General features: G+C 30.8%; 90 protein-coding genes and 1 riboswitch (2 of these 91 cut by a window edge). Of the genes, 22 read left to right on the top strand and 68 right to left on the bottom strand.

Annotation, left to right across the window (positions count from 1 at the left end; translation table 11 throughout):
• On the top strand, positions 1-297 hold the 3' portion of the coding sequence (locus BV55_RS0107575) for a hypothetical protein (RefSeq protein ID WP_029452231.1). It extends 174 nt beyond the left edge of the window; 297 of the gene's 471 nt are visible here — the last part of the coding sequence; its start codon lies off the left edge, out of view; the stop codon is at positions 295-297.
• Between the two features lie 103 nt (positions 298-400).
• Here BV55_RS0107575 and BV55_RS0107570 read toward each other — a convergent pair whose 3' ends face one another.
• The 26 genes from BV55_RS0107570 to BV55_RS0107440 all read right to left on the bottom strand — a co-directional run bounded on the left by BV55_RS0107570 (position 401) and on the right by BV55_RS0107440 (position 31,902).
• Positions 401-1,702, bottom strand: coding sequence for a DRTGG domain-containing protein (locus tag BV55_RS0107570; protein WP_029452230.1), 1,302 nt, complete (start codon positions 1,700-1,702; stop codon positions 401-403).
• Between the two features lie 2 nt (positions 1,703-1,704).
• Positions 1,705-2,658, bottom strand: coding sequence for a DNA-binding protein WhiA (gene whiA, locus BV55_RS0107565; RefSeq protein ID WP_029452229.1), 954 nt, complete (start codon positions 2,656-2,658; stop codon positions 1,705-1,707).
• 17 nt (positions 2,659-2,675) lie between these two features.
• A complete protein-coding gene (locus BV55_RS0107560) occupies positions 2,676-4,016 on the bottom strand; it encodes a gluconeogenesis factor YvcK family protein (RefSeq protein ID WP_029452228.1) in 1,341 nt (446 codons plus the stop codon).
• Positions 4,013-4,897: an RNase adapter RapZ gene (rapZ, locus tag BV55_RS0107555; RefSeq protein WP_029452227.1), complete on the bottom strand. Its 885-nt coding sequence runs from the start codon at positions 4,895-4,897 to the stop codon at positions 4,013-4,015. Before rapZ ends, BV55_RS0107560 begins: the two co-directional genes overlap by 4 nt.
• A 207-nt stretch (positions 4,898-5,104) precedes the next feature.
• Positions 5,105-6,193: a histidinol-phosphate transaminase gene (gene hisC, locus BV55_RS0107550; RefSeq protein ID WP_029452226.1), complete on the bottom strand. Its 1,089-nt coding sequence runs from the start codon at positions 6,191-6,193 to the stop codon at positions 5,105-5,107.
• Between the two features lie 144 nt (positions 6,194-6,337).
• Positions 6,338-7,252 (bottom strand): UDP-N-acetylmuramate dehydrogenase, encoded by a 915-nt coding sequence (murB, locus tag BV55_RS0107545; protein ID WP_029452225.1) that lies wholly within the window; start codon positions 7,250-7,252, stop codon positions 6,338-6,340.
• A gap of 95 nt (positions 7,253-7,347) precedes the next feature.
• Positions 7,348-8,076 (bottom strand): phosphatase, encoded by a 729-nt coding sequence (locus BV55_RS0107540; RefSeq protein ID WP_029452224.1) that lies wholly within the window; start codon positions 8,074-8,076, stop codon positions 7,348-7,350.
• Between the two features lie 17 nt (positions 8,077-8,093).
• Positions 8,094-9,959 (bottom strand): excinuclease ABC subunit UvrC, encoded by a 1,866-nt coding sequence (gene uvrC, locus BV55_RS0107535; RefSeq protein ID WP_029452223.1) that lies wholly within the window; start codon positions 9,957-9,959, stop codon positions 8,094-8,096.
• 43 nt (positions 9,960-10,002) lie between these two features.
• A complete protein-coding gene (locus BV55_RS0107530) occupies positions 10,003-11,481 on the bottom strand; it encodes a peptidoglycan D,D-transpeptidase FtsI family protein (RefSeq protein WP_029452222.1) in 1,479 nt (492 codons plus the stop codon).
• Between the two features lies 1 nt (position 11,482).
• Positions 11,483-12,682 carry an FtsW/RodA/SpoVE family cell cycle protein gene (locus tag BV55_RS0107525; protein WP_029452221.1) on the bottom strand — a complete coding sequence of 400 codons (1,200 nt, stop codon included), beginning with the start codon at positions 12,680-12,682 and terminating at the stop codon, positions 11,483-11,485.
• 39 nt (positions 12,683-12,721) lie between these two features.
• Positions 12,722-13,180 (bottom strand): FHA domain-containing protein, encoded by a 459-nt coding sequence (locus tag BV55_RS0107520; protein WP_029452220.1) that lies wholly within the window; start codon positions 13,178-13,180, stop codon positions 12,722-12,724.
• Positions 13,181-13,452: 272 nt separating this feature from the next.
• Positions 13,453-16,278, bottom strand: a complete 2,826-nt coding sequence (uvrA, locus tag BV55_RS0107515) for an excinuclease ABC subunit UvrA (protein ID WP_029452219.1) — start codon at positions 16,276-16,278, stop codon at positions 13,453-13,455.
• Between the two features lie 38 nt (positions 16,279-16,316).
• Positions 16,317-18,296: an excinuclease ABC subunit UvrB gene (gene uvrB / locus BV55_RS0107510; protein ID WP_029452218.1), complete on the bottom strand. Its 1,980-nt coding sequence runs from the start codon at positions 18,294-18,296 to the stop codon at positions 16,317-16,319.
• A 211-nt stretch (positions 18,297-18,507) separates the two neighbouring features.
• Entirely contained in the window at positions 18,508-19,869 is a 1,362-nt protein-coding gene (locus BV55_RS0107505) for a PDZ domain-containing protein (protein WP_029452217.1), read from the bottom strand.
• Between the two features lie 86 nt (positions 19,870-19,955).
• A complete protein-coding gene (locus tag BV55_RS0107500; protein WP_029452216.1) occupies positions 19,956-21,212 on the bottom strand; it encodes a S41 family peptidase in 1,257 nt (418 codons plus the stop codon).
• Between the two features lie 146 nt (positions 21,213-21,358).
• A complete protein-coding gene (gene ftsX, locus BV55_RS0107495) occupies positions 21,359-22,249 on the bottom strand; it encodes a permease-like cell division protein FtsX (protein ID WP_029452215.1) in 891 nt (296 codons plus the stop codon).
• Positions 22,230-22,925, bottom strand: coding sequence for a cell division ATP-binding protein FtsE (gene ftsE, locus BV55_RS0107490; protein ID WP_029452214.1), 696 nt, complete (start codon positions 22,923-22,925; stop codon positions 22,230-22,232). The genes ftsX and ftsE overlap by 20 nt, the downstream gene beginning before the upstream one ends.
• 309 nt (positions 22,926-23,234) lie before the next feature.
• Positions 23,235-24,077, bottom strand: coding sequence for a YitT family protein (locus tag BV55_RS0107485; RefSeq protein WP_029452213.1), 843 nt, complete (start codon positions 24,075-24,077; stop codon positions 23,235-23,237).
• A 368-nt stretch (positions 24,078-24,445) separates the two neighbouring features.
• Entirely contained in the window at positions 24,446-24,799 is a 354-nt protein-coding gene (locus BV55_RS0107480; RefSeq protein WP_029452212.1) for a type II toxin-antitoxin system PemK/MazF family toxin, read from the bottom strand.
• A 638-nt stretch (positions 24,800-25,437) separates the two neighbouring features.
• Positions 25,438-26,049, bottom strand: a complete 612-nt coding sequence (locus tag BV55_RS0107470; RefSeq protein ID WP_029452210.1) for a germination lipoprotein GerS-related protein — start codon at positions 26,047-26,049, stop codon at positions 25,438-25,440.
• A 115-nt stretch (positions 26,050-26,164) separates the two neighbouring features.
• Positions 26,165-26,551, bottom strand: a complete 387-nt coding sequence (acpS, locus tag BV55_RS0107465; RefSeq protein ID WP_029452209.1) for a holo-ACP synthase — start codon at positions 26,549-26,551, stop codon at positions 26,165-26,167.
• A gap of 459 nt (positions 26,552-27,010) precedes the next feature.
• A complete protein-coding gene (locus BV55_RS0107460; protein WP_029452208.1) occupies positions 27,011-27,364 on the bottom strand; it encodes a DUF6514 family protein in 354 nt (117 codons plus the stop codon).
• Positions 27,365-27,658: 294 nt separating this feature from the next.
• On the bottom strand, positions 27,659-28,939 hold the full coding sequence (locus BV55_RS0107455) for a hypothetical protein (RefSeq protein WP_029452207.1): 1,281 nt from the start codon (positions 28,937-28,939) through the stop codon (positions 27,659-27,661).
• A gap of 2 nt (positions 28,940-28,941) precedes the next feature.
• Positions 28,942-30,063, bottom strand: a complete 1,122-nt coding sequence (locus tag BV55_RS0107450; RefSeq protein WP_029452206.1) for a DUF58 domain-containing protein — start codon at positions 30,061-30,063, stop codon at positions 28,942-28,944.
• 9 nt (positions 30,064-30,072) lie between these two features.
• The gene (locus BV55_RS0107445; RefSeq protein ID WP_029452205.1) at positions 30,073-31,023 is read right to left on the bottom strand and encodes an AAA family ATPase; all 951 of its coding nucleotides are present in this window, start codon (positions 31,021-31,023) and stop codon (positions 30,073-30,075) included.
• A 408-nt stretch (positions 31,024-31,431) separates the two neighbouring features.
• The gene (locus tag BV55_RS0107440) at positions 31,432-31,902 is read right to left on the bottom strand and encodes a COG2426 family protein (protein WP_029452204.1); all 471 of its coding nucleotides are present in this window, start codon (positions 31,900-31,902) and stop codon (positions 31,432-31,434) included.
• Between the two features lie 621 nt (positions 31,903-32,523).
• Between BV55_RS0107440 and BV55_RS0107435 the strand changes: the two genes are divergently transcribed.
• The gene (locus tag BV55_RS0107435; protein ID WP_029452203.1) at positions 32,524-35,181 is read left to right on the top strand and encodes an FprA family A-type flavoprotein; all 2,658 of its coding nucleotides are present in this window, start codon (positions 32,524-32,526) and stop codon (positions 35,179-35,181) included.
• Positions 35,182-35,351: 170 nt separating this feature from the next.
• Here BV55_RS0107435 and BV55_RS0107430 read toward each other — a convergent pair whose 3' ends face one another.
• Entirely contained in the window at positions 35,352-35,693 is a 342-nt protein-coding gene (locus tag BV55_RS0107430) for a single-stranded DNA-binding protein (protein ID WP_029452202.1), read from the bottom strand.
• A 307-nt stretch (positions 35,694-36,000) separates the two neighbouring features.
• Between BV55_RS0107430 and brnQ the strand changes: the two genes are divergently transcribed.
• Positions 36,001-37,311: a branched-chain amino acid transport system II carrier protein gene (gene brnQ / locus BV55_RS0107425; protein ID WP_029452201.1), complete on the top strand. Its 1,311-nt coding sequence runs from the start codon at positions 36,001-36,003 to the stop codon at positions 37,309-37,311.
• Between the two features lie 84 nt (positions 37,312-37,395).
• Here brnQ and BV55_RS0107420 read toward each other — a convergent pair whose 3' ends face one another.
• The 6 genes from BV55_RS0107420 to BV55_RS15115 form a co-directional block, all read right to left on the bottom strand.
• Entirely contained in the window at positions 37,396-38,034 is a 639-nt protein-coding gene (locus BV55_RS0107420; RefSeq protein ID WP_029452200.1) for a response regulator transcription factor, read from the bottom strand.
• A 17-nt stretch (positions 38,035-38,051) separates the two neighbouring features.
• Positions 38,052-39,134: a sensor histidine kinase gene (locus BV55_RS0107415; protein WP_029452199.1), complete on the bottom strand. Its 1,083-nt coding sequence runs from the start codon at positions 39,132-39,134 to the stop codon at positions 38,052-38,054.
• Positions 39,135-39,246: 112 nt separating this feature from the next.
• Positions 39,247-40,359, bottom strand: a complete 1,113-nt coding sequence (locus tag BV55_RS0107410) for an ABC transporter permease (protein ID WP_029452198.1) — start codon at positions 40,357-40,359, stop codon at positions 39,247-39,249.
• Positions 40,360-40,386: 27 nt separating this feature from the next.
• Complete coding sequence (locus BV55_RS0107405; RefSeq protein ID WP_029452197.1) at positions 40,387-41,535, bottom strand: ABC transporter permease; 1,149 nt, start codon at positions 41,533-41,535, stop codon at positions 40,387-40,389.
• Between the two features lie 12 nt (positions 41,536-41,547).
• Positions 41,548-42,480: an ABC transporter ATP-binding protein gene (locus tag BV55_RS0107400; RefSeq protein ID WP_029452196.1), complete on the bottom strand. Its 933-nt coding sequence runs from the start codon at positions 42,478-42,480 to the stop codon at positions 41,548-41,550.
• A 216-nt stretch (positions 42,481-42,696) separates the two neighbouring features.
• Positions 42,697-43,695 carry a DUF3298 and DUF4163 domain-containing protein gene (locus BV55_RS15115; protein ID WP_051652445.1) on the bottom strand — a complete coding sequence of 333 codons (999 nt, stop codon included), beginning with the start codon at positions 43,693-43,695 and terminating at the stop codon, positions 42,697-42,699.
• 413 nt (positions 43,696-44,108) lie between these two features.
• Between BV55_RS15115 and BV55_RS0107390 the strand changes: the two genes are divergently transcribed.
• Together BV55_RS0107390 and BV55_RS0107385 are read left to right on the top strand one after the other, a co-directional pair.
• Positions 44,109-46,055 carry a sigma-54-dependent Fis family transcriptional regulator gene (locus BV55_RS0107390; RefSeq protein ID WP_029452194.1) on the top strand — a complete coding sequence of 649 codons (1,947 nt, stop codon included), beginning with the start codon at positions 44,109-44,111 and terminating at the stop codon, positions 46,053-46,055.
• Positions 46,056-46,328: 273 nt separating this feature from the next.
• Positions 46,329-47,402, top strand: coding sequence for a 2,3-butanediol dehydrogenase (locus tag BV55_RS0107385; RefSeq protein WP_029452193.1), 1,074 nt, complete (start codon positions 46,329-46,331; stop codon positions 47,400-47,402).
• A 264-nt stretch (positions 47,403-47,666) separates the two neighbouring features.
• On the opposite strand, the gene BV55_RS0107380 is transcribed toward BV55_RS0107385, so the two are convergent.
• The 8 genes from BV55_RS0107380 to BV55_RS0107345 form a co-directional block, all read right to left on the bottom strand.
• On the bottom strand, positions 47,667-48,755 hold the full coding sequence (locus BV55_RS0107380) for a DUF871 domain-containing protein (protein WP_029452192.1): 1,089 nt from the start codon (positions 48,753-48,755) through the stop codon (positions 47,667-47,669).
• Positions 48,752-48,880, bottom strand: coding sequence for a hypothetical protein (locus tag BV55_RS15570; RefSeq protein WP_341349710.1), 129 nt, complete (start codon positions 48,878-48,880; stop codon positions 48,752-48,754). The genes BV55_RS0107380 and BV55_RS15570 overlap by 4 nt, the downstream gene beginning before the upstream one ends.
• A 14-nt stretch (positions 48,881-48,894) precedes the next feature.
• The gene (locus tag BV55_RS0107370; RefSeq protein WP_029452191.1) at positions 48,895-49,806 is read right to left on the bottom strand and encodes a BadF/BadG/BcrA/BcrD ATPase family protein; all 912 of its coding nucleotides are present in this window, start codon (positions 49,804-49,806) and stop codon (positions 48,895-48,897) included.
• Positions 49,807-49,879: 73 nt separating this feature from the next.
• On the bottom strand, positions 49,880-52,552 hold the full coding sequence (locus BV55_RS0107365) for a sigma-54-dependent transcriptional regulator (protein WP_029452190.1): 2,673 nt from the start codon (positions 52,550-52,552) through the stop codon (positions 49,880-49,882).
• Between the two features lie 13 nt (positions 52,553-52,565).
• Complete coding sequence (locus BV55_RS0107360) at positions 52,566-52,856, bottom strand: hypothetical protein (RefSeq protein WP_035794306.1); 291 nt, start codon at positions 52,854-52,856, stop codon at positions 52,566-52,568.
• A gap of 11 nt (positions 52,857-52,867) precedes the next feature.
• On the bottom strand, positions 52,868-53,173 hold the full coding sequence (locus BV55_RS0107355; RefSeq protein ID WP_029452188.1) for a PTS lactose/cellobiose transporter subunit IIA: 306 nt from the start codon (positions 53,171-53,173) through the stop codon (positions 52,868-52,870).
• 58 nt (positions 53,174-53,231) lie between these two features.
• On the bottom strand, positions 53,232-54,536 hold the full coding sequence (locus BV55_RS0107350) for a PTS sugar transporter subunit IIC (protein ID WP_029452187.1): 1,305 nt from the start codon (positions 54,534-54,536) through the stop codon (positions 53,232-53,234).
• 160 nt (positions 54,537-54,696) lie between these two features.
• Positions 54,697-55,005 carry a PTS sugar transporter subunit IIB gene (locus BV55_RS0107345; protein ID WP_029452186.1) on the bottom strand — a complete coding sequence of 103 codons (309 nt, stop codon included), beginning with the start codon at positions 55,003-55,005 and terminating at the stop codon, positions 54,697-54,699.
• A 330-nt stretch (positions 55,006-55,335) separates the two neighbouring features.
• On the opposite strand from BV55_RS0107345, the gene BV55_RS15110 reads away from it, so the two are divergent.
• The 9 genes from BV55_RS15110 (at position 55,336) to BV55_RS0107290 (ending at position 66,000) form a co-directional block, all read left to right on the top strand.
• Complete coding sequence (locus BV55_RS15110; RefSeq protein ID WP_051652444.1) at positions 55,336-57,750, top strand: C40 family peptidase; 2,415 nt, start codon at positions 55,336-55,338, stop codon at positions 57,748-57,750.
• Between the two features lie 148 nt (positions 57,751-57,898).
• A riboswitch (TPP riboswitch) is annotated at positions 57,899-58,009 on the top strand.
• Positions 58,010-58,111: 102 nt separating this feature from the next.
• The gene (tenA, locus tag BV55_RS0107325) at positions 58,112-58,771 is read left to right on the top strand and encodes a thiaminase II (RefSeq protein WP_029452183.1); all 660 of its coding nucleotides are present in this window, start codon (positions 58,112-58,114) and stop codon (positions 58,769-58,771) included.
• A gap of 103 nt (positions 58,772-58,874) precedes the next feature.
• Positions 58,875-59,615, top strand: coding sequence for an ABC transporter ATP-binding protein (locus BV55_RS0107320; RefSeq protein ID WP_029452182.1), 741 nt, complete (start codon positions 58,875-58,877; stop codon positions 59,613-59,615).
• Complete coding sequence (locus BV55_RS0107315) at positions 59,612-60,355, top strand: ABC transporter permease (protein ID WP_029452181.1); 744 nt, start codon at positions 59,612-59,614, stop codon at positions 60,353-60,355. Before BV55_RS0107320 ends, BV55_RS0107315 begins: the two co-directional genes overlap by 4 nt.
• Positions 60,352-61,389, top strand: a complete 1,038-nt coding sequence (locus BV55_RS0107310) for an ABC transporter substrate-binding protein (protein ID WP_029452179.1) — start codon at positions 60,352-60,354, stop codon at positions 61,387-61,389. Before BV55_RS0107315 ends, BV55_RS0107310 begins: the two co-directional genes overlap by 4 nt.
• A gap of 262 nt (positions 61,390-61,651) precedes the next feature.
• Positions 61,652-62,479, top strand: coding sequence for a hydroxyethylthiazole kinase (gene thiM / locus BV55_RS0107305; protein ID WP_029452178.1), 828 nt, complete (start codon positions 61,652-61,654; stop codon positions 62,477-62,479).
• A 243-nt stretch (positions 62,480-62,722) separates the two neighbouring features.
• Entirely contained in the window at positions 62,723-63,550 is an 828-nt protein-coding gene (thiM, locus tag BV55_RS0107300) for a hydroxyethylthiazole kinase (protein WP_051652443.1), read from the top strand.
• 200 nt (positions 63,551-63,750) lie between these two features.
• Entirely contained in the window at positions 63,751-65,148 is a 1,398-nt protein-coding gene (locus tag BV55_RS0107295; RefSeq protein ID WP_051652442.1) for a PTS transporter subunit EIIC, read from the top strand.
• Positions 65,149-65,166: 18 nt separating this feature from the next.
• Positions 65,167-66,000, top strand: coding sequence for a PHP domain-containing protein (locus BV55_RS0107290; protein ID WP_029452174.1), 834 nt, complete (start codon positions 65,167-65,169; stop codon positions 65,998-66,000).
• A gap of 162 nt (positions 66,001-66,162) precedes the next feature.
• Here BV55_RS0107290 and BV55_RS0107285 read toward each other — a convergent pair whose 3' ends face one another.
• The 18 genes from BV55_RS0107285 to BV55_RS0107190 all read right to left on the bottom strand — a co-directional run bounded on the left by BV55_RS0107285 (position 66,163) and on the right by BV55_RS0107190 (position 86,903).
• Positions 66,163-66,852: an REP-associated tyrosine transposase gene (locus BV55_RS0107285; RefSeq protein WP_242850861.1), complete on the bottom strand. Its 690-nt coding sequence runs from the start codon at positions 66,850-66,852 to the stop codon at positions 66,163-66,165.
• Between the two features lie 159 nt (positions 66,853-67,011).
• Positions 67,012-67,914 carry an LCP family protein gene (locus BV55_RS0107280; protein WP_051652441.1) on the bottom strand — a complete coding sequence of 301 codons (903 nt, stop codon included), beginning with the start codon at positions 67,912-67,914 and terminating at the stop codon, positions 67,012-67,014.
• Positions 67,915-68,038: 124 nt separating this feature from the next.
• Positions 68,039-69,046: a UDP-glucose 4-epimerase GalE gene (galE, locus tag BV55_RS0107270; RefSeq protein WP_029452170.1), complete on the bottom strand. Its 1,008-nt coding sequence runs from the start codon at positions 69,044-69,046 to the stop codon at positions 68,039-68,041.
• Positions 69,047-69,100: 54 nt separating this feature from the next.
• A complete protein-coding gene (murJ, locus tag BV55_RS0107265; RefSeq protein ID WP_029452169.1) occupies positions 69,101-70,645 on the bottom strand; it encodes a murein biosynthesis integral membrane protein MurJ in 1,545 nt (514 codons plus the stop codon).
• A gap of 219 nt (positions 70,646-70,864) precedes the next feature.
• Complete coding sequence (gene galU, locus BV55_RS0107260) at positions 70,865-71,740, bottom strand: UTP--glucose-1-phosphate uridylyltransferase GalU (protein ID WP_029452168.1); 876 nt, start codon at positions 71,738-71,740, stop codon at positions 70,865-70,867.
• Between the two features lie 104 nt (positions 71,741-71,844).
• Positions 71,845-72,042, bottom strand: coding sequence for a (2Fe-2S)-binding protein (locus tag BV55_RS0107255; protein WP_051652440.1), 198 nt, complete (start codon positions 72,040-72,042; stop codon positions 71,845-71,847).
• 151 nt (positions 72,043-72,193) lie between these two features.
• Complete coding sequence (locus BV55_RS0107250; RefSeq protein ID WP_029452166.1) at positions 72,194-73,204, bottom strand: DUF4878 domain-containing protein; 1,011 nt, start codon at positions 73,202-73,204, stop codon at positions 72,194-72,196.
• Positions 73,205-73,379: 175 nt separating this feature from the next.
• Positions 73,380-75,140 carry an NTP transferase domain-containing protein gene (locus BV55_RS0107245; protein ID WP_029452165.1) on the bottom strand — a complete coding sequence of 587 codons (1,761 nt, stop codon included), beginning with the start codon at positions 75,138-75,140 and terminating at the stop codon, positions 73,380-73,382.
• 549 nt (positions 75,141-75,689) lie between these two features.
• Entirely contained in the window at positions 75,690-76,703 is a 1,014-nt protein-coding gene (locus BV55_RS0107240) for a virulence RhuM family protein (protein ID WP_029452164.1), read from the bottom strand.
• 653 nt (positions 76,704-77,356) lie between these two features.
• A complete protein-coding gene (locus BV55_RS0107235; protein WP_029452162.1) occupies positions 77,357-77,995 on the bottom strand; it encodes a hypothetical protein in 639 nt (212 codons plus the stop codon).
• Between the two features lie 115 nt (positions 77,996-78,110).
• Entirely contained in the window at positions 78,111-78,296 is a 186-nt protein-coding gene (locus BV55_RS0107230) for a hypothetical protein (RefSeq protein WP_029452161.1), read from the bottom strand.
• A 111-nt stretch (positions 78,297-78,407) separates the two neighbouring features.
• Positions 78,408-79,238 carry a YihY/virulence factor BrkB family protein gene (locus BV55_RS0107225; RefSeq protein WP_051652439.1) on the bottom strand — a complete coding sequence of 277 codons (831 nt, stop codon included), beginning with the start codon at positions 79,236-79,238 and terminating at the stop codon, positions 78,408-78,410.
• A gap of 309 nt (positions 79,239-79,547) precedes the next feature.
• Entirely contained in the window at positions 79,548-80,126 is a 579-nt protein-coding gene (locus BV55_RS0107220; RefSeq protein WP_051652438.1) for a sigma-70 family RNA polymerase sigma factor, read from the bottom strand.
• Between the two features lie 253 nt (positions 80,127-80,379).
• Entirely contained in the window at positions 80,380-81,333 is a 954-nt protein-coding gene (locus tag BV55_RS0107215) for a DMT family transporter (RefSeq protein WP_035794301.1), read from the bottom strand.
• A 32-nt stretch (positions 81,334-81,365) separates the two neighbouring features.
• Positions 81,366-83,204: an NTP transferase domain-containing protein gene (locus BV55_RS0107210; RefSeq protein ID WP_029452154.1), complete on the bottom strand. Its 1,839-nt coding sequence runs from the start codon at positions 83,202-83,204 to the stop codon at positions 81,366-81,368.
• A gap of 232 nt (positions 83,205-83,436) precedes the next feature.
• On the bottom strand, positions 83,437-84,312 hold the full coding sequence (rfbD, locus tag BV55_RS0107205) for a dTDP-4-dehydrorhamnose reductase (RefSeq protein ID WP_029452152.1): 876 nt from the start codon (positions 84,310-84,312) through the stop codon (positions 83,437-83,439).
• Positions 84,313-84,452: 140 nt separating this feature from the next.
• Entirely contained in the window at positions 84,453-85,916 is a 1,464-nt protein-coding gene (locus BV55_RS0107200; RefSeq protein WP_029452151.1) for an oligosaccharide flippase family protein, read from the bottom strand.
• A gap of 282 nt (positions 85,917-86,198) precedes the next feature.
• On the bottom strand, positions 86,199-86,903 hold the full coding sequence (locus BV55_RS0107190) for a sugar transferase (protein ID WP_084170598.1): 705 nt from the start codon (positions 86,901-86,903) through the stop codon (positions 86,199-86,201).
• Positions 86,904-87,323: 420 nt separating this feature from the next.
• On the opposite strand from BV55_RS0107190, the gene BV55_RS0107185 reads away from it, so the two are divergent.
• Complete coding sequence (locus BV55_RS0107185; RefSeq protein ID WP_029452149.1) at positions 87,324-88,535, top strand: glycosyltransferase family 4 protein; 1,212 nt, start codon at positions 87,324-87,326, stop codon at positions 88,533-88,535.
• A gap of 12 nt (positions 88,536-88,547) precedes the next feature.
• On the opposite strand, the gene BV55_RS0107180 is transcribed toward BV55_RS0107185, so the two are convergent.
• Together BV55_RS0107180 and BV55_RS0107175 are read right to left on the bottom strand one after the other, a co-directional pair.
• Positions 88,548-89,621 carry a glycosyltransferase family 4 protein gene (locus tag BV55_RS0107180; RefSeq protein WP_029452148.1) on the bottom strand — a complete coding sequence of 358 codons (1,074 nt, stop codon included), beginning with the start codon at positions 89,619-89,621 and terminating at the stop codon, positions 88,548-88,550.
• A 61-nt stretch (positions 89,622-89,682) separates the two neighbouring features.
• Positions 89,683-91,110: a hypothetical protein gene (locus BV55_RS0107175; RefSeq protein ID WP_029452147.1), complete on the bottom strand. Its 1,428-nt coding sequence runs from the start codon at positions 91,108-91,110 to the stop codon at positions 89,683-89,685.
• Positions 91,111-91,433: 323 nt separating this feature from the next.
• Between BV55_RS0107175 and BV55_RS0107170 the strand changes: the two genes are divergently transcribed.
• The 3 genes from BV55_RS0107170 (at position 91,434) to BV55_RS0107160 (ending at position 94,724) form a co-directional block, all read left to right on the top strand.
• Positions 91,434-92,780: an MBOAT family O-acyltransferase gene (locus BV55_RS0107170; RefSeq protein ID WP_198023203.1), complete on the top strand. Its 1,347-nt coding sequence runs from the start codon at positions 91,434-91,436 to the stop codon at positions 92,778-92,780.
• Between the two features lie 14 nt (positions 92,781-92,794).
• On the top strand, positions 92,795-93,961 hold the full coding sequence (locus BV55_RS0107165; RefSeq protein ID WP_029452145.1) for an alginate O-acetyltransferase AlgX-related protein: 1,167 nt from the start codon (positions 92,795-92,797) through the stop codon (positions 93,959-93,961).
• Between the two features lie 172 nt (positions 93,962-94,133).
• Positions 94,134-94,724 carry a hypothetical protein gene (locus BV55_RS0107160; protein ID WP_029452144.1) on the top strand — a complete coding sequence of 197 codons (591 nt, stop codon included), beginning with the start codon at positions 94,134-94,136 and terminating at the stop codon, positions 94,722-94,724.
• A gap of 221 nt (positions 94,725-94,945) precedes the next feature.
• Here the strand turns inward: BV55_RS0107160 and BV55_RS0107155 are convergent, their stop codons facing one another.
• From BV55_RS0107155 to BV55_RS15885, 5 genes are all read right to left on the bottom strand, one after another.
• Entirely contained in the window at positions 94,946-100,117 is a 5,172-nt protein-coding gene (locus BV55_RS0107155) for a DUF5050 domain-containing protein (protein WP_029452142.1), read from the bottom strand.
• A 199-nt stretch (positions 100,118-100,316) separates the two neighbouring features.
• The gene (cps2T, locus tag BV55_RS0107150) at positions 100,317-101,471 is read right to left on the bottom strand and encodes a beta 1-4 rhamnosyltransferase Cps2T (protein ID WP_029452140.1); all 1,155 of its coding nucleotides are present in this window, start codon (positions 101,469-101,471) and stop codon (positions 100,317-100,319) included.
• Between the two features lie 172 nt (positions 101,472-101,643).
• A complete protein-coding gene (locus tag BV55_RS0107145) occupies positions 101,644-104,049 on the bottom strand; it encodes an N-acetylmuramoyl-L-alanine amidase (RefSeq protein ID WP_029452136.1) in 2,406 nt (801 codons plus the stop codon).
• Between the two features lie 106 nt (positions 104,050-104,155).
• Positions 104,156-105,187, bottom strand: a complete 1,032-nt coding sequence (locus BV55_RS0107140; protein ID WP_157469627.1) for a hypothetical protein — start codon at positions 105,185-105,187, stop codon at positions 104,156-104,158.
• Positions 105,188-105,453: 266 nt separating this feature from the next.
• Positions 105,454-105,999, bottom strand: a complete 546-nt coding sequence (locus BV55_RS15885) for a DapH/DapD/GlmU-related protein (RefSeq protein WP_029452134.1) — start codon at positions 105,997-105,999, stop codon at positions 105,454-105,456.
• Between the two features lie 253 nt (positions 106,000-106,252).
• Here BV55_RS15885 and BV55_RS0107130 point away from each other — a divergent pair, with 253 nt between their 5' ends.
• Together BV55_RS0107130 and BV55_RS0107125 are read left to right on the top strand one after the other, a co-directional pair.
• The gene (locus tag BV55_RS0107130) at positions 106,253-107,335 is read left to right on the top strand and encodes an LCP family protein (RefSeq protein ID WP_084170508.1); all 1,083 of its coding nucleotides are present in this window, start codon (positions 106,253-106,255) and stop codon (positions 107,333-107,335) included.
• An 81-nt stretch (positions 107,336-107,416) separates the two neighbouring features.
• Complete coding sequence (locus tag BV55_RS0107125; protein WP_084170507.1) at positions 107,417-108,514, top strand: LCP family protein; 1,098 nt, start codon at positions 107,417-107,419, stop codon at positions 108,512-108,514.
• Between the two features lie 180 nt (positions 108,515-108,694).
• Here the strand turns inward: BV55_RS0107125 and BV55_RS0107120 are convergent, their stop codons facing one another.
• Entirely contained in the window at positions 108,695-111,019 is a 2,325-nt protein-coding gene (locus BV55_RS0107120) for a sensor domain-containing protein (protein ID WP_051652436.1), read from the bottom strand.
• Between the two features lie 481 nt (positions 111,020-111,500).
• Here BV55_RS0107120 and BV55_RS0107115 point away from each other — a divergent pair, with 481 nt between their 5' ends.
• Positions 111,501-112,373 carry an aldose 1-epimerase family protein gene (locus BV55_RS0107115; RefSeq protein WP_029452129.1) on the top strand — a complete coding sequence of 291 codons (873 nt, stop codon included), beginning with the start codon at positions 111,501-111,503 and terminating at the stop codon, positions 112,371-112,373.
• A gap of 43 nt (positions 112,374-112,416) precedes the next feature.
• Here BV55_RS0107115 and BV55_RS0107110 read toward each other — a convergent pair whose 3' ends face one another.
• The gene (locus tag BV55_RS0107110) at positions 112,417-114,945 is read right to left on the bottom strand and encodes an ATP-dependent DNA helicase (RefSeq protein ID WP_051652435.1); all 2,529 of its coding nucleotides are present in this window, start codon (positions 114,943-114,945) and stop codon (positions 112,417-112,419) included.
• Positions 114,946-115,202: 257 nt separating this feature from the next.
• Here BV55_RS0107110 and BV55_RS0107105 point away from each other — a divergent pair, with 257 nt between their 5' ends.
• Positions 115,203-115,343, top strand: the start of a protein-coding gene (locus BV55_RS0107105) for a M15 family metallopeptidase (protein ID WP_207640793.1). 582 nt of this gene lie beyond the right edge of the window; the window shows 141 of its 723 coding nt (coding positions 1-141); the start codon lies at positions 115,203-115,205; its stop codon lies off the right edge, out of view.

Below are 115,343 nucleotides of genomic sequence, written 5' to 3'. Positions count from 1 at the left end.
TATGAACTACAAGAAGATATTTTAGCTGCTAGAGAGCTTGTTGATGAGTTTAAGGACTATATTGTAGCCAATAATAAAGAGGGCGACTACAGTAGCCAAATAGTAGCATGGTCAGTTAAACTTGATAGTGCTCAGCAAGTAATTTTAACTAGAGTTACGAATTCAATAAATAAGGCAAAAGAAGTTAAAAGTTCCCATGCTATAAATGAAGCTAGATCCTCTATACCTAGCAATATGCCTAGCAAGTGGAAGGATGGCTTTGAAAAGAATATAGACAGTATTAAACCTACTAATTAAAGTGATTTTGAAGTGATTAAAAAAGATCCTGTTTCATATAGCAACGGGATCTTTTTGGTATAAGTTTATATATATTATACCTATATATTTATTTAAGTTATGCCTAATTTCCTAGCATTTTTGCTGATAACATACTCTTACCTATAAGCTGTCTTTTAGAATTTATCATGTTAACTTCTACCTTGCAGTAATTTCTTCCCATATCAACTATGTCTGCTTCTAAGGTAACTTTAGTATCTAATTGAAGTGGTTTCATAAAGTAAGTGCTTATATTATCTACAGAAACATTTATATCTCTTTCTCTTAAAGCTGTAATAGCTGCTGCTGATAAAAGCATATTAAGAGAACTCCAAGAGGCTGTTCCAATGGAATCTATCATCTCTGATGCTATGTTACCTGTAAATATAGTTTTATCTCCTATAACTTCATATTCAAAATTTGCTAATATTAATTCTTCTAGGCTTTCTGACCTTTGAGGTTGCCTTGTCATATATGCAAAGGTGTCTGTAACATCATCTCTTTTTATTATGCCTATAAGCTTTTTCCCATCTATTACGGGGCAAAGTTCAATATCTTCAAGTCCCATAACATAAGCCGCATAGGCAACTGTAGTCTTTGGTGTCACTGTTATAGGATTTTTAGACATTATCTTTCCTATGGGCTGATTTATATCTACATCTAAAGATAAGTCTTTAGATGTTATTATACCTACAACCTTCATATGTTCATCTACCACTGGATACCTTACAAAGTTGGTGTCACTCACCATTCTCTTCCAATCATTTAGAGTATGATTTACCTTTAAATAATAAGGATCCTTTTTCATTATGTCTTCCACTAATATAATATCTTTCTTCATGGTATTTTCAGTCATGGCCTTATTTATCATAGTAGCCGTTATGAAACTATCATATTTAGAGGAAATAATAGGTAAGGACTTTTCATCTGCTAATCTTTTTACTTTTTCATTGCATTGAAATCCACCGGTTATAAGTACTGCGGCTCCATTATTAAGAGCTAATTCTTGTGCTAGGTCTCTATTTCCAACTATAAGAAGTGATCCTGGTTCTATATATTTAGACATAGCCTCTATGGTCATGGCTCCTATGGCTAGCTTTTTTAGGGACTTATGTATACCGCTTCTTCCAGCTATTATACTGCCTCCAACTATATTAACTACGTCAGCAAAGGTTAAAGATTCACTTTTTTTCCTTTTTAATTTATCAACTCTAATAGTGCCTACTCTAGGTATGGTGGATACTATACCCTTTTCATCACATTCTTTTATAGCCTTATATGCAGTACCTTCACTAATGCCAAGTTCAATTGCTATGCCTCTAACTGATATCTTATGCCCTGGTTCTAATGAAAGTATATAATCAACAGTTTTGCTATGCTTAGACATGTTTACCTTCCTTCTTTTCTTAATTCTTCTGCTATTTTTTCTATTTTTCTTAGTCTATGATTTATTCCTGATTTTCCTACAGGTGGTACTAACATTTCACCAAGCTCCTTTAAGGATTCATCTGGAAATTTTAATCTTAGTTCTGCAATTTCTCTTAAATTTTTAGGAAGTCTGCCAAGTCCTATTTCACTTTCAATAAAGTTAATACATTCTACCTGTCTTACAGCTGCATTCACTGTCTTACTAAGGTTAGCTGTTTCGCAGTTAACAAGCCTATTTACATTATTTCTCATTTCCTTCATTATTCTAATATTTTCAAGTTCTAATAAGGAGTTATGAGCGCCTATTATATTTAATAAGTCTACTATTTGTTCTCCCTCTTTAATATATACTATATAACTATTTTTTCTTTGGATAAATTTAGAGTTTAGACCATAGGTATTTATAAGATTACTTAAATCCTCTGCGTACTCTATGTTATGAGTTACAAATTCTAGGTGATAAGTCTTTTCGGGGTTACTTATGCTTCCCCCTCCTAAAAATGCTCCTCTTATATATGCTTTACGAGCAGTATCCTCTTTAACTAACTCTTCTTTTATTCCATAATCTAAGGATATTACTCCTTCTTCTTCTTTTAATATACTAGAAAGTTTCAAAAAGCTTCTTACTCCCATTTCTTCTGTAATCATTACAATATATAAATTATTTTTCTTTAAGGAATTACTTTTTTTCACTAAAAGCCTTGCATGTATCTTAAAGTATTCCTTTAATAATGTAAATATCAATCTTGCTGTAGCTGGATTTTCTGTTGCTATTTTAAAGCTAAGCTGCTTATTCCCAGCAAATGTAAGCGTCCCACTGACCTTCATTATAGCTGATATTTGTGCTAAAGCTTCTTCCTTTGTTACTTTTTCAATTCTACATAGCTCACCTTTTACCTGTGATGAAAACGACATATCTCATTCTCCTAATTCTACTTTTTCTTTTGATTTTGCTTTTGCTTTAATCTTTCTGAAAGATAGAAGTACTCAATTATCTTCTTTCTATCATAAAATAACTTTTTATCCATTATAGTTTCTACTATTACAGAAGCTAACTTTTCAGAATCGTGTCTTATAAGTCCTTTTGTTGTCTTTACAAAATCAGATTCTATTAATTTTATATTTAACTTTTCAAGTTCTTTTTCATCTTTAGTTACTAATTTAGATTTTTCCTCTAAATACTTTTCTTCAAGTTCCTTGCCTATTTCTCCTATATTTGCAATTACATAATCAATTACTCCATCATAGGAATGGTCAATAATAGCTTTAACATGATCAACTACAGTGTAGTCATCTGTTTCACCAGGTTGAGTCATTATGTTAGAAACATATATCTTAATAGCAGAGGTTTTCTTTATGGCCTCTCCTATATCTTTTACTAATAGGTTTGGTATTACACTAGTATATAAACTTCCAGGTCCAAGTATTATAGCATCTGCAGTTTTTATGGCCTCCACAGAATCTACTAAGGCCTTAGCATCCTTTGGTTCAATCATAATTTTATTAATAGGACTTTTTTGACTTATGGCCTCTTTTGGTATATTTGATTCCCCTTTTACAATGTTACCATTTTTAAGTTCGCACTTAAGAACCATGTTTTCTAGAGTTACTGGCATAACCTTTCCTGTAACCGCTAAAACTGAACTCATCTTTTTAACAGCTTCTTCAAAGTTATCTGAAATACCGTCCATAGCTGCTAAAAATAAGTTTCCAAAACTTTGATCTTTAAGTCTTCCTTCTTCAAACCTATATTGCAAAAGTTCTTCCATTAGTGGCTCTGTATCTGCCAAGGCTAGAATACAGTTTCTTATATCTCCTGGTGGCAAGATTCCAAGGTCTTCTCTAAGGTCTCCTGAGCCTCCACCATCATCTGCTACAGTTACTATGGCTGTAATATTAGAGGTGTAATACTTAAGACCTCTAAGCATAGTAGAGAGTCCTGTACCACCTCCGATTACAACTATCTTAGGCCCTTTAACAAGTAATCGTTTTTCATAGATCAAACTTTCTAATTTTTTTGAGTCTATAGAAAATTTCAGATATCCGCTATTTATAAGTGCCATTATAGACTTTATACCTTCTGTTACAGATATATATAAGATAAAAATACCTGTTACATTAAGTAGTATATAAAAGCCTTTATAGTACCAGTTATAAAGCATATGTCTAGAAAGTTCATTCAAGCCAAATATAATAAGGATGATCCCAAATATAGCAAAAACAACCCACCTCTTTACCTTTATACCCGGTCTTAGCCAATCTCTAAATTTCATAACTTTTTTCCACCTTTATTTGTATCTTCATTTATATCTCGATGATCTATGTTGGCATTTATTCCTTCACTTACCAAGTTATCGTATATAAGTCTAGATATAGCTACAGATCTATGTCTTCCACCTGTACAACCTATAGCAACAATGAGCTGCTTTTTTCCTTCCTTTATATAGTTTGGTATTAGAAATTCCAGCATATCTTCAAGTCTACTTACAAAACCTTTTGTTTCATCATGCTTTAATACATATTCTTTAACCTGATTATCAAGTCCTGAAAACTTTTTTAGTTCAGGTATATAAAAGGGATTAGGTATAAATCTTACATCAAAAACTAAATCAGCATCTAAAGGTATCCCATACTTAAATCCAAAAGAAAGTATAGTGATACTTAAATCTTTAGATTTATCTCCTCCATCTCCATAAATAGAATTTATCTTTTCACGAAGCTCTTTTATGGATAAATTTGAAGTATCGATAATATTATCTGATTTTTCTTTTACCTCTTTTAGTCTACCTCGCTCAAGAGCTATGCCCTTAGTTAGTCTTCCATCCTTTGCTAAAGGATGACTTCTTCTAGATTCCTTGAACCTTTTTACTAAAACCTCATCTGTGGCCTCTAGAAATAATATTTCATATTTAAAATCATTTTTCTTAAGATATACTAAACTTTCGAAAAGGGCATCAAAAAACAGACCTCCTCGTATATCAATAACCAATGCTATTTTTTCAAGTTTACCTTGACTTTGTATACAAACCTCTGCAAATTTAGGTATCAAAGTTGGTGGTAAATTATCTACGCAAAAATAGCCTAAATCCTCTAAATTTCTCGTTGCTTCACTTTTTCCTGCTCCTGATAAGCCTGTTACAATTAAAAATCTCATAGTATCACTCCCATACCCTGCTAATTAAATTTATTATAACACATATGGCTCTTATTTATAATAATTTAAAGTATCTATATTATGTTAATCTAAAAAAAATAGACTATGCTACTACAATAATAAATATTTATAGTAACAAAGTCTATTTTAAAGCTTAAATACCTCTAAAAGTAACAGTTTAATCTCATATATACTTTTATTTTAATTTTATCCGATGACCTCTTTTAATGCTTTAATCATCTTTTCATTTTGATCTCTAGTTCCAATAGTTATTCTTAACCACTGAGGCATGTCTAGTAAAAACCCTGGTCTTATTATTATGCCTTTTTTTAGAAGTGCATCATATATTGGTTTATCATCTCTATTTAAGTTCACCATAATAAAGTTAGTATGAGTTTTTATATAATCTAATTTCATTTTTTCGAATTCATCATATAAAAAGATCTTTTCTTCATGATTAGTTTCACATACCTTATTTAAGAATTCTTCATCTAAAAGAGCAGCAATAGCAGCATTTTGCGCAAAAAGATTCACATCAAAAGGATTAATTACTCTATTTAAATATCCTACTAATTCTTCTGTTGCAACTCCATATCCACATCTAAGTGAAGCAAGTCCATAAGCCTTAGAAAATGTTCTTAATACTATTATGTTAGGATTTTCTTTTAAAAGTTCTATGGAATCTGGGAAATCATCAGATTCTACATATTCAACGTAAGCCTCGTCCATAACTACAATTACCCTTTGTGGTATTCTTTTTAAAATCTTATTAAATTCTTCTTTTTTGAATATATTTCCTGTAGGATTGTTAGGATTACAAAACCAAATTATCTTTGTCTTATCTGTTATTGCATCTACCATAGCTTCAATGTCTAGTCCGTTGTTTTTCATAGGTATCTTTATAGATTTAGCTCCCATAAGTCTTGTGTTCGTATCATACCTTGGGAAGGTAACACTTGCCATTATGCTTTCATCATCTTCTGATAAAAGGGTATTACATAAAACCTTTATTAATGAGTCTGAGCCTGCGCCACAAAATATTTGATCCTTAGTAACATTTAACTTTTTACTTAGGGCAAGCTTTAGCTCATAACTAGCTGAATCAGGATAAAGTGCCGAATCATTTATCATGTTTTTGATAACTTCTTTAGCTTTAGGAGAACAACCTAATGGATTTTCATTAGATGCAAGTTTTATAACCTGATCCAATCCAAGCTCTCTTTTTACCTCGCTAATAGGCTTTCCAGCCACATACTTTTCAACGTTTAGTACTTCTTTTCTGATAGAATAACTCATAATCCCCTACCTCTTATAAAAGTAGATCATATAAGAGATAGATTCACCCCCCTTATTTATATATCTTAATTTATATATTCTTATTGAATAGCTTAAAACTATTCAATTTAGAAACAAAGTTTTAAGAATAAGGTGTAGTTCATTCTAGTCTTCTCCTATTATCCTAACCTCTGGATGTAAATCTACATTAAAGTTTTTTGATACAGTTTTTTGGACAAATTCTATAAGATCTAATATATCTTTTGCCGTTGCATCTTTTTTGTTTATTATGAATCCTGAGTGTTTCTCCGATACCGCTGCCCCTCCAAGTACTGTTCCTTTTAGTCCAGAATCCTCTATAAGCTTTCCTGCAAAATGTCCTTCTGGTCTTTTAAATGTGCTACCTGCTGAAGGATATTCTAAGGGCTGTTTATCTTCTCTTCTATATGTGAGTTCATCAATTCTGGCCTTTATCTTCAAAGGATCTGCTTTTTTAAGCTTTATAGTTACGCTTAGAACAATATAATTATATTTCATAACTGCACTAGTTCTATAACCAAGCTCTAAATCCTCATTTTTCAAAGTTATAATGTTGCAATCTTTATCCATAACCACTGCTTCTGTTACAACATTTACCATTTCCCCATCGTAGGCTCCTGCATTCATTGTAACTGCTCCACCTACACTCCCTGGAATTCCACAGGCAAATTCAAAACCTGTTAGATTGTATTTAAGGGCACAACCTGACATATCTTTTAACTTCGCTCCTCCAAGAGCAATTATTTTATCTTCATCTACAGTTATCTTGTCTAATTTACTAAGCTTTATTATAACTCCTCTAAATCCACCATCTTTAACTAATAGATTGGATCCGTTGCCTATGATATAATATAAAGTCTTTTCATCATCACATATCTTTATTGATGCTATTAGTTCTTCTGTAGTTTTTGGGGTAATTAAAATATCTGCTTTTCCCCCTATTTTGAAATAAGTATGGTTTTTCATTGACTCATTTAATAAGATATCTTCTTTATCTAATAACTTTTCTAATTTAGAAATTAAGCAACTATAATGATTCATTCTACTTCTCCTCAAACTTACTTATGTTATAGTGTTTTTCTTATTTAATTTCATAACAATAAATATATTATAATATATTTATATTTATTAGTCTATTATAGGTTATAATCTTTAAGCTTTCCTTTGTATTTTAAATATTTAATTAATCTTTTTTCATCTAAATTCATTATAAGCTCATCTGGTACCTTTGCTTTTTTTAATATTTCTTCTGATTTGTCAAATTTACCTATATCATAACAAATATGAGCATCACTACCCATTACAATATTTACATTATACTCCCTGCAAAGTGAAGCTATTTTCATGCAATTTTCTTCGCATCCTGGCCTTGACTTAAATGAACTATTATTTATTTCAATTAAAACATTTTTTTCTTTAGCTGCCTTTACCACTAATTCTTCTATTATTGGAAATGAAGGATTACCTAGGTGACCTATTATATCTACATTAGGATTATCCATAACTCTTAATATAGCCTTTGTATTTTCTTCCCTACCTCTTGAAGTTATACAATTGTCATGAAGGCTTGCTATAATAATATCTAATCTTGATTGAATCCTAGGTGATATATCTAAAGTACCATCAAAATCTATTATATTAGCTTCGCAGCCCTTAAGGTGGATTATCCCCTCCATGTAAAAGGGTAAAACCCTAAGATTTGAAAAGTAAAATTCATGAGGTCCTCCTGGCATTTTAGGACCATGATCTGTGGTACATAAAAGCTTAATCCCATGATCTGCTGCCCATCTTACATTTTCTAAAATAGTGCTGTATGCATGCCCACTTTTTATTGTATGAGTATGTGTATCTAAAACGTATTTCATTAAATTCCTCCTGTTTGCTATTTCTGATTTTTAAAGAACTCTATAATACTCATTGCAGCCCTTTTGTCTATAGATGGAGTTTCTATAAGCTCTTCATAGGTCGCATTTTTAATATTATCGATGCCTTTAAATTTTTTGAGAAGTTCTTTTCTTCTTTTGTCTCCTATGTTTGGTATATCGTCTAATATAGAATGAAGTATTCTTTTATCTCTTAAAGTCCTATGATAAGTTATTGCAAATCTATGGACTTCATCTTGCATCCTTGTTATAAGTTGCATAACATTAGAACTCATTGGTATTATTAGCTCTTCATTATTAAATATAAGCCCTCTTGTTTTGTGGTTATCATCTTTCACCATACCGCAAACTGGAATATTTATATTTAAATCTTTTAGCACATCTAGTGCTATATTTACTTGACCTTTTCCTCCATCCATCATTATGATTTCAGGAAATACATGAAACTTGCCTTCATTTAATTTAATATTTCTCTCTTGTATGCTTTTAACTTCTGATAGTCCACGATTAAATCTTCTAGTTAGTATTTCTTTCATGCTTTCATAATCATTGGCACCTTTTACGGTATTTATCTTAAACCTTCTGTAGTCGCTATTTTTAGCTCTACCATCTTCAAATACTATCATACTTCCCACAGAATCCATACCCTGTATATTTGAAATATCATAACTTTCTATCCTATGTGGAATATAATCTAAATTTAACAAATCTGCAAATTCTGTAAGTGCAATTTTGTGAATTTCTTTATCTCTTAAGATTTTAAATTTAAACTGTTCTAATGTGAGCTTTGCATTTTTTTCTACCATATCTAAAAGTCGCTTTTTTTCTCCCTTTTGAGGAATCTTAAGCTCAACTTTGCTCCCTCTTTTTATGGAAAGCCACTCTTCTAAAAGTTCTCCATCTTCTATTTCTGGTACATAAATACTTTTAGGTATGTGGGCTGTACCTCCGTAAAAGCTTTTTATAAACTGGGATACTATCTCTGAATCTTTAAATCCTGCAGTATCTTCAAGCATAAAGTGTTCTCTTCCAATTAACTTTCCTTCTCTAAAGAAAAATATCTGCATGCAGGTGTCTTTCTCGTCTCCATACATATTTATAAAATCTTCATTTTCAAAGTGGCCTAAGAATATCTTTTGTTTTTCTGCAATCTTTTCTACAGCTAGCATCTTATCTCTAGCTGATGCTGCCTTTTCAAATTTCAGTTCCTCTGCTGCTATATCCATTTCGCTTTTTAGTTGTTGCACTATCTTACTATTCTTGCCATTTAATAGATCAATTATGTCATCTATAAGCTTTTTATAATCTTCTTTACTGATATAACCTGCACAAGGCCCTGTGCAAAGCTTTATTTGGTAGTTTAAACAAGGTCTATACTTAATTCCATCTTCCTTTATTGTAAGCTTACAATTTCTAATAGGAAAGATCTTTTGTATAAGTTCTATGGTTTCATATACAGCTGATACATCTGTGTATGGTCCAAAATATTTATTGCCATCCTTTGCCATGCTCCTTGTTACAAAAACCCTTGGAAATTCCTCATTAGTAGTTATTTTTATAAAAGGATAGTGTTTATCATCCTTTAATAATATATTATATTTAGGCTTATATTTTTTAATAAGGTTACATTCTAATATTAAAGCTTCCATTTCTGAATCTGTCACTATATATTCAAATTCAGCTACGTGCCTTACCATAGCTTTAACTTTTTCAGAATGGTTCTTTGAACTTTGGAAATACTGCCTTACTCTATTTTTAAGTATCTTTGCCTTACCTACATATAATACCTCACCTAATGAATTTTTCATTATATAAACTCCAGGTTTATCTGGTAATATCTTAAGCTGATATTCAAAATCAAACATTATTAATCACCTCTAATATAAAGCACAGCCTTAACTTTTAATATTACTTAGAAAGAGCTGTCTTTAAAACTTTTCCAGCAGCCTTAGCTGCCTTGCCGCCTCCAGCTCCTCCACCCTCTACTATTACAGCAATAGCAACCTCTGGGTCTTCGTAAGGTGCAAAGCCAATAAACCAAGAGTGTGGTGCTGCATCATTTCCATTTTTATCTTTATAGTCTGCTGTACCTGTTTTACCTGCAGCATTAGTTCCATCAAAGGCTCCAGGGCCACCTGTTCCACCGGTTATCACAGACCTCATATAATCTTTTATGATCTGTGCATTTTCTTTGGATACAGTATTATCAAGAGGCTGGCTTTCTATATCTTTTATCTTAGTACCTTCTGGAGTTACTATGCTCTTAACTAAATGTGGCTTCATCATAGTACCATTATTACCAATAGTGCTTGCAATTAAAGCCATTTGCATAGGACTTGCTAAAATACTACTCTGTCCTATACCTGTTTGGGCTATGTTTCCTTTTTCATCTTTTTTGAGTTCTGGGAATCTTCCCTTATTTATTATAAACCCATCTGCAGGTATATTTTTGTTAAAATAAAACTTTTCAGCAGTATCCTTTAACTTAGCATTACCTAAATCTAAAGCTAAAGTTCCAAAAACCACATTACTTGAATGTCTAAATGCAGCATCTAACTTTAAGTCTCCAAATGCCACATTATTTAAGTTGCTTAAAGAATCCTTGCTATTGAATACAAGCTTACCTTCGTCTTTAAATACTCTTTGTGTAACCCCTTGAAGGTTTTCTAATGAACTAGCTGTAGTTACTACTTTAAATGTAGATCCTGGGGCATAAAGGCCTGCTACAGCTCTATTTAACATTGGTGTATTTTCTTCATCCTTTGCTATGGAATCCCATACGCCACTTAGGTCATTAGGATCATAGGCTGGTTTAGATACCATAGCTAAGACCTCTCCTGTTTTAACATTTAATACTACTATAGATCCTTTTTCATTGCCTAGTACATCATAGGCTGCCTTTTGAATATTATAATCCAAGGTAGTAACTACACCATTTCCTACCTTTTCTTTTCCCTTACCAAATATCTTCATAAACTCTCTATTTTTAAAATAATTTTTTAATGCTTCATAATCTACAGAAAGTCTACTATCACTCATAAGCTCTTCATCGTATTCTTTTTCAAGGCCTGTAAGTCCATAGGTTATATCTGAATATCCTAAGGCATGAACAAACATGGCTCCTCCAGTATATTCTCTTATTTGTGTAGTGGCATCTTTTTTTTCACTTTTAGTTAGGTTTTGCATATTTCTATCGTAGATAGTTCCACGTAAAACTTCATTTCTTTTAGCTTGCATCCTTTTGTTTTCTGGCATACTTGCTATATCTGGTGCCTTAATAGCTGTAAAATATGCTATGTAGGTTATGAGTGCCAAGAAACATAATAAGAAAATCACTAGTATATTTCTGATATTTTTAAAAATTTCATCCTTGCTATGATTTTTCATGCTATCCCTCCTCTGACACCTTTTGTATTATAGCTAAAGCAAAGAACATGGTTAGTATAGAGCTACCCCCATAACTTACAAAGGGAAGGGTTATTCCTGTTAGTGGTATTACATTCATAACTCCACCTATTATTACTAAGGCTTGACTTGCTATCATAGCACTATAGCCCACTGTAATAAGCTGTGAAAATTTATCATCTACATATATTGCAGTTCTCATGCACCTATAAAATAGTAAAAAGTACAATATTATAATGCCGAATCCCATTATAACTCCTAGCTCTTCACATATTACAGCAAATATAAAGTCAGTGGTACGTACAGGTACAAGTCCTGGAAGCCCAAGACCAAATCCTGAACCAAATAATCCCCCTGAGGATATAGCAAACAAGCCTTGAATTATTTGAAAGCTCTCATCACTTGCGTACTTCCACGGGTCCTGCCATATCATAATTCTCTTTCTTACATGGGGAAACATCTTATAACTAGCTAAAGACCCTATAATAGATAGTCCAAATGCAGTTACAATATATTTTACTTTTGACGTAGCCATGTAAAGCATGGTTATTGATATACCAAAGAAAATTAAAACAGAGCCTAAATCCTTTTGATATACCATAAAAGCTAAAGATACAATTACAACTATAGCTGGCTCTATTAAGTCTTTAAAGGTTTTATAATCCTTTAAGCTAGAGGCTAAATAGGCTGCTAAAAACAGCTTTCCAGCTTCTGAAGGTTGAAAGCTAATGGGGCCTATAAATACCCAGTTTTTAGCCCCATATACTTCTGTACCTATAAATGTAGCCATAGACATAAATATCAATGTACCTACCATATATATCTTTTTATACTTTGAAAAAGTTTTAAGATCAGGCAATAAAACCACTACCAATATATAGGTAGTTATTGAAATAGCAAACCAAACCGTCTGCTTAATTGCATCAACGCTTTTTAATCTGTATAACATAGCAATACCAATAACAGATAAGAGACAGGCAAAAATAAGCATGAACTTATCTCCCTCATTGAAGAACCTTCTTATTATAAAATAAGCATAGCCAATAAGAATACATAAAACTCCACCCATAATTAAAGCGCCTGTATCAAAAGGATCTTTTAAAAATCCTAGGTTAAGAAACATTGCCATACACAATAAATAAGTAAGCAATAATAGCTTTCTTTCATCTTTAATACTATCCACATATTCACCTTCTTTTATATATAACTTGTAATTCTTTTATCATCCTATAACTTTAAAAGTTAAACTTCCTATTTGAATCTGGTCACCTACGAATATTTGAACCACACCATTTATTTTTACTCCATTAAGTATTGTACCATTAGTGCTTTTTAAATCCTCTAAAAAGTATTTATCGTTCTTAGAGTAAATTTTAGCATGTGTACTAGATACATATTTATCAGATAAAACCACGTTATTTTCTTCTGTTCTACCTAAGGTAATAGATCCTCTTATGGGTATTACGCTTCCTTTTTTCAACGCAAGATTATCTCCTTGCTCTTCTACCACAAGCCCTAATGACTTACCTAACTGCTTTTTCTTTCCACTACTCTTTCCACTACTCTTTCCACCATTTTTTACGTCCTTATACATTATTCTTAAGGCTAAAATGATTATTACATATAAAATTATAATAAATATAACAGTAAATAGAAGACCGAAAAGTCTATTAAACCTCATACTTTCACCTCTTATCTTAATTAATATTATGACTCTAAATATTATTCCATTTGATTTTTATAATACCTCTATACAATTATACGTGTATGTACTCATTTATGACCATAGACTTTAATTATTATATCATTATTATATGAATTTTACGTTAATAAATCTTACTTTATTAATACATCTCCTTTAAAAAAAGGCGACAACATCGCCTTTTAATAATTTTCAATAATTAAAATCAATTTTCTCCGTTGTAATAAACTAAAAGACATTGAATGTCTATATTATGGAAGTAATCTTTTTAGATAATCTCCTGTATAGGATTCCTTATTTTTTGATATTTCTTCTGGAGTTCCGCTTACAAGTATTCGTCCACCTTTTTCTCCACCCTCAGGTCCAATGTCAATTATATAATCTGCACTCTTTATGACATCTAAGTTATGTTCTATTACTACCACAGTGTTTCCAGCATCTACTAGCCTTTGTAGTATTAATATGAGCCTACTTACATCATCTATATGAAGTCCTGTTGTTGGTTCATCTAGAATAAATAGTGTCTTTCCTGTACTTCTTTTCGATAATTCTGAGGCGAGTTTTATTCTTTGGGCCTCTCCTCCTGAAAGCTGGGTAGAAGGTTGACCTAGTCTTATATATCCTAGTCCTACATCATACAAAGTTTGCATCTTATTTTTTATTCTTGGTATATTTTCAAAAAAGCTTAGAGATTCTTCTACTGTCATTTCTAGTATGTTATGAATATTTTTACCCTTATATTTAACCTCTAAGGTCTCTCTATTATATCTTTTACCCTTGCATACATCACAAGGTACATATACATCAGATAAAAATTGCATCTCTATTTTTATGATTCCATCTCCACTGCAAGCCTCGCATCTTCCGCCCTTTACATTAAAACTAAAACGTCCTGGCTTATAGCCTCTCATTTTTGATTCAGGGGTTTTAGAAAATACATCTCTTATTATATCAAAGACTCCAGTATAAGTAGCTGGGTTAGATCTTGGAGTTCTACCTATTGGTCCTTGGTTTATATCTATTATCTTATCTATATTTTCATAACCTAAAATTTCTTTGTGGCTTCCTGGATAAACTTTGGCCTTGTTTATTATCTTATTTAAGCCTTTATAAAGTATTTCATTTATTAAAGTACTTTTACCTGAACCTGAAACCCCTGTTACTAAGGTAAGAGTGCCAATAGGTATCTCTACATTTACATTTTTAAGGTTGTTTTCTTTTGCACCTTTTATCTTTATAAAATTACCATTACCTTTTCTTCTTTCCTCTGGAATCTCTATGGTTTTCTTCCCTGTTAAATATTGACCTGTTATAGATTTTTTGCACTTTTTAACCTTGTCTAAAGTTCCTGCAACTACCACTTCTCCTCCATGCTCACCAGCACCAGGTCCTATATCTACTATAAAGTCTGCTTCTCTTATAGTATCCTCATCATGTTCTACTACAATCAAGGTGTTTCCAAGATCTCTTAGGTGTTTAAGAGTCTTTATAAGCCTATCATTATCTCTTTGATGAAGTCCTATACTAGGTTCATCTAAGATATATAAAACTCCCATAAGGCTAGATCCTATCTGAGTTGCAAGCCTTATTCTTTGAGCCTCTCCTCCAGATAGGGTACCTGAAGTTCGAGATAAATTAAGATAGTCAAGTCCTACATCTATCAAAAACTTTAATCTATTATTTATTTCTTTTATTATTTGATCACTTATGATCTTATTCTTTTCTGACAACTCAACATTTTGTATGAAGTCTAATTCGTCTCTTATAGGTATCTTGCAAAATTCAAATATGCTTTTATCTCCTACAGTAACAGCAAGAGCCTCTGGCTTTAATCTTGCACCCTTACATTTAGGACATGGGTTATCACTCATATACTGCTCTATTTCAGACTTTATATAATCAGAATTTGTTTCCATGTATCTTCTCTTTAATGAGTTTATAATACCCTCATAATTATGATTAAACTGTCCTGTTGAGAACTCTTTTTCATAATGAACCTTAAGCTTTTCATCTTTTAATCCATAAAGTAAGATGTCCACTACATTTTTAGGCAAATCTTCTATAGGTGTATCTAAGCTAAATTTAAGCTTTTTAACTAAGGCTTGAAGCACACTAAAGGTCCAAGAATCTTTTTTCAATCTTCCTTCTCCCCAGGTTACAATAGCTCCACCCATTATACTTTTGGTTCTATCTGGTATTACTAAATTTTCATCTATTTCCATTAAGGTTCCAAGTCCATCACATTTATCGCATTTTCCAAAGGGTGAGTTAAATGAAAATAATCTAGGAGCTAATTCGTCTATACTTATAGAGCAGTCAGCACATGCAAACTTCTCACTAAATAGCATAGGTTCTTTATCAATTACATCTATAATTACAAGACCTTCTGAAAGCTTCAATGCAGTTTCTATAGACTCTGAAAGTCTACTTCTTATATCATCTTTAATAACTAATCTATCCACTACTGCTTCTATACTATGTTTTATATTCTTTTCAAGTGCTATCTCTTCTTCTGTAAGTTCTACCATATTTCCATCTATCTTAGCTCTTACAAAACCATTTCTTTTGATATTATCTAATACCTTTTCATGGCTACCCTTTCTTCCTCTTATTATAGGTGATAATATCTGTATTTTAGTCCTCTCTTCTAGTTCCATAATCTTATCTACCATTTGATCTATAGATTGCTGAGTTATTTCCTTCCCACATTTAGGACAGTGTGGGATACCAACTCTAGCATATAAAAGCCTTAAATAATCATATATTTCAGTTACTGTACCAACTGTAGATCTTGGGTTTCTGCTGGTAGTTTTTTGGTCTATGGAAATTGCTGGGGAAAGCCCCTCTATATATTCCACATCTGGTTTATCCATCTGTCCTAGAAATTGCCTTGCGTAAGAAGATAAAGACTCCACATATCTTCTTTGTCCTTCTGCATAAAGTGTGTCGAAGGCTAGTGAAGACTTTCCAGAGCCTGAAAGTCCTGTGAACACTACTAGCTTATCCCTAGGTATTACTAAATCTACATTTTTAAGATTATTAACCTTTGCTCCTTTTATAACTATTTTATCTTGCATGCATGCTTACCATCCTATCTCTAAATTTTCTTAGCTAGTTATTTTTTCTTTTTGTTAAGTTTGTATATTATATCTCTAAGTTCTGCTGCCCTTTCAAATTGTAAATTCTTAGAGGCTTCTCTCATTTCCTTTGTATAATCTTCTATAAGTTTTTCTAAGTTTTCTTTATTTGCATTAATAGCATCTTCTAGGCTGTCATATTCCGACTTTTCTTCTGCTATCTTAGTTGTCTCTATTATATCTCTAACATCCTTTTTAATTGAGGTTGGAGTTATATTATGTTCTTCGTTATATGCGGTTTGAATAGTCCTTCTTCTATTAGTTTCATCTAATGCCTTTTTAATTGATTTTGTTATAACATCTGCATACATTATAACCTTGCTATCTACATTTCTAGCAGCTCTTCCTATGGTTTGAATTAAAGAGGTCTCGGATCTTAAAAATCCTTCCTTATCTGCATCTAATATTCCAACTAAAGCTACTTCTGGAATGTCTAGTCCTTCCCTTAAAAGGTTAATACCAACTAGTACATCAAAGGTGCCTACTCTTAAATCCCTTATTATCCTCATACGCTCTATAGTTTCTATACCTGAGTGAAGATATGTGGTCTTTACATTAAGCTCTTTTAAATATTTTGTAAGATCCTCGGACATTCTCTTTGTAAGCGTTGTAACTAATACCCTATACCCTTTTTTTATAGTCTTTTGAATTTCTTCATATAAGTCATCTATTTGTCCTTTAACTGGTCTTATAGTTATTTCTGGATCTAAAAGCCCTGTAGGCCTTATTATCTGTTCTGCTATAACCTTTGAATGTTCCAGTTCATAAACAGCTGGTGTGGCACTTACAAATAATACTTGATTTAATTTATTTTCAAATTCTGGGAACTGAAGAGGTCTATTATCAAAGGCCGAAGGTAGTCTAAAGCCATAATCCACTAAGGAATTCTTCCTTGATCTATCTCCGCCGTACATAGCCCTTACCTGTGGTAGCGTTACATGACTTTCATCTATAAAAAACAAAAAGTCATCTGGGAAATAATCAATTAAGGTCTGTGGTGGAGTTCCTGCTGCTCTTCCATCTAATATCCTAGAATAATTTTCGATTCCGCTACAATATCCCATCTCTTTTATCATTTCTAAATCAAAATTAGTTCTTTGTCTTATCCTTTGAGCTTCTAATAACTTATCTTCCGATATAAGTTCCTTTAATCTTTTTTCTAATTCTTCTTCTATCTTTTCTATGGCTATATCTATTTTATCTTTAGATGTAGCAAAGTGAGAGGCTGGGAATATAGACACATGATTTCTTTCCCCTATTATGTGACCTGTTAATATATCAAATTCTTTTATCTTATCTATTTCATCTCCAAAAAATTCTATTCTTATTCCTTTACTTTCTGAAGAGGCTGGAACTATATCTAAAACATCTCCTCTTACTCTAAATGTACCCCTAGAAAAATCTATTTCATTTCTTTCATATTGAATCTCTACTAATTTTTTAATTACTTCATCTCTGTCCTTTATCATACCTGGTCTTAAGGATATAGTAAGCTTTTTATACTCATCAGGGTTACCTAGTCCATAAATACAAGAAACTGAAGCTACAATTATAACATCTCTTCTTTCAAATAAAGCTGATGTGGCCGAGTGTCTTAGTTTATCTATTTCATCATTTATTGATGCATCTTTTTCTATGAAGGTATCTGTTTGCGCCATGTAGGCTTCTGGTTGGTAATAATCGTAATAAGACACAAAATACTCTACAGCACTAGTTGGGAAAAACTCCCTAAATTCTGAGCATAACTGTGCTGCTAAGGTTTTATTATGAGCTAAAATTAATGTAGGTCTTTGAACTCTTTCTATTATATTAGCCATAGTAAAGGTCTTTCCTGAACCTGTAACCCCAAGAAGAGTTTGAAATTTATTTCCGTCTTCAATAGACTTAACTATCTCATTTATTGCTTGAGGCTGATCTCCAGTAGGTTTAAATTTCGAGGATATTTTAAACTCTCCCATTTAATCATCTCCATTCTGATTTTGAACGTCTGTTCGTTGCATATATCTCTATATTATACTTAATATTATAACCTGTCAATAACCATAATTCCCTAAAAACCTTTCTTTATGAATTAAAAAATGGCTATGTTCTAAACCTTGATGATTAAACTTAATTTAACCCCATCAAAAATAAAACATAACCACTGTCTAGTTCATAGCAATACTAAGTCTAATCACCATTTTCGTCTTTATCTTCATGTTTCTTTATATCTTCTAGTATATCCTTAAATCCTTTATCCTTACGTTTTTCTTCATCTTTATCTTCATCATCTTTATCTTCATTTTTTGTATGTTCTGATTGGTCTTCAGATATAACTGCTCTTGGCACTATGACTAACCCTATTTTGTTTCTTTTACCCTTATTTAATACTAACTGTTTTATATTTCCTTTAGAATCTTTTAGTTTAAATTTAACCTCTTCAATACCTTCATTTAAAGTTTTATAAAAATATGATTCATTTTCAATTTTACTATTATTTATTTCTAAAAGCTTGTCTCCACTTCTTATGCCTGCATTATATGCAATGGACTGAGGTGCTACATCTAATACCATAAGTCCTTCTTCATCACTAATAAACTTTGCTACAGCCCTTGATTCTATAATCTTTTGAGTATTTAACATAATCTCATGTGCTAAAGGAGCAAATAATATAACAAAAAGTTGTAATGATAGACTTATTCTTGCTAATTGAGCTACAAGAGTAAGTGTAATACCATATATTAATATTCCTATACCTGACATGGCAGACTTTTCTCCCTTAGACCTAGTAAATGTAATGGAGTTATAACCAAGCACTCCATAAAAAGGCATAATGGAAACTACAGCCATAGTTAATATACTTAAGGTTAAAGGATTCCTCATAATTGGCCACCAACTAGGTGTAATAATGTTTTGACCAATAGTTCCTGTTTCATTACTTAAAATCATTAATATGGCAATAGGCATAGCCCAATACCGCTTAAGTGCAAATCCTCCAAGTATCTTTCCGTCTCTATTAGTAAATATAGGTATAGCCCCTCTATGTCCATCTACTGCAACTAGTAATCCTTCTACTATATGAAGTACACCAACTAAGGTCATAAGTGCTGCAATATCTATATAAAAGGGTCTATTTATAATTTCTATAGTAGGGTACATAGTTAAAAGTGGGTCCTTAATTAAATTTAATATTATACTTAAAAGACCAAGCAAAGCCCCGGAATAAGAAAAGCATATAAATCTAGGACTGAAAAATAATAATAATAAAGAAAATACGAACATTAGGTGTATTCCTGAATTTTCTCCAAACATTACTCCTAAATAAGATAAAATAAGGCTGGACATTACTCCACCTATTATTCCTAAAACCAGCTGCGACATAGTAAGTTCTAGGGGAGAGTTTACCTGTTCCCCTAGAATCATCTTTTGCATTAGCACGGTTCTTTTATTTTTACCATAAAATATAAACGCAAGCATTATAAGCGTAATTGCAAATTGTGGGCTGACCATAGCAAAGGCTACAGCCTTTAATGTATATCCTGCAATACCCATCAAAAAATTTCCTCCTACTTTAACTTAGGTACCAAAAAAATAACACTCATTATCTTATTTGTAGTAATTATTACTTTTGAATACTCTTATTTTTTTAGTATCTCTAATGCCTTATTAAATTGAGGATCCGTACCTCTGTCATAAGGTTTTTGTTTCATTTCATCACTAATCTTAACTTCTACATTTGGACTGATACCTATTTTATGAATATTTTCACCATTTGGTGTATAATATTTTGATACTGTGACTTTAAGACCAGTGCCATCCTTAAGGTCTAATACTCTTTGAACTATACCTTTACCAAAGGTCTTTTCTCCAACTAAAGTTCCTGCCTCATAGTCTCTAATCGCTCCAGCTACTATTTCAGATGCACTAGCTGTTCCCTCATCTGTAAGTACCACTAAAGGCATTCCTATATAACTTCCGCCTGTAGAATTATATTTTTCTTCTTCGCCATATTTGTCCTTTGTAGACACTATTACCTTGTCTTTATCTATAAAATTAGAAGCTACCTTTACACATTCATTTAAAAGTCCACCAGGATTAGATCTTAAATCCATAACTAAAGATTTTGCCCCTTTGTCTTTTAATTCTCCTAACTTTTTATTAAACTCATCTCCTGTATGCTCATCAAACATTGATATTTGGATATAAGCTATACTATCATCAAGCATTTCGCCCTTTACCGTAACCATATTTATAGTATCTCTTTTAACACTTACATCAAAGGCACCCTTGCCTTCTCTATAAATAGTTATTGGTACTTCTGTTTTTTCTTTACCCTTCATCATGGATACTGCCTTTTCCATGTCAGCCCCAGTGAAATCTTCACCATTTACCTTTTGGATTATATCTCCAGAAACTATTCCTGACTTTTCAGCAGGTGATCCCTCGAAGACTGAAATTACAACTATTTTATTATCCTTAACTCCTACTTGTATTCCAAGTCCAACATAGGCTCCTTCATTTTTTTCCATTAAATCTGCAAAATCCTTTTCATCTAAAAATACAGTATAAGGATCATTTAAAGAAGCTGTCATGCCTTTTAATGCACCATCTAGCATTTCATTATCTTCCATTGGACCATCATATAGTTTATATAACATTTCCCTTATACTAAATATCTTTTTGAATTTGTCTACGTCCTTTATATTTTCCATAGACTTTGTAAATTCCGGACTAGACTTTACTGACCTAGGCACAAATTGTGAGTAAGCACTTCCTATAAAGAAGGTTCCCACATTTGTTATAACTAATAAAGCTATAACAATCCATATAGTTTTACTTGACCTCTTATTGTTTTTATTAAATCCCCTACCTGTTTCATTATTGTCAAAATCCATAAAATAGCCACCCTTTCTTAAATTCTAAAGCATACATATATTAATTAAAACTAACTTATTATATAGTATATGCTAAAAGGATCATATTAATAAATAATTTTATGGCTCTGTTTTCTAAAACTAAAAACAGAGCCATAAACTTTAAATTAAACGTCTAAGAACTTTCTTAAAGATAATGTACTTCCAATACCACCTATTAGGATACCGGCTAAAACAAATGCAGCAAATAGCGGATTTAAAACGTACTGCGGAGAAATTAATTGTGCTGTTAAAAGATCTTCTGTTATTTTTATGAAACCAAATCTATATACATAATATAGTACAACGTCAGCTATTATAGCACCTATTATACCCATCATCATTCCTTCTATAATAAATGGCCACCTTATAAACCAATCTGTAGCACCTACAAATTTCATTATACCAACTTCTCTTCTTCTCGAGAAAACTGTTAGCTTAATGGTGTTTCCTATTAAGAATAAGGATACCCCCACAAGCATTATAAATAATATTATACCTACCCACTTTAAGCTATTAGATATAGTTATTATTTTCTTTATTAGATCCTCATCATTTCCTATCTCATCCACACCAGACATATTGACTACTTCCTCACCTATTTTGTCCGCTGCTTCTGGTGCCGTAAGTCTCACAATAAAGGAGCTTGGCATAGGATTTTTTGATGCATCATATCCACTCAATAAACTTGCATTACCTTTTAATTGTTCTTTAAATTTTTGAAGAGCATCACTTTTACTTTCATATTTTACTTCTTTAACACCTTCTGTAGATCGAAGTTTATCCTCTATGGCCTTTTGGTCCGAAATATTTATGCCATCTTTTAAGAACACTTTTATTTCTACCTTAGATTCAACCTCACCTACAAATCCTTTTACATTTAAGGCAAGCATTATAAATATACCAAATATAAAAAGTGTAGCAGATACTGTTATAATTGATGCAAAACTTATTGTCCTATTTCTTCTTATACTCTTAAACGCATCTGTAAAAAACCCTTTAACGGTGTTTATTTTCATTTCCGTATCCACCTCTCTTTTCGTCTCTTGCAATGCTGCCTTTTTCTATGGCAATTACTCTCTTTTTCATGTTATTAACTATTTCTTTAGCATGAGTTGCCATTAAAATTGTGGTTCCTGTCCTGTTTATGTCATCTAATATATGCATTATTTCCATAGCTGTGTCTGGATCCAAATTACCTGTAGGTTCATCTGCAATTAATATTGCAGGGTTATTAACCATTGCCCTTGCAAGAGATACTCTTTGTTGCTCTCCTCCGGAAAGTTCAGTTGGAAACATCTTGTATTTATCTGATAATCCTACTAATGCTAAAACTGTAGGTACTCTTCTTCTTATTTCTTTTTCTGAAGCTTCTACAACTCTCATAGCAAAAGCTACATTTTCATATACATTAAGATTTTGGATTAATCTAAAGTCTTGGAAAACCATACCTATCTTCCTTCTATAATTAGGTACATCTTTTCTCTTTATTTTAGATAAATTTATTCCACTTATTATTATCTCACCCTTTGTAGGTTCAATCTCTTTTATAAGCATCTTTATAAAAGTCGATTTACCAGCGCCACTTGGGCCAACCAAAAATACAAATTCGCCTTTATCTATAGAAATATCCACATTAATTAATGCGTTAACATTATTACTATATGTTTTACTTACATTCTTAAACTCAATCATATGTAAATCCCCCTATGTGAAACTATCACATTTTTTCTCTAATTACTAAACCTTTTTAATTTGTAGGCTACGAATATTATAGCACACCATTCATTGAAGCAAAAAAACTTTTTATTAAATTACTGTTAACAACTCCTATGCTAGCACCTCCCCATTAAATTACTTTTCTGATTTTATATGCAAATAAAGAGTAGTAATTATGTTATCTACTCTTTATGCCTACTCATTATTTTATATTACCATATTAATTCATATAAATCATCTGTTTTTTAATGGCTTTTAATTCTCTAAAAAATAAGGCTTATCTTATTATATCTCATTAAAGCCTTGACCTAATACTTCATAAACTTCATTAACTGTTATAAATGCCTTTGGATCTATTTCCTTCATATAGCCTTTAAGTTTTATAAATTCTTTTCTTCCCATTATACTATAGAGCATATAAACATGATTTTTACTATAAGCACCCTTACCATCAAAAGTGGTACAGCCCCTATTTAAATCTTCAGTTATATACTTTGATATGGTATCTCTTTTCTCACTTACTATTAAAACTTGTTTTGTTACATTAAATCCTTGTATTACCTTATCTATTATAGTTCCATTTAAGAAAACAAATACCAATGCATACATACCTTTTTCCCAACCAAAAGTTAATCCTGAAGCAATTGTTACCAATAAATCTGCTGCAAGCATACCCTTTCCAAGATCTAAATGAATATATTTATTAAGTATCTTAGCTATTATGTCCGTACCACCTGTAGAGGCGCTTTGATTAAATACTATGGCAAGCCCTGTACCTGTTATAGCTGCACCTAAGATTACTACTAAAATTAAATCATTAGTAATAGCCACTGGATTTAATAATACCTTTATTAACCAAAGTGATGTGGATAACGAAAATGCTGCATAAACAGTTTTAATACCAAATTCTCTACCTATAAATATGAATCCTACTATAAACAAAAAGAAATTAAATATATAGGAAAATAATTCTATAGATATATTCTGAAAATATTGGTGAGCAACAACGGAAAGTCCTGTGACACCTCCGCCAGCGATTTCATTGGGAATTGTAATATACTGGGCTGCAAAAGCCACCATAAATACTCCAATTGTTATTAAGCCATATTCCTTAAAAGTCTTTTTCATTTGTATTTCCTCCTCATGATAACTTTTGTATAGTGACTTCCCAACAGACATTGGCATTATAAGTAAATTCTCCACCCTAGCTAATCCCCCTACTTCTAAAATAGAGGGACTAGCTAGGTGAAAACAAAATAACTTAGCCAAAGATATTATAAGCTATAGATACATATAATTAAACAGTAAAATTTATATATATGATATTGCAAATAATAATGAAAGAAAAACTTCTTCTAAGCAAAAACATAGAAGAATTTTTACTTATTTACTAATTTAAATTTATTTATTAATTTAAAAGGAGGCCATCACCTGACCCCCTTTTTATATCTTCAACTTTAAAATTATATTTTAATTTTGATTTTAACCTTAGTATGTCAATTAAGCCCCAAACTTGTTAATAAAGCTTTATCAACCTTCCCCATGTCTAGGTCAGTCATATGACCAATTTTTTCTTTTAACCTTTTTTTATCCAAGGTTCTCACTTGCTCTAATAGAACTACGGAATCCTTATTTAATCCGTATTCTTCTGAGGATATCTCAACATGAGTTGGAAGTTTTGCTTTATTAATCTGAGAGGTTATGGCTCCAACGATGACAGTTGGACTATATTTATTACCAATGTCATTTTGTATAATTATAACTGGTCTGATCCCACCTTGTTCTGAACCAACCACAGGACTCAGATCAGCATAATAAATATCGCCTCTTTTTACTACTATTGTTGTCATTCGACAAATCACTCTCCGAAAGCCACGTCTCATATTCTAAACACTCTTTATATTCGCATTCACAACCAAATTCTGAGTACTCTAAGTTGATGGATGCCATTTCAAGATATCCACTTTCCATGTTTCCTTTTGTATTATTTTCATTGTCTCTATATAGTATTACAGACCTCATGATAAATTGACTATTTTTTTTATCATCTTTGAGTATACCTGAGAGGGTAACCATTAATCTCTTACATCTTGACATACCTTATACTTACCTCCTATTTTACAAAGCGTAAATATGTACATTACAATTATAGTGCAAAGTTTGTCACTATGTCAAAGATTTTATACTATTTTTCATCAAATTATTACAAAAAGATTAATGGTAAAGTTTTCTTCTTACATAAAGTGTGTTTTTTTGCCCTTTTATAGGAGTTAGAATAATTCGAGCCTGTAAGCTTTTATTATTTTTAAGTATATTTTGATAATTCTTTTACTTTAAATATTTAACATACACCTTTAAACCCTCTATTATAATCTATGTATTCTTTAATTCTTCTAGTCTTTAAGTGTATTATATTAGTATTAATAGTTACACTAGTTTTTAACCTATGTTTGATTTTGATTTTATGTTTTGAAAACCTGTTTTATAATTACTGCTTAAAAAGTTCTTCATCTAAATCTATGTTTATCTTTAAATCTTTGTATATTGCAACTATTCTCTCTTCACCCCCCTTATCAAATATGGCTACTTTTTCTGGAAGATTTGTTGTAAGGTCAATATACATAAAGGCAGTTTTTAGATTATTGTTAGCCCCTGTGATTACTAATTCTACAACCATATAGCTTTTACCTTCTATTTTTTTACAAAAATATTTTATATCTTCATTGGTATATAGTTGTCTTATAAATTCACCTATAAAGGTAAATTTATAAACCTCATCAAAGTCTTTATCTAAGCTATATTTTGCATTATTAGCTATATCTTCTACTAGTATTTCATCTTCTTTATATATATAAGATCTTTTTTCCCCTAGTTCAAGCCTATATCCCTGATCTTTTTGAAAATATTGTGTGTAATTTTTAACCTCAGTTCTTTTGCTATTTTTAATAGTGTACTCTACATTACTTTCATAGCTTTTAATAGATTTAATATAATCTATGACTTCATCCACATTTTTTGCTGGTTTCTTACAGGAAACATTTATAACCGGTAAACAAATAAGGCAAAGGAATAATATCATAAGCTTAATATCTTTTCTCAAAAGTTCCTCCTAATATAATATATAATATTTCACTACTATTGTTATTCCTTTATGCTTTAAATTATTCTATTGTTATTTATTTTATAGCCTGTCTTTTATGTATTATGATTTTAATTTAAATTCCCTCTATTATGGAATAAGCTATGGCCATACTATTGTTATGAGATATAGAAATGTGAATAGCATAATCTTTACCCTTTAAATTAAACTTATCTCTTAAAATTTTTTCTGCGCTTTTTGATAAAATTACATAGGGCTTTCCTAATGTATCTCTAAGCACTTCTATATCTTTAAAGTTAAAGCCTCTAAACCCTGTTCCTATAGCTTTACTTATAGCTTCTTTAGCTGCAAATCCACCAGCCATGCTCTCATAGTTTTTTTTATTATAATACTCTAATTCCTTTTTTGTAAATATCCTAAGGGCAAACTTAGCGTTTCTTAAATCCGCCTTTTTTATCCTATCTATTTCTATTATGTCTGTGCCAATTCCTTTTATCCCCATACTACTTCCTCTTTTAAGTTTATTGTTTCTTGACTTTTGATTATTGCTTAAAGTACACCTTTAACTTAGATTCTTCTAATCCTTTTTAGACCCATTTAAAACTAAGCTATTATTGTTTAATACATTTTATCCGATGGCTACCATCCGTAACACCCCTATCCTCTTCAAGGTGGGGGATGACGGCTGCTACGCCCCTGGATAAGTTCTTCTAAGACTCATATGGAGAGATGTATTCTTTATAAGCAAACTCCACCTGAGTCTAAGAATCACTTGATATATTATAACATAAGAAAACGTAGTATTCACCCTTAGTAATTCTAAAGATAATCCTACGTCTTTATACTTGATATATTATGAATTTTTTAAAATTAAAATAAAGTTTATGACACCTAAATCTATCTAATATTAATTATTTAAAATTGCAGTTTTATATTATGATCAAAAAATTTTATATTATAATTAATTAGTAGCTGCATCACAAAATCCCTCTTCAAAGTCTTCAACATAGCTATCTACATATTCACCGATAATATCTATAAAGTGATATGGTGATACCCTTCCATCGTACAAGATTTTCAAAAGATTATGTATCTTATATCTTTGAGGACTTATACTTTCTAATGCATCCCTTTCAATATTCATTACAACCCCATCTAATACATCTTGCCTTTCAACTTCAATTCCATAGGATTGAACCTCAGTTTTCTCCCCTTCAATTGAGAATGTAATATTTCCTTTAGTCATCCTGTAGGAATATATATGCACCCCATTTTCTGAAAGTTCGCTTCTACATAAATTTTCAACAATGACCATTTTTGATTACCCCCCAATACTAAATTTACCTACTTTTTATACTACCATGACATTAATGAAAACTTTGTCATAGCTTGTCTTCAATATTCAGAATATTTAATCTATATTTTGACACATTCCATCTTATAAAGGGCTCCCTGACTTCATTAACGAAAGATAGCCTAGGAAATCCTTCATTTCCTAGGCGATTTTTGTAGAATTATAGAATCATTTGTCGATAAGTTTTTTCTTTAAATTTCATATTGTTATTGCATCTTTTTTTATTTACCTTATCTTATATTAAATCATTTTATTTTATTTTTTCTTATCTTCTTGTTGTACATCTTTTATCTTATCTTTTATATCACCATAATATTCTTTGTATTTCACAAATTCATCTTCACTTATTTCATGGCTAGAAAACTTTGCTTCGTTATACATTTTAGTTATATACTTTATCTTTTTCTTTTCTTCTATATGGATTCTTGTAACCTTATAAAGTTGTCTTGGTGTCATATAGGGCTTAAACCAACCTTTTTTAAAGGTTATCTTTTCAAAGTCTTTGTAAATATTTAATATCTTTTCATTTAAGGTTTTGGCTCCTATAATATCCTTTAGCTTATCTTTAACTGTCTTTTTCTTTGCAGGCTTTTCTACAGATATCTTTTCCCTTACTTCAACTATTCCCTCTTCTTTTATAACTTTACTATATCTATATTTTTTTATAACAAAGTATATTAAGTAAAGAATGGCTGCAATTATAATAACTTTTATTATATTTTCTACAATGACATAAGACACCTGTTGGTCATTTACTATATCTTTTAATTCCTCTAGTCCATCCTTTTTGTCTGATATTTGTACATTAGGATTTCCTGCATTTCTTTTTAAAAGGTTTTGAATATAATTTACCAAGGCATTTAAAGGAACAGTTATAATATAAACAAAGCCCACCAAAATCTTTTCTGCGATAAATGCTATTAATTTAAGTATGCTAAAGATTATAGTTTTACAAATGTTATATACAAAGTTAGAAGATATAACTATTACAGCTATAAGTATGCCAAAGTTAACCATGTCATCTTCTTTTTTTCTCTTTATATCATATTCAAACTTTCTACCTTCTCTTAAAGTTATTATAGCTATTACTAAAAAAGCAATATAATATCTTAATAAGCTGTTTCCAAATGATTTATCTACTTTTAAATATAATACTAAAGACCCTATTAACATAAAAAGACTGTTTTTAAGATTTCTTAGTATATATTTATAAGAAAAAATACTTTCTGCATCATACCTCGGAAGTGCAAGTACTGTAATTAAGCCTAAAACTGAATAAGGTACAAAGTGTTCCCTTCCATGAAGTAGAAAAAATCCTACAAAGCTCATAAAAAGGGGAAGCAATATTACTACGTATCTATTTACATTCCTATATTCTAAAATTTGCATGATAATCATAATGAAAAAAGCAATTAAAAAGTCTAAATATCCTGGGGTCATCTGTCCAAGGCCATTAGAAATCATAGAATATATTATAAATATAGCTATTATCTTAGAGGTATAAAATAATGTTCTGATATTTTTTTGTAAACTCATAATTACCCCTTCCCCCCATAATATATTTTTTCTATATGATTTAATTCGGGAAGAGATCCTTTTTCTGAAACATCTATAACCTTCATAAGGATTCCATATCGTTTAAGTTTAATCATTTCACTTATAATTTCATCATTCATATAAGGTGTTAATATTATATAAATTGAATTTGAATTAAAATAGTTTCCCTTTTCTCTTAAAAATTCACTAAAATCTACCTTAGGGAGCTTGTCTATCCTAGCACAAAACTCTAATATCTCTTTAAAGTTATTAATTCCAGGTAATAATTCATTACTAAAATCTCCAGATGAACTTATCATATTTGCATTTGTCATAACCCCTGTTGGAATACCTTGTTGTATAGTAAAATTAGAGAGAGAAGCCACTATCTTCACAGCCTTTTCTATAGCTTCACCATCAATAGCGCTCCAATAAGGCTTGGCACACTGAACATTTGCAATAAAAACCACTTGTCTTTCTGAGGTGTATTCATATTCCTTTACCACAAGTTTGTTCATCCTAAGGCTAGAATTCCAGTGAATATCCTTCATCCTGTCCCCTCTTACGTATTCCCTAAGGCCCCTTACGTAAACTGGGTCAGAAAATATCCACCTTCTTACTACAGAATCTCCCTGGATACTTTTATTTTCAAACTCTATTTGACTTGCATCCACAACTTTTGGATATACTATTACCTCTAAAAGATCTTCTTGTTCCTCTTCTATATTAAAAATTCCAAACAAATCTCCTAAAGACAAGGTTAAATATTTAAGGTAATAAACTCCCCTTTTATCTATAGTAGAATTATAATACCTCTTTACCCTTTCATGACCTAAAATACTATAGCTACTTGTGTAATAAGTAACATTTGGATTTCTAAAATCTGGTGACGACTGCATTCTTTCAAAGCCTTCTGGATATTGCTCTTTTATATTTAAAAATGCTATAGGCCACCTTCTTTTATTTTCAATCTTTGTAATTACATTAAATTGCTCCCCTGGAAAGATACGGACCTTATCTAAACTTCTTATTACCTCTATATCTTTAAATCCCATGCTCATTGTATACCTGGAGAAGATATAAAAAGCTATTACAGCTAAGATAAATATAGCGTAACTCTTCATAATATCACCTTAAATTTCTTCTAAAGGTGTGTTAATATTATTTAATATATCTCCAATGGCCTCATGAGATTTATCTCCTAAGGTTCGTCCTCCAGCTTTTAATATAATTCTATGGCTTAAAACATCTGGAGCAATAGACTTAACATCTTCTGTTATAACATAGTCCCTACCTTGTATTGCTGCGTAAGCTTGGCAGCCTTTCATAAGTGCTATTGTAGCTCTTGGTGATGCACCAAGTTCAATATCCTTATGTCTACGGGTCTCATTTACTATATCTAATATGTATCTTCTTATATCATCTTTTACTTCAACATACACAAAGTTCTTTTGAAGATATTGTATTTCCTCTAAAGTTATAACTGGCTTTAAATCTTCTAATGGATCCTTTTCTTTGTATCTATCTAATATATCAATTTCTTCACTATAAGATGGATATCCCATAGATAATTTCATGAAAAATCTGTCTAACTGGGCCTCTGGTAGTGGAAAGGTTCCAAATTGTTCTATAGGATTTTCTGTAGCAATAACAAAAAACGGCTTGTCCAGTTTTAATGTATTTCCTTCTACAGTTATCTGCCTTTCCTCCATGCACTCAAGTAATGCAGATTGTGTTCTTGGAGTTGCTCTATTAATTTCATCTGCTAATACAAATTGACTTAATAAAGGGCCTTTTTTAAATTCAAATTCCATGGTCTTTTGATTGTAGTAATATATTCCTGTAAGGTCTGAAGGCAAAAGGTCTGGAGTAAATTGAATTCTTTTAAAAGAACAGTTTAACGTTTGAGATAAAGCTCTTGCAAGTTTAGTCTTTCCAAGTCCTGGAACGTCTTCTAAAAGAACATGTCCTGAACATATAAAGGCAACCATTATTCTATCTATTTTACTCTTCTTACCTACTATAACCTTACCCACATTTTCTAAAACCTTTTCTCTAAATTCAACAAAATTATTAACTTCCATATTCAATAACTAATTATCTAACGGGCCCTTTCAGCAAAATATAGACCAATTAAATAATTCCTCCTTCCATATATGTATTTCAAACTGTGATAAGATTATTATATCATAGTGTCATTTGTTTCTTCTATACAAATATTCAAATAAATCTAAATTGCAAATATACTCTGCAAATCCTATAATTATTAGAACTTATATATAAATTTACAAAAAAAGATAACATTTTACATGAAAAGTTATCTTTTAGTGTGAAGAATATATTAAATTCAAATTCAATATTTATATAAACTTTATGAAAGTACTAAATCAAAGCTTAGAATTTACACTAAGTTATGAAAATTTCAAAAGGAAACTTAAGATCTACACTAAGTTATGAAAACTCCAAAACAAAACTTATGTTTTACACTAGGTTTATGAAAATAGCGAAGCAAAACTTCCGACGCTAATAGTGATTAATGTTACTATAATAGCTGATATTAACCCTCCTATAGCAGCGCAAAGCATTGATTTTTTAAAATCTAAACCTAGCACTGCCGCCACGGCACTACCAGTCCAAAGCCCTGTAGTAGGTAGGGGAATTCCTATAAATATTATAAGCCCTAGTTCTTTATATTTCTCCATCTTACCTGAACCCTTTTGAATTTTATCTTCTATTATTCTATTTAATGGACCAAAAAACTTATATTTTTTCATCCATTTAAATATAACATTAAAAAGTAATAATATAAAAGGCACCGGCACTAAGCTTCCAAGAAAACTAGCTATCATAGTTGCAACTGGATCTAATCCATATTGAGCAATTCCTATAGGTATTGCCGCTCTTTGCTCTGTAAGGGGTATTGCCGAGAAAATAAAAACCTTAAGTAATTGTGAAAAATTCATAATTTAAACTCCTTGTGATTATATTTTATGTAATTCAATTTACTGTATTGATCATATGTCTTATTAATGTCTTACTAATGCATGATGTGTTCTATAATTACTGTGTGACTATTATGGATTCTATGCAATGACTCTATTATAAAGATTATTACCTAAATCATCAAGATATTATTTATTAAAATCTCCTTAAAATCTCATTAAATATTATTGAAACCATCTTAAAACATAATCAAATATAACAATCTCTTAAAAGTGCTTAAATATATTGACCAAATCTATGGTTTCCTTTATAATAGTTTATAGTACCTAATAACCACTATCGCTTATTCTGTTTTGTGAAAACTTTAATTATACATACATTTACAGTTATAATTTAAACACATTTACAATTCCCTACAGTCTATTATAAGTTATTATAAGTCATTGTAAGTTATTAAAATACCTCAGTTTAAAATCTTATATTATTGCTTAAAATAACAATACGATCTTTGTGATGCCTAAAATCAAAATTTAAGGTATTAGCGCACTAAATCACTAAATCATAGTATATTAAACAATAATATTGATTAGATGATATAATTAATACATACTTTTATAGCATTATGGAAAGGAATGATGAATATGAGATCTTTAGAAATTAAAAAAGATATTTATTGGGTTGGAGCCTTAGATCCAGGACTTAGAGTTTTCGACATAATAATGTATACACCTTATGGAACAACATATAATTCCTATGTAATACGAGGAAATGAAAAGGTTGCTTTACTTGAAACTGTAAAGCTTGAATTTTTTGATCAATACTTAGACAGATTAAAATCCTTAGACATAGACATTCATAAAATAGACTACATCATAGTAGACCATACTGAGCCAGATCATGCAGGTTCCGTTGCAAAGATTCTTGAACTTTCTCCCCATGCCAAAATAGTAGGATCTGCTGCTGCCATAAAATTTTTAGGCAAGATAGCTAATGTACCCTTTGAATCTATAGTGGTAGAAGATGGTTCAACCTTATCCCTTGGCAATAAAACACTACAATTCATAGCTGCGCCATTTTTACATTGGCCAGATACAATTTACACCTTTGTACCTGAGGATAAGATATTATTTACTTGTGACTCCTTTGGAACACATTATTGCACTGAAAATGTATTTAATGATCTAATTGAAAATCAAGAACATTATATGGAATCATTAAAATATTACTTTGACTGCATAATGGGACCTTTTAAGCCTTATGTACTTAAAGCTATAGATAAAATAGAAAAATTAGATATAGATACAATTTGTACAGGTCATGGCCCTATATTAAGGGAAAACCCAGGTAAAATAGTAGAACTTTATAAAGAGTGGAGCACACCAAAGCCTAAGGCTGAAATACCAAAGGTAACCATCTCCTATGTATCCGCTTATGGTTATACTAAATCCATGGGTGATAAAATAGCAGAAGGAATAAAATCTAAGGGTAACTTTGAGATAAAATCTTATGACGTAATCCAAAGTAATATGGATGACATTATAAATGATATAACCGAATCTGAGGGTGTACTTTTTGGTTCACCTACTATTAATAGTGAGCTTCTTGAACCTATACGTGATGTGCTAACAAAGCTAAATCCACTAGTTCATGGTGGAAAGGTTGCAGCTGCTTTTGGTTCTTATGGTTGGAGTGGAGAAGCTGTACCTAATATAGAAAGAAGACTTAAAGAATTAAGAATGAATATCCTAACTCCAGGGCTTAAGGTAAACTTTAAACCTTCTGAAGACGAACTTACAAAAGCCTTTAATTTTGGTGAAGCTTTTGCAGAAAAGTTATTAGAAAAAGGTAAGGTTTCCAAATCTCCTGCAGTAAAAAAGAAAACAAGACTTTGGAAATGTGTTATTTGCGGAGAAATCTTTGAAGGTGACTTTCCTCCAGAAATTTGTCCTGTATGTGGAGCTTCTAAAGATCAATTTGTAGAAGTAATTTCTTCAAATAGTAAATTCAAAAAAGAAACTAGAGAAAAATTTGTTATAATCGGAAATGGAGCTGCTGGATTCTATGCTGCAAAGGCTATAAGAGAAAGAAATCCAAAATGTTCTATAGAAATAGTATCTAAAGAAAAGTCTATGTCTTACTTTAGGCCTCAACTTTCAGATTATATAACAACCACTATTCCTGACAAAAACTTTTATATAGCAAAAAGCGATTGGTATGAGAATAATAACATAAAACAAAACCTTGGAGTATATGTAGATGAAATAATCCCTGATAGTAAAAAAATACTTTTAAATGATGGTACAACTTTAGAATATGATAAATTAATACTAGCCAATGGTAGTTATAACTTTATACCACCTATAAAGGTTGCTTGTGATGAACTTAAGAGTACAATTGGAAATCTAGTTCTAACTTTTGAAAATTATAAAGAAGTAGATGGTCTCTTTACTCTAAAAGAATTGGATGATGCCATAAACATTAAATCCTATATGGAAAAATCTAAAAAAGCTGTTATCATCGGTGGAGGTCTTCTAGGCCTTGAAGCTGCTTGGAATCTAAAACAAAAAGGCTTAGATGTAACTGTTATAGAATTTAGCACAAGACTCCTTCCAAGACAATTAGACAACGAAGGGGCTGCTTTGTTTAAGAAAATAGCAGATAAATCTGGTATTAATCTATTATTAGGTGAATCTGCTGATGAAATAATTGCAGATATGTGCATGGTACCAATTTCAAATCATGATTTTATTAAAAAGCCTAAGATTGTGGGCTTAAAATTAAAAAGTGGCCTAATCTTAGAAACTGATATGATCTTATTTTCTGTAGGAATAAGACCTAAAAAGTATCTAGCTGAAAAAGCAGGCTTAGCATCTGATAAAGGTGTTAGGGTTAATGATAAGATGGAAACAAATATCAAAGATATTTATGCTGCTGGAGACATTGCAGAATTAAAAGGCACCATCTTTGGCAACTGGCCTGCAGCAATAGAAATGGGTAAAATTGCTGGAGCTAATGCAGCTGGTGATGATGTAGTCTTCAATAGCTTTGTATCCTCCGTTATATTTAACGCTTTAAATGCTAAAATATTCTCTGCAGGATTAATAAATCTTGACGATAACTCATTAGAACAACTAGCTTTTAAAGATTTAGATAAAGGAATTTATAAAAAGCTATTCTTTAAAGAAGATACCTTAGTAGGCGGTCTTCTAATTGGAGATTTATCAAAATCTGCTAAAATTATAGCTGGTATAAAAAATGGTTATACCTTAGAAGAGGTAATTAAAGGTAACCTTCTGTAGATATCTAAAAAAAGATAGTTCCTGTGCATTTCAGGGCTATCTTTTTTTGTTTTATTGATTTTCATTTTTGGCACATTTGTAGGGTTACCATGGCACTTATTACACTTATTGTGCAGTGTCCCCCTATGTCGCCTACTGGTATAAGCAGGTTACCATAGCACTTATTACAATTATTGTGCTACTTCATCCTTCTTTCTGTTTTCTACGAAATGAAAATCTTCTGCCACAACTTCATAAGTATACCTTCTGTTGCCTTCTTTATCTTCATAACTTCCTGTATTAAGTCTTCCACTTATGCTTACAAAACTACCTTTTTGAAGATACTTCATTATAATTTCTGCTCTTTTTCCCCATACAGAAACTGGAACAAAATCTGCCTTATTTTCACCATCTGAATTTTTATAATTTCTATTAACAGCTACAGTAAACTTTGCAACCATCCTTTCCCCTTCTTGTAAAACTTTAATTTCTGGATCCTTTACTAACCTTCCAACTAATAAAATCTTATTCATATTTACCTCCATATTTCACCTTTATTTTTGTAAACATTTACTTCTATTTATATATAAGATTATTGCCACATTAACAATTCTTATACAATAATTTAATAACATTTGTATAAATTATTATGAATATTTATTAGTTTTTTTTGCATTTTTATTGAATTTTATTAATAGAGATGGTAACATAGGTTTAACTTTATTTTTAAATCTGCATGAATCTTCTGGAAATAGAATCATTTCTAAGCAAAATATACTACTAACTAAATCCTAATATCAGCTATGAAATAATATAAATTTTATGAATTGAGGTGCTCCAATGAAAAAATCAACAAAAGATATCATAATAATAGGTTTTGCACTATTTGCAATGTTTTTTGGTGCAGGCAACCTGATATTCCCACCCTATCTTGGAAACATATTTGGAAGTAATTACATACTTTCTGCTGTAGGGTTTATACTTACAGGGGTAGGACTACCACTTCTAGGAATTATAGCTTGTACAAAGGTTAATGGTGATTTTGAAAATATAGGACGACCTGTAGGCCCAATTTTCACTAAGATATTTTCTATATCTTTATTTTTGACTATTGGACCTTTGCTTGCAATACCACGAACCGCAGCTACAACTTATGAGCTTGCCATATTTCCTGTATTTCCAAAGGTACCAGCTCTTGCCTTTGTAATATTTTACTTTGCCTTAAATTTAGTCTTTGTACTAAAACCATCGCAGATTATGGATCTTATAGGTAAATATCTAACCCCTATATTATTAATAACTCTATCTATATTAATAGTCAAAGGTGTATTATGGCCTGTATCACCTATTATAGATACAGGTAAGACCCTTCCCATTGCTTCAGGTCTTAAAGAAGGATACCAAACCATGGATGCCTTAGCTGCATTGGTTTTTTCTTCTATAGTGTTTAAATCTATTTTAGCTAAAGGCTACGGCGAAGAGAAAGTCATGGGTATGACATTAAAATCTGGAGCCATAGCAATAATAGGACTAGCACTTGTATACTCAGGTTTAATGCATCTTGGTGCACAAACTAGCAGCGTATTTGGTGCTGATGTGTCGAAAACCTTCCTACTCCTAGAAATTTCACAACGTAATCTAGGATCTATAGGAAGTGTATTAATAGGCATAGCAATTGGTGTTGCCTGTTTCACAACTTCAGTAGGCCTCATATCTTCCGGTTCATCCTTTTTTGAAGATTTAACCAATGGAAGACTACCTTATAAGTTTAATGCTGTAGTCATGAGCATTATTGGAGTAATAATAGGATCCTCAGGAGTAGAGCAAATAGTAAAATTTGCAGGTCCTATACTTAATATACTTTATCCTATGGCTATAACTTTAATAATCCTTACACTTATTAAAGGTTTAATTAAAAATAATAATGTATTTAAAGTAACTGTATATACTTCACTACTATTTAGCATATTAAGCACCATTTCTAGTGTGAAATATCTAAACACCTACAACATTAAAACTATTAACCTATTAACTCAATTACCTTTATACGATAGTGGTTTCGTGTGGGTTATACCAACTATAGTAATGTTTATAGTATCCTTTACCCTCCTAAACAACAGCCCCACAAAATCCACCATATTTGCAGATTAAGTTTACACAAGCTGATGTAATAAAATGGATGCACCTCTGGGGTGCATCCATAAACTGTCAGCACCCCAGAGGTGCATCCATTTACTAGGTGTTTAGGTAGTATATAGCCAGTTGAGTTCTGTCTCTTAGGTCTAACTTTTCTAAAAGCTTTGTTACATAATTTCTCACTGTGCCTTCTCCTAAATAAAGTTTGATTGCAATTTCTTTATTGGACATACCCTCTCCTATAAGTTTAAGTATATCTATTTCTCTTTCAGTTAATTCAGCTTCCTTTAACTGCCGTTGTTTTATATGAGGTTTATGTGAATTCTTATTTATCATTTCAGATAAACTTTTCATAATATCTTTTTCAAATACCGCATTTCCTTTGTTTATGATTTTAATAGTTTCTATTATGGCCTCTGAAGATTGGCTTTTTAAAATATATCCATCTGCTCCGTTTTTTATTGCTTCTTTTATATATTCTTCATCCTTAAAAGTTGTAAGCATTACTATTTTTATATCTTTAAAATTTTGTTTTATGAGCCTTGTACTAATAACTCCATCCATTATAGGCATTCTTATATCCATCATTACTATATTTGGTTTCTTCTCTTTACATAGGTCAAAGGCTTCTTGTCCATTAGCTGCTAATGCAACAACCTTAAATCCAGGTTCATTTTCTAATATTATCTTTAATCCTTCTCTTATAAGGGAATCATCATCTGCAATTAATATATCCATAAAAACACCTACCTTTTTTACTTAATCTTCCTTGGAATTACTACAACTATTATAAATCCTTCTTCTGATGAAATAGACAAATTTCCTCCTATATTGACAATTCTCTCTTTCATACCACTAATACCTAAGCCCTCTTTTATAAGTCCACACCCTATCCCATTATCCTTAATATAAAGGCGTATAAAATTATTATTTGACTCTATTTTTATAACCACCTTTGAAGCCTTTGAATGCTTTGATATATTAGTTAAAGCCTCTTTTAACGTAGATAAAATTATCTGCATTTCATAGGAATTTAAATTATTAAAATCACCTTCTTGCATAAATTCTACCTCACAATACTTAAAACCCTCTGCCAACTCTTTAATATACTCTATACCTACATTTTCTTTAGGTTTAATATTATGAACAGTTTCTCTTATCAAATCTAAAGATTCAGCCATAGCCTCTATGGATCCATCTAAAAGAGCTAAGGCCTTTTCCTTATCTTTTATAGCTAAAACTCTGCAGGCTCTAAGTTGTATTAATACGCCTGCTATTTTATGACCTAAATTGTCATGAAGTGACCTTGCTATCCTATTTCTTTCCTTAACCTCTGTAAGATACATAATTTCATTAGAATTATTAATGAGCTCTTGTTTACTTCTCTCAAGTTCATATATATATCTACGTTCCTTATCATAAGTATTATTATAAAGATTCGTCATATATTTAATGTCTTTTCTCTGTTTTCCTATAATAAGACACAATACTACATAGAAACTAAATGCTGCTATATAATTATAACAACCCCTATAATATAAAAATCCTAAGCCTAAAATAATTGCAATTGTCGGAACTAATGCATTTTTTTCATCCTCTATGGTTAAAATAAGAATTCCTAGTAACAAAGTACCCTTTATATCCTTTAAAATAATTATAATTATGATTATAATTTCTAGAATTTTAGATATATTATTATTTAAATATTTTTCTCTAATCATATCTACGGACAAAAATACAAGAATTAAGAGTACATGCCCTGGGGTTATTTCTCCACCAATTATTATTTCGCAAACATAAAAAAATAATATTATAAGATTAAGCCAAATCTTTTTCATTAGTCCCATCCCTTTAAATTTTATTCCTTAATTGAAACTTCCCTTTAATACTAAAACATTCATATTTCATTACCTAACACTTAACTTTCTAATAATATTATTACCTTATAATCTATTTTTTCATTTCACTAGGATGCCATGAACTTAATATTAAAAACACTACTGCAAATAAAAGTAATATAGATATTTCATAAAACAAATCGCTAATATTGTTTCCATCCAATACCCTTCTAGAAGCTTCCATAGCCCAGGTTGTGGGTATAAATTTTGATATATCAATCAAAATATTTGGCATTACTTCCCTTGGCCAAAAGCAGCCACCAAGCATACAAAAAGGGGTTAAAATCAGAGTACCTATAAGTGAGAACTGCCTAGAATTTTTAGATATACTATTTAAAAATATACCTAAGGACACAGAAACTAATCCAAATAACATCATAATAAAATATAACTGTAGAAATTTATAATCTAGATTAATTTTTAGTAAAATCTTTAAAAATCCCATTAAAATTGTTATTTGAACAAAGGCTATTAATATTCCGCTTAGTATATTTTGAATCATATAACTTTTACGGCTTAATGGTGCTGAAAATAATCTTTCATCCATATTACCCTTTTTATCCTCAACTATAAAAGAGCAACCCACAGTTCCAAGTGAAAGTATTCCCATTACTAAAAAGCCTAGATATTGAAATACCTTTCTACTAGATGCCATACCTTTATCAGTGGTTTTATCTAAAAGCTTTAAGTTTCCCCCCTCATAATTCCTCATAGCCTCATAAAACTTCTCTTCACTTCCAATAGTGCTTTGAGCTATATTATTTAATATATTTCCATAGTTCTCTAAGGATATTTTAACAGGTATTTCTACATTCCCACCACTTAAACTATAACTTTTAATTATAGGTTTATTCCCCTTTAATAAGTTCTCTTCGTACCCTTTTTCTATATAAATAATATAATCTGACTTTTCATCTATTAACTCTTCCTTTATATCCTCTTGTTTTGTCTCATAAGTTTTAAATCTTGAAAGATTATTTAAATTATTCTTAATCATAGATGAAACCTTGCTATTATCTTCATCAATAACTCCTATTTTAATAGACTGGGATTTAGAGTTTGAAAAGTTTAAGAAGACAATAATTAAAATTGGCCAAACCAGCATAAAACTTAATGCCATCTTATCTTTTAATATTCGCCTTATATTATTAATTACTATGGTCATATTTTTATCCCCTCTCTATTAATTTCTCTAAGCATACTCTTTCTTCCTTTGAAATATAATTGAAACTAACAAAAATACTATAGAAAATCCCCAAAGTATAAAAATAGCTTCATTAATATACAAGGTTTTCCCCTTATAAATACTGCTAAATAAAGCTCTTTGTGCTAAATAACTTGGTGAAAGATACATCATTTTAGAAGTTAACATGGATGAATCTGGAGTGATCATCTTAAAATACCCACCAGATAATAATGTAGATACAGGTATTAACATGCTTAGAACCTTATTTGCTAATAATTCATTATTAAATATGCTCGTTAAAACCACCCCTAAGGTTATGGAAAAGACTATTAGTGTAAAGCATATAAATAAAACAGTCTTCATGTCTTCGCCAAAATTCGCCTTATAAATATATTTAGAAAATCCTATTAAAGCTAGCACCTGCAAAGACATTGACATCATTGCTGCTAAGGCCTTACCTATTACCATGTCCCTAGTATTTATAGGTGCTGCTGAAACTCTTTTGCCTATAGGAAGGCTTTTTAGTTCAACTATGAATTGTGTCCCATAACTTGACCCATAAAGTATAATCATAACCATCATTGTAACAGCATAATAATCAATAGCCCTTGGCATGTTGCCTTCAGTTGCAATGCTCTCATTTTTTATAACATCATACTTTTCAAAGTTTACCTTTTGTGCATCTATATTGCTAATAGCCATATATGAATTAGTATGTTCGATGTAACTTTCTATAACGTTTTTAACAACAGTATAATTAAATGAACCACTATCTGTCCCTATTATTTCTATTAAAGTTTCGTTATTTTCTTTTAATGTTTTACTATAATCCTGTCCTATATGAACTATAGCGCTTATCTTTTTATCCTCTAGTAGCTTTTGCCCTTCCTCTAAACTGACAATTTTCTTATAGTTTAATATCTCTTTTATTTCTTTATCTTCTAAAAATTCTTCAAAAACTTTGGATAAGTCTCCTTTATCTTCATTTATATAACCTATATTTATCTTATCTAAGCTATTTACAGAAAAAACTGACCCTAGGGCTGTACCTAAAATAGAGATTAAAATTATAGGTAAAAGAAGCATGTACATCATTGTCTTTTTGTCTCTTAAGGCTCGTTTTATATCAACTAAAGCTATGGTTATTATATTCATAAAGTCCCCTCCTTAATCTCTTATTTTCCTTCCTGTAAGGGTTATAAATACACTTTCTAATGTAGGCTTTTCTATATTTACGCTTAAAATTTCTACTCCTGACTGTTCTATTATTGTAAGTATAGATGAAATACCTACCTTGTTCTTTTCTGAAGTAATATTTAATAGGTTTTCTTCTACCTCACATTCCTTAATTCCCTTAATAGCTTTTATATTATTTACTAAGGTAAAACTTACGGCAGATACCCTTATAATTATCTTTTCTTCTGTATAAACAAAATCTTTTAGCTCTTCTTTGCTGCCCTTTGCTATAACTCGTCCCTTGTCAATTATAGCTACATCATTACAAATGCTCTCCACCTCTTCCATGTAATGAGAGGTGTAAATTATAGTAGCACCATTATCCCTTAACATTTTAATAGAATTTAATATTTGATTTCTAGACTGTGGATCAATACCTACAGTAGGTTCGTCCATAATTACAAGTTTAGGCTTATGGACTATGGCACAAGCGATATTAAGCCTTCTTTGCATACCACCAGAATACTGCTTCACAATTTCATTTTTTCTACCCTCTATTGCTGTAAATTCAAAGGCAGATTCTACAGCTTCCTTTAACTTTTCTCCCCTAAGTCCGTATAGCCTACCAAAAAACATTAGATTTTCATAAGCTGTAAGGTCCTGATAAAGTGCTATTTCTTGTGGCACAATGCCTATATTCTTCTTTACATACATCTCATGATCTTTTATATCTTTTCCAAATATTTTTATACTTCCACTATCCACTTTAGTTAGTCCAAGCATTGAGTTTATAAGTGTAGTTTTACCTGCCCCATTAGGTCCAAGAAGACCAAATATATCTCCTTCCCTTATATCCAAGCTTAAATTATCAATAGCCAACATATTATTATATCTTTTAATTAAGTTTTCTACCTGCACTATCATAAAAACACACCCCTTCACTTCTTAATCTTAATTTCTAATTTTAATTCTTAACCGTTAGTTCCTAATACTATAATATTCTAATTTTATACCAATAAATAGTTACATATATAATAAAAAGACTATGACAAATGTCACAGCCTTTGCATCTCCAATTTATGGTAGCACCCCAGAGGTGCTGCCATAAATTGGCTGCACCTCTGGGGTGCTACCATATTCTTACATGGATATGATGAACTCTGGTATTCCTGTGGAGTATGGGGCTATTTCATAAAGTGGGAAGTATATTGCTATACCTTCTTTAGTGATATAAAAGTTGGTGTCATCATTTATTCCTTGGAACTTATCTTCAAAATAAACTTCAGGTTTTTTATCCATTGCTTCTTTTATAGCCTTATCCACATGTTCTTTGTAATTAAAACCGTCTTTAAATAAGGATGAAAGCTTTATTCTCTCTCCTGTATCTATATAATAGTTAAAATTAATCTTGTAGGTCATGCCATGGGCGCCTCCGGTGTACTCATAATATTCAATTACTATACTTAATATATCGTCACTATTGTATGTTACCTTATAGTCACTTTGTGCTACTTGTATATTAAAATCTTGACCACTTTTATCACACTGCTTTTTATACTCAGCAGCTCCTTTTTCTACTTTATTTTTAAATGACATAGTATAGTCTTCTATTTCTTTGTTAATCTTAAGAGCTATATCCTCTTTTATATCTGGTAACTGTGCTTTTGCCTCTTCTGTTGATTGACCTTTTAATTGAATCTTAGGAAATTTAATGTCTACCTCTACCTTATCATTAGAGTAGTTTAATTCTTTAGATTCTATCTGTACGCCTTTACCTTTAGATGATGCATTTACAGGAATATTTTCACAGCCCTCAATACAAGTTTTATAAACATTACACTGACTTGTAGCCCTCCTATTATCCATTTCTCCTGACCTGTTCCATGTTTCTTTCCATAGTTCTTTCTCTGATTTTTCTGCTAACTCTTCATATAAATTATTACTATTACTATTGCCTTCTTTAGGGTTGTCTTTTTTTATTTTATCTTTATCCTTCTCCGTATCCACATCCTTTTCTATACTTTTTTCCACTCCACCTTCATTACTTGGACCTTCCTTATGAATTGATCTATTATAAGCTATTGCTATTAGTCCAATTATTACAAGGCTTAACACTAAAATCTTAGACTTCTTCTCCATAAAATCACCGTCACATAAAACTTATAAAAAGCTTAGTTTTAATGTAACGCTACCTCCTTTTATAAACTTTATTTTTCCTAGTAGTTTTGCTGTTTTAAATTTCATTTATTTAAATTAATTTTGCATTTTAAATATTCTTTATCAAAATTAGTTTTCCCGTTTTAAATTCTATTTATCCAACTTTCAAAGCTTTATATATATACCACCTTTTGTATGAATGTCTTTATTAATTACATTTTAAATATAATGAAGTTTTCAAAATTAACCTAATAAATCTCAAACTCCTTGTATTTTTGTTATATTTCATATAGATTGTGATATAATTAACTAATCATACTTACAAATATCTTCAAATATCTTCAAATATTTTCATTCTTAATAATTGCAATTAAGCAGTAAGGGTGTGTGTCTTTATGAAAAGGTATCAATTAATAAAAGCTTCTTATAATAATTTTATAAACAATAACATAATAGATTCTACTGTAAGAAAAGAAATATCAGAGTCCTGGATAAGATGCAAAGACTTAAATATAGATCCTCTTTCTGGTAAGGGACAAAAGCTACCTACTATAGATATAGATGAGAAGTTAAAACAAAATAGTGAACTTATTAATGTGGCAAACCCTATAATGGAAAATATGTATAAAGTAGTTGCTGGTTCTAGCTTTTCTATACTTTTAACGGATAAAGAAGGGTTTATCTTAGATGTTATAGGTGATAAAAATATAATGAAAAAGGCTGATGCTCTTAATTTTATTAAGGGAACTCTTTGGTCTGAAGAAGCTGTTGGAACTAATGCTATAGGCACCTCAATTTATCTAGACAAGCCTCTTCAAACTATGGGACCTGAACATTATTGTATAAAGCATCATAGCTGGTCCTGCTCTGCTACTACAATCCATAATGAAAATGGAAAAATAATTGGGTGCTTAAATATGTCTGGAAGTTACACAGGGGTACATCCTCATACCCTAGGCATGGTACTTACAGGTGCATATTCTATAGAAAATCAATTAGCTTTAATAAAATCAAATAAGCTAATTAATGCTACTTTTCAATCTATAACTGACGGAATGCTTATAATAGGAAGGGATTTAAATATAATAAGGGCTAATGCTAAAGCTTTTGAAACCCTAGGATATGATTCCTCAGACCTTATACATAGAAATATAAAAGACATTATAAAAAAAACTGACTTTTTAAATAAAATCATTTTTCATTCTAATAGCTACTATGATTTAGATTGTGATTTTTATGATTTTAAGGACAATCTAATAAAATGTACAATAAATGCTGTACCTATTTCCACCTTAGGGACAAATAGCAGCATTCTAATAACCTTTAGAACTTCACAGGTTGTAAACAAATTTTTGAATAAAGTTATAGGGTTTCCTGCTATATATAGATTCCAAGATATAATAACAAGAAATGTCCACATTAAAAGCACTATAGAATATGCAAAAAAAGCTGCCTTAAGTCAGTGTAATGTGTTAATTCAAGGAGCTAGTGGTACAGGTAAAGAGCTTTTTGCTCAATCTATTCATAACTATAGTGAAAGGTCTAAGGAGCCTTTTGTAGCTATTAATTGCGCTTCTATTCCAAAAGAACTAATGGAAAGCGAGCTCTTTGGATATGAAAAAGGCGCATTTACAGGAGCTTCAAAAGATGGTCACATGGGTAAATTTGAATTAGCAGAAGGTGGAACCATTTTTCTTGATGAAATAGGGGAAATGCCACTAGATATGCAGTCTAAGCTTTTAAGAGTTTTGGATAATAAAAAAATCTGTAGAATTGGTGGCACCTACGAAAAAAAGCTAAACGTAAGAATAATTACAGCTACTAATAGAAATCTTTTTAACGAGGTTAACGAAAAGAATTTTAGAGAAGACCTATATTATCGACTAAACGTAATGAATATAAATATTATTTCTCTAAAAGATAGACCAGACGATATAGAACTTTTATCAAATCACTTCATAAATAAATTAAACAAAGGACAATTAACACAAAAAAATCTTAGTGAAACCTCCATTAAAAAACTTACAAATCATTCTTGGCCAGGTAATGTTCGAGAACTTCAAAATGTAGTTGAACGATCTTACTACCTTTGTGACGAAAAAATAATCACAGAAAAATATATAATATTAGATAACTCTAAATATATTAAAGAAACACCAGCTTCAAGTTCTGCATATTTATCCTTAGAAGATCTTGAAAAAAGATTTTTCATAGAAGAACTCATAAGGTGTGATTTTCAAATTAAAACCTGCTGTGAGAATTTAAATTTAAGTAAAGCCACCCTTTATAGACGAATGAATAAATATAATATATCTTTAAAAGAACTAAAATCCTTACATTAACACAAGTTTAACAATACTTCGCATTATTTTATCATTAATATCGTATCTTTGATATTATATTTTAATAATATCACTTGTACTTGTAGAAATAATTTCTCAAAAGTGATATTTTATTTAAATTTTATCATTAATGATACACATTTGTATCATTAATGATACTTGTTAAAAATACTTCATGGATTTACACAGTTTTAACCTTTGGCATGAATATTGCTTATATATTATATAGTACATAAATTAGTTATAAAAATAACATTCAAGGAGGAATTTAATATGAGAGCAGCATTATGGTATGCAAGAAACGATGTAAGAGTGGAAAATATAGAGGAACCTATGGTACGACCAGGCACTGTAAAGATAAAAGTGAAATGGTGTGGAATTTGTGGTTCTGACTTACATGAATATTTAGGAGGTCCTATTTTCATCCCAGTGGATAAAAAACATCCTATAAGTGGTGAAACAGCTCCTGTAGTTTTAGGTCATGAATTTTCTGGAGAAATCGTTGAAATTGGTGAAGGTGTTACAAAATTTAATATTGGAGATAGAGTAACCGTTGAACCTATAGTTGCCTGTGGAACTTGTCCTGCTTGTAAGGAAGGTAAGTACAACTTATGTTCTTCACTTGGTTTCCATGGACTATGCGGCGGCGGCGGTGGATTAGCTGAATACACAGTTTTTAATGAAGATTTCATTCACAAGATACCAGATTCTATGAGCTATGAAAAGGCTGCTCTTATAGAACCTATGGCTGTTGCTTTACACTCACTTAGGGTAGGTAAATTCAAAACTGGAGACACAGCTTTAGTCCTTGGCTCAGGTCCAATTGGACTTGCTACCATAGAATGTTTGAAAGCTGCTGGTGCTAGTAAAATAGTAGTTCTTCAAAGAAAATCCATAAGACAAGAATATGCAAAAAGAGCTGGTGCAGATATTGTCCTAGATCCTAATGAAGTTGATATAGCTTCTGAAATAATTAAATTAACAGATGGTGTTGGAGTAGATATGGCCTTTGAAACTACAGGGGCTCAAATAGGTTTTGATACTGGAATTGCTAGCTTAAAATTTGAAGGAACCTTAGTTATAACAAGTATTTGGGAAGATGATATAAAGTTCAACCCTAATGTGTTAGTATTCTCTGAAAAAAATATAGTAGGAACTATAGGTTACAGACATGAATTCCCAGCAACCATAGCTCAAATGTCTGATGGCAGAATAAAAGCTGATGGATATATCACAAAGAAGATATCTTTAGAAGACGTAGTTACAGAAGGTTTTGGAACCTTAACAGGACCTGACAAAAAGCAACAAGTTAAGATTCTAGTAACCCCTGATAAATCATTACTATAAACAAAGTTCTAAGCTTCAGGGCGGTTTTTAATCGCACTAAAGCTTAGAAATCTTTATCCAAGGAAGTATTCGTTACTTACTCCCACTGCCACAGTCGCGTTCACAAAGTTCCATGGTAGCTTTCATAGAATGCTCTTAATTTATCCTGATTTTCATATATCCATTAAAAGTTATAGAAAAAAGACCTAGATGTATTTTTCTGACCTCTAGGTCTTTTCATTTTTCTAGTATACCAAAATTACCTTATTATTCTCATTTATATTATTAGTTTTTAAGAACTAATCCAAACTTTTGCCATGCTTCAATGTAGTCTAAAAGGAATAATTCTTCTTCTACAATTCTTCCAACCACATTGGTTTTACCGGAGTTATCCATATCTTTAAGGGCAATTTGAAGCTCTCCTGCATAGTGACCGTATAAGGAAGTGTCTATTAAAATATCTCCACGCTTTATGCTAAGAGTATTAAATGGTATAAATTCATGGCCTTTATATTTAACTCTACTTTGGGTGGATCTTATTAAATAATCTGATACATCCCCTCTATTAAAGTGAAGCTCTTCAAGCACAATTTTCCTTTCTATTTCAGGTAAATTATCTATAAGCTCCACATCAAAGGTTAACTTTTCCTTATTTATCTTACTTAATTCTTTTAATTCATTTTCTGAAGCAAAGGCATTGGCAATAATCACATCATCTACTAAACCCGTTGCAAATAGATGCTTAGTTTGAGCTGTTACAAGCATTTCTCTATGCATTTCTAAGGTACATAGACCTTCATTAACAGGCCAAGGCCCAAAGTTAGCGTCATTAGAAGACACAAAAGCCGCGGTTCTTATTCCAAACTGTTTGAATTGCTTAGAACACTTTATAAAGTGATCGTAGCTTAACCCTGAATATCTGTGGGGATAAAAGTTATGGCAGCCTAAAAGTTTTTCTGTATTGGGTTTATATGTCATTATATTTTCCAAATACTTAGTTCCATTGCTCATATTTATTTCTATATAAAGATCATATGGATTAAATGTCATAAGAGATTCTTCATTTCCACTATACCCTACATCTAACCTTATACCATGTGCTCCAAGATCTTTAAAAAAGCTTAAATCACTATAACTTATACCAAGATCCCCAAAAACTCTTGGGCTTACATCAGCAATAACTTCCATACCTAGACTTCTGGCCTCATTAATTACAAATTTAAAATCCTTTATTATTTTCTCTTTATCTCCATCAACTGATAAAAGGCAGGTAAATACTCTTTTAAAACCATATTTATGTGCAAGTTTTAAATATGCTAAATTGTCTTCCATAGCAGCATGTCCTGGATAAACTGATATTCCTAATTGTCTCATTTAACATCTCTCCTTCTTCCTTTTGTTATATTTCCAAGTACAACTCTTTCCTTAGATCCTGTAGCCCCTATAACATTACCCGCCATTCCATTTAAGGTTTCATTTGCAAGTGCTGCAAAAGCTATAGTTTCTTTAATCTTTATTTATATAATAATTTCTTTGTTAAATAAAAAGCTCCTTTTGTAGGGGAAACATCATCTTGAACAATTTTAAAACTTCCTATATGATTTGTTAAAGATTCCTCAAAAGCGCTTTTCACCATTGTAACTTCTGTTAATATACTTCCCTTTATACCAATGCTTACCTCACCTTTAAATCCTAACTTTTTATATAAATTGTAGGTCGTTAAAGCAAGACTTTTACCTGCATTAATCAAATTTTCTTTAGCAATTTTATCTCCTAGGGTTGCCTTCTCTACTACAATTGGTGCAAAGGCAGCAATATCTCCCTTATTAGAAGAATATATGAATCCCTTAATATCATTAACCTTATCTATATTAAGTTTTTTCATAAATGCCTTCGTAAGAGAGCTATAAGGTAGATTTGAATCCTCTTCTACAATCATATTTTTAAAGCCTTCAATTGCAATATAATAACCGCTACCTTCATCTCCTAAAAGATGGCCCCAGCCACCTACTCTTTCCATTTTGCCATTGCAAAGACCATAGCTAATAGATCCTGTCCCAGAAATAGTTAAAATTCCATCTTCACCTTTTAAAACAGTTGCAAGAGCAATTTCTGCATCATTAGTGACTTTAACTGGCACACAAAATTTATTTTCTAGATGAATTTGAAGTTTAGACTTTATATCTAAAGCCTCTACACCTGCAAGACCAAGACATATATATACACAATTTGCTTTATCATCTATCTTTTTTACGGTATCCATACAATTTGTAATAGCTAAATCTATATTTTCATTGGCTTTTTCAAAGTTAAGAAGGAGGTTACCAAAACCTGTATAGGCTCTTCCAAGCTCTTCTCCATCTAGGTTATAAGCTATAGCCTCAGTCTTAGTTCCTCCTCCATCAACCCCTATAATATAATTCATTTAAACACCAGCCTTTATAATATACTTCATCTAAACACTAGGCTTTATAATTTAATTAATATATAACTATATTTTATAACTTAATTAGTATCTCCACTATATTTGCTAAATCATCTTCAGTAAATTTTATCTTTAAAGTTTCTTCTAAGTCCTGAAGTCCATCTTGTAAGTACTTAAAAATTTCTTGATGTCTTGAAAGTATAAGTTCTAGGTTGTTGCACCCTTCTCTTTCCTCTCGATTTATAAGTAGTTGAATAAGGCATCCAAAATGCATTAAAAGTCCATTTAACTTTTCGCTATCTAGATGTATATCAAACAAATATTTCATAGTAGTTAAAAGTTCCATAAAACTATTTACTATATAATCAGCTTGCTGTAAATCTAAATAATCCTTATAAACATTTTTTATATCCTTTATTAACTTCTCATCTTTAATATGTTCCTCAAAGTCTTCACCCATAAATTCCTTAAAAAACTTATCCATAGGTATATAGTGTATTCCTTCAATTTTAAGATCAAAGGCACTTATTATAGATATAATATTTGAATCTTTTCTTATATTTCCAACTGCCTTTTTAAATTTTTCTTTATCTTTTATGCTTAAATTTATTACCTCATATTTATCTTTACTATACTTGCTATATATAATCTCTTTAAGCTTTTGAGCCGTACCTTCTCCAGTTGAACACGCAGTTATTATTACTTCCTTTTTGCTGTCTATACTTTTACCTATAAAATTTCCAACATATCTACTTTCAAGATCCACAGACTTAACTATTTCATCTAAACTTTGATGCATAAGAGCTTTTCTTGTAGCTTCAATAACTGTAGCGGTAGTAACCATGTCTACAGCCTTTACATCAATTCCAGTATTTGATTTTATAATCTTATCAAAAAATTTAAGGGATCCCATATCCACCAAAAGTATAGCTCCAACACCCTCATGATTTTCTTTTATAATATTTTCTATTTTATTAAGAGCTACCTCAGGTTTCATAGAAAGAGGCATATCAAAACCAATTGCATGATTTTCATTTAAAAGTTGATTTGTAACTTCCGCCATAGAAGTTGCCGTACACTTACCATGCATAGCAACTATAACCGTTACTCTACCCTCTACTTTTTCTATATCTGCTGCAAAAAACATTGTAATAAAACCTATTTCATCCATAGGCACCGTAAAATCATACTTTTGTTCTAATTTTTCTGAAAGCATCATAGCTATTTTAAATTCTTCTGGATATCTTTTTCGTATTTTATCTATTTTAGGATTAGCTATTAATCTATTTTCTCTTATTCTTCCAATAAAAGTATCAATATGCAACAATAGCCCTAAAAAGATGTTTTTTGAAATATTTCTTTTTAATTTATACTCAGCTAAATACATAAAGTTACTTAAAAAGTCATAGAGTTCATTATTAACTATTCTCTTTATATCATCTTCACTTGAATTATTATTAATGCTAGATAGATAATTATTAATAAAGCCTTCAACTTCATTTGAAATTTTATTCTTTATTTTATCTTCCTTAAGCCCTCTTTTTTTTAAACTTTCCGTTTCCTTGTCAATGAATTCATAAAGATCCTTTGAAAGGCTATATTTATCTTCCATATATTCATCATCAAACTCAGCATCATTATTAATTTTTAACTTTAAATCTTTTGAACTTATCTTTTTAGATAATAAAAGACCTGCTCTAACCTCTTCTGAGAAATCATCTATGGTAATTTCCATCTTTTCTTCTGTGAACATAGTTCGTAAAAATGCTTTTGCGCAACCAATTTGTATATTTCCTTTAAGTTCACCTATATTATTTGGGCACTCATAATTTAAAAGTGCTGTAAATGCATCTGTTTCTACATCTATCTTTTTGCCTATTCTTTTAGATTCTTCTTCAAAAAAGTTTTCTATAAGACCTGCTCTTTCCTCTGCTGTTCTCTCTCTAAGGCTTGGAAGGGTAATTGTTACTGGTATCCTTCTTTTAAAAGTCTTTAAAAGTGAAGATTCTATGTTCTCTGTTGTAGCACAGATAATCATAGTATTTATAGTGACCTCCCTTGTGCTTCCAAGAGCTGTGTATTTTCCTTCATCTATTAATGTAAATAACATTTCTTGACCCTCTGATGGCAATCTATGAACCTCATCCAAAAATAATATTCCATCTCTTGCCTTTTCAATAATTCCATCTTTATTCTCTGTGGCCCCAGTATAGGCCCCCTTTTCCACTCCAAAAAGATGTGACAATAAAAGTTGTGGATTATTAGCATAGTCCGCACAGTTAAGTACAGCAAAACTTCCATTATTCTTAATATTATTAATTTCTAGAGCATATTTAAACATACATTTTGCAAAAAATGATTTTCCAACTCCAGTTTCTCCAACAATTAAAGTATGAAGACCTTTTGGTGGATATACAATGGCAGCTTTCGCAAGCGCGATAGGATGTTTTAAACTAAAATTCTTACCTATAATACTGTCAAATACAGAATGTTTTTGCTTCAGGCTTTCATTTTCAACTTTATCACCTTTGCTATTATTATTTACATAATAAAGCACTGGTCTTCCCTCACCTTTTGAAATAGTACCTTCATTTATAAGCTTTCCAAGTTCCCTTGCTACATTTGCTCTTTTCATATCCAAAAGCTTAGATAAATATTCAGTACTAACGCCTGTAACTTTGCCTTGTTCTCTTAATTGCTTAGTACATTGTGCATTTAGTGTATTATAAACAATATCAATTTTCATTGTTTAACCCGCCTTATTTGTTTTTGTTATAATTTATTATACCCTTTATTTCGTTTTTTTCTAATTTTATTCTTGTCATTTCAAAAAACATTATGCACATTACACTAAATATTAAAAGAAGTAAGTTCCAAACTATTGGATTTATTTCTTTAAAAAGTAGAGATGGTATTATTAAAATTAGTGGAGCCACCCCACCGATTATCCATCGATTTATATTAAATCTTTTAGTGATGCGCTTTGTAATGTATACAGAACCTAGAACTACCACTATTAAAAATACAATATAAGCAATTTTTGATATCATAAATATCCCCTCTATCTCTTGTGGATTATTTTTAACATTTCTATCATTTCTTCTATAAGACTTTTTTCTGAAATTGCAGTCATTAACTGATCTTGAGCATGAACCATAAGTAGGGACATCTTAAGATCTTCACCATTTATTTCTGCTTGTATTAACTTTGTTTGAGTATTATGAGCTAGATCTAATTCTTCTTGAGCATTTTTAAGTAGGTCTTTGGATTTCTCCATGTTGTTTTCTCTTGCTGCCTTTAATGATTCGTATGCAAAATTTCTGGCATCTCCAGCATGTGATATTATTTCAAAAATTTCTTGTTCCATTGAAAGCCCTCCTATTTTGTAAGTAGTGCCGCAATCAAAGACTACGGCACTATGATTTTTAAGCAATTTCTGATTGTTTTTCCTCTAAAATCATCTTTTTTTCATAAGCCTTAAAGAATGGATAATATATAACTGCAACAATTGCAATATTAATTATTACAAGAACTGCTGCTCTCCAGTCTCCTCCTGTAGCAACGAAGGCTCCAATTGGGGCTGGTAATGTCCAAGGTGCCATAACTGTAACTTTAGAAACTAGTCCTGCCGCTGTAGCTGCATAGGCTATAATTCCTGATACAACTGGCCCAAGTATAAATGGTATTGCAAGAATTGGATTCATTACTATTGGTGCACCAAATATTAATGGCTCATTTATATTAAATATACCTGGTATAATTGAAAATCTTCCAACTCTCTTTAAATACTCCGATTTAGAAAAACACATAATTATAGCTAAACTTAAAGTTGCTCCAGCTCCACCTATCCATATAAACCATTGGAAAAATGGTTCTACTGCAATATTTGGAAGTGCGCTTCCTGATGCAATAGCTGCTGTGTTTTGGTCTAATAGTACAAGCCATATAGGTCTAACTAAAGATCCAATAACAGACATACCATGAATCCCTGCTGACCAAAGTAACGTTACGAAAATTACTGGAATTAAAACTCCACCTAAGCTGTTTCCTGCAACATTTACAATAGGTTTAAATAAATTCATAATAGCAGTTTGAATATCAAAATTTAACCAAACTCTTATAAACCAAACTACAGTTATAATAACAGCAGCTGGAATTAAAGCTTCAAAAGATCTAGAAACTGATTCTGGAACTTGTTCTGGCATTTTTATAGTTATATTATGCTTTTTCAAAAGTCTCATAGTTTCTACAGCAAATATCATAGAAATAATAGCTGCAAACATTCCTGATCCTCCGAGGTTTGCCATTGGTAATACCCAACCCATTGGTGCTGCGCCTTCAATTCCTGCAGCTGTTGCAGTTTTTACGAAAGCGTCTACATTTAGTGGTATAGTTGTAAATAAAAATGCAGTAAGGGAAAGTACTCCTCCACTGACACCATCTAATTTGTAAGATTTAGCAAGACTATATCCCATACCATAAGCCGCATATAGTGACATTAATCCCATAGTTAATCTATAAGGTATCATTATTTGACCAACATGTGGTGCAATAGCCTTTGCCCAAGATTGTACTGGTGGCTGAGCAATTATTAAAAAGAACGAACCTACAATAATTAAAGATAATGTGGAAATAACCCCATCTCTTATAGCTTTTAAGTGTCTTTGCTCCGATAGCTTGGCCATTGGTGGCATAAGACTTTCTTCTATCCATTTTAAGAACTTCTCCATTTCTTTCCTCCTATATTTGTATTTTGTTTTGGATATCTTACTTTGAATATTTTGTTTTGCATATTTTCTTGGATTTTGCTCTTTTAGTTTCTTGCTTTGAACATTTCATTTTAAGTATCTTATTTAGATATTCCGCGTTGAATATTTTGTTTTGCATTCCTTACTTTGAGTATTTTCTAATTTGATCTAGTACCTTGGATGCTCCTATTGGTGTATAGCCCATTGGTGTTACCATTTCTATAGGTACATTTGCCATCTTAGCTATTTCCTCAAAAGTTGAAAATCTGTGCTTTACTTGAGGTGCCACTATGGCTAAATCGTATCCACCTTCTCTAAGTTCCTCATCAAAATCACTGGTGCCAACAGCTTTTATTTCTAGTGAAAAGTCCTTCTTATCTGCTTCCTGTTTTATAGCTTTAACCACTATAGAACTTGACATTCCGCCTGAACAAACCATTAAAACTTTCATTTAAAATCCCCACCCTTCATTAAAATATTTTATATTATTATTTATAGCAATTATTATGCCAATTATTTTAAGTATTGATAACTCTACTTTTGCCGAGCAGTGTATCATTATTTTAATTTTATGATACACTATTTGTTTTGTAAATTGATACACAATAAAAGGAAACACAGAAACTATTTTCATTTACCCATTAAACTTTCTATCATTATGATGTATAATTAATCTATATTAAAATTGTGTAATATTATAATGTATAATTAAATCATATTAAAGTTTTTGTAATTATTTATACATATCTAAGTATCTAAAGAAATGGGGGTTAATTTAAAGGTGAATAAAAAGAAAATATCAATATTTATCATTTCAGCTAGCATTATTGGCGGTATTAATTTTGCAGACAAGCCTGTTTATGCTGTTGAAAATCCAGCTAGTGCACCAACTGCTAAAATCTCTGTTGCATCTATTGCCTCTAAAGGTGAGGTTATTAATGTAAGTAGTAATTTAAATATTAGAGAGTCTGCCGGAACTAATTATTCCATAGTAGGATATTTAATAGGTGGACAACAATTTAACATAAAAGGTAAAACTGAAGATTGGTATAACATAGAGTTTAATGGAAAGGTTGGCTTTATTCATAAAGATTATGTAAAGGAACTTAATGCTGATGCTCCTACAAAGCCGGTAGAACCTAAGCCTTCTGAAAAACCAGTGGAAAAGCCTAGTGAAACAGCTTCTTCTAAGGGTGAGGTTATTAATGTAAGTAGTAATTTAAGAATGAGATCTTCTGCTAGTACTTCAGCTTCTGTTGTTGGATATTTAAATAGTGGAGAAAAATTTGATATTAAAGGTAAGACTTCCGATTGGTATCTTATTGAGTTTAATGGCAAAACTGGGTATGTTCATAAAGACTATGTAAAGGAACTTAATGCTGATGCTCCTACAAAGCCAGTAGAACCTAAGCCTTCTGAAAAACCAGTGGAAAAGCCTAGTGAAACAGCTTCTTCTAAGGGTGAGGTTATTAATGTAAGTAGTAATTTAAGAATGAGATCTTCTGCTAGTACTTCAGCTTCTGTTGTTGGATATTTAAATAGTGGAAAAAAATTTGATATTAAAGGTAAGACTTCCGATTGGTATCTTATTGAGTTTAATGGCAAAACTGGGTATGTTCATAAAGACTATGTAAAAGAACTTAATGCTGATGCTCCTACAAAGCCGGTAGAACCTAAGCCTTCTGAAAAACCAGTAGAAAGTCCTAGTGAAACAGCTTCTTCTAAGGGTGAGGTTATTAATGTAAGTAGTAATTTAAGAATGAGATCTTCTGCTAGTACTTCAGCTTCTGTTGTTGGATATTTAAATAGTGGAGAAAAATTTGATATTAAAGGTAAGACTTCCGATTGGTATCTTATTGAGTTTAATGGCAAAACTGGGTATGTTCATAAGGATTATGTAAAGGAACTTAATGCTGATGCTCCTACAAAGCCAGTAGAACCTAAGCCTTCTGAAAAACCAGTAGAAAAGCCTAGTGAAACAGCTTCTTCTAAGGGTGAGGTTATTAATGTAAGTAGTAATTTAAGAATGAGATCTTCTGCTAGTACTTCAGCTTCTGTTGTTGGATATTTAAATAGTGGAGAAAAATTTGATATTAAAGGTAAGACTTCCGATTGGTATCTTATTGAGTTTAATGGCAAAACTGGGTATGTTCATAAGGATTATGTAAAGGAACTTAATGCTGATGCTCCTACAAAGCCAGTAGAACCTAAGCCTTCTGAAAAACCAGTAGAAAAGCCTAGTGAAACAGCTTCTTCTAAGGGTGAGGTTATTAATGTAAGCAGTAATTTAAGAATGAGACAAGAACCTAACACTAGTTCAGCTATAGTTTCTTACTTAATAGGTGGACAAAAGTTTAATATAAATAGTAAATCCGGCGACTGGTACTTTATTGAATGTGATAATAAGGTTGGTTATATTCATAAGGACTATGCTAAGGTTTTAGGAAGTGAAGTTCCAGATGTTACTCCTACAAAACCCACAACACCAGCAATTCCTGGTGAAAAGTTAGAAAACCTAGGTATGGGTATGATTTATAATGTTAGTACTAATTTAAGACTGAGAAGTAAGCCAAGCACCTCAGATGATAGTCAAGTTCTAGCTTATATATTACCAGGAGAAACTTGTAATATTATAGGTACTGCAGGAGAATGGTACAAAGTCACATATGCCGGTAAAACTGGTTATGTAAATAAAGATTATGTGAAAAAAGTAAATAGTACTGAAGTAAAAGATCCTGCTGGCCATGCAAATGTCTATAACATTGCCCTTAACGCAATGAAAGCTCAAATTGGAAGTCCTTATGTGTGGGGAGGCTCTGGTGAATTTTTAACAACAGCTTCACTAAATTCACTAATACTAAGATTTCCAGATGATGCTAGGAGAGGCAAATACGATATACCAGGTAAATACATAGATGCTGGTTATAGAGCATTTGACTGTTCTGGACTTATGCAATGGGGATTTAGACAAGCAGGTGTAAGTATAGGTAGAACCACTTGGGACCAAGTAACTAATGGAGTAGAAGTATCCAAAGCCAACGTAAAGCCCGGAGATATGCTATTCTTTAGCAACCTTAATCATGTAGGCATGTACATAGGCGACGGAAAATGGATAGAGTCACCAAACACAAGAAACTTTATTAGAATCGCAGACGTGCCTTGGTACAAAATTGGTAGAATAAGAAGAGTAATCTAATTGTGAAAATATGGGTGCACCTCTGGGGTGCATCCAAAAAGTGGATGCACCCCAGAGGTGCACCCATTAAATGGTAATGCGTCTTGATTAAAATTTGACTATATACAATCTCTATAGTATTATTACATTGTAAAATAGAATATAATTTATAATAGTCCAAGGGGGCCGGTGTTGCTGGCTGAGATTAAGAACTTGATTCTTAGACCTTTCTAACCTGATCTGGTTAATGCCAGCGTAGGGAGAGGCTTTGTATTTACTTAAAGTATTTGCTGTTACTTAGCAATATTTAGAAATATCAGTGCCGATCTCTTAGAGGTTGGCACTTTTTTGTTTCTAAAATATGCACTTAGGAGGAGATAAAATGAGATTTACAGAAAATCTTTATGAAAACGTTGAGGAAATTTGGACATCCTATTATAGCCACCCTTTTATAAAAGGTATAGGTGATGGAACCTTAGATTTAGATAAATTCAAATTTTATATGATTCAAGATTATCTTTACCTTTTAGATTATGCAAAGATTTACGCTTTAGGTGTAGTTAAGGCAGATACTGAAGAGGTAATGCAAGGATTCTCTAGCATGGTAGATAATATATTAAATGGAGAGATGAGCATACACAGGTCTTATATGAAAAGACTTGGCATAACAAAAGAAGAAATTAGAAACACAAAGCAGTCCTTAACTAATCTTTCCTACACTCATTACATGCTATCAGTTTCACACGTAGGAAGTTTAGCCGAGCTTTCCACCTCTCTTTTATCTTGTATGTGGAGTTATCTTGAAATAGGTAAACACTTAAGCAAAATTCCTGGAGCCACAGAAAATGAATTTTACGGTGAATGGGTAAGAGGCTATATTTCAAAAGAATACGAAGAAGCTACTCAGTGGATTATAGATTTAGTGGACAGCCTCTCAAAAGATATGAACGCTAAAGACCTAAATAAATTAACTGAAATATTCATAACCACAAGTAAGTATGAATATATGTTTTGGGACATGTCATACAACAAAGAATCCTAACCCAATAAATGGATGCACCTCTGAGGTGCAGGTAAAAACTGGCTGCACCTCAGAGGTGGAGGTAAGAGGTGGAGGTAATAAATGTAAGGAGATGTAGTTTTATATGCTTGATTTTTGTAACGTAAGCTTTAAGTACGAAAACCAATCTGATCTTATTATTGAAGATTTAAGTTTTAAGATAAATAGTGGTGATTTTGTTAGCATTGTTGGTGCTAGTGGCTGTGGAAAAAGCACTATCTTTAGATTAATCTCTAAATTAGAAAAACCTCTAAAGGGCAGTGTTTTTATTAATGGAGAAAATATTAATACTATGGATGGTTACATTGGTTACATGCCTCAAAAGGACTCTTTACTTCCTTGGAGGACTATCTTAGAAAATGCTGCTTTGCCTTTAGAAATAAACAAACAGAATAAAGGTAAGGCTGAGGAATATTTAAATACCTTTGGTCTTGAAAATTACAAAAATAAATATCCAAGAGATTTATCTGGTGGCATGAGGCAAAGGGTGTCATTTATAAGAACACTTCTTACAGGATCAGAAATCTTAATTTTGGATGAGCCCTTTAGCGCCCTAGATGCTATAACTAAAATTTCCTTACAAGAATGGCTTTTAGATCAGTGGACAACATTTCACAAAACCATATTATTCATAACCCATGATGTAGAAGAAGCACTGTTCTTGTCGAATAAAGTTTTTGTTGTGTCTGAAAAACCTATATCTAAATTAAAGGAAATAGAAGTGCCACTACCTTACCCTAGAAACAGGCACATGCTAAATGACCCTAAAATATTAGCCATAAAAGAAGACTTAATTAATGAATTAAAACAGAGGATTTCATTATGAAAAAATATAAATCATCCATACTATTGAGCTTTATCCTACTACTTATTTGGGAAGGAATTGCAAGATATATAAATGCAATGTACATACTCCCCTCCCCTACTAAAATAATAGAAAAAACCTTTAAATTAAGAAAAGTTCTTTTTTTAGTCCATCTTCCAGCTACATTATCTGTAACTTTGATAGGACTTTTTATATCCATAATCCTTGGTGTATCCCTAGCCATAGCCATGAGCTTAAACGAAAAAGTTGAAAGGGCCATATACCCAATAATGGTAGTAACTCAAACTATTCCGGTTACTGCCCTTGCCCCTATTTTTGTGCTTTGGTTTGGGTATAGCATTTGGAGTAAGGTTATAGTAACAACACTAATTACCTTTTTTCCTATAACCGTTAATGTTTACGACGGCCTGCGTTCTACAAGAACAGATATGGAAGAACTTTTAGTAACCTATGGTGCTAGCAAAAAAGATATATTTATAAAACTAAAATTTCCCTATGCCCTACCCTACTTTTTTTCTTCACTAAAAATAGCTGTTCCAATAAGTGTTATAGGAGCTGCTATAAGTGAATGGCTAGGTGCACAGTCTGGCCTTGGATATTTCAGCAAAAGAATGATGACACAGCTAGATGGCGCAGGAGTTTTCGCCCCTATATTAGTTCTATCTCTAGCTGCAGTGATTCTTGTAGCAATAATTAACATACTAGAAAATAAAATTATAAACTGGAGGAATGAAATATGAAAAAACTAAAATACATATCTCTATTACTTTTATGCAGTATATTTTTCACTGCATGTTCTGTAAAAGATTCAAATAATGTGGATGATTCATCTAAGAAAAACCCTGCCAAAGCTGCTGATGAAAACTTAGAGGAAGTTGATTTAGTTCTTGATTGGTATCCAAACGCTATCCACGCCTTTATCTACGCCGCTATAGAAAATGGCTACTATGAAGAAGAAGGCTTAAAAGTAAACGTTAAATTTCCATCAAATCCTACAGATTCCCTAGCCCTACCTGCAGCTGGAAAGGCAACAATAGGAATTTATTATCAACCAGATGTAGTAATTGCTAGATCTAATGAAAATGTAAAGGTCAAATCCATAGGATCCATAGTTAAAACTCCGTTAAATGTTATTATTTCACTAAAAGAAAAAGGGATAAATTCGCCAAAAGACCTTTCAGGCAAAACTGTGGGATTTTCCGGGAACCCATTAAATACAGAATACGTTAAGGCTATGGTAAAAGAAGACGGGGGAGATCCTGACTCAGTAAAAATAATTGATGTAGGTTTTGAACTATTATCTTCTATGATAACTAAAAATGTAGATGCAACAACAGGAGGCCTTATAAACCATGAAGTGCCTGTTTTAAGACACGAAGGACATGAAATAAATTACCTTAGTCCTGCAGATTATGGAGTACCAAACTACTACGAAGAAATATTCGTAACCAGCGATGAGACATTAAAAGAAAAGCCAGAAACTCTTAAAAAATTCATGAAAGCATCTAAAAAAGGCTTCAAATTCATGAAAGAAAATCCAGACAAATCACTACAAATACTACTAGACCATCAAGAAGCAGACAACTTTCCACTTATTAAATCCGTGGAAAAAGAAAGCATGGACATACTCCTCCCAATAATGGAGACAGGCACCTCCCCTTTCCTGCATCAAGATAAAAAGGTTTGGGAAGACAATATCAAGTGGCTACAAGAAAAAGGCCTACTCACAAAAGAAGTAAATGCAGAAGATTTTTACGTTAACTTAGATGAATAAATAGCTACCATAAAAAGGATGCACCTCAGAGGTGCACCCATAATATGGATAGTATTCCAGTGTATCATCTCCTTATTGACAAAGTCATTGATATTTATTATCATTATCAATAGTGATGTGAGAAATATTATCTGCATCGATTTTGATATTATGCTTTGAAATTTATTTATATACTTATGTATTTATAACTTTATATGGATATGGTTATACCTCTATGCTATAAGTATTTAATTTCAATACATTAAATAAAGGAGATTTTCATATGAACTATATAGATAAATCAATAGACCTAATTAGACTTACAAAGGAGAAAAACCCCCTTGTGGATTTTGCGGTAAACTATGTTACTGCGAATGATGCTACTAGTGTAACATCTTACATTGGAGGTAGCCCTGTGATGACAGATGATTCTATAGATGCTGCTGATGTGGTAGAATACGGTAATGTAGATGCATTAATATTTAACATAGGAACTATAACAGAAAAGCAGTTTCACGGTATGATGGAAGCTGGTAAAAGGGCTACTGAAAGAGGAATTCCTATAGTAATAGATCCTGTAGCAACTAGCATTACACCTTTTAGAACTATAATTATTCAAAGAATGCTTGATGAACTTAATGTTTCTGTAATAAAGGGAAACCTTGGTGAAATTAAAGCTTGCCTTGGTCTTAAAACAAACTCAAAAGGTGTTGATTCTAATGAAAACCCTGAGGGTGCAGAAGAATTTTGTATAAACCTTGCAAGAAAAAGAAACTTAGTAGTTGCAATGACTGGTCCAAAGGATATAATAACGGACGGTGAAAGAATAGTTGTTATTGAAAATGGTACGGACAGGCTTCCAAAGGTTATAGGAACTGGCTGTATTCTAGGTGCTATGGTTGCTACCTATTGTGGTGCTACTAATGATTACGTATTAGCAGCTTCTACAGCTATAATGCTTATGGGAGTAGCTGGTGAGCTTGCAAGTGAAATTACAAAGGAAGATGAAGGACACTATAAGTTTAAAGTTAACTTAATAGATGTATTATCTACTATAGTGGACAATGAAGATAAAATAAAAGCCAAGGCTAACATGAAAATTATTAAATAGCTCTAAAGTAAATTATCAAGCAAGTCCTTTGCTTTAGATTAGATCTTTACTACTACTTTGAAAGAAAATCAGACATCTTGAATCTATGATTTAGTGATAGTGGCCTTCCCAAAGTGGGATGAGAGTATTAGAGATAGTAGTGATTGGATAAATTATTCTAGAACAAATAAATAGATATATTTAAATAATCAGCTGAGGTAATAATGCAAATAAAATTACCTCAGCTATAATTGAGGTGATATTTTGGAACTCATAGAGAGTTTAAAAAGCTTATTAAATAAAAAATATACAGAGGATAAACCCCTAATTACATTTATGACAAACTATGTTACAGTGTTAGACCTTGTAGACTGCTGCGTTTATGCCGGTGGTTCCCCTGTGCTTACAGATGATATTGTAGAGTCTCATAACCTAATCCCTCACGCTGGAGTAAATGCTGTAATGTTTAACTTTGGAACAATAACCCGTCAGTACCTAGATATTATGGTGAACATAGGCAAGTCCGCTAATAAGTTTAATGTTCCTGTTATGCTAGATCCTGCCGCAATATCAGCAAGCCCCTTTAGAGGTGAAGCTATCAAAAGAGTATTAGACGAGGTCCACATTTCCATATTAAAAGGGAATTTAGGTGAAATCAAAACTATTCTAGGCTATGAAGCCAAGGCTAAAGGTATAGACTCCTTTGAAGATGAATCAGATGGTGAAGAATGCTGCATAAAACTTGCAAAAGAAAGAAATATGATAGTAGCCATGACAGGTAAAGAAGATATAATAACCGACGGCAAAACCCTAGTAAAAATTAAAAACGGTACACCACGTCTCCAAAAAGTAGTAGGTACAGGCTCTAGCACCGGCGCACTAATCACAACCTTTAGTGGCCATAGTGATGACTATCTTTTAAGTACCGTCCTTGGAATACTATTAATGGGCATCTCAGGAGAAATAGCTGAAAAAAGATTAAAAGTGGAAGATGGAAATAGAAGCTTTAAACTATACTTACACGATGCTCTATCAAACATTACCCCCCAAGAACTAGAAGAGTATGCAAGACTAACTATAAAAAATCTATAAAAGCCTCATTATAGAACCAAATAAAGGAAGCACCTCTGGGGTGCATCCTTTTTATGGATGCACCCCAGAGGTGCTTCCAATTAATTGTTATTATATTCGTTGACAACTTGTACCTTAGGTTTTATAATATTCGTGGGGTTAAATATATTTTCACTCCACCGGAATTTTATTAAAACTTAATTACATAAGGGGGGATTTTCATGGCCAAAGTAAAATTTGACGCTAAAATTATTTCGACGAACATCTTACGATATTGTGGCGGGAAAGAGAACATCGCATCTATAGCTTATTGTATGACTAGATTAAGACTAACTGTAAACGATAACTCACTGGTTAATAAAGAAGCTATTAAAAATATAGAAGGCGTTCTTGGACTTGTAGAGCAAGCTGGTCAGTTACAAATCATATTAGGTCCTGGTAATGTTAACAAAGTAGTCACTGTGTTTTCAGCTTTAACTAATATGGATGTAGGACAAGTTGATGAAGCTAGCTTAAGAAAAGAAGAATTAAAAATAAAGAACTCTACACCATTTAAACTATTTTTAAGGAAGATTTCTAATATATTTATACCTTTAATTCCTGGATTTGTTGGTTGCGGTGTTATTTATGGAGTAGCCAAAGTATTACAAAACCTTGGTTTAATAGGTGGTAATAGTTTTAATATCTTATATCTTATAGGTAAGTCAGTATTTACTTATATGAATATTATGATAGGTATGAATACTGCTAAAGAATTTGGTGGAAGCCCAACCTTAGGTGGAGCTATAGCAGGTATTTTAAGTGCCCCAGGTCTTAGTAAAATAATTATAAATAACAAAGCCCTAGTTCCAGAAGCTGGTGGTGTTATAGCTGTTTTAATAGCCTGTACTTTAGGTGCTAAACTTGAGAAAAGGCTAAGAAAAGTTATGCCTTCAGCTATAGATTTAATGGTTACCCCTACACTTGTATTATTAATTATAGGTGTTGGAAGTCTATACATATTCCATCCACTTGGAGAATTTTTATCTAACAACTTAACTTGGATCGTAAATACATTAATCGAACGTGGTAAATTCGTAACTGGTGCTATTTTATCAGCTACCTTCCTACCCCTTGTAATGACAGGACTTCATAGAGCACTTACCCCAGTTGAAGTAAGCTTATTAAAAGATTCAGGCCTTGATTTATTAAGACCTATACTTGCCATGGCAGGAGCTGGACAAATTGGTGCTTGTGTTGCAGTATATCTAAAAACTAAAAATAAGAAACTTAAAACTGTTATAGCAAGTGCCCTACCTGTAGGACTTCTTGGAGTTGGAGAACCATTAATGTTTGGTGTTACTCTTCCTTTAGGTAAACCCTTTATAACAGCTTGTCTTGGTTCTGCCTTTGGTGGAGCTTACGTTGCTATGATGAACGTTGCATCTACAGGTATAGGCCTTTCAGGACTTCCTCTTATGCTTTTAATTCCAGCTGGCAGTGTGATACACTATATTATAGGAACACTCCTAGCATACGTTGGAGGATTTTTATTAACTTATTTCACAAAATGGGACGACATGCCAGATGGAGTAGAATCTTCAATGGATAATCCTTTAAGTGAAATAATGAAAATTTAATATTAGGAAGTGATATTTATGAACTTTGATTTTCACTTACATTCTACATTTTCAGACGGTAGTTCAACAATGGAAGATATATTTATAAAAGGCAAGGAGCTTAATTTAAATGCTATTGCAATTACAGACCATGACACTACCCTTGGGCTAAATTTAGAAAAACAGCTAAGTGAAAAATATAATATTCCGTGTATACCAGCCGCTGAATTTACAGCTGTTGAAAAGGGAGTAAAACTCCATGTATTAGGATATCATATAGATAAAGATTCTAAAGAGCTTTATAATTACTCATCAAATCTTTTAAATTATTTTGATGAAAGATCAAAAAAACAAATAAAAATACTTAGGGCAAACGGAATAGATATACCAGAAGATGAATATTTGAGGCAAAGTCAAGGTGGCCCCTTATATAGAGCAAAACTACTCAAAACTTTAGCTAACTTTGGCTACTTAGACGCTAAAGACATAATGACTAGCCTAAAAAGGTATTTTGGACCAGATGGGATCTGCTATGTGCCAGATGAATTTAAATATAATGATTTTGAAAGCACCATAAATCTTATAAAAAGAAACAAAGGTATAGCAGTTTTAGCTCATCCAATCAAAATAAAAAATAAAAATGAAGATTTATACTACGAGCTCATAAATAGTAATCTTATAGATGGTATAGAAATTTATCATCCTTCAATAACCCAAGAAATCAAGGATGAACTTGAAGACGTAGTATCAAAAAACAATCTCATAATAACTGGTGGTTCCGACTACCACGGACTATACAACAAAAAAGGAACACCACTGTCAGGAATGAATGTTCCAGACTTTGTATACCACAACTTAATGACAATCAAATAAAATCAATCAAGATTAAGCAAAATCAAATAATATTAAATGAAATTTAAATTTATACCCCAGAGACTATTCCATATTATGGTTGCACCTCTGGGGTACTTCCTTTTAATGGCTGCACCTCTGGGGTGCTTACAGTTAATTCCATAACCTTCTTAAAAGAATTTACTACCTGCTTAAAGCCTTTTCTACAAAAGCTTTATATTCCATTCTATACTTAACGTTTCTGCCACCTACAACACTTCCACCACCTCTATCACTTCCATCATCTCTATCACTTCCGATACCTTTAGCGGCTTCAATATCTTCAATTACTTCATTATCTTTGCCTTCCTCAAAAAATTTGCTATCATTCAACAAAATATTATTACTTAATACAGCATCGCTATTTATTAACCTTTCCTCTTTATTTCCTATGTACATAGAATAAGACGAGTATTTATAATCTTCCGGACACCTAACCATATTAGCTCTAACAGGATTTAAGTGTATATACCTGCTTATCTCTAATAACTTAACCTTCGTTTGTATTAAATTAGAAAAATATCTGTCTTGATATAAATGTCCTCTATAATCATATTTTTTGTTAAAATACTTAGCATACATGGAATTGAGCCTTCTCATAAAGGTCGATGCTTCCTTTTCATTTGTCTTTACAATTAAATGAACATGATTTGTCATTAAGCAATAGCAGATAATCTCATAAGAAAACTCCTCATAATAATTTAAACAATCCTTTATTAATAATAAATACATACTATAATCAGCTGAATCTTTAAAAATATCACTTTTACGATTCCCTCTAGTGGTTATATGATAACTACTATCAGGAACCCACACTCTTTTTGGTTCTGGCATTTCATCACCTCTTCATTTTTCTTAACTGTTCTTATCCATAATTATTGACAGATTAAAGAAAAATAATGCAATTTTAAACCAAATAAAGGAAGCACCCCAGAGGTGCTCCCATATAATGGGTGTACCTCAGAGGTGCTTCCAGTAACTTCCTACATTTATCTACTCACCATAAATAAAGTTATGAATTTCTTTAACGTTTTCTTCCCTTTCCCATTTAAGATAAAATATATCGTCGATATATTCATCCTTATGCGTTCCATCTATAGGAATTCTAAGTTCTTCCATACTACTATTCTTAAAACCTGACGCCTTTGAAGCCATGCCTAAAAGTTCTGTGGTGCTAATGCTAGTTTCAACATATTCACTAAAACTAGATATTAGCTTAGGATACTGAGTTACTGACATACCACTTAGTTTTCCAAGTATCTCTTGCATAACTTTTCTTTGCCTATCTGTTCTACCATAATCATTAGTGCCTACTTTTCTGATCCTAGAATAATCAACAGCTTGAGATCCTGTGAGGGTTTGCTTACCATGTTTTTTAAGACCTTTTATAAGAGGTACTTCTTCAGATGTTATATCCATTTCAATTCCACCTAAACCATCGATAATATTATCAAGTCCATCAAAGTCAACCTTTACATAATCTCTTATATCTAAATCATAATTTTCATTTACGGTCTTTATAGAAAGTTCTGGACCACCATAATGATAAGCATAATTTATCTTATTTACCTTATCATCACCAAAAAATATGTAGCTATCCCTCATAATAGATGTTACCTTTAAACTTCCTTTGCTCTTGTCCATAGAAAGAACCATCATTGAATCAGATGCATCTTCTTCATCATCTACACCAAGTAAAAGTATATTAGTTATATTTTTGTCCTTTTCTTTAGTAATCATTTCTTCATTTATTCCAAGCTCACTATCTGGCAATTTAATATCCTTATACTTCATCTTATTAGTACTTTTATAAAGAACAAAAATAACAATAAAAAGTATAGCAAATATACCTAATATTATCTTACCCTTTTGAGATTTTCCTTTAGACTTCCCCATAACTTTCACACCTTATCCTTAAATTTTATGTATTTTACAATTAATGTATCCACCTCTGAGGTGCTCCCATTAAAAGGGAGGACCTCAGAGGTGGATACATTTTCTTCCATATATTGATCTGGATTCAATAACCTTTTGGGTTATTTGATTGCCATGTCCAGGAGTCTTTGCACATATCTTTAAGTGTCTTTTCTGTTTTCCAGTTTAGCTCTTTAAGAGCTTTTGTAGGATCTGAGAAGCATGCAGCTATATCCCCTGGTCTTCTCTTTGTTATAACATAAGGTACTTTAACCCCTGTTGCTTCTTCAAAGTTTTTAACCAGGTCTAAAACACTATATCCTATGCCTGTACCAAGGTTATAGATCTTTACACCCTTAGTCCCCATAATCTTCTCTACTGCCTTTAAATGCCCTTTTGCAAGGTCAACTACATGGATATAATCCCTTACCCCTGTGCCATCATGAGTATCATAGTCATCACCAAAGATGTTTAACTTTTCCCTCTTACCTACAGCTACTTGAGTAATATATGGCATTATATTATTAGGTATCCCTTTTGGATCCTCTCCAATTCTACCACTTTCATGTGCACCTATAGGATTGAAATATCTAAGAAGGGCAATACTCCATTCATTGTCAGACACATATATATCTTGAAATATTTGCTCACCCATAAGCTTAGTACTTCCATAAGGATTAGTTGTGCTAAGCGGTAAATCCTCTGTTAAAGGTGAAATATTATTCATTCCATAAACCGTTGCTGATGAACTAAATACTATTTTCTTTACATTGTGTTTTGCCATAACTTCAGCAAGAATCAAGTTTCCTGTAATATTGTTATAATAATAATTTATAGGCATTGCTACAGATTCCCCTACAGACTTAAGCCCCGCAAAATGTATAACAGCCTCAACATTATTTTCAGAAAATACCTGACTTAGAGCATCCTTATCTAAAACATCCACCTCATAAAATTTAAACCCTTTTCCTGTTAATTCCTCTATACGATTTAAAACCTCAGGCTTACTATTAGAAAAATTATCTACTATTACAATGTCATACCCTGCATTTAATAGCTCCACAGAAGTGTGACTTCCAATATATCCTGCCCCTCCAGTAATTAGTATAGACATATAAACACCACCCTACTTTTATTTAAAAATAACTTTTACGCAAAATTCAACATTTTAAACTGCATTTTTCTGTCTTCCATCTAGTTTTCTTTTAATTAACTTTAGCGCATCAAAGAATTCTTTAACTCGTAAAAGAGTAATCATTATAACATATATTGTAGCACTAATTAGTATAGTAGCAAATAGTGAAGATATCTCTCCAATTCTTAAGATGAAGAATCCATAAGAAAATTTAGCCACTAGCCCCATAACAAGCGAAGAAATAATTATCTTAATAGAACTTGAAAGTATTATCCTCCCATTAAAGTTACCTAATTTCTTTCTTAAGCTATACATTAAAAGCATAGCACAAACAAAGGCTGATATAGAAGTAGAAAGGGCTAGTCCACCTATACCCATAAACTGTACTAAAATTAAATTTAGCACTATATTAATAACCACACCTATAACACCATTAATCATAGGCGTTCTAGTATCTTGAAGGGAATAAAATGCTCTGTTTAATATATCCCTCATGCCGTAAAATATAACCCCTAAAGAATAAAATGTAAGAGCAATAGATGTCATCTCCACTGAACTTTGGTTAAATTCCCCTCTTTCAAATACAAACTTAACCACAGGAGTACTTAATACTATAATCCCAACTGTTGCTGGTATCATTATTAAATTTATATTATTTATAGACTTACTTATGTACATCTTAAACTTTTTCATATTTCCTTCATTAGCTTCACTTGCAAATGTAGGATACATAACAGTAACTATAGCAGCTCCAAATATAGAATACACAAGGTTATTCACCTTACCTGCAAAATTCATAGCTGATATGCTACCCTCTGGAAGACCAGAGCCTATAGTTTTATCTACCAAAGCATTAATTTGATTCACACTAGCTCCTATAAGTATAGGTAATATAAGTGTTAACATCTTCTTTATTCTTTTATCTTTAAAATTAATAAAAAACTTATATTTATATTTATGTTTAATTAGCCACGGAAGTTGAACTAGAACTTGCATAGCGCCACCTATTACAGTGACTACCATAAGACCTTCAATGGAAACATTACCCATTAATATGTATCCTATTATAGGTAAATTCATCATAAAGCCAACTAGTGCTGGTGCTGTAAAGTCTTCTAATGTCTGAAGTATAGCCACATATCCACTATTCATAGACATAAATAATATATTAATAACACTAATTCTAGTAAGAGCTACGGTTAAATCGTAAGTCTTTCCAACAAATTTTGGAGCTATTACTCGCACCAATGCAGGTGCAAAAACCCATCCTAGGGCACATAACACAATGGAAACACAAAAGAGTATATTCATTACATTATTAGCAAAGTCAAACATATCCCGCTTTCCCTTATCCCTATAGGTTTCAATTAATATAGGTATAAAAGTGGTAGTTATAGCAAGTCCGAATATACCAAAAAGCATGTTTGGTATAGTAATTGCCATGTTATAGGCATCCGTTTGAAAAGTAGTACCAAAGGCCTTAGCTATTAACGTATCCCTTAAAAATCCCACAATCTTACTTAAAATCGTTATTATTATTACTATACTAGCAGATTTAACTACCTTATTCTTTCCCATAATTCCTCCATTAACCTTCATATATACATATATCTACAATAATATATCTATATAAAATAATAAATTAAGTAGGGCAAAATACTTACCCTACTCAGCTTTTATTTCCATTATACTTCTATTTGCCCACATCGTCCAACTAAATTTTTTCATCTATTTTTAAATGATATCAGTTGAATTTTTTCATCTATTTTTAGATGATATAAGTTGAATTTTTTCCATCTATTTTTTAATAATATTAGTTAAATATTTAAGGAAATCATCCTTTAGGTCATCTCTTCTAAGCGCGTACTCAACAGTTGCTTCTAAGAAGCCTTGTTTGTCTCCTACATCATATCTTCTGCCTATGAAATTATAACCATACATATTTTCCTTCTTGGCAAGCTCTTTTAAGGCATCTGTAAGCTGAATTTCTCCCCCTTTTCCAGCCTTTGTATGTTCTAGTATTTCAAATATTGATGGATTTATTATGTATCTACCTAATATAGCTACATTTGACGGTGCACAATCTACCGAAGGCTTTTCTACTAAATCCTTTACATTATATACTCTATCTTCTATAATACTTCCATCTACTATTCCATATTTATTTACATCTTTTTTATCTACTTCTTGAACTCCTAGTATACTTGTTTCATACTTATCATAAACCTCGATCATCTGCTTTAAACAAGGCTTTTCTTCATTATAAACTATGTCATCTCCAAGAAGAACTGCAAAAGGTTCATTTCCTATAAAGCTTTTTGCACAATATATAGCATGACCTAAACCCTTAGGTTCCTTTTGTCTAATGTAGTGAATATTTACCATATCAGAAATTTTTCTTACCTCTTCTAATAAATCAGTCTTTCCCTTTTTCTCAAGTTCAAGCTCTAGTTCTACGGATTTATCGAAATGATTTTCTATTGAGGTTTTATTTCTTCCTGTGATAATTAAAATTTCTTCTATACCTGAGTCTACAGCCTCTTCTATTATGTATTGAAGTGTTGGCTTATCTACTATAGGTAGCATTTCCTTTGGTTGAGCCTTTGTAGCAGGTAAGAATCTAGTACCAAGTCCTGCTGCAGGTATTATTGCTTTACGTACTTTCATCATCATCTTCCTCTCTTTAACTGTTAAATCATATATATAATAATATTTTTGTTACCTTATTTATTTTACTTCTTATATTTGTTGAAAACTTCAACTATATCAGAATAACATCATGTGCCCTTTGGATTATTAACCTTACAATTGCCATTTACCATAGCCCCTGTAATCTTAATTACCTCTTTAACGGAAGTTGCTCCTTTTTCTATTATTGCCTTATCTATATCTTGTTCAGTTACTTTGTTGCAATAACAAACATATTCCAACTTAGTTGAATCATTTGGCTTTTCCACATTTTCCGTATTACTCATAGTACCCTCCATATTAGTTAAAGTAAGTCTCAAAATTATGTATACCTTATTCCTTTATTAATATATTGTACCTCTACTTTATGGTAAAGACAATAATAGCATCTTGACCTTATACAGATTCTAATTGTAACTTATTTGAATATAGGGTATATTATTTTATTGGAACTACTATTTTACCGACCTTTTCTGATCCTCTAATAAATGTTACGTTTAAGTTTACGCTTTCTGTAGGCACTCCAAATGTAACACTTGATTTACATTTCCCCCCTACAGGAACTTCTTTTGGTGTTCTGTTATCGTCATATACTGGATAATAACCAAGAACATTTCCCTCATCATCTAATACTTGAAATGCATATTCATCAATATATAAGTCTTGTCCCAAACTTTCACCAAAGCTAATATTTGAATAGGTATAATCTAATATAACCACCATTTTAGCTTCTATATCTGAAAATTCATTTCTTTTTTCTGTGACTCTAGCCCCTTCTATAGTAAGAATATAGTTACCATTGTCAGTTTGAACATTAAATGGTTCATTTAATGTTATCTCTTTAACTTCAGCTTTGAATTTTTCATCAGTGGCAATATTTGAATTTAAAGAAGAACTTTTTATATTAATTAATAAAGTCATTAATGCATCATTAGTAACTACTTCCCATTGACCATCTTTTTTAATTAATGAAACATCTTCTGTTCTATCAGTATATTTAATATTATCAATACACTTAGATAATATATCATCATCCATATTCTTTGATTGTTCTTCTGTTAATTTATTAGTAGAAAAAGCTTGTGTTAATCCATTTGAAAATACTTGTTGGATATAATCTAACATTGCCGCAGCTATATCCGGGCCATTAACTTTTACATTTACGGTAGCAGCATCACCATCTATTTTTTCAGAATTTATAGTATAAGATATTTTTTTCATAGCATCCACTAATTTTTGACTGTTTTCTTCTGATATATCTCCTTCTTTTTTTTCTTCTGTTTCTTTTCTTTCATCAAATAACTTATTAAGATCACCACTTTTACCTGTTTTAATTTCTTCTAAATAACTTTTCATAGTATTAGATGGTGATTTACTACCACACCCATATACTCCAATGGCTAATATCAAAATTAGTGCAATGGAGGTTATCTTTTTAAGTTTTTTCATAATTATTCTCCCTTAAATTTATAGATAGTGTTAACACTATCTATTTATTCCCCACCATCATTTTACAATATATTTCAATATTAATCAAAATATTCATCTGCAAAAAAACTACCAAATCTATCTCTAAATTTGGTAGTTAATACTTAAAATTTATTTTTTTTATAAAATCCTCTATTTATAAAGCTTTATAAAGTTCCAATGCTATCTTGCTATAGGTCTTGGTATACTTATACCATATGTATAAGTACTCTCCAACTATTTCTCCAACACTCTCTTTATAAAGTGCCCATACAAACCAGTAATATCCTGAGATTGCAACGTAGGCTAGATAATGTCTCATTTCTATATCTGTTAAATCTCTTCCAAAATAGATCTTTAGTACTTCCATAGCTTCTTCTTTGGTGTAATCGGAGCAACAGATGAAGGTACCTAAATCGCTAGCTGGATCAGAGTTTCCGGAATACTCCCAATCAATTAAATACATAGTCTTTCCATCTGTAAGGAAGTTTGGAGCATAACAATCATTATGACATATCCTTTTTTGAATACCATCACTTTCAACAAGATCGTATAGTTTAGTAATGGAAGTCCTTAGCTCTTCAAAGTCCTCGAAAGTTGAAGAATTATTCTTACCTGTTAACATAATAAGCTTTTCTGCCTCTTCATATATATTAAAATCCCATTTTGATACAACATTCGCATCATGTATCTTTCTAACTAAAGCTAAGCCCTTCTTTACATCCTCCATATTATGATAATCAAAATCTATGGAGTTATCCATGTAGTGAGAGATCTTCCAACCTTCATCCTCGCTTATGTAAATCAAGGTGTTATCAATGCCTAATTCTTTTGCTAAGTTTTGTGACTTTGCTTCACTTGCTCTATTAATAATCTCCTCTGTGCCAGCGCCTGGATGTCTATAAACATATCTTTTACCCTTACATTCAAAAAGAAAAGAGGTGTTTGTGAGTCCCTTGTTAATAGGTGCAATGTTTTTAATGTCAGCTTCACTACATTTAAGTACTTTGCAGATGTTTTTTAATATTTTTGACTCTGTGTTATTTATATATTTTGAATCAAACTTTCTTAAATCCTCTAAGGTATCAAATTCAAATATTGTGCCCTCTTCATACTTTCTTATGTACATATCTAGTTTATCTATATGTTTAATATAAATATCTTCCCAAAGCATTTTATCGAGGCCCGGTTCATTATATTCTGCTAAAAGAATATCTAAGAACCTTTTAGAAAACTCTTTAGAAAAATAAACATGGCCAATCATGAACCACTGATTTTCACCAGCCACAGTAACATTTGTTATTCTTCCCTTTGAATCATTTTTTATACAATATTCATCTGTATATTCTTTACTAAACATTGCAGCATAATAAGAATCATAAACATGAGACTCAAAAACATTTTCCGCAAAATAATTATCACTAGAACATATGTAGGAATTCTTTAAATACTTTTGAGCTACATACAAAGTAGAATTATTGTTACGTTTATAATAATCATTATTTATTAAAATCTTCACATTATATTTATCCTCTAAATAGAAAAACTTCTCTTTCATATATCCTACAACTACAATTATTTCATCAATTCCAGCTTCTCTTAGTTGCTTTATTTGCCTTTCAATAAGCCTTTCTTCCTTAACCTCTAATAACCCCTTAGGATACTCATAAGACAAAGGCGCAAACCTTGAAGAAAGTCCCGCAGCCATTATCACAGCATTATCTACCTTATGCTTATCAAGCTCTATGATACCAATCTTTGTTAGTGAATAATCCTGAACAAACATCTTATCCTCTAAAATCTTTAAATCTTTATCTATATTTTCTAAAGATAAATCACAAAGTCTTGATAGTTCTTCCTCGGATTTTATATGATTTTTAAATAGTGTATATAAAATTGAAAATTGTTCTTTTGTCATTGGAGTACACCCCTTATTAATATATTTATTCGTATCTAATTAATATAACTTCGTGTATTTAACTAATTTAATTTTCATTATATATTATATACCTATTTATGTGAAATTTAAAATCTTTAGTGTTAATGTCTTAGGATAAGTACTACTATTACTCGGATCCATCTTAATATAAGTATTGCCCTCCCCACCGCAGTTTTCCATTTTATTCTACCCTGGGTTCCTTGTGAGGACATGCTTTGCTGGACTCACTTGCTACAATTATAAAGATATTTAACTATTTGCTCTCATTTTTAATCTGAAAATTCATTAAAAAAGCATTTCATTAAATTTTACTCTAATGAAATGCTTATCTCTGGTAATTTTCTGGACCTTGAGGTGTTAGATGGAGACGAAGTTACCCTTTTGCTATTTGCGATTGCTAATATTTCTGCTTAAGCGCAGTTTTCCATTTTATTCTACCTTGGGTTCCTTATACAACCTTTTGTTTTTAAACTACTCGAATTTTTCGAGCAGTTGATGTTAGTACAAAATATTGGATATACTCTTTCATTATTTTTCATTATTAACTGTACCCAAATATTTTTTAACATACTTATCAAAATCAGATTGTATTGGTTGCATTTTATTGTATTCGTTATATTCTTCTACTGCTTTTTTATCTGCTTGTGCTTTTGAAATTGTACCATTATATGCAAGTATTTTATATTCATTGAATTCTAGAAATTTAGCCACACTATTTGCAAATTGCTCCATTGTGAATGTTTCCCTATTATCAATAACATTTTCAATATAATCAAAGAAAGCCGATATTGCTCTTTCCAATTTTTTTATTTCTTTCTCCGTCAAATAATTTTTCGCTATTTTCACATCAGAAACTAGAATTCTTCCTTGCGGACTATTTTTCCATGTTGATAACCCCATATGAGGCTCATTTTTATTTGCTTTATAATAAATAATTTCAGCAGCCGTTTTACCAGTTATTGCATAATGGAATTTATTTTGGACTGTAGCATAAAACGCTTTTGTAACTTCAGATTTAGGGTCATAATCAATACTACATTCAGCAAATATATCAGTAATTTGTTGATATATCCTTCTCTCACTTGCACGTATAGAACGAATTCTTTCCAGAAGTTCCTTGAAATAGTCATTTCCAAATACTCTCTCACTTTGCTTTAATCTTTCATCATCTAAAGCAAACCCTTTGACGATATATTCCTTCAAAACCTTTGTTGCCCATATTCTAAACTGAGTTGCTCTCCTTGAATTAACTCTATATCCAACTGCTATAATCATATCTAAATTATAAAAAACAATATCTCTTGCAACGTCTCTGTTTCCTTCTTTTTGAACTACTCGAAAATTTCGAGTAGTTGGTATTTCATCAAGCTCTTCGCTTTTATAAATTTCTTTTATGTGATAATTTATAGTATGTGCTTCAACTTCAAATAATTCTCCTATCAACTTTTGAGATAGCCACAGTGTATCATCTTCTAAATATAATTTTAATTTTACATCACCATCTTCAGCTGTATAGAGAACAAATTGATTAATACTTTCCATTATAATACCCTCTTTTCAAATTAGCTTTTCATTGTATTTATTGTATTATAACATTAAGTGTTTTGGTATACTACACACTTACTTCGCTTATTATAATCACACTAAAGCCTCATAGCTTGTCTTGTCCAAATACCATTCTCACTTCGCCCTCACCATTCAATCATGTTTTCTCTTAAAAGCCTTGTAATTCAAGGCTTTTCATTTATCCGATGGCTACCATCCGTAACACACCCATCCTCTTCAATGTGGGAGATGACGGCTGCTACGCCCCTGGATAAGTTCTTCTTTGCGATTGCTAATATTTCTGTTTAAGCCAGTTTTCCATTTTATTCTACCCTGGGTTCCTTGTGAGGAGATGCTTTGCTGGAATCACTTGCTAAATCGACATTGTAATTTCAAATATTTTGGGTGTTTTTTATTATTAACATTCATCGCTTTAAAGTATTTCCATACACAATATTACTATAGATACATTTTAATTTACGCAGTACGTATGTTTACATTTTCTATAGCCTGTTTTGGAAGCTTTTATTGTTGCAACCTATATTTATTTTCATAAAATCACTCTCACGTGGCATAATAAAAAGGCATTTCATTAAAATTCACTCTAATGAAATACTTTCACTCTTTAATCATTTAGGGGCCCGGAAGAGCTATATATTGATTAAAGATTTTAACTTTATATCTAACATAATTATTGAAAGTATCCAAATAACTATACCTTGATAAATATAAACATTGTAGCAATATTTATTAAAATAATAAATTAAAAAAACAATTATTAAAGATGGTAATGATTCTAGTAAATCTTTAAATCCTAACTCTACATTTTTAACCATCTTATAGTCATTTGATCTTAATTCTGATGGTTTATTATGAAAAATTAATATTAAATTATTTAATGCTACTGTACATACACCTAAATTTAATAATGTTATATAATAATCAACCGCTAAATTTGTTTTTCTAATGAAAAAATAAATAACTGAACTAATAAATACTATAGAAAATGTTAACGTAATTGAAAATACATTTTTACTTACAATATACGAAACTACTTTACCCTTTTTACATAAATTGTCCATATCAGATTTAGCTATATAATCTGCAACAAAATTGTATCTGCAGGCCATAGTTACAATAGTTAAAATAATTATTGTATATTCAGCTTCTAACTTAGGAGCATTTAAACGAAACCCCACTAATAAAACTAGTACCCCGAAAAAAAAGGAGCAAATTTCTTTTTTTTCAGCATAGAAAAATAATTTTATGCTTTGTTTTAACCAATACATTTCGCACCTCGCTATTTATAATTTAATAACATTTTACCATAAAGTAAATTAGCCTGTCCTATTTCCTTATTATAAAACCTATAAGGTACTTCCTTGAGTTGTTTTTATCTAACTACTACTGGTATCTATGAAAGTCCACTATAATCATCTCTTCTGTCTTTTCATCATAAATAACCTTTCCATAATCCTCGAACCTTTTAATCAAATCTTTTATCTTCTCATTACTCAGGCTAAGCTCAGATTCAGCAAACTTAAGTGGAAATTTATATCTACCACACTGGTTAGTTTTTCGATTATTCATTAAATAAAAATAGAAGCTCTTCTCTTCAAAAGGTAAGCTCACCACAAAAAAAGATCGGAAATAATTCCGATCCATTTTAAGTGCTAGTTGTTAATTGTTAATTCTTAATTGCTAATTGATTTTACTTTTCTCTTCCATTAATGCAATTAAGGCATTTATCTCTCCTCCAAGAAGGATTATGATAGAACTTAAAAATACCCAGGTCATTAGAACTATAACTGCCCCTATACTTCCATAAAATCTGGAAAAATTATTGAAATTATTAACATAGTAGGAAAATCCTAATGATACTCCAATCCAGCTTATAGTTGTAAATATAGCTCCTGGAATTACCTCTTTCCATGTAAGCCTTCTAGCTGGAGTATATCTATAAAGAACAGCAAATAGAAAGTTAGTTGTAAATATTATTATTATATACTTAAGCACTCCCCAGACCCAAGTTATAAAACTTGGACTAAAGTAATCATATTTTAATAAAAAGCCTCTTATTACACCACCAAATACTAAAAGAATAAGATTAATTATAATTATTGCTACAATGGTTATGGTAAATAATATGGATATTAATTTCACTTTAATGAACCCTCTTGTTTCATTTTCGTCGTAGGCTTTGTTTAGACCTTTTATTACAGCGCTAAATCCTGCTGAGGCACTCCAAATACTTAAGATCAAACTTAAAGATAGTAGGCTACCATTTTGTGATTCTACAATGTCTAGCACTATGCTTGAAACTAAATCATAAACGCTTACAGGTAAAAATGCTTCTAGAGCCTTTAATACTTGAACACTGTCTAAGGACAAAAATCCAATCATAGTAAGTAAAAATATAAGGAAAGGAAAGAATGATAAAACAAGACTATATGCAAGTTGAGATGATAGGGCTACTATCTCATCTTCCTTAAATTTTTTTATAAGTCCAAAAAATAATATTCTAGCGTCCACATGATATCCTAAAACTTTTTTCAGTTCATTCCACCCCTTTCTTTTATAACCTTTCTTTATTATATATTCTATTTAAGTATATTTCAAATATAACCTATTATAGAAGTGGATGGTTTCTTAATTAATGGCTTTTATTAGACAACATTACTACTGTTTAAAATTAAAAACCTTGTGGCCTATGAGGTTCCACAAGGTTTTTAATTTTTCTTGCCTATTTATATAATTTAATTAGTTTACATAATTTCTTTCCACTATATATTTTTAATATAAATGCTGCCTTTTTTATATATTGTGATTTAGGTTAGTTTATTAGTCTATGCATTTTAGCATTTCTTGTCTTAGTTTTTCTATTATCCTATCTTTTCTTTTAGAAACTAGTGAATAATTAAGTCCTTTAAGCTTTGCATAACTTTTTATTCCACCGTAACCTTTTGAAAATACCATGTCTATAAGTTCTCTTTCTTCTTTCTTTAATATCTCTAAAGCCTGAAAAAGGTTTTCCATCTCTTCTTTTCCTATTATATTATCTTCTAAGTTAAACTCATCTTCTATAGTATTTATATACTCCACGCCTTCTTTTGATTTTTTATTTAGGCTTGTCTCAAAATTGGCCCTTGACTTTTGCCTTATAATGTAATAATAATTAAACTTAATAGATTGTTTTAAATAATATCCGAATTCTACGCCTTTTTCTGGATCATATTTTGTGATAGCTTTAAGTATGGAGTTAAATCCTTCTTGAACTAGGTCCTCAGCATCGTAACCTTTAATATAGATGTTTCTAGATAAGCTATACACTAGGGGTGTATACTTCTCTAATAAAGATGTTTTAGCCTCTTCATCTCCGTCTTTAGCTCTTTTAATTATTTCTTCCATTTCCTTTTCCATTTACTTTTCCTCCTCATATTTTAGATTTTTTACTTTGGTTTTTGTGGAATTAAAAGATTTGGTTACTAAGATGTTTTTGAACTTAAGTTCTTTCTGTAAATATAGTATATAAGTATTGAAGTTTATTTGCAATATATTTCCATAGACTTTTTCTCTTATATTTCGACAGTGTGTTCGCATCTTAACTTTGGTAAAAGAAAACAAAAAAGGTAAACATACATAATATATGCCTACCCTCTTAAAGTTACCCATATTATTCTTTTGATTTGCTTATTCCTGAAACTAGTACTGTTCCTGTGAATGTTATTAGACAGCCTAATATAAGTTGTGCATTCACTGGTGATTTAAAGAATATAACTTGTATTATTATTGCCCATATAGCGTAAGTGATATTTAGCGAGGTACTTTTTGCTGCACCTATGGTACTTATTGCTTTGTAATAAAACATATAAGATGTAGTCCCAACTAAGGCTGTTATTATAAGCCATATAGCTACTGGGCTTAACATAATATCAAAGGCCATTACGGCGCCGCCTACTATTGGAAGTATTATAATCCCATAAAATATAGCTGATGTAAGCTGCCTTATATTTAAAGCCTCTTCTGCCGTTACATCTTCTTTCATTCCATAGGCGCAGATAACACTTTCAAGTCCCCATCCAAGAACGGTTCCCATGGCAAATAATATTCCTATTAAAAACCCACCTCCAGTATTAAACTCTGAGGGCTGATATCCTAGGACTATTACTCCTGTGATACTTAAGATTATACCAATCCATTCCCTTTTTCCTAGCTCTTCTTTTAAAAATACAAAGGCAAAGAAGGCTCCAATGGCTGGATATATGGAGGTTATAGATGCTGCATAGGAAGGTCCTATATACTTTACACTTAGCATATAACAGGTCATACCTAAGGGTCCTCCAAGCAGTGCTCCTAGCATTATGAACTTACCGCTTCTAGTATTTAATGCTTTAAGTACATTTCTAAATTCCCCCTTGAAAACATGGTACAATGTGATCCATACAGCTGAAAATAAATCATGTAAAAATGTACTTATGAAAGGAGCTAAAAGTATTGTTTTGTCTGTAGATATAAAGTTTGACATAGATAGTATAACCCCTATTAAAACTGTATCTACTCCCCAGGTTATACCAGAAATTAAACCGTAGCCCGTTCCTTTTTTAGAAGACCTTTTATTAATATCCAATAGGATTCTCCCCCTCTTTATCTCTTAAATATTTAAATAAGTTCTAAGTTTTTCTTTGCTCTATTGTATCTGTCTATACCATAGCTTCCAAAATCGTCACCTTTAGCTTCTTTAATATTAGTCCAAGTAGCCCATAGGAAGTCTTGGCATATTTGATATATAAGCACTCTTTTTTTGAACTTTTCCTCTGGCTCACCATCAAAGTATATATTTAAAAATAACTCTTCATCTTTTTTAGAAAAGTTACATTCTAAAGAGTGAGCAGCAAGATCCCACATTGGGTCATTCATTCCGCTATATTCCCAGTCAATAAGATATATTCTTTCTTCATTTTTTACAAAGTTTTCTGGTACTGTATCATTATGAGATGCTAAAAGCTCTACATCTAAGTCTTCTAACATAGTTTGAAGTTTCATAACCTTTTCTTTTACTTCATAGTAGTCTTCAAAGTTTTTACCCTGTGCCTTTTCTAATAACTTTTCGTAAAGTTCTATTTTTTCGAATACATCAAAGGTATTTTCAAATTTTAGTCCTGATGTGTGAAGCTTTTTCAATATGGCTGTTGTAAGCTTCATATTTTCTTCTTTTTTTGAACTTTCTCCTGTAAGAGTTTCTGCATTTCTTATAAATTTAGCTATCTTAAGTCCTGAAACTTCGTCTAGGCAAAGAATTTCTGTGTCTATGTTTAGGCTAGATGCTAATATAGAATTTCTCTTTTCTTCTATTCTATTTATCATATCCTCAGTGCCTGCACCAGCTATTCTTAAAACGTAGGTTTCATCTTTTATATCTACCTTATAGTTTTTATTGGTCATGCCACCTGAAGGTATTATGTTGCTAATTTCATTTTCATCTATGTTTAAAGCTTTCACTATGCTAGCTTTTATATTAGCTTCTGTGGCTTTGTCTTCTCTTCTTTTAATTCTAGGATATATTCTCTTTGTCATCTTTTCATAATGCTCTTTGTTATCAACTTCACCCCATATAATGTCATCTATTTTTAAATAACCTATATCATAATTTCTAGAAACATCTAAAAGTGAGTATTCATAATTTAAATATGGATTTGTATTGTACTTAAACTCTTCCATCATCTTATTAAACACATCTAAAGAAAGCTTGCTTACACCTATCATTTCTCCATCTATTTTATTTAACTGATGCTTGTCTTTAGACATTTTAAATAGGTGGCCCCTTCTTATTTCTACAAAAGCTTCATCTCCAGATCCACTTTCATTAGTTATTACTACTAAGTCCCTCTTTTTTGCATTTACCACTTCTTCTATTACTCTATCTTCAAATATTAAATCACTTTCAATTAAAAGAAAATCATCCTTTATAAAGTCCTTTGCACAAGCTAAAGATGACATGGTGCCTGTCCACTTATATTTAGGATTGTTTACAACTTTAATGCCTCTCCTTTTTGCTAGTTCTTCGTAATATTCAGATTTGTATCCAGCCACAATAATTGTATCTTTAATTCCATTCCTCTCTAGTATATTAAGAAGCCTTTCAATTATAGTTTCATCTGATAGTGGTAACATTCCAATTGGCATATTAAATTCTTCTCTTTCCCCCGCTGCTAAAATAACTGCTTGTTTAATCACTTTTTTTCCCCCTTCATGTAATATTATCTTTTTTAAATGATTATCTTTAAAACTCGCTTCAAGTAAGCTTATACCCTCATCACTTAATATGTAAGACAGCTTTTTGCCTGACTTTTCAACATATACATATTCCTTTTCCATAAGATTTTTGATCATATTATTAATCTTACCTATAGAAATATCCGCCTTACTTGAAAGACCTCTTTGACTTAAACTTTTATCATTATTTATTATAGAAAGTAATCTTAAATATTCTTCATCCATTTAATTCCCCACCCTTATTAATAATTGTAAGTAATTGGGGGCACCTCTGAGGTGCCCCCATTATTTTACAGAACTATTTGTTGTATATTTGTTCATTTATTGAACGCTATATCAATCTTAATATATTTGTCCAAATAATACAAGCTTTAATTTAAATTATTTAGCAATAAAAAATAGGAGCTACCGATTGCGTAGCTCCTATTTTTTATATATTTATTCGTCTTTTATATGGTTATATCTTTGATATGAACATTTGCAAGGCCTCTTCCCAGTCTCTCATATTGTCTCCTATGGTGTTTCTTAACATCATATTATCAAGGGAGGAATAAGCTGGTCTTTTGGCTGCTCTGTCTAAGTTTTCTGAGGTTATAGGGTCTACTGTGCAATTTATATTTAAATATTTTACAATAGCTTTTGCAAAGTCGTACCAACTACACTCTCCACTTCCGGTGCAATGATATATCCCGTACTCTTCTGTCATTGCTATAGCTAGTATATGATGGACTAAATCCTCTGCATAGGTAGGATTTCCTCTTTGATCATTAACTACTTTTAGTTGACCTTTTTCCTTAGCTGCCTTTATTATGGTCTTAACAAAGTTATTACCATTAAATCCATATAACCAAGAAGTCCTTAGGATAAAGTATTTAGAAGAAAACTCTCTTACATAACTTTCACCTAATAATTTAGACTTACCATATACACTAACAGGATTTGTTATATCGTACTCTCTGTAGGGGCTAGTACCATTTCCTTCAAATACATAATCTGTAGATATATGTATTAGTTTAGAGCCTATTATTTCTGATACAATAGCAAGATTTCTAGCTCCAATTGAATTTATCTTAAAGGCTAAATCCTGCTGTTTTTCGCAGCTATCTACATTAGTATAAGCTGCACAGTTAATTATTAAATTTGGTTCTATCTCTTTTATAACAGTTTTACACTGGTTTAAATTAGTTATATCAAGGTCTTCTACATCAAAAGCAAAGATTTCAGCTTTATCATATATACTATCTATCTTCCCAATATCCGATGTGCCTTTATTAAGCACATTAATAATTTGGCTTCCTAGTTGACCTTTTGCTCCTGTTATTAAAATTTTCATATATTCTGCTTCCTCCTTATATCTTTAATTATAATATTAAGTTTTAGTTTAACTTTTAAATTTGTCTTTTTAATTCAACATTTAATATCTTTAATTTGTCTTCTAAATTAATTTTTCTGTTCTAAATTTAACTTTCGAATTTATCTTTTAAACTTCCCTTTAATTTTAGGTAAGAATCTATTAATTGCTGTATTCCAAATCTCATCCTTTGTAATAAATAGGCAAAGTGTATAAACAATTCCTGAAGTTAATACTATGGCTACAATATAAATGTACATGTTTGATATTAAAGATTTATATATAAAGGATATAGGTAAAAATGTTAAAGCGTATAAAAAATATCTAAAGTTTTTAAACTTAAATAAATTAAACTTTATATTTAAAACTTTTCTTGTGTAAATGTACTCTGTAATTACTAATATGTAACTACTTACTGTAGTTGTTGCTATTGCTGTGACTTCGTTAAACACATTAAGCTTTAAGAGTAAATAGTTTAATATAAGGTTTATAAATCCCGCCATAAATATCATGGGTACTAATTGTTTTTCTCTTCTATTTACGTACATAACTTGATTGGTTAATATAGCTTCCATGCCTAGAGATACCATGTACACACAAAAAATCTTAAGTACTGGTCCCCCTCCTGCATATTCACCTCCACCAAATAATACAAATATCTCCTCTGCAAGGACAAACATTCCTAAGGCCACAGGAAACAAAAAGGCAAATAGTGTCTGAGTTATTTTGTTTAAAAGGTTTATGTACTTTTCATGATCTTTGCTTGCTATAATGTTTGAAAGTCTTGGTATTGTAACAAATACTACGGAAAGCACCAAAGCATTTATTATACTCATAACATTGTGAGCCACTCCATAATATGCAACAGAAACTTCACCTACATAGTGAGATAACATTACCTTATCTAACTGAGTGTATAAAACATTTCCATTAGACATTACTATAACTAGAAGTAAAAATTTAATATGTCTTTTTATCTTTATATTACTAAAGTCGAATCCAATACCCTTTTTTATATAAATATAACTTATTATATTGTTTAAAAATGTTGAAAAAGTGGTTAAAAACACATAAATTAAAAAGTCTTCTGAAGACTTTACTGTAAGAAATAAAAGTGCTGCATAAACAAGCCTTACTATTATGGTCTTCAAGGTTATAAAACCATAATTCTCTAAAGCCTCATTTGCCCACTCAATATAAAATATATTAGAAATCATGTTAAGTGCTAGTATAAGATGCACTGGAAATACTGGTGTACCCCTATATAAAGTATAATTAAATACTACATAAGCTATAATAGTTACTATATTTGAAATTAATCCTATTACAAAAAAGCTTGTGAAAAGTTGAGACATCTTTTTCTTGTTATCTCTTACCTTACTAAGCTCTCTAATGGCATAATTGTATATACCAAAACCTGCAAATATAAAGAAATAGTTAAATATAGTGTAGGCCGCAGTATATCTACCTATTAGTTCTTTTGTCATTACTCTATAGGTATAGGTTGCTATAATAATTGGCATTATTATATTAAATATATTAAGTAACACTTTGTATAAAGCATTTTTAGCTATTGATTTACTCATAAGTTTTTCCTTCCAAGGCTTATATTATTTATTGTATGATTTTTATTATTTATTATGTAATTCATATTATCTATTATATGATTTTTATTATTTACATCATAATAAGATTTATTAACATTAATTTTTTGTTTAATAAATCTCATTGTTTCATATTATATCCTAGCATTATTATAAAATCAATTTTATAATTTAGAATAAACCCTACTTTATCATATCTTTATTTTATATTGAGTTTGTCTTCGCATATCTTTATCTTATTAAAACCTTATTTCCCTATAATCCTTATCTTGCGTATTCATCACCAAAAAATACTTTAAAAGTTTTAAATATAAGTTTTATATCCAGCGCGGTACTTCTATCTTCAATATATTTTAGGTCTAATCTCATCCAGTCCAAAAAATCAATTTCATTTCTTCCAAGTACCTGCCAATAACAGGTAAGTCCTGGCTTTGCAATTAACTTATTTTTCATCCAGGGTTCAAATTCCTCTACCTCATTTGGTAAGTTTGGTCTTGGTCCAACTAAAGACATATCACCCTTCATAATATTTATAAGCTGTGGTAATTCATCTATGCTTGTCTTTCTTATAAATTTGCCTACCTTAGTTATTCTGGGGTCCTCTTTTATCTTAAACATAGGACCTGACATTTCATTTTCATCTTCTAGTATTTCTAGTAGCTCTTCAGCATTTACTATCATTGACCGAAGCTTGTACATTTCAAACTCTTTCCCATCTTTTCCTACTCGTCTTTGAGAAAAAAGCACTGGTCCTTTAGAATCTAACTTTATAGCAATGGAAATAATTATAAACAAGGGACTTAAAATAACAAGTCCTATACCTGAACATATCATATCTATAATTCTTTTTATAATATAATATCCCTTAGTCTTTTTATATCCTTTAAGCTTTGTAATGTCAATATTATTAAGCTCTTCATTGCCTTTAGTATCATAATTAGATTCTTTTAGCAATGCTTTATACTTCATACCTACACTTTGTAAATGCGAGCTTTTATCATCTTCCACATCTGGTGCTTCATACTCATTTGCATGTGTATTAGCTTGTTCCATATTTAAACTCCTTTCTAATAAATTAGAAATATCAAGTAATTCTCATTTTTACATATTTCTAACCACCATCAAGTAACATTTAGTTTTATAAATCTACTTTCTTATTTATTCATTTTTCTTGTTTATTCATCCTTATTGTTTATTATATAATAAAATGCAACAATATTCACTGATATTTTATTATAATATTTTATACTATGGTGATTTACGGCGTTTAATAATGAAATCTGCCTTATTTTAAAATTAAAACTTACCTTGTATATTGAAACTTTCCTTATATATTGTAACTATCATGCTTTTTATATATAATAGTTTAAGAAAAGAGGTGTATCTTATTTGAAAAATATATTGTTTTTACATACTGGAGCTGAACTATATGGGGCGGATCTAATTCTCTTAGAGCTACTAAAGGGTTTAAATAAAAATATTTATACACCCTTTGTTATCTTCCCTAATGATGGCCCTCTTGCAAATGAGATAAGAAAACTTGATATAAAATTATATATTTATAACTATCCTATATTAAGAAGGCAATACTTTACGCCTTTTGGCATATTGAAATATTTCATAGAAACTATAAAATCTACAAGATATCTTCTAAAGTTTATGAAAAAGAATAATATAGACATAGTACATTCTAATACACTTGCTGTTTTAGAAGGCGGCATTCTTCACATTTTGACAAAAAAGATGCATATATGGCACGTACATGAAATTATAAAAGAGCCTAAATTTTTAAGCAACTTTTACAAAAAATTTGTCCCTAAGATGAGTTCTAAAGTTCTTTGTGTTTCTAATGCAGTTAAAGATAATATTATTTCTAATAATATAAATCCTGATAATGCAAAAAGCTTAAATACCTCTCACATTAGAAATATAAACATAAAGGACTCCGTAGCTGGAAATGTTGACAAGGTAATTGTGATTCATAATGGTGTAAATACAGGTAAATTTACTTATAAAGAAGATTTTACTTTAAGACAAGAGCTCAATATTTCTAAAGATGAAATACTAATTGGTATGGTAGGCAGGGTAAATAAAATTAAAGGGCAATCTTTTTTTATAGATGTAGCAAAAAAGCTTCTTCAGGACTACAACAATGTAAGCTTTGTCTTAGTTGGTGATGCTTTTAAAGGTAAAGAATATCTTATGGAAGATCTATTAAAAGAATCTAAGGATCCACTTCTTAAGGGTAAACTACATATAAAAGGATTTACCCGTGATACAGTTAGTGTATACAACAACTTAGATATCTTTGTGCTACCCTCTATAAAGCCTGACTCCTTGCCAACTGTAGTGCTAGAGGCTATGAGCTGTAGTCTTCCAATAGTTGCAAATGTAACTGGTGGAGTTAGCGAAATGGTGGAGAATAATGAAAATGGATTCCTTATTGAAGATATAGATGTAAATACTATGGTAGAAAAGTTAAGACCTTTAATAGAAAATAAAGGCCTTAGAGAATCTTTTGGAAAAAGGTCTAGGTCAATTATTGAAGAGAACTTTGCAGTATCAACCTTTCATAAAAATATAAATGAAATATACCTATAATCAATATTTAAGCTATTCTTTTCTAAGAAGGCTTAGATACCTTTTAATAGATTTATCCATAGTGTTTTCTTCGTATAAAGCTCGTGAGTTATCTCTCATAGCTTCATAGGTATCTTCATCTAAGCCTTCTAAAAAGCTTTTTATAATTTCAAAGTAGCTATCACCTTTATGAATTACAATACCTTGTTTTTTATCTTCTAGTATTTCTGAAATTCCACAGCTATCTGTTATTATTACTGGTGTGTACTGAGATAAAGATTCCAGCACGGACATATTAAAGGTATCAAAATTACTTAATCCTAGATAAAAGTCTGCCTGTCTATAAACCTCATATAGCTCTTCTTTTTTTACAATTCCCTTATACTTCACATATCCATTAGAATCTTTACTAATACCCCCTAGTACTGATTCATAAAGGCCCTTATCATCATAACCGCCATATATATCTAAGTAAAGTTTATATTTGTTTTCATTAGAATTAATATTGTGTATTAACACTATCATCTCTTCTATGCCTTTAACTCGTTTAACGCCACCTGTAGTTACGAAATGTATACTTCTTCCCTCTAAAAACGTTTTTTTGATTTTAGGTTTATTTATATATTCTAATCCGTTATTAATTATATGAATAGGCTTATTTCTTTTTGTATTTTCTATTATTTTACTCTTTAAAAATTCAGATATAGCTATTATATTGGGGAATTTGTTTATTAGATGTTTTTCCATCCTATAATATATAGATTTTCCTTCAACTCCTAAATATTTGTCTTCTACTATTCTAAGTCCATGGCTTAATAAATAATAATCATTTTTTTTGCTTAAATGACTAAGTATGTGAACCACATAAGGAAACTTAAGTCCATTCCCATTTATTAGAAAAATATTTCCTTTTGATTTTAATATTAATTTACTTATATACAACAAAGCTTTTTTACTGTCTTTATTAAAGGTTTCAGGTGATATAACCTGGTATTCCCCTTTATCCAAAAACTTTGGAATCTCTTTTGTTATAGAGTTAAAAATATTTGAAGGTCCATTAAGTACCTCCTCTTCATGGTGCCATCCGATAAATATAATCTTTTTCATATACAGTCCACCTTTACCATCCACTTTTATCCATCAACTTCTAATTCATAGTATTTCGTAACTAAACCTTATCTACGTATTCCTGACTATCTTCCTCTTTAATTAAGTAATACATACATACAAATGCTATAGCTACCCTCGGAAACTCTATCCAATTATCTAATAATAATATAGCTAAAAAATAGCCAATCATAAGTTTATTAATGTTGCCTCCATTTTTAAATAACTTCCAAAAGAATATTAAAAATAACAATATTCCAATAAGCCCGAATTCACCCATAATGCTTATATACTGTGATCCTGGGTGCTCAGTTAAACTTATGCCATAGGCAGAATATATGGAGGGTTTTATATACTCATTTGTATAATCACTAACTGTTGGTTTAAAATAGGGTTTATTATAGTTATACCAAGAGACATAGTACCCCGATGTAGTTAATGCAGCCCTTGATGAATAATATCCCATACCATTTCCTAAAATCATAAATTTTGCATCATCTTTTGGAATTGTTAAAAAGGTATCTTCATAATATTTAAGTTTTGTAATTCTTTCTTTTCTAAACTGTGAGTCTGTGGCTGTTTTTATAATTTCATTTCTTATCCATGGATTAGATGTAAACCAAAATAACCCCATCATTAATATTCCAAACACAATTAAAGAAGCCTTAAATTTTGGAGATCTTATATGTATCAAAATATATAATCCAAAACTCACAAAAAACACTAGTGTTAAAGATACAGATACTGTAGACATGGCCCCTAGAAAACATAGCGCTGCAAATACTAAATAATATCTTTTGTTTTTATGTTTTTCAAAGTATCCAAAATACTTCATAAATCCAAATATAAATAGATTAAAAAGTGTAGGTCCTTCGCTTATACCAAGGGTACCAATAGACCAATCTCCAATTAGCTGTGTTAATATATATTGAAATCTTATTGGAATAAAGAGTATTAAATATATAAACTGGATTAGTATTATAGAATTAAAGGTTTTATCTACTTCTTTATAAAAATCAATATTAAAGTATCTATATATAATAATCATTACTACAAATACAAAGTAATATACTCCAAAAAAGACCACATTCATTATAGGCACTACATTTATTATTATGTTTAAAATTAAAAATATAGCCACAGGAATTATTATCTTTATATCCTTTTTAAAATTATCTAATTTAAAGCATCCCTTTACCTTTATAGATTTATATATGCAATATAAAAGTAGTAGCCCCGAAGCTCCAATTACAGTGAAGTTATCAGGAACTATTATACTATAAATAGCTATGCTTAAAAGAGCCTTATCTAAAGAAGTTTTCTTGTAATATACAGCCAATAGCTTTAATGCTATAATTATAATAAAGGGAATATACATTATATTTAACATATTAGTAACTACGATTATTAAAAGAAAAGGTAAAAATATTATTACCTCTTTATTATGTACATTAAGTATCTTTATAATTTGTTTAATCTTATTTTTCAAGTTATAGCACCTCCTTTTATATATTATCATGAGGAATTTTTATATACAATTAAAAGAAACAAAATTTCAGACAATTATTATAATCAAACTTTAGCTAAATATAAAAACCATTTAATTTTTTAAAACTATAGATAAATAACTACAGATAAATAACCTAATTTTAAAAATGCATAAATAATTTAAGAGGGTGCACTATAATGGTCTTTAACTCAGTAATATTTTTAACCTTATTTATAATATTTTCTTTTTTATATCACATAAGTAGTCGATACTTTAAATTACTTTTACTATTATTATTTAATGTTTATTTTTACATTATGGCTATGGGAGAAAGTTTTTACATACTTTTTATAACCGCCTTTTTTGTTTACCTTGGTGGTATAATTATTGAAAGACTCCGATATAAGACTATTTCTGATGTTAATCAGATCAATAATTCTAATAATGATTCAAAAGTTAATCTTTATAAATCTTCTAAGATTACTTATAAAGTGATCTCTAAGATTACATTATTAATATTTTTATTATCAATTATATCAATTCTTTTGTACTTTAAATATTATAATTTTGTTATTGAAAATATATCTTTCTTCATTAAATTGCCAAAAAAATCCTTAATAGTACCTGTAGGTATTTCTTTTTATACCCTTCAGTGTATAAGCTATTTAGTGGATATTTATAGAGGTAATATTAAATCGGAGAAAAATTTAATAGTATTTTTAGACTATCTTTGCTTCTTTGGAACTATTTTGTCTGGGCCAATAACCAGGGCTTCTGACTTTATTCCAAGTTTAAAATCAGAATATAAATTTTCAGTAGAAAATACCTATACCGGCATGACTTATGTACTTTGGGGGCTTTTTAAAAAGATTATGATTGCAGATAGATTGTCGCCTTTTGTTGATAGTGTATTTGGTAATCCTTATGGATATAGCCTATGGCCCACGGCTTTTGCTGCGTTTTTTTATGCAATTCAACTTTATGCAGACTTTTCTGGTTATAGCTCTATGGCTGTAGGTTTTAGTAAAATTTTAAATATAGATATAATAAACAACTTTGAGTATCCTTACTTTTCTAAAAGTGTTAAGGAATTTTGGAAAAGATGGCATATTTCATTATCCTCTTTTTTAAGGGACTATATTTACATACCTTTAGGTGGGGGAAGAGTTGGAGATTTTAGAAGATTTTTAAATTCTATGATTGTGTTTTTAGTAAGTGGTATATGGCATGGTGCAAATTTCACCTTTATATTTTGGGGATTTCTTCATGGGTTATATATTAATTTAGAAAATATACTTTATAAAAATATACTTTTTTTGAATAAGGATACAAAGGTTGTTAAATTAATAAGGACTGTGATAACTTTTATATTAGTAGATGTTGCCTGGGTATTTTTTAGAGCTGATAATATAAAATCTGCCTTCCATATTATAAAGTCTTCTTTTATTTATGATGTAGGTACTAAAACCAGTGTACTTTCAATTGTAAATGTTAATCAATTTATATTTATGATTTTACTTATAGCATTTTTGTTTTTATATGAATACTTGTTTTTTAAAGGATATGAAAGTTTTAAACCTATATTATATTCGGTGAATATAATTATTATAATACTCTTAGTACTTTTAGGAACAGTTTCTAAAGGTCAGTTTATCTATTTTAAATTCTAGAAAGGACTTTGCATATGTGGATAAATAAATTTAAACTTAAAAGGAATAATAAAGTTTCCCTTATAAAAAGAACATTTTTATGTTTTATCATTGTTTTTGCATTTATTAGTGTTTTAAGTATTAAGTTTAATAAAATAGGAACTAAACTTTTAGATTTAAATAATGGTGATTATTATTATTATGGTGACTTATATGAACTATCTAAGTTAAATGACTTTAAAGATAAAATACCTGTAGACAAGAAAAAGCTAGATGATATATCTATTTATGACTCTAATATAATAACTATGGGTGACTCCTTCTTGGAGGCTAACTTCGGCAGTGCAACCCTTCCTTACTTATTAAACGAAGCTAGCAACAAAAAGGTTTACCATTTATCTCGAAATGACTTTTTAAAATACAATGATAATCCAATTACATTTTTAAAAAGTATAGATTATAAAAAGGGTGATAAAAAATATTTAGTGCTAGAAACTGTTGAAAGGTATGCTTTAGAAAGAAGCGTATCCTATATAGAGGCTATAGATACCTCCTATGATGGTTTTGAAACTAATGATACTATAAATTCTGTAAATACTTCCCTAAACGTAGCCGATAGATCAAGTGCTGGCATTAGTCCAATTAAAAATCATAGTTATAAAAATATTATAGCTAAAATAAAGGGTGCCTTTGATTCAAATAAGTTTGATTATTTTTTCTATAATAATAAGCTTTTTTCTCCTATTGATAAGTTAAATAAAAATTTTAGATTTAAATTATTAGATGAGCTTGAAAAAGCTACTCCAAAATATAGCAATGATCTAGATATGCTTTTTTATGTAGAAGATATAAACTTTAATAATCTAGATATTCAAAGTGAGTCTATAAATATGTTTGCAAATAATATTGCAAGGCTTCAGGATACTTTACTTGAAGATTATAATATTGAACTTATTTTTGTGTTAATTCCAACTAAATATTCAATATATGGGAAGTATACTAAGGATTATAAATTATATAATGATTTTATACCACGTTCATACAAAGAACTTAATAAACATAATATAAATACCTTTGATACTTACAATCTATTTATAAATGAGGATTCTATAGAAGATGACTTACTTTATTATAAAGGTGACTCACATTTCACTCCCAGGGGCAAGAATTTGGTATTAAAACATATCCTAGCATTATTTTAAAACCTATGATCCTTTTTTTCTTTCTTTATTTATATATCTTTCTATTTTACGTTAAATACTTTTCAAATCTTTACGATAACTATAATATGTGTAATAATTAATTAACTGTCTTTAAAATATAATAATTTGAGTACAAGGTAAATCATCATAATTATAAGAGGGGGTAATTTTGTTGAAAATGAAAAAAATAGCTATAGGATTAGTGCTACTGCTATCTTTAAGCAGTGTCCCATTCGTAGCAAAGGCTTATGATAATAAAGATGCTAATCTTTTGCTTGAAACAGCTTTAAGAGAAAAAACATTTTATCATTATAACATTGCTTATTCTGAAATAATGAAAGTTAAAAATATATCTACAAGGGATGAAATGCTTGGTAAATTGGCTTCTATATCTTCTAACATTTGGACTCCTGAGATAGGTAAAGCTAATGAGTATCTTACTGATTTAGTTAAAACTTCTAGTGGTCGAATTTATGATAATACAGAAAACTATTTAAATAACGCAAAGTTTGTAGATTTAGATAGGTGGTATCTTTTAGGTGAGCTTACATCTTGGGGAAGGAAACTCGTTTGGACTCCTGATTATAAAGATGCTGTAGAAGCTATAGTAAAGGCCTGGGATGTTAAGACTGTAGAAAGCATACAAGGCGCTCAAAAGATAGTGGACAAGGTACAAAATCAAGGTAACAGAGCTTATTTATCAGAACAACTGGCAGAAATAGTCCCTATTTCAAAAGATTTTGAAGTAATAGATATAGAATAATATTAAAGTTAACAATGATTCATCAGAATAATACTTCAAGTAACGATAATTTGTTAAAATTAATGTTACTTGTTTTTTTATTTACAACATTAAGTAATAAGATATTAAGTTGATTTAAATATAAAAGATGCCACAGGATATCTCAATATCCTGCGGCATCTTTTTATATCTATTATTTGTTACTTTATCTTATTCCATTTGATCTTACTTTGTCTTATATTTTATGGAATATAGATTTGTCTAAATCTTACTATCTTATTTGTAACACTATTTACTTCTGCTATTACTATATACTTATCTTGAGTATCTAATGTCATAGGTGCGTCCTTATCCACATATGGCTTACCTTCCATTACAACCCCAACTCTTGGTGTATCTATAAGTACAGAGTTTACTTGATATACATATTTATTTCCTGTAGATACCTTATCTTTAATGTCTAACTTTATTTCATTAGGTGATTCTTTTTTAATTGATATTAATCCTATAGTTGGTGTTGCTGTAGAGTTATAATATATTTCTGGTGCATCCTTTTCTATAGTCTTACCTATTACAATATCTCCATAATGATTGTTATTTACATTTCTATTTATATTGTATATTAGAGGTCCTATCTTGTCAGAATTTAATCCATTTGCTCCAAGTGTATATGCTCCTACTTGAACTTTAGCTCTGGTAGCTTCTAACCAAATTCCAACTTCTGAACCAGATATTATATTTGAAGAAATGTTTACCCTTCCTCCATCTACATAAATTGGTATAGAAATAGATCCTACTATATCAGATTTAAAGTTATTAAATGTATTCTTGTTTATAAGTATTTCGTTATAGTTAGAAGTATTTCCGCTAATTTTAATTCCTCTTACATTTTTACCTGTAGTCATGCCTAAGAATGTAGAGTCTTCAACCTTAGTTCCTTCGCTTACTCCTTCATCTATATAAATGTAGGAGAACTCTTTTCCACTAGACTTTATGTTACTAAACCTTGTTCCGGTAACTACTAGGTTAGATCCTGAATTAGATTTAATTACATTTTTCCCGTCTTCTTTAAACTCAAAGCTACTAAAACTATCGTTATCTATTATTAGCTTTCCGTTATTTTCTATAATGTTATCGCTATGTCCTGAAGCATTACCTATAAAGTCCGTTCTTGAAACCTTCAACTGAGAAGCCACGTCCACTGTAATCTTCCCTTGTGACACAAATTCAATCTTAGATACTCCAAGTGTGCTTCCTTTTATAGTTATATTCCTAGAAATATTAGTATTTGCATCTATCTTATAAGTGTTTGGTGATAAATTAATAATTTCTATATATTTATCGTTGATAGCTTTTATAAGGTCTGTGCCATCTTTTGGTGCTGCAATAACTACTTTTATCTGATAATCTTGAGTTGTCTTTCCATCTTGGGCTATAACTCTAACCTTCATACCTGAAACTAAGTCAGATGAAGATGTTGGATTACCGTCTTCTCCTAAAATCATTGCTTTGGAGTTGTTTTTAGTTATTATGCTGCTCATAAATTCTACTACACTCATTTGAGATGTAAGGATTACCTTATTATCTACAATAATACTGGAATCATTTGAGCTTAATGTTGTGTCATTACTAAGTCTTCCAATCATTGTTTGTATTTCATCTACAATAAGTCTTATTTCTGATTGTTTAACATTATTTTTTATTAAAAGTTGTTCTGCCTTTTTTATAGCTAAAAGCAATTCTTTTGAAGGAGATTCTTTTTGCCTTGCATCATTTAATACGTCTAGCAATGGCTTAAAGTCTCTTCTTATTGTTATTTCTTCATAGTTAGATATATTTCCTGCCTCATCTACTGCTATTGCATAATATGATTCTGTAAGACTTGATCCTATAACATTTGTAAAATCAACTAATGTCTCACTCTTAAATAAAGGTATTGAAATGTTGCTACCCCTATGTTGAATCATTAATGCATTTTGAGATTTAAATGCTTCCTCTAATGCAGAAGGATTTCTATCTATTCCCCATTTAACTATATAGGTCTTACTTTTCTCATTAACTCTTACTGCTATTGGATCTCCTACATCATAGGTTGGCTTTTCTCCAGCTTTATCCAAGCCTATCTTTGGTGCACTATTGTCCACTGTAATCTTATTGTCAGATTCTACAGATCCACCTACCCCGTTTACTATAAATAACTTATAATCTTTATCTTTTGGGTTAGTCGTAGATTTATCACCTTCTGGTGACGGAATCTTAGTTCCTAGTCCTTTGAACTTTACTATATCATAATTTTCATTTAACAACTTTTCAAAAGGTGAAGGTCCCATCTCAGAATTCCAATTTCGTACTTGATCTAATAGTTCTTTTGGTACTAAAAATGCCTCTTCTCCTGGATTTAATGGTTTATCTAAATTCACCCATATATTTTGTTTTGAAGGATCATGGCCTTGAACCTTTTGCTCTTTTATGGTTGGTTTTGCTGGTATTTGCTCTGATACCATGGTATAGTTTCCTGCCATGTTATTAGCTACCTTTCCTTCTACAAGTGGCATATTACCATCTATATCAGGAGATGCTTTTCCATCAAAGGTAGATGATACATAAACATCATAGCTTCCATTTTTAAGCAATGTACCTTTACTATCTTTATTTTTGTATTTTGCTTCTTCTTTAGATAATGTAGAACCGTCCCACTTCATAGTTTCTTTAGATAGTTTGTCTACAAATGGGGTATAACTATTCATGTCTAAAGCTGTTCTTGCAGGTACTACATATATTTCTTGTCCATGTATATTATAGTATTGATTTAAATTACTAACATCAAATCTATTAAAGAATGGTACTGTCCATAGATCTATGGTTAAATCTCTTAAATCTAGTCCAACACCTACAAAGTCTTTATCTTTAACATCTCCCATTCTAATGGTTGGAGTTATATACTGCTTTACTTCTGTAATTGAACTTTCTGCCTTAGTCTTCCTTGTTATGGTAATAAATGCACTCTTACCGTAAGGATCTAAGTCTAGTCTAGTTACTACAGCTCTTCCATCTCTGCCTACATTAGAACTTCCTAGGAGTTTAAGTTTATTCATATCGGAATAAACTTTTAATGTATCTCCTTCTTGAAGCCTTGCTTTCATTTTGTTTGAATCTGTAGGTCCTTTAATTTCTTCCACTATAACCATATCGTTTTTGTTTCCATTTTTATAGGTTGTTATTTTATTTGTATCATTTAGCATTTCTGATGGTATTGTCATAAATAATTTTATAGTTTTATTATACCCTACAACTCTTCCTGTATATGTTCTAACTCCGTTTGTGAAGCTAACCTTTGAAGGTGTTGTATCCCAAATTACAACTAATTGTTGTATTGTATTATCTTTCATTATAGCTGGGACCTTATTTGGTAAGTATTTTTCTTCTAAGAATTCTGTAGATTGATTTACATCTTCAAATCCTACCGTTATATTAACATCCTTAATTTCAGCTATTAGATTGCTATCCTTAGGCTTTCCTACCTCTTCTGGAGCTATGTTACCATTAGAGTTTAATGGTAGTTTAAATAGTTTTCCTTTAGTCGTAGTAAAGTATATAAAATCTCCTACTATATTTATATATCCCACAGATTCATCGCTTAATTTTATCTTTTTATTGCTACCATCTGTGTTTACTTTGTATAGTCTTCCTCCGTCTTCTGCATTACTGTAGTATATCCAGTCTTCGAAAACATTTATATGATATCCTTTTTCAAACTTAGTAGTCTTACCGTTAATAGGAATCACAGGGCCTTGTCCACTTTTATTTACCTTGCTTATTGTTCCATTACTAGAAGTAAGATATATCCAATCGCCAACTACCTGGGAAGAATCTGCCCAAACATCGCTTATCTTTCCTCTATAAGTTCCATCCTTATGTATAACATAAGGCTTATGTCCATCGGAATAATTTGAGTAATATATCCAATCTCCTGATATATTTATATAAGCTACTTCATCTGAAATACTATTAACTCCGCCGTAATCTACTACTACTTGATTTCCATGAAGTGTGTTTGTAGCACTAACTTTAACATCTGAACCATCCTTTTTAATCCTATAGAGTTTTCCTCCATTTGTATGGTTACTATAATATATATCCTCACCAGATATATTTATATATGCTGATTTATCATCTAGTATCTTTTGTCTTTCAGTACCATCTTTTTTAACCTTGTACATCTTACCTTCGTCATTATAGTTACTATAATATATCCAATCTCCTGACTCGTTTAAATATTGAGCCTTATCTTCTAATATCATTCTATTAAAGCCGCCATCAGCGCCGATTTTATATACCTTTTCTTTATCTGCACTGTTTACATAGTATATATAGCCTTCTTTATCTTCTACTGCTATACCATTATTATTGGAGTTTCCTCCACTATTACCCTCATGATTTCCCTTTGCAAGTCTTAGTCTAACCTCACCCATATTATCTTTAGATACATCTATAAGTCCTGTTGCAAGTACAGTTTTATCACTGGACAAAATAGAAATCTCTTCATAGTTGCCAATGGAAAAATACATTATAAACTCACCAAATGGTTTTATAAGATTACTTCCTCTTAATTTATAATACTTGGCATCTGGCACAGCCTTAACATCTTTTACTGTAACGTTTGTAGCCTTAGCCTCACTTCTTACTATTATATCCACCTTAGCTTTAGGTGGCAGAAGGTTGTACTCTTGTCTGTCTTTTCTCCACTCATAAATATGTTTATTTCCATCTGAGTCTATATATGTCATCTCATCATATTTTCGAGTTAAATTACTTCCATTTACAGGTGCTGATTTAAATAAAGAATATATTTTTTCGTAATTAAAATTATATGTATAATATATATCATAAGACTTTAACATTATTTCATTTACCATCTTAATATTTTTGGTTAGATAATCAATGGAATAAGCTTTATCATCTACAATAATGAGACCCTCTTCTCCTGGTAGTCCTGAATATATATTTCTAACAGTAAAGTCCATTTTCACTGGACTTTTAAGATTCATATTCTTTTTAGACTTTAAATTAACAACTTCAATGGTATAAGTCTTTCCATTTATGAATGGGCTACGTCCTTTTACCATAACATTTCTAGAGTTATTAGGATCTTTCTTTAAAATTATATCCACACTCTTTAAGGTATCTTTTTCATATACCTTTATGTCTCCATTTTTAAGATTAGTTTCATCTACTTCTTGAGAAAGCTTCACTTTAAATTCATGATTAGGCTCTACACTATATTTAGGATCTATAATCTTGTAATCTGTAGCTGCTTTTGCTGGAACCACATTCAAGATTGCTATAGCCATAATTGAAATAAAAAATGTTAGGGCCTTTATCTTTAACATTTTAAAATTAACTTTTCCTTGCATATCAAATCCTCCTCCCACTTATTATATTTTTATAAAGTTATTCAACAAACTTTATATATAGATATATCTTCAAGCATATTTAAACATTTTTAAATATAAATTTATCTTTTATACATTACTTATATTTTAAAAAGTAACGTTCTTTTTATTATCGTATAAACATAATGATTCTTTATAAAAAACTACTTTATTTTAATACCTAAGACATCCACAAATCTTCGTAGGTATCAACTATATAATCCCAAGAATAGTGGTCTTTTATTCTTTCTTTGGCCTTATTACCTAAGCATTCTATTTCATCATTGTGAAGGGCATCTACTTTTTCTATAATTGACTTTAATTCTCCCTGATTTTTAGAAAAATATAAAGCTCCATCCTCTGCTACTTCTTTATTAAATTGAACATTAAAAAGCATATTTATTTTTGTACTTGAAAGAGCCTCTAATAATGAAGGATTAGTTCCCCCAACTTCATGTCCGTGAATATACCCATAGGCAAGTTCTCTTATCCGTTTTAACATTCCATCATCATAAAGGGTACCTACAAATTTTACTCTCTTATCTTGGTTAAACTTAGTATTTTCTATTAATAATTTATAAAATCCATTTTCCTCATTGTTTGTTATTATTACTAAGTCCTTTTTCGTGTTGGAGCTTATAAATTCTTTTATTATGGTTTCATAATTATTTTCTGGAACAAATCTTCCAACAACTAAATAATATTCATTGTGACTTATATTGTATTTATTAAACCACTCTATTAATCTTTTATCTTTAGTATCCACAAAAGATGGCTCTATATCTGCCCCGTAGGATATATATGTAGTCTTTGGTTTAAATTTCTTATAATCTTCTATTATGTACTTTTCAATAGCTTTTGAATCACATATAGCAAGATCTGTATGCTTTATCATGAGCTTTTCTGAAAGCTTCCAATATCTTTTTATGGCTGCGTTCCACTTACTTCTTTTCCACTCATGTCCATCTGGGTTTATATAAACTCTTACACCCATGTTTTGAAATTGTCTTTTATATTTGGACATAAAGGGTCCTATCCTGCAGGCTAATATGTATACTATGCAATCTTCGCCTTTTTTATCTTCTATATATTTTATGCAAGCTTTAAGGCTTAATATATCATACATAACGGCTTTAGCACTGCCGATTTTAGGTACATCTACATTAAAGCAAATAGCACCATTGTAATTAAATGTGTCATTATTATCTGAAAGACAAGAAACGTAATATTGTATATCATCACTTTTTTTATAACTTACTAATTTATCTACAAATGTTTCAAATCCTCCATAACTTGCTGGAATCCCTTTAGAACCTATAATAAATATGTGTTTCATAAATTCACGTCCTTTGTTTAAACCATTTTTAATACTTTAAGTATCAACTGTAACTTAAATTAATATTCTAATTCACTAAATTATTATATCATACTTTTAAATTTGTAACTTTAGATATTTACATATGAATACCAATAAAAAAAAGGACCCGAAGGTCCTTATAATTTATTGATTACTTAAAATAATCATATAATATTTCTGCTATTTTTTTAGCCTTTTTTTCTTGCTCATAGCTGTTGGCACATTTTATTGCTTCTTCTCTATTGCTTATAAAGCCTAATTCTAGAAGCACTGATGGCACATTAACTTGTCTTGTAACATAAAGACCATGATCGTGTGCCTTTCTATTGCTATATCCAAGGGATCCTGACAGACCATTAACTAAATTATTTGCAAGATCTTTGCTTACCTTAGCTGCGTAAGATGGAGTATAGTCTATCTTTAAATCATCATACTGCCATCCCCCTGGATCTACACCTGGACCAACGCCTTCATTATCTATGGTTGGCCTAAAACTACTGTAGTGGGTGCTTATTCCACTAGCTGAAGATACTCCACTATCATGATGAAGACTTAAGAAAAAGTCTGCATTTGCATTGTTTGCTATTTCTGTTCTCTTTCGAAGACTTTCACTTAAGCTATCTTTGCTACGATCTCCTGGCTGCCTTGTAAGAATAACCTTAAATCCTAAACTTTCAAGATTAGCTTTAACTTTTAAAGCTACTTCCATATTAAGATCTCTTTCAGCGTAAGATATGCCATCGAAGTTAGAATAAGCTCCATCATCTCCGCCATAATTGTGTCCTGGATCTATTACTATTACTTTGTTAACCTTTGGAACAGTAATAATATAATCTACATTCATAGTTGTCTTATAATCTTTTGATGAGTTATTCGCTTTGATCTCTACCCATATATTATGGAAACCATCTTTTCTAGGTGTCCATGATGTAGTATTTGAGGTAGAAGACTCTTGAATCATAGTCCATGTAATTCCATCTGATATCCAAAACTCATAAAGATTATTACCACCTATTGCTTCTGCTGATATCTTTACAGGCTTACCAAGCTGTGTAACTTTTATAGTTCCCCCATTAGATGTAACTCCATCTGCTGTTATACTTTTCATTTTAGGATTTATATAGTAGGGAATTTCAAGAGAATGATCTACATCATTTGTTGAATTAAGTTCCTTTACATCTACCCATATACTATTATCTCCTACTCTATTAGGATTCCAAATAAATGTATCGCTAGATGAATATTCTCTTACTATCTTCCATCCTAGGTCATCTTTAATCCAAAATCTATACACCGGATTTTTAAATCCTTGTTGCTGCGCTTGTATTTTTATGGACTTTCCTGAATCTTGAGGTGAAATTAAATCTGTCTTTATAGCTGTAATTTCTCCATCTTTTCCTACATTATATGTAATCTCTTTATAATCATCTGACTGTTTACTAGAATTTACTGATTTTATATCCACACCGATTTTAAAATTACCTGCTACTTTAGGTGTCCATTTGAAAGTATTGTTAGTAGAATAGTCACTTAATAGTTCCCATCCTGAACCATTACTTACACAAAACTTATATAATACATTGGGTGAATTTGCATTAGCCTTTATACTTACAGTATCTCCTACCATTGCCTTATCTTTTTTGTCCATTTCTATAGAATCAATCTTTGGTGTTGCCACTACCTTGTAATCTATTTGTTTACTAGAGTTTTCATTTGGTGCAAACTCTTCAGATTTTATATCTACAAATATAGTATAATCACCTTCTTTTTGTGGTGTCCATGAATATTTATTAGAGCTTGAATATTCTCGAACTATCTTCCACTTATAGCCATCAGAAATCCAAAATCTATAAGAAATGTCCTTGCCTTCAGAATCTACGGTGATATTTATATCATCCCCAACCGATCCTGGTGAATTTTTATCTACATTTATAGACTTTACTTCTGGAGCTATAGATGTAGATTCTTTATAAATCTTTTGAACCATAGATGCAAGCTCTGTACCATATGTTTCTGAAGGAGCCCATTTTCCACCTAAAGCTTTAACAGTGGTGGCCATTCCCTTTATGTAAGAAAAATGTCTAGGATCAAGTGTATCCTTTCTAGGATAACTAGCTGCTCCAGCATAAATAGCTAAGTGATCAAGATGAGCGCTAACCCCATCTTCCCAGCTATTAAATTTTGTATGAGCTTCAGGATCTTTATCGTCTCCACCCTTTGGTGTTTTTAATCCACAAGGATTCTTAAAGCTTTCATTCAACACCCCTGTAAATCTTCCATATCCAGTTTCTTTAGCTGCTTGTGCATAAGCTATTGCAGGATTTACACCACCGTGTGCTGGTGCCATATTAACATAAATTGGTGCTAAGTTTATGAATGTATCTGTAGCATTTGCTTTTCTAGCCCAACTTTGCATATCTTTTACCGTTACTTCACTTTTTGATAATATATTCATATTTTCAAAATCAGATACAGTTGTTAAAGCTTGTACATCTTTGCTAGGTAGTGAAATTAAACATAGCAAAAGTGCCATTATTATCAAGTACTGCTTTTTCAAATATCTCCCTCCCATCTTGATTAAATTGTAATATCAGCATATTATAATAAATTATTTATTCTTATATCCTTATTATAATATTATCATTAAAAATATTTCTTTGATTTTATTTCATTAAGCTTTGTACTAATCTTAAAGTTATAAATGGTGTTTTTAATGCTGTTCCTGCTTGATTAAACACAAGTTTTGATTTAAAGCTATTTGCAATTACCCTTTGTACTTCTTTTGTCATGGCATTAAACTCTTCATTTTTAACTTTTAATAAAGCGTTAGTAACCTCTTCTGTGGTACTTTTAGAACTTAAATCATTTACACCTTGCACCGCAAGTGTGTATGTACCTGTAGCTTCATTTGTTAACTTTTGTAGTGTTAATACAACGGCTTGCACACTAGTATAGCCTGTCCCATTTGGACGGCTTTTAAGCACCTCATCTGCTATAATAGTTCTGTCCTCTATTGGAACTTTTAAATAATCATTTAAATTCATTGATAATAATGCTTTGTGCATAGAATTAGTATCATTAGCTTCATTTATAGCCTTAGGCACTTTTACAATTGTTGTTGAAGCTTCTTTTAATTGAGCTGTAAGATAAGTTCTATTTTCAGCTTTAACCACCTTTGAAATATATCCCTTAGCATCATTTTCTGCCTGCTCAGTTTTTTCATTCCATACTCGTATTATAGAATCAACTGCTTTTGTAACATCTGAAGTATAAACACCAGCTCTACCCCAGCTAGTTAATTCCCCTTTAAGATATTGAGAATTTCTATCATTTTTGACTTCTTTCTCAATATAGCTTAAAGCTTCATCATATGACTTTAATTCAAGTTTGTTTGCAACTATGGTTATAATATCTAAGGACGCCTTAACATCTTTAGTTACAACTTCATTCCATAGGGGTGCTAATTCAGATAATAATTGATTTTGTTGTTGCTCATCTTTTACTTTAAGGATTGCTTGATAAGCTATATTATACTCTGCAAAATTCCTTTGTTTTTTTGCAAAAGTTACAAGATCTTTAGCTTGATTAAATTCTGTACTTGTGGCTGCTAATACTTTGGTTGATGGAATTGTAATCCCCGCTATTATAGTGGCTGCTAAAATTGTACTAACTAGCTTTTCCCTAATATTGTTCATAAGCCTTCCCTCCCATACTAATTTAATTATATAATATCTTTTTATCCCATGGCTACCATCCGTAACACCCCTCTCCTCTTCAAGGTGGGGGATGACGGCTGCTACGCCCCTTGGATAAGTTTTTCTAAGACTCAACTTGAGAGATGTATTCCTTATAAGCAAATTCCACCCAAGTCTAAGAATCACTTGATGTTACATTTTATTCTACCATCTTTAATAGGATTTTAAAAGCTATTAAAGAATATAATCCATATAATAATGTACCTTTAATCTACATACCCATTTTTATCTCTTAATGCCTTTTTCATTTCTTCTTTTTTTGTTTTGTCTACATTTTTTCTTACAGTATAGCTTTCATCATATACTGGTAATTTACTTAAGTTTTCCTTTTGCTTTATCAAATAATCCCCTGTATGTTTTAAGAATTTAGCTGGATTTCCGCCTACCACTGAATTGTTTGGTACATCCTTTGTAACCACAGATCCTGCCGCTATTACAACATCATCACCTATATTTATTCCAGGTAGTATTATAGATCCAAGTCCTATAAAAACTCTATTTCCTATATTAACCCTACCTATTTTGGCATATCCTAAACTTCTTTTCGTTGATGCATCATGAGCTATTATACTTACCTTAGGGGCTAACGTTACGTCACTTCCTATTTCTATAAGAAAGCAATGACTATAATCTAAAGTACATCCCATTTCCATAGAAAAGTTCTCCCCAAATACAAGCCCTCTTTCTTTATACTTCGAAAGTGGTATCTCTCCTCTTATCTTCCACATTAACATTTCCTTTAATTTTCCCATCTTATCTTCACCTAAATTGTACTCTTTCTTTTTATTTGTTTTTATCTATACCCATTATAATTTATTTGTAAATTCATGTCCACATATACCTCCTCTTTTCGTATTAATATAGTATAATGTTAAAGTATATATTTTTGCTTTTTAATATATATTAAAATCCTTCATAGCTAGAATAGATTTTTACCTATTATATTATTAATGTCAGGTGATATTTCTGGTTATTATTAAAAGTAATGAAAAGAGGTATTTAAGCATGGACAGAATTAATAAAAAGGTCCGTTCCAGCTCAAGTTCAAATCCATCGCTAAGGAAAAAAAAGAAAAGGATAATAAGGCGAAAAAAGAAGAGCAAAGCAAGGAAAAGAAAAATTATAACTTATAGCTTAATATTTATATTGTTTTCTATTATGTCCATTTCTGGGCTTTATGCATTGAACTTACTAGGTAAAATAAAAACCACAGTAATTTCTAAGGATACAAATGATCTTGGTATAGATAATAGTGCATCACCTTCTTTTAATAATAATGATATAATTAACATAGCCTTATTTGGTCTCGATCAACATGATCCAAACGAGCCTAGCCGTTCTGATGCTACCATGATAATTACTATAGACAAGAAGGCTGATAAGATTAAAATGAGTTCCATAATGAGGGATAGCTATGTAAATATAGATGGTCATGGAAAAGATAAGCTTAATCACGCTTATGCCTTTGGTGGCCCAGAACTTGCACTTAAAACTGTAAATAAAAATTACAAACTTAACATTAAAGACTTTGTTTCTATTAATTTTTCTAATATGGAAAAATTAATAGACGCTCTTGGTGGAGTAGAAATAGATGTAAAGCAAGCTGAGATAGAAAAAATTAACTATTATGTAAGAGAATTAAATTCTTCTAGGAATTCTCCCCCAACTTATATGACAAAGCCTGGCAAACAAAAATTAAATGGAATGCAAGCTTTAGGTTACACTAGAATCCGTGATGTTGGCAATGGTGACTTCGAAAGGACAGATAGACAAAGAATTGTTTTAAACGGACTTTTCGATAATATAAAGGAGACTGGTATAACTAAATATCCTTCTATAGTCTCCAGCCTTTTACCCCTAGTTGAAACAAGTTTATCTAAAACAGATATAATAAAACTAGGCACAGATGCGCTTTCTAACGGTAAAATGTCTATAGAACAAGAAAGATTTCCTTTAGATGGGTATTATAAAGATGGTGGTGAGGTTATAAATAATGTTTGGTATCTTCCCTTTGATGAAGATGCTACCATAAAACAAATTCATGAATACATATTTAAAGACAAAAAAACTGAGCCAAAGAAAAGTTAAAATCCTTTATTTTTATTCTTTAGGTACTATGTAGTATAATGTAAAAGTATTTACAATTAAAATGAAAAGAGGTATTTAATTATGTCTAATGACTTTAAAAACAAAAATGGGGAAACATCTCCCTTTTCAGCTTCTGAAGTAAGAAAAAGATCAGCTAAATACGATAAGAAGAAGAATAATAAAAAGAAAAATATTAAAAGAAAGCGAAGACGCGTCATTTACGTTCTTTTATTCATATTACTTTTCATCGTAGGACTTGGTAGCTCTTATATTTTTAATTTGTTAGATAAGGTTAAAACTAATGTGATTTCTAAAAATAAAGAAGATTTAGGTATACATAGCGATGTATCTGACGCTTTTGATAACAGTAACATAATAAATATTGCTTTATTTGGACTTGATAAACGTTCTGATGATGAACCTGGTCGTTCTGATGCTACTATGGTAATCACTATTGACAAAGAAAATGATAAGTTAAAAATGAGTTCCATAATGAGAGATAGTTACGTAAATATCGATGGTCACGGAAAGGATAAGCTTAATCATGCCCATGCTTTTGGTGGTCCAGAGCTTGCTCTAAAGACTATAAATCAAAATTATAAACTTAATGTTAAAGATTACGTTTCTATAAACTTTTCTAACATGGAAAAACTTATAGATGCTCTAGGAGGAGTAACCGTAGATGTTAAAAAAGAAGAAATCGAACAAATAAATCTTTATGTAAAAGATTTAAATTTATCTAATAATGGTTCATCAGGCTATATTTCAAAACCTGGATCTCAAAAGTTAAACGGTGTCCAAGCTTTAGCCTATACTAGGATTCGCTACGTTGGTAATGGTGACTTTGAGAGAACTGATAGACAAAGAGTTGTCTTAAATTCTATGTTTGAAACAATAAAGTCTTCAGGTGTATCCCAATACCCTTCTATTGTCTCAAAATTACTACCTTTAGTTGAAACTAGTTTGTCTAAAACCGATATACTCAAACTTGGTACAGAGGTTATGGTGAATGGGAAGATGACTATAGAACAAGAAAGATTCCCTGTAGACGGCTATTATAAAGATGGAGGCGAGATGATAAAAGGTGTTTGGTATCTACCTTTTGATAGCGAGGCTACCATAAAACAAATGCAGGATTATATATTTAATGATAAGAAGCCCGAACCTAAAAAGAACTAATTAAAATCTGGGTAGATTGGTCTTCCTATGAAGATCTTATCATAAATGATAATAAAAGAAAGGTTAAAAGTATTTTCCGAAATACTTTTAACCTTTTTTTATTTATATATCTTTTGAAATTATTTATATCTTTTAACTACCTACTTTTCTAATTCCTATGTATTTTTAATTCCTATGCCTTTATATGTATGTTGTCATAAACTTTTCTACATCTTTTGCTGGTAGTGGTTTACTAAAGATATATCCTTGGATATTATCACAGTTCATATCTTCTAGCAATTTTAATTGGTTATAATCTTCTACTCCTTCTGCTACTACTTTAATCCCCATATTGTGAGAAAGATTTATTATACCTTCTACTATGGACTTATCTTTTTTATTTTTATCTATGAAGTCTATAAAAGATTTATCTATTTTTAATTTATTTATAGGCATAACGCTTAAATAATTTAAAGAAGAATATCCTGTTCCAAAATCGTCTAATGCTAAGCTAAAATCTAAGTCCTTTAATCTGTTTAATAAAGACATATTTTTTTCATAAAAATTCATAAGTATGCTTTCTGTTATTTCTATTTCCAAATCCCTTGGTGACAAGCCTTCTTGCTCTAATATATATAAGATATCTTCTATCAATTGGCTATCATGAAATTGTATTGCTGATATATTTACAGCAACTGTTGAAACCTCTAGGTTTTTATCCTTCCAACATCTTATCTGCCTACATACATCTTTAATTACCCACTGACCTATATGTGATATAAGTCCGGCCTCTTCAGCTATAGGAATGAACTCCCCTGGTGATACCCAGCCAAGCTCTTCGCTATGCCACCTAAGCAAGGCTTCATATCCATCCACCCTCCTAGTTTTAATGCTAATCTGCGGCTGATAATACATTATAAGTTCCTCTTTATCAAGGGCTCCTCTTAATGCCTTTTCTATCTTTCCTCTTCTTATTGTATCTTTTGACATTAACTTGTTGAACATAGTAATTTGATTTCTACCATTTTTCTTTGATTCATAAAGTGCCGCATCAGCGTTTGTAAATAATTCTTTAGATGTAGATGCATGATATGGATACATACATATGCCAATGCTTATTCCTGTATAAATATTGGTATCGTTTATTTTTATTGCCTTTTTAAAAGATTTTAAAATTCCCTCACAAATATCAATACTTGACCTTATACTCCTAACATCCTTTATGATTACCATAAATTCGTCTCCACCAATTCTTCCTACAATAGCATCTTTAGGTACCATTTTCTTTGTTGTGTGGGCTACATTTTTTATTACCTCATCCCCAAAATCATGACTTAATATATCATTTATAAGCTTAAAATTATCTATGTCTATAGATACAAGGGCAAACTTTTTCTTCTCTTCATTGCTCTCCCTTATAATCTTATCTAACTTTTCTTTAATTAAGGTTCTATTTGGTAAACCTGTTAAGGTGTCATAATATGCTAGATATTTTATCTTTTCTTGGTATCTTTTTCTTTCATCTATATCTGTAATAGATCCTGCTACCTTTAAAGGTACACCTAAAGAATCTTTTAATACTTTTCCTCTATTATTTACCCATTTATAACTTCCATCACCAGTCTTTATCCTAAACTCACCTTCATAAGTATCCTTTTTCCCTAGGATATGATCATTTAAAGCTCTTATAACACCCTTCACATCATCAGGATGCACATATTTATGCATATATCTAATATTATTAGTTTGGTTTTCAAGTTTATTCCCTGATATACTTTCCCATTTATCAGATATAAAAAGTGAATTTTCTATTAAATCTAGCTCCCATATAGCGTCATTTGCACCATCTAATGCTAGCTTATACCTTTCCTCACTAACCTTTAATGCCATCTCGCTGGCTTTTAATTCCTGTATCTGATACCTTAGTTCCTCTTCTGTTGCCGCTAATTGATTATAAACTGCTGATAACTCATCGTAGCTTCTTTTAAGTGTCAATCTTTGATTTACTACTTCAGTTATGTCTCTATCAACGCCAGCTATATAAAGTATATTCCCTTCACTGTCTTTTATAGGTGATAATGTTAATGATACATTAATCTTTTGTTCATCCTTCCTATATCTTTCAGTTTCATAGCCCTTAATAATTTTACCTTTTTTTATATTATGAGATAGCCATTCTACTTCTTCATGATTTTCCTCTTTACTTATAATGTATATGTTTTTACCTATGGCTTCTTCTTTTGTATATCCATATATGCCTTTAGCACCTTCATTCCATCTAGTTATGGTGCCATCTAAATTGCTACATATTATAGCATCATCCAATGTAGTTATTATAGTATCTACCTCGCATAAATCTTCTTTTAATGCGTTATTTTCTTTATTTAAATTCAATAACTCTTTATTAACTGTTCTTTTATATTGTCTTAATTTTACATTGTAGTATACTAAAACCACTAAAATTATAATTAAAACAAGATATCCAGTTATAGCCAGCATTCTTATGTCTTCTAAATTGATCTTCATAATGTTTTTTTCCCCTTTATTATCAATAGCTTAACTATTATATAAATTAACTATTACCTATTAATAGCCTTATATGTTATACCTATTATATAAATCAACTATTATCTATTAATAGCCTTATATGTTATACCTATTATATAAATTAATCATCCTTTTAAGGACGTTTTCTTATTTTTTTAATCTATCTATTATATATATCGTATAAATTCACTAAACTTTTATAGCTAATTAAGTTATTAACGATAATTTATTTTTATAAATGAAAATAGACAACCGTGGGGGCGGTTGCCTATAAGTGATGTGAGTTTAATGTAATTAACTTATTTTTATTGTTTTGTTGTTTATGCTATTATTATATAATATAAATTACTTAAAGTCCTTTCCTTACCGTTACAAATTGATTACAAAATGGTTAAATTTACTGTATTAATATATTTAAAATAGTATTTTGGGTAATAATATGAAAAAGAGGAGTGTTTTTATGCATAACTTGGAAAATCATTTAGTTTCTATAAAAATTAAAGATATAGGGGCAGAACTTTGTAGTCTTTATGAGAAACATCATGACATAGAATATATATGGTATGGAGATAAATCTATTTGGGGCCGTAATGCTCCTGTATTGTTTCCTATTGTAGGCAAGGTAAAAGACAATACCTATAAGGTAAATAAAAAAAGCTATTCCTTACCTCAACATGGTTTTGCTAGAGATTGCAATTTTGATCTAATAGAAAAAACAGATACTAGCTTATGTTTTGAGCTTTTATATTCAAAGGAAACCCTTAAGATATATCCCTTTAAATTTAAGCTTCAAATAAAATATAAATTAATAAAAAATATCCTTGAAATAAATTATAAGGTTGTAAATTTAGATAATGATGAAATTTATTTTTCTCTTGGAGCTCATCCAGGTTTTAATTGTCCTTTATATTCTAATGAAAACTTTGATGATTATTATTTAGAGCTAGAAAAGCATGAAACTTTAAATACACTGTGCCTAAATTCAGAGGGATATTTTAATAATAAGTCAAAACCTTTTTTAATGAATGAAAACAAGATTTCTTTAAATTATGATATCTTTAAAGAAGATGCTTTGGTATTTAAAAATCTTAAATCTGAAAGTGTAACCCTAAAAAGCACTAAAAACCAAAGACAGGTTAAAGTGAGCTTTAAAGACTTTCCTTACCTTGGCATATGGACAAAAGGTGAAGATGCTCCTTTTGTTTGCATAGAACCCTGGTATGGCCATGCTGATTTCGAAGACTTCACTGGTGAATTCAAAAATAAAGAAGGAATTTTAAAGTTAAATATAAATGAAGAATTTAATGCAAAGATGTCTATAGAGGTATCCTAAAAGGTACCTCTTTTTAACCTATTCTATTTTTAATTTTACAGGATTATTTTATTGTATTTTCTAATTCCTTTGGGTTCATTATTCTATTATAGGGTAGCCACTCTTTTGGTAGTAAGCTTTGATAACTTTTATAGTTGTATCTTTCGTCTATTAAAATTAATATGCCCTTATCATTTTCTGTTCTTATAACTCTTCCTGCTGCCTGCTTAACCTTATTCATGCCAGGATATATATAGGCATATTCAAAGCCTTTATTATTATTTGCATCATAATAATCCTTTATTATATCTCTTTCAGTGCCAACCATAGGAAGTCCAACCCCCACTATAAGGGCCCCTGTAAGCTTATTCCCTACAAGGTCTATGCTTTCTCCAAATACTCCTCCAAGCACAGTAAATGCTAGAAGGGTATTCTCCCTTTCTTCTTTGAACTCATTTAAAAATTCTTCCCTCTTTTCTTCTGTCATGGATGTTTCCTGAACTATTATATCAATGGTTTTATTAGCTTTATCCATGGTTTCGTTATTTTCATGCACAGTTGCATTATCTTCATCCACAGTTTCCTTTATATTATCCCCATGTAATTCTTTATAACATTCCAAAACTGAATTCATATATTTATAAGAAGGGAAAAAGATCATATAATTTCCCTTTTTACTATTACCTAGAGTATAAATATAATTTGCAATGACTTCATAGCTATCTTCTCTTTTGGTGTATTTAGTAGACACATTATTCACTAACAAAACTTCTAAATTTTCCTTTGGAAATGGTGAGTCCAGTCTTATAACATAGTCCTTGGAATCTCCTCCTAAAAGGTCTTTAAAATAATCCATAGGATCTAATGTGGCTGAAAAAAATACTGTGGAAGTTACAATTTCCATTACATTATTTATACTTCGAGAAGGGTCTACACAAAACATCTTTAACTTAAAATCTCCATTTTCAAGACCCCAATAAGTTACGTAATCTTTATTATAATTTTCTCCTATATTTAAAAAGGAATTAAAGTTAAAATATAATTCTAATATTTCAGCAAATCCTTCTGTATTCTTATTTTTAATTAGGTATTCTTCTGATTCTTTCATAAAATTTTTAAGAAGGGGGTATAGCTCCTCTGGTGGAGTCTTTTCTACTATAAACCTTCCTTTTTTATCTTCTAGCTCATGCCTTAAATTAATTAAGTAGGAATTTATACTATTTAAGGCTTTGTAAATCCCGTTAGATTTCCCCTTAATTATCTTCTTTCCAATCAAAACCTTGCTTTTTATAATTTCTGACGAAAACATTTCTCTAGATCTTTCTACCATATTATGCGCTTCATCTATAAGTAACAGATAACCCTCTTTACCTTTCTTTTGGTCTTTGTCGAAAAACCGTTTTAAAGAGGCACTTGGATCGAAAACATAATTATAATCGCATATTATGGCATCACAAAACAAGGATAGGTCTAATGAAAATTCAAAGGGACACACCCTGTGTTTTTTAGCATAAACTTCTATATTTTCTCTATTTAAATTATCTTCATTTTCTAGCATATCAAATAAAGCTTCGTTAACCCTATCAAAATGACCATCTGCATAAATACATTCTGACTTTGTGCATATCTTTTCTTCGGTGAAGCAAATCTTATCTTTTGCTGTAATTGTTATGTTTTTTAATTTCAATCCATTTTTTCTTAATTTACCAAAGGTATCCTCTGCTACAATTCTTGTTGGAGTTTTAGCTGTTAGATAAAATATTTTAGATAAATGCCCTTTTCCTAAAGCTTTAACCGCTGGAAAAATGGTTGAAATAGTTTTTCCTATACCCGTTGGAGCCTTTGCGAATATCTTTTTGCCATCTCTTATTGTTCCGTAAACTGCTACAGCAAGTTCTCTTTGACCTTTTCTATAGCCTTTAAATGGAAAACTTATAAGTTCTATTGAACTGTCCCTTAAACTTTTCCACTCTAAAGTAAACATGGCGAACTTATGATAGCCTTTAATAAGTTCTAAAAAAAAGTCTTCTAGTTCTTTTATGTTAAACCTTTTTAAAAAGGTCTTAGTATCATCAGTGTCCACATTGTAATATATTAACTCCACACTAGCCTTTTTTCCAGAAAGTTCTCTTTCTTTTTCATTTTCCATCAAGAACATATAGGCATAACATTTAGCTTGAGCCCAATGTAGCTCATTATAATCAATATCAATTAAGGATAAATCTCTGGTAGTGCTCTTTATTTCTTCAATAGTTATATCTACTTTTTCTTGTCCATTTCCTATTTCAGATTGATTTTCATTTATTAAAAGTCCATCTGCTCTTCCTTCTACAAGGATGGTTAAATCTTTATAAAATGTTTTATGACTTAAAAAGGCTTCTTTTTTATATTCAAAGCCTTCTCTTTTACTATAAGCTTCTTCTTTTATCTTTTGTAGCTTTTTATGAATCATTGTTCCTTGTTGAGCTCTTTTGCTACTAATAAAGCCGCTATCTATGCTTCCCCTTCTTAATACAAACTCAACTAGTTCTCTTACACTTATTTTTGACATATTATTTTCCGGGAAATAGGTCTTTTCTTCTTCTTTTATCATATTTCTACCTTATACAACGCCTTTCTAACTTTAATTTAGAAGCTTACCTGATTGCAGAACTCTAATGTTATTTATAATTATATCTTACATCTCTTTTAATGACTAATTCAAAATTAAAATTGTTAGTAATGATATATGATAGTATAATGGATTTATTGTGAATTTCGTACAACATATTGTCTTATACTAATACTATATTATAAATGTGAGGTTATAAAATTAAAATGAAACTTAAAAATACTTTTATTATAATTATTTTGTACTTAATATTAATCTTTTTAGGCTATGCCATAGGATATTCTTATAAAAATATAGATTCTATCCCTATTAAAAGTGAAGTAAGCACAAATAAAATAGATAGAACTTTAAAGGAACCTGAAATTAAAATTGTTACTGGG

The sequence above is a fragment of the Clostridium algidicarnis genome, from assembly GCF_000703125.1.
In the GTDB taxonomy this organism is placed as follows: domain Bacteria; phylum Bacillota; class Clostridia; order Clostridiales; family Clostridiaceae; genus Clostridium_L; species Clostridium_L algidicarnis.
The sequence above is the reverse complement of the archived record's forward strand: the minus strand, read 5'-3'. Positions and strand labels throughout refer to the sequence as shown.

Coding starts and splice junctions, on each gene's coding strand:
- BV55_RS0107110 (WP_051652435.1), bottom strand. CDS start 114,945: ATGATAAAAGAAGAAGAAAAGACCTATTTCCCGGAAAATAATATGTCA.
- BV55_RS0107190 (WP_084170598.1), bottom strand. CDS start 86,903: ATGAAGTATAAAGCATTGCTAAAAGAATCTAATTATGATACTAAAGGC.
- BV55_RS0107350 (WP_029452187.1), bottom strand. CDS start 54,536: ATGGAGAAGTTCTTAAAATGGATAGAAGAAAGTCTTATGCCACCAATG.
- BV55_RS0107390 (WP_029452194.1), top strand. CDS start 44,109: ATGAAAAGGTATCAATTAATAAAAGCTTCTTATAATAATTTTATAAAC.
- BV55_RS0107165 (WP_029452145.1), top strand. CDS start 92,795: ATGTGGATAAATAAATTTAAACTTAAAAGGAATAATAAAGTTTCCCTT.
- thiM (WP_029452178.1), top strand. CDS start 61,652: ATGAACTATATAGATAAATCAATAGACCTAATTAGACTTACAAAGGAG.
- brnQ (WP_029452201.1), top strand. CDS start 36,001: ATGAAAAAATCAACAAAAGATATCATAATAATAGGTTTTGCACTATTT.
- BV55_RS0107130 (WP_084170508.1), top strand. CDS start 106,253: ATGGACAGAATTAATAAAAAGGTCCGTTCCAGCTCAAGTTCAAATCCA.
- BV55_RS0107485 (WP_029452213.1), bottom strand. CDS start 24,077: ATGAAAAAGACTTTTAAGGAATATGGCTTAATAACAATTGGAGTATTT.
- BV55_RS0107230 (WP_029452161.1), bottom strand. CDS start 78,296: ATGAATAATCGAAAAACTAACCAGTGTGGTAGATATAAATTTCCACTT.
- BV55_RS0107290 (WP_029452174.1), top strand. CDS start 65,167: ATGAACTTTGATTTTCACTTACATTCTACATTTTCAGACGGTAGTTCA.
- BV55_RS0107500 (WP_029452216.1), bottom strand. CDS start 21,212: ATGGATTTTGACAATAATGAAACAGGTAGGGGATTTAATAAAAACAAT.
- BV55_RS0107250 (WP_029452166.1), bottom strand. CDS start 73,204: ATGAAAAAACTTAAAAAGATAACCTCCATTGCACTAATTTTGATATTA.
- BV55_RS0107155 (WP_029452142.1), bottom strand. CDS start 100,117: ATGCAAGGAAAAGTTAATTTTAAAATGTTAAAGATAAAGGCCCTAACA.
- BV55_RS0107310 (WP_029452179.1), top strand. CDS start 60,352: ATGAAAAAACTAAAATACATATCTCTATTACTTTTATGCAGTATATTT.
- BV55_RS0107410 (WP_029452198.1), bottom strand. CDS start 40,359: ATGACCATAGTAATTAATAATATAAGGCGAATATTAAAAGATAAGATG.
- BV55_RS0107115 (WP_029452129.1), top strand. CDS start 111,501: ATGCATAACTTGGAAAATCATTTAGTTTCTATAAAAATTAAAGATATA.
- BV55_RS0107455 (WP_029452207.1), bottom strand. CDS start 28,939: ATGAGTTTACAAAAAAATATCAGAACATTATTTTATACCTCTAAGATA.
- acpS (WP_029452209.1), bottom strand. CDS start 26,551: ATGGGGATAAAAGGAATTGGCACAGACATAATAGAAATAGATAGGATA.
- BV55_RS0107365 (WP_029452190.1), bottom strand. CDS start 52,552: ATGAAAATTGATATTGTTTATAATACACTAAATGCACAATGTACTAAG.
- ftsX (WP_029452215.1), bottom strand. CDS start 22,249: ATGAAAATAAACACCGTTAAAGGGTTTTTTACAGATGCGTTTAAGAGT.
- BV55_RS0107285 (WP_242850861.1), bottom strand. CDS start 66,852: ATGCCAGAACCAAAAAGAGTGTGGGTTCCTGATAGTAGTTATCATATA.
- BV55_RS0107220 (WP_051652438.1), bottom strand. CDS start 80,126: ATGGAAAAGGAAATGGAAGAAATAATTAAAAGAGCTAAAGACGGAGAT.
- BV55_RS0107255 (WP_051652440.1), bottom strand. CDS start 72,042: ATGAGTAATACGGAAAATGTGGAAAAGCCAAATGATTCAACTAAGTTG.
- BV55_RS0107450 (WP_029452206.1), bottom strand. CDS start 30,063: ATGAAGAGTTACGCTATATTTATCTTAGCTGTAATAGCTTTTTATATC.
- BV55_RS0107420 (WP_029452200.1), bottom strand. CDS start 38,034: ATGGATATATTAATTGCAGATGATGATTCCCTTATAAGAGAAGGATTA.
- BV55_RS0107505 (WP_029452217.1), bottom strand. CDS start 19,869: ATGGGTATTGCAGGATATACATTAAAGGCTGTAGCCTTTGCTATGGTC.
- BV55_RS0107370 (WP_029452191.1), bottom strand. CDS start 49,806: ATGAATTATATTATAGGGGTTGATGGAGGAGGAACTAAGACTGAGGCT.
- BV55_RS0107355 (WP_029452188.1), bottom strand. CDS start 53,173: ATGGAACAAGAAATTTTTGAAATAATATCACATGCTGGAGATGCCAGA.
- BV55_RS15115 (WP_051652445.1), bottom strand. CDS start 43,695: ATGGAGAAGAAGTCTAAGATTTTAGTGTTAAGCCTTGTAATAATTGGA.
- tenA (WP_029452183.1), top strand. CDS start 58,112: ATGAGATTTACAGAAAATCTTTATGAAAACGTTGAGGAAATTTGGACA.
- cps2T (WP_029452140.1), bottom strand. CDS start 101,471: ATGAAACACATATTTATTATAGGTTCTAAAGGGATTCCAGCAAGTTAT.
- BV55_RS0107560 (WP_029452228.1), bottom strand. CDS start 4,016: ATGAAATTTAGAGATTGGCTAAGACCGGGTATAAAGGTAAAGAGGTGG.
- BV55_RS0107235 (WP_029452162.1), bottom strand. CDS start 77,995: ATGTATTGGTTAAAACAAAGCATAAAATTATTTTTCTATGCTGAAAAA.
- BV55_RS0107140 (WP_157469627.1), bottom strand. CDS start 105,187: ATGAACAATATTAGGGAAAAGCTAGTTAGTACAATTTTAGCAGCCACT.
- BV55_RS0107385 (WP_029452193.1), top strand. CDS start 46,329: ATGAGAGCAGCATTATGGTATGCAAGAAACGATGTAAGAGTGGAAAAT.
- uvrA (WP_029452219.1), bottom strand. CDS start 16,278: ATGCAAGATAAAATAGTTATAAAAGGAGCAAAGGTTAATAATCTTAAA.
- BV55_RS0107180 (WP_029452148.1), bottom strand. CDS start 89,621: ATGAAAAAGATTATATTTATCGGATGGCACCATGAAGAGGAGGTACTT.
- BV55_RS0107380 (WP_029452192.1), bottom strand. CDS start 48,755: ATGAGACAATTAGGAATATCAGTTTATCCAGGACATGCTGCTATGGAA.
- BV55_RS0107440 (WP_029452204.1), bottom strand. CDS start 31,902: ATGAATTTTTCACAATTACTTAAGGTTTTTATTTTCTCGGCAATACCC.
- BV55_RS0107320 (WP_029452182.1), top strand. CDS start 58,875: ATGCTTGATTTTTGTAACGTAAGCTTTAAGTACGAAAACCAATCTGAT.
- rapZ (WP_029452227.1), bottom strand. CDS start 4,897: ATGAGATTTTTAATTGTAACAGGCTTATCAGGAGCAGGAAAAAGTGAA.
- hisC (WP_029452226.1), bottom strand. CDS start 6,193: ATGAGTTATTCTATCAGAAAAGAAGTACTAAACGTTGAAAAGTATGTG.
- whiA (WP_029452229.1), bottom strand. CDS start 2,658: ATGTCGTTTTCATCACAGGTAAAAGGTGAGCTATGTAGAATTGAAAAA.
- BV55_RS0107240 (WP_029452164.1), bottom strand. CDS start 76,703: ATGGAAAGTATTAATCAATTTGTTCTCTATACAGCTGAAGATGGTGAT.
- murJ (WP_029452169.1), bottom strand. CDS start 70,645: ATGGGAAAGAATAAGGTAGTTAAATCTGCTAGTATAGTAATAATAATA.
- galE (WP_029452170.1), bottom strand. CDS start 69,046: ATGTCTATACTAATTACTGGAGGGGCAGGATATATTGGAAGTCACACT.
- uvrB (WP_029452218.1), bottom strand. CDS start 18,296: ATGGGAGAGTTTAAAATATCCTCGAAATTTAAACCTACTGGAGATCAG.
- BV55_RS0107435 (WP_029452203.1), top strand. CDS start 32,524: ATGAGATCTTTAGAAATTAAAAAAGATATTTATTGGGTTGGAGCCTTA.
- BV55_RS0107430 (WP_029452202.1), bottom strand. CDS start 35,693: ATGAATAAGATTTTATTAGTTGGAAGGTTAGTAAAGGATCCAGAAATT.
- BV55_RS0107520 (WP_029452220.1), bottom strand. CDS start 13,180: ATGAGGTTTAATAGACTTTTCGGTCTTCTATTTACTGTTATATTTATT.
- rfbD (WP_029452152.1), bottom strand. CDS start 84,312: ATGAAAATTTTAATAACAGGAGCAAAAGGTCAACTAGGAAGCCAAATT.
- BV55_RS0107200 (WP_029452151.1), bottom strand. CDS start 85,916: ATGAGTAAATCAATAGCTAAAAATGCTTTATACAAAGTGTTACTTAAT.
- BV55_RS0107280 (WP_051652441.1), bottom strand. CDS start 67,914: ATGGGGAAGTCTAAAGGAAAATCTCAAAAGGGTAAGATAATATTAGGT.
- murB (WP_029452225.1), bottom strand. CDS start 7,252: ATGAATCATTATAGTTGCTTAATTTCTAAATTAGAAAAGTTATTAGAT.
- BV55_RS0107210 (WP_029452154.1), bottom strand. CDS start 83,204: ATGGATGAAGAATATTTAAGATTACTTTCTATAATAAATAATGATAAA.
- BV55_RS0107120 (WP_051652436.1), bottom strand. CDS start 111,019: ATGAAGATCAATTTAGAAGACATAAGAATGCTGGCTATAACTGGATAT.
- BV55_RS0107405 (WP_029452197.1), bottom strand. CDS start 41,535: ATGAATATAATAACCATAGCTTTAGTTGATATAAAACGAGCCTTAAGA.
- BV55_RS0107530 (WP_029452222.1), bottom strand. CDS start 11,481: ATGAAAAATCATAGCAAGGATGAAATTTTTAAAAATATCAGAAATATA.
- BV55_RS0107540 (WP_029452224.1), bottom strand. CDS start 8,076: ATGAAATACGTTTTAGATACACATACTCATACAATAAAAAGTGGGCAT.
- BV55_RS0107360 (WP_035794306.1), bottom strand. CDS start 52,856: ATGATATCAAAAATTGCTTATATTGTATTTTTAATAGTGGTAGTTCTA.
- BV55_RS0107125 (WP_084170507.1), top strand. CDS start 107,417: ATGTCTAATGACTTTAAAAACAAAAATGGGGAAACATCTCCCTTTTCA.
- uvrC (WP_029452223.1), bottom strand. CDS start 9,959: ATGTTTGATTTTGAATATCAGCTTAAGATATTACCAGATAAACCTGGA.
- BV55_RS0107445 (WP_029452205.1), bottom strand. CDS start 31,023: ATGGAAGTTAATAATTTTGTTGAATTTAGAGAAAAGGTTTTAGAAAAT.
- BV55_RS0107400 (WP_029452196.1), bottom strand. CDS start 42,480: ATGATAGTGCAGGTAGAAAACTTAATTAAAAGATATAATAATATGTTG.
- ftsE (WP_029452214.1), bottom strand. CDS start 22,925: ATGATTGAGTTTAAGAATGTAAGTAAAACATATAGTAATAATGTTAAC.
- BV55_RS15885 (WP_029452134.1), bottom strand. CDS start 105,999: ATGGGAAAATTAAAGGAAATGTTAATGTGGAAGATAAGAGGAGAGATA.
- BV55_RS0107460 (WP_029452208.1), bottom strand. CDS start 27,364: ATGGTCATTGTTGAAAATTTATGTAGAAGCGAACTTTCAGAAAATGGG.
- BV55_RS0107570 (WP_029452230.1), bottom strand. CDS start 1,702: ATGTCTAAGCATAGCAAAACTGTTGATTATATACTTTCATTAGAACCA.
- galU (WP_029452168.1), bottom strand. CDS start 71,740: ATGATGATGAAAGTACGTAAAGCAATAATACCTGCAGCAGGACTTGGT.
- BV55_RS0107480 (WP_029452212.1), bottom strand. CDS start 24,799: ATGACAACAATAGTAGTAAAAAGAGGCGATATTTATTATGCTGATCTG.
- BV55_RS0107245 (WP_029452165.1), bottom strand. CDS start 75,140: ATGACAAAAGAACAATTTTCAATTTTATATACACTATTTAAAAATCAT.
- BV55_RS0107170 (WP_198023203.1), top strand. CDS start 91,434: ATGGGAGAAAGTTTTTACATACTTTTTATAACCGCCTTTTTTGTTTAC.
- BV55_RS0107295 (WP_051652442.1), top strand. CDS start 63,751: ATGGCCAAAGTAAAATTTGACGCTAAAATTATTTCGACGAACATCTTA.
- BV55_RS0107345 (WP_029452186.1), bottom strand. CDS start 55,005: ATGAAAGTTTTAATGGTTTGTTCAGGCGGAATGTCAAGTTCTATAGTG.
- BV55_RS0107315 (WP_029452181.1), top strand. CDS start 59,612: ATGAAAAAATATAAATCATCCATACTATTGAGCTTTATCCTACTACTT.
- BV55_RS0107415 (WP_029452199.1), bottom strand. CDS start 39,134: ATGAAAAAGATTTGGCTTAATCTTATAATATTATTTTTTTATGTTTGC.